This window comes from Clostridium tertium (assembly GCF_902652255.1).
Lineage (GTDB): Bacteria > Bacillota > Clostridia > Clostridiales > Clostridiaceae > Clostridium > Clostridium tertium_A.
In genome coordinates this window covers 115343-230685 of record NZ_CACRTO010000020.1, presented here as the reverse complement: position 1 = coordinate 230685, position 115343 = coordinate 115343, and the positions used below count along the sequence as shown (strand labels likewise).

Annotated in this window: 112 protein-coding genes, 1 tRNA gene and 2 pseudogenes (2 of these 115 running past the window's edge); 24 read left to right on the top strand and 91 right to left on the bottom strand. The window is 28.5% G+C overall.

Annotated elements, in window-relative coordinates; all coding sequences use genetic code 11:
• Nucleotides 1–28: the beginning of a rubrerythrin family protein gene (locus GPX08_RS10045; protein WP_156626678.1), read on the bottom strand. The gene continues 515 nt to the left of window position 1, outside the view; only the first 28 of its 543 coding nucleotides appear in the window; its start codon is at nucleotides 26–28; the stop codon falls past the left edge of the window.
• A gap of 98 nt (nucleotides 29–126) precedes the next feature.
• Here GPX08_RS10045 and GPX08_RS10040 point away from each other — a divergent pair.
• A pseudogene (locus GPX08_RS10040) lies at nucleotides 127–369 on the top strand (SAM-dependent methyltransferase); the annotation flags it as partial.
• A gap of 1027 nt (nucleotides 370–1396) precedes the next feature.
• Here GPX08_RS10040 and GPX08_RS10035 read toward each other — a convergent pair.
• The 10 genes and pseudogenes from GPX08_RS10035 to GPX08_RS09990 form a co-directional block, all read right to left on the bottom strand.
• Entirely contained in the window at nucleotides 1397–2317 is a 921-nt protein-coding gene (locus GPX08_RS10035) for a hypothetical protein (RefSeq protein ID WP_156626677.1), read from the bottom strand.
• Nucleotides 2317–2640: a PadR family transcriptional regulator gene (locus GPX08_RS10030; RefSeq protein WP_156626676.1), complete on the bottom strand. Its 324-nt coding sequence runs from the start codon at nucleotides 2638–2640 to the stop codon at nucleotides 2317–2319. The genes GPX08_RS10035 and GPX08_RS10030 overlap by 1 nt, the downstream gene beginning before the upstream one ends.
• A 636-nt stretch (nucleotides 2641–3276) precedes the next feature.
• A pseudogene (locus GPX08_RS10025) lies at nucleotides 3277–3438 on the bottom strand (phenazine biosynthesis protein); the annotation flags it as partial.
• A gap of 172 nt (nucleotides 3439–3610) precedes the next feature.
• Nucleotides 3611–4981, bottom strand: a complete 1371-nt coding sequence (locus GPX08_RS10020) for a stage V sporulation protein R (RefSeq protein ID WP_156626675.1) — start codon at nucleotides 4979–4981, stop codon at nucleotides 3611–3613.
• A gap of 2 nt (nucleotides 4982–4983) precedes the next feature.
• Complete coding sequence (gene yhbH, locus GPX08_RS10015) at nucleotides 4984–6159, bottom strand: sporulation protein YhbH (protein ID WP_156626674.1); 1176 nt, start codon at nucleotides 6157–6159, stop codon at nucleotides 4984–4986.
• 4 nt (nucleotides 6160–6163) lie between these two features.
• Nucleotides 6164–8119 carry a serine protein kinase gene (locus GPX08_RS10010; protein WP_156626673.1) on the bottom strand — a complete coding sequence of 652 codons (1956 nt, stop codon included), beginning with the start codon at nucleotides 8117–8119 and terminating at the stop codon, nucleotides 6164–6166.
• Between the two features lie 679 nt (nucleotides 8120–8798).
• Entirely contained in the window at nucleotides 8799–9368 is a 570-nt protein-coding gene (locus GPX08_RS10005) for a hypothetical protein (RefSeq protein ID WP_156626672.1), read from the bottom strand.
• Nucleotides 9369–9379: 11 nt separating this feature from the next.
• Nucleotides 9380–10087 (bottom strand): hypothetical protein, encoded by a 708-nt coding sequence (locus GPX08_RS10000; RefSeq protein ID WP_156626671.1) that lies wholly within the window; start codon nucleotides 10085–10087, stop codon nucleotides 9380–9382.
• Nucleotides 10087–10920, bottom strand: a complete 834-nt coding sequence (locus GPX08_RS09995) for an ATP-binding cassette domain-containing protein (protein ID WP_156626670.1) — start codon at nucleotides 10918–10920, stop codon at nucleotides 10087–10089. The genes GPX08_RS10000 and GPX08_RS09995 overlap by 1 nt, the downstream gene beginning before the upstream one ends.
• Before the next feature lies 1 nt (nucleotide 10921).
• Complete coding sequence (locus GPX08_RS09990) at nucleotides 10922–11296, bottom strand: GntR family transcriptional regulator (protein WP_156626669.1); 375 nt, start codon at nucleotides 11294–11296, stop codon at nucleotides 10922–10924.
• A 184-nt stretch (nucleotides 11297–11480) separates the two neighbouring features.
• Here GPX08_RS09990 and GPX08_RS09985 point away from each other — a divergent pair, with 184 nt between their 5' ends.
• Complete coding sequence (locus tag GPX08_RS09985) at nucleotides 11481–12461, top strand: hypothetical protein (protein WP_156626668.1); 981 nt, start codon at nucleotides 11481–11483, stop codon at nucleotides 12459–12461.
• A 400-nt stretch (nucleotides 12462–12861) separates the two neighbouring features.
• On the opposite strand, the gene GPX08_RS09980 is transcribed toward GPX08_RS09985, so the two are convergent.
• The 3 genes from GPX08_RS09980 to GPX08_RS09970 all read right to left on the bottom strand — a co-directional run bounded on the left by GPX08_RS09980 (nucleotide 12862) and on the right by GPX08_RS09970 (nucleotide 16200).
• Nucleotides 12862–14367, bottom strand: a complete 1506-nt coding sequence (locus GPX08_RS09980; RefSeq protein WP_156626667.1) for a sodium-dependent transporter — start codon at nucleotides 14365–14367, stop codon at nucleotides 12862–12864.
• Between the two features lie 378 nt (nucleotides 14368–14745).
• Complete coding sequence (locus GPX08_RS09975; protein WP_156626666.1) at nucleotides 14746–15282, bottom strand: 2'-5' RNA ligase family protein; 537 nt, start codon at nucleotides 15280–15282, stop codon at nucleotides 14746–14748.
• Between the two features lie 303 nt (nucleotides 15283–15585).
• Nucleotides 15586–16200 carry a DUF488 family protein gene (locus tag GPX08_RS09970; RefSeq protein ID WP_156626665.1) on the bottom strand — a complete coding sequence of 205 codons (615 nt, stop codon included), beginning with the start codon at nucleotides 16198–16200 and terminating at the stop codon, nucleotides 15586–15588.
• A 183-nt stretch (nucleotides 16201–16383) separates the two neighbouring features.
• On the opposite strand from GPX08_RS09970, the gene plsY reads away from it, so the two are divergent.
• Entirely contained in the window at nucleotides 16384–16974 is a 591-nt protein-coding gene (plsY, locus tag GPX08_RS09965; protein ID WP_156626664.1) for a glycerol-3-phosphate 1-O-acyltransferase PlsY, read from the top strand.
• 249 nt (nucleotides 16975–17223) lie between these two features.
• Here the strand turns inward: plsY and GPX08_RS09960 are convergent, their stop codons facing one another.
• From GPX08_RS09960 to GPX08_RS09865, 20 genes are all read right to left on the bottom strand, one after another.
• Nucleotides 17224–20298, bottom strand: coding sequence for an ATP-dependent helicase (locus GPX08_RS09960; protein WP_156626663.1), 3075 nt, complete (start codon nucleotides 20296–20298; stop codon nucleotides 17224–17226).
• 305 nt (nucleotides 20299–20603) lie between these two features.
• Complete coding sequence (locus tag GPX08_RS09955) at nucleotides 20604–20756, bottom strand: cytochrome C551 (protein ID WP_156626662.1); 153 nt, start codon at nucleotides 20754–20756, stop codon at nucleotides 20604–20606.
• Nucleotides 20757–20914: 158 nt separating this feature from the next.
• Nucleotides 20915–21568 (bottom strand): TIGR00266 family protein, encoded by a 654-nt coding sequence (locus GPX08_RS09950; RefSeq protein WP_156626661.1) that lies wholly within the window; start codon nucleotides 21566–21568, stop codon nucleotides 20915–20917.
• Nucleotides 21569–21745: 177 nt separating this feature from the next.
• Nucleotides 21746–21982, bottom strand: a complete 237-nt coding sequence (locus GPX08_RS09945) for a hypothetical protein (protein ID WP_156626660.1) — start codon at nucleotides 21980–21982, stop codon at nucleotides 21746–21748.
• Nucleotides 21983–22006: 24 nt separating this feature from the next.
• The gene (locus tag GPX08_RS09940) at nucleotides 22007–22588 is read right to left on the bottom strand and encodes a thiamine biosynthesis protein ThiJ (protein WP_156626659.1); all 582 of its coding nucleotides are present in this window, start codon (nucleotides 22586–22588) and stop codon (nucleotides 22007–22009) included.
• 41 nt (nucleotides 22589–22629) lie between these two features.
• Nucleotides 22630–23211: a hypothetical protein gene (locus GPX08_RS09935; protein ID WP_156626658.1), complete on the bottom strand. Its 582-nt coding sequence runs from the start codon at nucleotides 23209–23211 to the stop codon at nucleotides 22630–22632.
• A gap of 24 nt (nucleotides 23212–23235) precedes the next feature.
• A complete protein-coding gene (locus GPX08_RS09930) occupies nucleotides 23236–23610 on the bottom strand; it encodes a DUF4440 domain-containing protein (protein ID WP_156626657.1) in 375 nt (124 codons plus the stop codon).
• The gene (locus GPX08_RS09925) at nucleotides 23600–24355 is read right to left on the bottom strand and encodes a hypothetical protein (RefSeq protein WP_156626656.1); all 756 of its coding nucleotides are present in this window, start codon (nucleotides 24353–24355) and stop codon (nucleotides 23600–23602) included. The genes GPX08_RS09930 and GPX08_RS09925 overlap by 11 nt, the downstream gene beginning before the upstream one ends.
• 199 nt (nucleotides 24356–24554) lie before the next feature.
• Nucleotides 24555–24965, bottom strand: a complete 411-nt coding sequence (locus GPX08_RS09920) for a hypothetical protein (RefSeq protein WP_156626655.1) — start codon at nucleotides 24963–24965, stop codon at nucleotides 24555–24557.
• Nucleotides 24966–25134: 169 nt separating this feature from the next.
• Entirely contained in the window at nucleotides 25135–25458 is a 324-nt protein-coding gene (locus tag GPX08_RS09915; RefSeq protein WP_156626654.1) for a hypothetical protein, read from the bottom strand.
• 37 nt (nucleotides 25459–25495) lie between these two features.
• Nucleotides 25496–25807, bottom strand: coding sequence for a hypothetical protein (locus GPX08_RS09910; RefSeq protein ID WP_156626653.1), 312 nt, complete (start codon nucleotides 25805–25807; stop codon nucleotides 25496–25498).
• 171 nt (nucleotides 25808–25978) lie between these two features.
• Nucleotides 25979–26539, bottom strand: coding sequence for a GNAT family N-acetyltransferase (locus GPX08_RS09905; RefSeq protein ID WP_156626652.1), 561 nt, complete (start codon nucleotides 26537–26539; stop codon nucleotides 25979–25981).
• A 207-nt stretch (nucleotides 26540–26746) separates the two neighbouring features.
• On the bottom strand, nucleotides 26747–27538 hold the full coding sequence (locus GPX08_RS09900; protein WP_156626651.1) for a multidrug ABC transporter permease: 792 nt from the start codon (nucleotides 27536–27538) through the stop codon (nucleotides 26747–26749).
• 5 nt (nucleotides 27539–27543) lie between these two features.
• Nucleotides 27544–28362 (bottom strand): hypothetical protein, encoded by an 819-nt coding sequence (locus GPX08_RS09895; RefSeq protein WP_156626650.1) that lies wholly within the window; start codon nucleotides 28360–28362, stop codon nucleotides 27544–27546.
• Between the two features lies 1 nt (nucleotide 28363).
• Nucleotides 28364–29359: an ATP-binding cassette domain-containing protein gene (locus GPX08_RS09890; protein WP_156626649.1), complete on the bottom strand. Its 996-nt coding sequence runs from the start codon at nucleotides 29357–29359 to the stop codon at nucleotides 28364–28366.
• A gap of 492 nt (nucleotides 29360–29851) precedes the next feature.
• A complete protein-coding gene (locus tag GPX08_RS09885) occupies nucleotides 29852–30844 on the bottom strand; it encodes an LD-carboxypeptidase (protein ID WP_156626648.1) in 993 nt (330 codons plus the stop codon).
• A 22-nt stretch (nucleotides 30845–30866) separates the two neighbouring features.
• On the bottom strand, nucleotides 30867–31214 hold the full coding sequence (locus tag GPX08_RS09880) for a hypothetical protein (protein WP_156626647.1): 348 nt from the start codon (nucleotides 31212–31214) through the stop codon (nucleotides 30867–30869).
• 49 nt (nucleotides 31215–31263) lie between these two features.
• Nucleotides 31264–33027 (bottom strand): DNA helicase RecQ, encoded by a 1764-nt coding sequence (gene recQ, locus GPX08_RS09875; RefSeq protein WP_156626733.1) that lies wholly within the window; start codon nucleotides 33025–33027, stop codon nucleotides 31264–31266.
• 93 nt (nucleotides 33028–33120) lie between these two features.
• A complete protein-coding gene (locus tag GPX08_RS09870; RefSeq protein ID WP_156626646.1) occupies nucleotides 33121–33321 on the bottom strand; it encodes a hypothetical protein in 201 nt (66 codons plus the stop codon).
• 466 nt (nucleotides 33322–33787) lie between these two features.
• The gene (locus GPX08_RS09865; RefSeq protein WP_156626645.1) at nucleotides 33788–34210 is read right to left on the bottom strand and encodes a hypothetical protein; all 423 of its coding nucleotides are present in this window, start codon (nucleotides 34208–34210) and stop codon (nucleotides 33788–33790) included.
• A 162-nt stretch (nucleotides 34211–34372) separates the two neighbouring features.
• Here GPX08_RS09865 and GPX08_RS09860 point away from each other — a divergent pair.
• The 4 genes from GPX08_RS09860 to GPX08_RS09845 all read left to right on the top strand — a co-directional run bounded on the left by GPX08_RS09860 (nucleotide 34373) and on the right by GPX08_RS09845 (nucleotide 36175).
• A tRNA-Met gene (locus tag GPX08_RS09860) sits at nucleotides 34373–34448 on the top strand.
• A gap of 198 nt (nucleotides 34449–34646) precedes the next feature.
• Entirely contained in the window at nucleotides 34647–35282 is a 636-nt protein-coding gene (locus GPX08_RS09855; RefSeq protein ID WP_156626644.1) for a TetR family transcriptional regulator, read from the top strand.
• An 11-nt stretch (nucleotides 35283–35293) separates the two neighbouring features.
• Nucleotides 35294–35680 (top strand): FMN-binding protein, encoded by a 387-nt coding sequence (locus tag GPX08_RS09850; RefSeq protein WP_156626643.1) that lies wholly within the window; start codon nucleotides 35294–35296, stop codon nucleotides 35678–35680.
• Nucleotides 35681–35695: 15 nt separating this feature from the next.
• Nucleotides 35696–36175, top strand: a complete 480-nt coding sequence (locus GPX08_RS09845) for a flavodoxin (protein ID WP_156626642.1) — start codon at nucleotides 35696–35698, stop codon at nucleotides 36173–36175.
• Between the two features lie 111 nt (nucleotides 36176–36286).
• Here GPX08_RS09845 and GPX08_RS09840 read toward each other — a convergent pair whose 3' ends face one another.
• Nucleotides 36287–36673, bottom strand: coding sequence for a DUF3221 domain-containing protein (locus GPX08_RS09840; protein WP_156626641.1), 387 nt, complete (start codon nucleotides 36671–36673; stop codon nucleotides 36287–36289).
• A 159-nt stretch (nucleotides 36674–36832) separates the two neighbouring features.
• On the bottom strand, nucleotides 36833–37687 hold the full coding sequence (locus GPX08_RS09835) for a hydroxyethylthiazole kinase (RefSeq protein ID WP_156626640.1): 855 nt from the start codon (nucleotides 37685–37687) through the stop codon (nucleotides 36833–36835).
• Between the two features lie 334 nt (nucleotides 37688–38021).
• On the opposite strand from GPX08_RS09835, the gene GPX08_RS09830 reads away from it, so the two are divergent.
• Nucleotides 38022–38585, top strand: coding sequence for an NUDIX domain-containing protein (locus GPX08_RS09830; protein ID WP_156626639.1), 564 nt, complete (start codon nucleotides 38022–38024; stop codon nucleotides 38583–38585).
• A 101-nt stretch (nucleotides 38586–38686) separates the two neighbouring features.
• Here GPX08_RS09830 and GPX08_RS09825 read toward each other — a convergent pair whose 3' ends face one another.
• The 12 genes from GPX08_RS09825 to GPX08_RS09770 form a co-directional block, all read right to left on the bottom strand.
• Nucleotides 38687–39169 carry a hypothetical protein gene (locus tag GPX08_RS09825; protein WP_156626638.1) on the bottom strand — a complete coding sequence of 161 codons (483 nt, stop codon included), beginning with the start codon at nucleotides 39167–39169 and terminating at the stop codon, nucleotides 38687–38689.
• 103 nt (nucleotides 39170–39272) lie between these two features.
• Complete coding sequence (locus GPX08_RS09820; protein ID WP_156626637.1) at nucleotides 39273–40415, bottom strand: mechanosensitive ion channel; 1143 nt, start codon at nucleotides 40413–40415, stop codon at nucleotides 39273–39275.
• 147 nt (nucleotides 40416–40562) lie between these two features.
• Nucleotides 40563–41339, bottom strand: a complete 777-nt coding sequence (locus tag GPX08_RS09815; protein WP_156626636.1) for a tryptophan synthase subunit alpha — start codon at nucleotides 41337–41339, stop codon at nucleotides 40563–40565.
• A complete protein-coding gene (gene trpB / locus GPX08_RS09810; RefSeq protein WP_156626635.1) occupies nucleotides 41332–42516 on the bottom strand; it encodes a tryptophan synthase subunit beta in 1185 nt (394 codons plus the stop codon). Before trpB ends, GPX08_RS09815 begins: the two co-directional genes overlap by 8 nt.
• Nucleotides 42497–43135, bottom strand: coding sequence for a phosphoribosylanthranilate isomerase (locus tag GPX08_RS09805; RefSeq protein WP_156626634.1), 639 nt, complete (start codon nucleotides 43133–43135; stop codon nucleotides 42497–42499). The genes trpB and GPX08_RS09805 overlap by 20 nt, the downstream gene beginning before the upstream one ends.
• Nucleotides 43107–43952, bottom strand: coding sequence for an indole-3-glycerol phosphate synthase TrpC (gene trpC, locus GPX08_RS09800; RefSeq protein ID WP_156626732.1), 846 nt, complete (start codon nucleotides 43950–43952; stop codon nucleotides 43107–43109). Before trpC ends, GPX08_RS09805 begins: the two co-directional genes overlap by 29 nt.
• A gap of 11 nt (nucleotides 43953–43963) precedes the next feature.
• A complete protein-coding gene (gene trpD, locus GPX08_RS09795) occupies nucleotides 43964–44974 on the bottom strand; it encodes an anthranilate phosphoribosyltransferase (RefSeq protein WP_156626633.1) in 1011 nt (336 codons plus the stop codon).
• Nucleotides 44967–45548, bottom strand: coding sequence for an aminodeoxychorismate/anthranilate synthase component II (locus tag GPX08_RS09790; protein ID WP_156626632.1), 582 nt, complete (start codon nucleotides 45546–45548; stop codon nucleotides 44967–44969). Before GPX08_RS09790 ends, trpD begins: the two co-directional genes overlap by 8 nt.
• Complete coding sequence (locus GPX08_RS09785) at nucleotides 45545–47020, bottom strand: anthranilate synthase component I (RefSeq protein ID WP_156626731.1); 1476 nt, start codon at nucleotides 47018–47020, stop codon at nucleotides 45545–45547. The genes GPX08_RS09790 and GPX08_RS09785 overlap by 4 nt, the downstream gene beginning before the upstream one ends.
• An 839-nt stretch (nucleotides 47021–47859) precedes the next feature.
• The gene (locus GPX08_RS09780; protein WP_156626631.1) at nucleotides 47860–48018 is read right to left on the bottom strand and encodes a DUF1540 domain-containing protein; all 159 of its coding nucleotides are present in this window, start codon (nucleotides 48016–48018) and stop codon (nucleotides 47860–47862) included.
• 417 nt (nucleotides 48019–48435) lie between these two features.
• Nucleotides 48436–48912: an IS200/IS605 family transposase gene (gene tnpA, locus GPX08_RS09775; protein WP_156626630.1), complete on the bottom strand. Its 477-nt coding sequence runs from the start codon at nucleotides 48910–48912 to the stop codon at nucleotides 48436–48438.
• 184 nt (nucleotides 48913–49096) lie between these two features.
• Complete coding sequence (locus tag GPX08_RS09770; RefSeq protein ID WP_156626629.1) at nucleotides 49097–49702, bottom strand: FMN-dependent NADH-azoreductase; 606 nt, start codon at nucleotides 49700–49702, stop codon at nucleotides 49097–49099.
• Nucleotides 49703–49862: 160 nt separating this feature from the next.
• Here GPX08_RS09770 and GPX08_RS09765 point away from each other — a divergent pair, with 160 nt between their 5' ends.
• Nucleotides 49863–50228, top strand: coding sequence for a transcriptional regulator (locus GPX08_RS09765; protein WP_156626628.1), 366 nt, complete (start codon nucleotides 49863–49865; stop codon nucleotides 50226–50228).
• Between the two features lie 55 nt (nucleotides 50229–50283).
• Here GPX08_RS09765 and sdaAA read toward each other — a convergent pair whose 3' ends face one another.
• The 4 genes from sdaAA to GPX08_RS09745 form a co-directional block, all read right to left on the bottom strand.
• Complete coding sequence (gene sdaAA, locus GPX08_RS09760) at nucleotides 50284–51177, bottom strand: L-serine ammonia-lyase, iron-sulfur-dependent, subunit alpha (RefSeq protein WP_136007815.1); 894 nt, start codon at nucleotides 51175–51177, stop codon at nucleotides 50284–50286.
• A complete protein-coding gene (gene sdaAB, locus GPX08_RS09755) occupies nucleotides 51167–51847 on the bottom strand; it encodes an L-serine ammonia-lyase, iron-sulfur-dependent, subunit beta (RefSeq protein ID WP_156626627.1) in 681 nt (226 codons plus the stop codon). The genes sdaAA and sdaAB overlap by 11 nt, the downstream gene beginning before the upstream one ends.
• A gap of 218 nt (nucleotides 51848–52065) precedes the next feature.
• On the bottom strand, nucleotides 52066–52695 hold the full coding sequence (locus GPX08_RS09750) for a hypothetical protein (protein WP_156626626.1): 630 nt from the start codon (nucleotides 52693–52695) through the stop codon (nucleotides 52066–52068).
• A gap of 377 nt (nucleotides 52696–53072) precedes the next feature.
• Complete coding sequence (locus GPX08_RS09745; protein WP_156626625.1) at nucleotides 53073–54725, bottom strand: nucleoside kinase; 1653 nt, start codon at nucleotides 54723–54725, stop codon at nucleotides 53073–53075.
• Nucleotides 54726–55027: 302 nt separating this feature from the next.
• Here GPX08_RS09745 and GPX08_RS09740 point away from each other — a divergent pair, with 302 nt between their 5' ends.
• Both GPX08_RS09740 and GPX08_RS09735 read left to right on the top strand, forming a co-directional pair.
• Nucleotides 55028–55744 (top strand): DUF421 domain-containing protein, encoded by a 717-nt coding sequence (locus GPX08_RS09740; protein WP_156626624.1) that lies wholly within the window; start codon nucleotides 55028–55030, stop codon nucleotides 55742–55744.
• A complete protein-coding gene (locus tag GPX08_RS09735) occupies nucleotides 55741–56121 on the top strand; it encodes a DUF4363 family protein (protein WP_156626623.1) in 381 nt (126 codons plus the stop codon). Before GPX08_RS09740 ends, GPX08_RS09735 begins: the two co-directional genes overlap by 4 nt.
• Nucleotides 56122–56352: 231 nt before the next feature.
• On the opposite strand, the gene GPX08_RS09730 is transcribed toward GPX08_RS09735, so the two are convergent.
• Nucleotides 56353–56826, bottom strand: coding sequence for a hypothetical protein (locus tag GPX08_RS09730; RefSeq protein WP_156626622.1), 474 nt, complete (start codon nucleotides 56824–56826; stop codon nucleotides 56353–56355).
• Between the two features lie 728 nt (nucleotides 56827–57554).
• On the opposite strand from GPX08_RS09730, the gene GPX08_RS09725 reads away from it, so the two are divergent.
• From GPX08_RS09725 to GPX08_RS09715, 3 genes are read left to right on the top strand one after another with little or no spacing between them, the layout of a single operon-like run.
• Nucleotides 57555–58778, top strand: coding sequence for an argininosuccinate synthase (locus GPX08_RS09725; RefSeq protein WP_156626621.1), 1224 nt, complete (start codon nucleotides 57555–57557; stop codon nucleotides 58776–58778).
• A gap of 2 nt (nucleotides 58779–58780) precedes the next feature.
• The gene (argH, locus tag GPX08_RS09720) at nucleotides 58781–60181 is read left to right on the top strand and encodes an argininosuccinate lyase (protein ID WP_156626620.1); all 1401 of its coding nucleotides are present in this window, start codon (nucleotides 58781–58783) and stop codon (nucleotides 60179–60181) included.
• Nucleotides 60169–61206, top strand: a complete 1038-nt coding sequence (locus tag GPX08_RS09715) for an N-acetyl-gamma-glutamyl-phosphate reductase (protein ID WP_156626619.1) — start codon at nucleotides 60169–60171, stop codon at nucleotides 61204–61206. The genes argH and GPX08_RS09715 overlap by 13 nt, the downstream gene beginning before the upstream one ends.
• A 2-nt stretch (nucleotides 61207–61208) precedes the next feature.
• Here GPX08_RS09715 and GPX08_RS09710 read toward each other — a convergent pair whose 3' ends face one another.
• Nucleotides 61209–61565 carry a four helix bundle protein gene (locus GPX08_RS09710; protein WP_156626618.1) on the bottom strand — a complete coding sequence of 119 codons (357 nt, stop codon included), beginning with the start codon at nucleotides 61563–61565 and terminating at the stop codon, nucleotides 61209–61211.
• A 143-nt stretch (nucleotides 61566–61708) separates the two neighbouring features.
• On the opposite strand from GPX08_RS09710, the gene argJ reads away from it, so the two are divergent.
• From argJ to GPX08_RS09685, 5 genes are all read left to right on the top strand, one after another.
• Nucleotides 61709–62932: a bifunctional glutamate N-acetyltransferase/amino-acid acetyltransferase ArgJ gene (gene argJ, locus GPX08_RS09705; RefSeq protein ID WP_156626617.1), complete on the top strand. Its 1224-nt coding sequence runs from the start codon at nucleotides 61709–61711 to the stop codon at nucleotides 62930–62932.
• A 15-nt stretch (nucleotides 62933–62947) separates the two neighbouring features.
• On the top strand, nucleotides 62948–63802 hold the full coding sequence (gene argB / locus GPX08_RS09700) for an acetylglutamate kinase (protein ID WP_156626616.1): 855 nt from the start codon (nucleotides 62948–62950) through the stop codon (nucleotides 63800–63802).
• Between the two features lie 204 nt (nucleotides 63803–64006).
• The gene (locus GPX08_RS09695) at nucleotides 64007–65188 is read left to right on the top strand and encodes an acetylornithine/succinylornithine family transaminase (protein ID WP_156626615.1); all 1182 of its coding nucleotides are present in this window, start codon (nucleotides 64007–64009) and stop codon (nucleotides 65186–65188) included.
• 268 nt (nucleotides 65189–65456) lie between these two features.
• Nucleotides 65457–66377: an ornithine carbamoyltransferase gene (gene argF / locus GPX08_RS09690; protein ID WP_156626614.1), complete on the top strand. Its 921-nt coding sequence runs from the start codon at nucleotides 65457–65459 to the stop codon at nucleotides 66375–66377.
• A gap of 605 nt (nucleotides 66378–66982) precedes the next feature.
• On the top strand, nucleotides 66983–67846 hold the full coding sequence (locus GPX08_RS09685; RefSeq protein ID WP_156626730.1) for a hypothetical protein: 864 nt from the start codon (nucleotides 66983–66985) through the stop codon (nucleotides 67844–67846).
• 319 nt (nucleotides 67847–68165) lie between these two features.
• Here GPX08_RS09685 and GPX08_RS09680 read toward each other — a convergent pair whose 3' ends face one another.
• The 6 genes from GPX08_RS09680 to GPX08_RS09655 form a co-directional block, all read right to left on the bottom strand.
• Nucleotides 68166–69488 (bottom strand): 4-hydroxybutyrate--acetyl-CoA CoA transferase, encoded by a 1323-nt coding sequence (locus GPX08_RS09680; RefSeq protein WP_156626613.1) that lies wholly within the window; start codon nucleotides 69486–69488, stop codon nucleotides 68166–68168.
• 393 nt (nucleotides 69489–69881) lie between these two features.
• Nucleotides 69882–70919 (bottom strand): nucleoid-associated protein, encoded by a 1038-nt coding sequence (locus GPX08_RS09675; protein WP_156626612.1) that lies wholly within the window; start codon nucleotides 70917–70919, stop codon nucleotides 69882–69884.
• A gap of 346 nt (nucleotides 70920–71265) precedes the next feature.
• A complete protein-coding gene (locus GPX08_RS09670) occupies nucleotides 71266–71922 on the bottom strand; it encodes an HAD-IA family hydrolase (RefSeq protein WP_156626611.1) in 657 nt (218 codons plus the stop codon).
• A gap of 185 nt (nucleotides 71923–72107) precedes the next feature.
• Entirely contained in the window at nucleotides 72108–73532 is a 1425-nt protein-coding gene (locus GPX08_RS09665; RefSeq protein WP_156626610.1) for a PTS glucose transporter subunit IIB, read from the bottom strand.
• 18 nt (nucleotides 73533–73550) lie between these two features.
• A complete protein-coding gene (gene murQ, locus GPX08_RS09660; RefSeq protein ID WP_156626609.1) occupies nucleotides 73551–74453 on the bottom strand; it encodes an N-acetylmuramic acid 6-phosphate etherase in 903 nt (300 codons plus the stop codon).
• Between the two features lie 31 nt (nucleotides 74454–74484).
• Nucleotides 74485–75339, bottom strand: a complete 855-nt coding sequence (locus GPX08_RS09655) for an SIS domain-containing protein (RefSeq protein ID WP_156626608.1) — start codon at nucleotides 75337–75339, stop codon at nucleotides 74485–74487.
• A gap of 390 nt (nucleotides 75340–75729) precedes the next feature.
• On the opposite strand from GPX08_RS09655, the gene fba reads away from it, so the two are divergent.
• Entirely contained in the window at nucleotides 75730–76593 is an 864-nt protein-coding gene (fba, locus tag GPX08_RS09650) for a class II fructose-1,6-bisphosphate aldolase (RefSeq protein ID WP_156626607.1), read from the top strand.
• A gap of 382 nt (nucleotides 76594–76975) precedes the next feature.
• On the opposite strand, the gene GPX08_RS09645 is transcribed toward fba, so the two are convergent.
• Nucleotides 76976–77791, bottom strand: a complete 816-nt coding sequence (locus tag GPX08_RS09645) for a ZIP family metal transporter (protein ID WP_156626606.1) — start codon at nucleotides 77789–77791, stop codon at nucleotides 76976–76978.
• 80 nt (nucleotides 77792–77871) lie between these two features.
• Complete coding sequence (locus tag GPX08_RS09640; RefSeq protein WP_156626605.1) at nucleotides 77872–78435, bottom strand: CYTH domain-containing protein; 564 nt, start codon at nucleotides 78433–78435, stop codon at nucleotides 77872–77874.
• Between the two features lie 247 nt (nucleotides 78436–78682).
• Between GPX08_RS09640 and GPX08_RS09635 the strand changes: the two genes are divergently transcribed.
• From GPX08_RS09635 to GPX08_RS09625, 3 genes are all read left to right on the top strand, one after another.
• The gene (locus GPX08_RS09635; protein WP_156626604.1) at nucleotides 78683–79726 is read left to right on the top strand and encodes an HD domain-containing protein; all 1044 of its coding nucleotides are present in this window, start codon (nucleotides 78683–78685) and stop codon (nucleotides 79724–79726) included.
• 285 nt (nucleotides 79727–80011) lie between these two features.
• Nucleotides 80012–80449, top strand: coding sequence for a LytTR family transcriptional regulator (locus tag GPX08_RS09630; RefSeq protein WP_156626603.1), 438 nt, complete (start codon nucleotides 80012–80014; stop codon nucleotides 80447–80449).
• A 53-nt stretch (nucleotides 80450–80502) separates the two neighbouring features.
• Complete coding sequence (locus GPX08_RS09625) at nucleotides 80503–80949, top strand: hypothetical protein (RefSeq protein ID WP_156626602.1); 447 nt, start codon at nucleotides 80503–80505, stop codon at nucleotides 80947–80949.
• A 555-nt stretch (nucleotides 80950–81504) separates the two neighbouring features.
• Here the strand turns inward: GPX08_RS09625 and GPX08_RS09620 are convergent.
• From GPX08_RS09620 to GPX08_RS09540, 17 genes are all read right to left on the bottom strand, one after another.
• Nucleotides 81505–82125 (bottom strand): hypothetical protein, encoded by a 621-nt coding sequence (locus tag GPX08_RS09620; RefSeq protein ID WP_156626601.1) that lies wholly within the window; start codon nucleotides 82123–82125, stop codon nucleotides 81505–81507.
• A 102-nt stretch (nucleotides 82126–82227) separates the two neighbouring features.
• Complete coding sequence (locus GPX08_RS09615; protein WP_156626600.1) at nucleotides 82228–83070, bottom strand: prephenate dehydrogenase/arogenate dehydrogenase family protein; 843 nt, start codon at nucleotides 83068–83070, stop codon at nucleotides 82228–82230.
• Nucleotides 83071–83424: 354 nt separating this feature from the next.
• Nucleotides 83425–84438: a 3-deoxy-7-phosphoheptulonate synthase gene (gene aroF, locus GPX08_RS09610; protein WP_156626599.1), complete on the bottom strand. Its 1014-nt coding sequence runs from the start codon at nucleotides 84436–84438 to the stop codon at nucleotides 83425–83427.
• 278 nt (nucleotides 84439–84716) lie between these two features.
• Entirely contained in the window at nucleotides 84717–85157 is a 441-nt protein-coding gene (aroQ, locus tag GPX08_RS09605) for a type II 3-dehydroquinate dehydratase (protein ID WP_156626598.1), read from the bottom strand.
• Between the two features lie 12 nt (nucleotides 85158–85169).
• On the bottom strand, nucleotides 85170–85676 hold the full coding sequence (locus GPX08_RS09600) for an AAA family ATPase (RefSeq protein WP_156626597.1): 507 nt from the start codon (nucleotides 85674–85676) through the stop codon (nucleotides 85170–85172).
• A gap of 81 nt (nucleotides 85677–85757) precedes the next feature.
• Nucleotides 85758–86567, bottom strand: a complete 810-nt coding sequence (gene aroE / locus GPX08_RS09595) for a shikimate dehydrogenase (RefSeq protein ID WP_156626596.1) — start codon at nucleotides 86565–86567, stop codon at nucleotides 85758–85760.
• A 487-nt stretch (nucleotides 86568–87054) separates the two neighbouring features.
• The gene (locus tag GPX08_RS09590) at nucleotides 87055–87510 is read right to left on the bottom strand and encodes a GNAT family N-acetyltransferase (RefSeq protein WP_156626595.1); all 456 of its coding nucleotides are present in this window, start codon (nucleotides 87508–87510) and stop codon (nucleotides 87055–87057) included.
• Between the two features lie 186 nt (nucleotides 87511–87696).
• On the bottom strand, nucleotides 87697–88821 hold the full coding sequence (pheA, locus tag GPX08_RS09585) for a prephenate dehydratase (protein ID WP_156626594.1): 1125 nt from the start codon (nucleotides 88819–88821) through the stop codon (nucleotides 87697–87699).
• A complete protein-coding gene (gene aroC / locus GPX08_RS09580) occupies nucleotides 88821–89903 on the bottom strand; it encodes a chorismate synthase (protein ID WP_156626593.1) in 1083 nt (360 codons plus the stop codon). Before aroC ends, pheA begins: the two co-directional genes overlap by 1 nt.
• On the bottom strand, nucleotides 89881–91170 hold the full coding sequence (gene aroA, locus GPX08_RS09575) for a 3-phosphoshikimate 1-carboxyvinyltransferase (protein WP_156626592.1): 1290 nt from the start codon (nucleotides 91168–91170) through the stop codon (nucleotides 89881–89883). The genes aroC and aroA overlap by 23 nt, the downstream gene beginning before the upstream one ends.
• A 177-nt stretch (nucleotides 91171–91347) precedes the next feature.
• Nucleotides 91348–92403 (bottom strand): 3-dehydroquinate synthase, encoded by a 1056-nt coding sequence (locus GPX08_RS09570; protein ID WP_156626591.1) that lies wholly within the window; start codon nucleotides 92401–92403, stop codon nucleotides 91348–91350.
• Nucleotides 92404–92597: 194 nt separating this feature from the next.
• Nucleotides 92598–93611 carry a 3-deoxy-7-phosphoheptulonate synthase gene (aroF, locus tag GPX08_RS09565; protein ID WP_156626590.1) on the bottom strand — a complete coding sequence of 338 codons (1014 nt, stop codon included), beginning with the start codon at nucleotides 93609–93611 and terminating at the stop codon, nucleotides 92598–92600.
• Nucleotides 93612–94027: 416 nt separating this feature from the next.
• Nucleotides 94028–95452 carry a cardiolipin synthase gene (gene cls, locus GPX08_RS09560; protein WP_156626589.1) on the bottom strand — a complete coding sequence of 475 codons (1425 nt, stop codon included), beginning with the start codon at nucleotides 95450–95452 and terminating at the stop codon, nucleotides 94028–94030.
• Between the two features lie 190 nt (nucleotides 95453–95642).
• Nucleotides 95643–96908, bottom strand: a complete 1266-nt coding sequence (locus tag GPX08_RS09555) for an MBL fold metallo-hydrolase (protein ID WP_156626588.1) — start codon at nucleotides 96906–96908, stop codon at nucleotides 95643–95645.
• 8 nt (nucleotides 96909–96916) lie between these two features.
• Entirely contained in the window at nucleotides 96917–98161 is a 1245-nt protein-coding gene (apgM, locus tag GPX08_RS09550) for a 2,3-bisphosphoglycerate-independent phosphoglycerate mutase (RefSeq protein ID WP_156626587.1), read from the bottom strand.
• Entirely contained in the window at nucleotides 98162–98887 is a 726-nt protein-coding gene (locus GPX08_RS09545) for a hypothetical protein (protein ID WP_156626586.1), read from the bottom strand.
• 34 nt (nucleotides 98888–98921) lie between these two features.
• A complete protein-coding gene (locus GPX08_RS09540; protein ID WP_156626585.1) occupies nucleotides 98922–100400 on the bottom strand; it encodes a DASS family sodium-coupled anion symporter in 1479 nt (492 codons plus the stop codon).
• A gap of 187 nt (nucleotides 100401–100587) precedes the next feature.
• Between GPX08_RS09540 and GPX08_RS09535 the strand changes: the two genes are divergently transcribed.
• Nucleotides 100588–101475: a LysR family transcriptional regulator gene (locus GPX08_RS09535; RefSeq protein ID WP_156626584.1), complete on the top strand. Its 888-nt coding sequence runs from the start codon at nucleotides 100588–100590 to the stop codon at nucleotides 101473–101475.
• Between the two features lie 314 nt (nucleotides 101476–101789).
• Here the strand turns inward: GPX08_RS09535 and GPX08_RS09530 are convergent, their stop codons facing one another.
• From GPX08_RS09530 to GPX08_RS09475, 12 genes are all read right to left on the bottom strand, one after another.
• On the bottom strand, nucleotides 101790–102446 hold the full coding sequence (locus tag GPX08_RS09530; RefSeq protein WP_156626583.1) for an HAD hydrolase-like protein: 657 nt from the start codon (nucleotides 102444–102446) through the stop codon (nucleotides 101790–101792).
• Between the two features lie 194 nt (nucleotides 102447–102640).
• The gene (locus GPX08_RS09525; RefSeq protein ID WP_156626582.1) at nucleotides 102641–104683 is read right to left on the bottom strand and encodes a PRD domain-containing protein; all 2043 of its coding nucleotides are present in this window, start codon (nucleotides 104681–104683) and stop codon (nucleotides 102641–102643) included.
• A 274-nt stretch (nucleotides 104684–104957) separates the two neighbouring features.
• On the bottom strand, nucleotides 104958–105716 hold the full coding sequence (locus GPX08_RS09520) for a formate/nitrite transporter family protein (RefSeq protein WP_156626581.1): 759 nt from the start codon (nucleotides 105714–105716) through the stop codon (nucleotides 104958–104960).
• A gap of 179 nt (nucleotides 105717–105895) precedes the next feature.
• A complete protein-coding gene (gene iolD, locus GPX08_RS09515; protein ID WP_156626580.1) occupies nucleotides 105896–107845 on the bottom strand; it encodes a 3D-(3,5/4)-trihydroxycyclohexane-1,2-dione acylhydrolase (decyclizing) in 1950 nt (649 codons plus the stop codon).
• A gap of 11 nt (nucleotides 107846–107856) precedes the next feature.
• The gene (locus GPX08_RS09510; protein ID WP_156626579.1) at nucleotides 107857–108630 is read right to left on the bottom strand and encodes a 5-deoxyglucuronate isomerase; all 774 of its coding nucleotides are present in this window, start codon (nucleotides 108628–108630) and stop codon (nucleotides 107857–107859) included.
• Between the two features lie 5 nt (nucleotides 108631–108635).
• Nucleotides 108636–109652: a 5-dehydro-2-deoxygluconokinase gene (gene iolC, locus GPX08_RS09505; RefSeq protein ID WP_156626578.1), complete on the bottom strand. Its 1017-nt coding sequence runs from the start codon at nucleotides 109650–109652 to the stop codon at nucleotides 108636–108638.
• 12 nt (nucleotides 109653–109664) lie between these two features.
• Nucleotides 109665–110510 (bottom strand): class II aldolase, encoded by an 846-nt coding sequence (locus GPX08_RS09500; RefSeq protein WP_156626577.1) that lies wholly within the window; start codon nucleotides 110508–110510, stop codon nucleotides 109665–109667.
• A 9-nt stretch (nucleotides 110511–110519) separates the two neighbouring features.
• Complete coding sequence (locus GPX08_RS09495; RefSeq protein WP_156626576.1) at nucleotides 110520–111674, bottom strand: iron-containing alcohol dehydrogenase; 1155 nt, start codon at nucleotides 111672–111674, stop codon at nucleotides 110520–110522.
• Nucleotides 111675–111745: 71 nt separating this feature from the next.
• Nucleotides 111746–112519, bottom strand: coding sequence for a TIM barrel protein (locus tag GPX08_RS09490; protein ID WP_156626575.1), 774 nt, complete (start codon nucleotides 112517–112519; stop codon nucleotides 111746–111748).
• Between the two features lie 20 nt (nucleotides 112520–112539).
• Nucleotides 112540–113490 carry an aldo/keto reductase gene (locus GPX08_RS09485; protein ID WP_156626574.1) on the bottom strand — a complete coding sequence of 317 codons (951 nt, stop codon included), beginning with the start codon at nucleotides 113488–113490 and terminating at the stop codon, nucleotides 112540–112542.
• Between the two features lie 19 nt (nucleotides 113491–113509).
• Nucleotides 113510–114244 (bottom strand): glucosamine-6-phosphate deaminase, encoded by a 735-nt coding sequence (locus GPX08_RS09480; protein WP_156626573.1) that lies wholly within the window; start codon nucleotides 114242–114244, stop codon nucleotides 113510–113512.
• A gap of 29 nt (nucleotides 114245–114273) precedes the next feature.
• On the bottom strand, nucleotides 114274–115343 hold the 3' portion of the coding sequence (locus tag GPX08_RS09475; RefSeq protein WP_156626572.1) for a PTS sugar transporter subunit IIC. The gene runs 250 nt beyond the window's last position; 1070 of the gene's 1320 nt are visible here — the last part of the coding sequence; its start codon lies beyond the right edge, outside the window — the gene reads right to left on this strand; its stop codon occupies nucleotides 114274–114276.

Sequence of the window (115343 nt, the reverse complement as noted above, 5' to 3'; positions counted from 1 at the left end):
TTTCAGTTTTACTTCCCTTTAAATCCATTTTATTCTCCTATAAATTTATACACTTATACATTATGCAACAATATTATTAGTTGTGAACCATTGTAGTAAAATGCGAAGCATTTTATTAATGAAAGAATGAAAAAATTAAAAAATAACCAATTTGAAGTTTTATATGCTAATGAATATTTTCCTTTCTTACGTTTTAAAGATATTGGAGTAATAGTTTATTTTGCTAAAATTATTGAATGGGAATTCCCTAATTTCTCTGTAGAAAACTGTTTTGAGGAACTATGTAAGCTAAATGAAGATATAAATATTAAAGGCTATGTAGAAAGTATTGAACACAGATATATAATAGTTTCTAAAAAACAAAAATAATTATATTGATATTAAACTCTTAGATAGATAAGTTGCAAATTTCACTGTAGTTTAGTTTACAAAAAAATATAAACAGCACTTCTTCTTGGTTGGATGGAGTGCTGTTTTCATTTGTTTTAAAAGATAGTTTGAAATACTTAATACCTATGTTAAATTCAAATTCTAGAAGTTTAAATGAAAATAATCAAATAACCCAAGGCAGAAAACATTCAACCACCGTAGCCATACTACAACGAATTCTAAATATTACTTTAGAATCATACCAAAAGTGATGATTCAGAACTCATTTTTAAATATCATAACTTTTACAAAGTGCATTTAGGAATAATATGTACATAAGAAATAAATGGAGTATCCTTATTTTAGATGTTACGGGATAGTCTTTTTACAAAAGAATTAAAATACTATTGTAGGAAATTAAAAATAGATAATTTCATAATTGATACAGTAGAGAAAAATGATATTCCTAAAATTCCAGATATTTATAATTCTAATAAAACTTTTTAGAAAATCATCTGGGTATTTCAAAGCTTTCTAAAAACTTTATAATTAGTGAAATCTAAGAAATGAAGAATATTGGGCTCAGTTCTTTAGTTATAAAAAAAACAATAAAGGTAATATAGTTGGTATATGTGATTTTAAAATTGGAGATGAAGTCTATTTATCTTTATTAATGATTGATGCTAAGTTAAAAGGAAATGAATTAGGTAGAATTATATATAATCAGTTAAAGAAATTATTTAGAACTAAGAATTCTAAAAGAATTAGAATAGCTCTTGTATATGATTATGAAAAAAATGTACTTGGTTTTTTGGGAAAAGTAAGGATTTGTTTCTTCTGAAGAAATACAATTAGAATAGATATAAATCTAGCTATTAAAATGTATAAGAATATTTAGTAATAAAAATAGTAGCTACCCAATTAGACTTGGGGCTACTATTTTTTTGCGATTTATTCTATAAGTAATATGAGTTTGTAATTAAACCTATATCTTTGAAGTTAGAAAAGATGATCACTTACTATAAAATTAAAATAAACTTTCTATACCTTTTTTATTTATTTGTTTTAAGAGTTTTACTCCCATAATAATAAATATTATTAACCCTATATTAGGTAAAGCTATTTCATGATTTATAGTCAAAAATAGTATATTTTTACTTACATAGACAACTTCATTATTTATAATACTTTCTACAAAACGGTATAATAAATACCATCTATTGGGGAATAAATAATACAATAGCATTAAAGCTACAGATAAGATCCATAATAAGTTGCTTGTTATCTTTGCATTATATGGATTTCTAATTTTTGACGCCACTTTGTCAGATATAAAATTGGTAAGAACAATAGAAATTAATCCTATTATTAAAAATGTAACGATAAATTTGAAATCTAACAAATCAATGAAATTAACAGCTCTATTTGAATAAACTCCATAACCAACTCCATAAATCAATAACATCAATACTTTTTCACATAAAAAGAAAACAGTTAGAGAAATAAGTAAATTTTTAACTCTCTTGATTTTGATAGTTAACTTTAAATTTATATATACAAATCCAATTATGATTGGTATAGATGATAATATTATATAATTCAAAAAACTTTCGAAATTCATTTCACCAATACTTACCATATAGAAGAAAGTAATAAAATAACCAACTAACATAAATAAAACAGTTTTTAATATTTCTAATTTCGAAAAATTATTATACTTATTACGTGATGGTAAAGTCCTTTTTATGCCATTCCCAATTTCATTTATATCTCCAAAATTCTTTAAGGCTAACTTAATAGCTTCCTTCTCATCATATCCCTCTTCTATATATTCTTGTTTTAGTAACATTATATGATCTAATAACTCAATTCTTAAATCTTCCTTGTCATCTTTAGTTATTCCTCTTTCACTTAATAAATCATTAATAAAATCATTAAGTCTATCCATTATACTTCACCTCCAAGAATATTAATTAAATTTGTAATTTGCCCCCATTGTTGCAACTTATCTTTAAGTGTTAACTTCCCTAAATCAGTAATTTTATAATATTTTCTTTTTCCAACCAAATTAGCTGATTGCCAATAGGATTTAATAAGCTCTTTTTCTTCTAAACGTTTTAAAGCAGGATATAAAGTTCCTTCTCCCATACTATATGAAAAATCGCTCTTCTCTTTAATTTCTTTAGCTATTTCATATCCATAGGTATCCTTTGTATTAATAATTGAAAGTATTAATATGTCTATACTTCCCTTCATTATTTCTTTATCCATAAAGTCACCCCTTATAAAAACAAATATACATCGTATCACTATATACATAGTAACACGATGTAATCTTCCTGTAAAGTTTTTTCTAAATTAAAAATTAATTTTTCATAAACTTAAATAAATATCAAATTATATATCGGCATTTTATAACCGTAATAAATGATTAAAAAAAGCAAAAATGATTTTATAAATATATCTCTCTAATTATAAAAATTGTATGTTTACTCTCTATAAATTTCATATACTATCATAAGAAAAGCTTAGTGCGTCAAAACTAATTAATTAAGAATTAGGAGTTATTTATTAAAATACACTATAAATTTCAATTTGTATGTAAAGATAATTTAGGCTTTAAATTAACACACTTAATATATTACAACTTAAAAGGGGCTGTCGCACAAACAGCCCAAATTAAGAATTAAAAATTAAAAATGAAGAATTATTGATGTAATTCTTACAGAATTACTAAAATTAACTTCTTTTAAAAACTCCTTAAGGAGTTTTTTCATTAATTTTTCATTATTCATTCTTAATTTTTTATTGTGCGACAGCACCTTATATTATACTTATTTCTACAATTCTAAAAAACAGGAAATCTATAGTAACTAAACTACTGAAGTACTTTAGTTATATTTAAATTTAATATCTAAAATCAGCCATTATATTTCCTTTTAAAAATAAAGTAGCCTTTCCTGATATTTTTACTTTCTTATCATTTAACAATTCACACTGAATAATTCCACCACGTTTAGAAAGCTGTGCAGCTACCATTTTACTCTTATTCAAACTTTCAGCCCAATAAATGAACTACCTTCATATAATCTGAGTCGTCGAATTGTAGCTTACGAGGTCGCATAGTATCTTCACTTATTAATATTCATATACAACAAAAAACTTTATACATACTTATGCATAAGTCGAATTGTAGCTTGCGACTGAGACTCAGCATAATATGTATAAAGTTTTGTTAGTATTAATTAATAAAAATATTTCGATCCTCGTTGCAGACAAGTTCTATATTCTTTCCATCTCTAGTTTTTGTTATGAGTTTTACTTTATATCCCCAAAGATCAAATACATATTTTAAAGTTTCTTTTGCATATGATAATTCAAGTTCTCTTCCATCATAGTAATGTTCTAAGGTTAATGTTAAGTCTCTTCTATTTAAGTCTATTACTCTAATGTAAGGAATAGAGGCTACTCCACAAGTATCAGCTAAATAATTTCTTATTTCTCTCCAACCTTCATCATCTGATACTTCCTTGATTTCATACTCAAAACTCTTCTTGGCATATTGAAATAAATTTAATTCCTCACAAAGTTCTTTAGTTAAATATTTTCTTAGGAAGGAACTATCTCTTTCTGTTCTTCTTACTTCAAAGATTTTTTCTCTTCCATATCTTTTATCAATATCTTCAAAAACCTTAAATCCTACATAATAAGGATTTAATCCACCAACCATTGGTGCAACAACATCATTATGCCTCTTTAAGAATTCAAAGTGAAGACCACTTTCTAAATCAAGTGATTTTAATATATTATAATGCCAGAAGCTTGCCCATCCTTCATTCATTGTCTTAGTTTCTATTTGAGGTATAAAATATTGAGTTTCTCTCTTTACTATTCTTAATATATTTTTCTCCCATCCCTCTAGAGAACTATATTTTATAATAAAACCTATAACATCATCTACTGGTTCAATTGGGATTTTATTTACCTCTGGAAATGGGGTAGTATCTTCCCCATCTAAAAGCCCTCTACTTTCCTTTTTAGTATAATAATCTTTTACTAAACTATCTCTAACTTCTTCATTGCTTATTTCTTTAATTCCAACTACTCTTGGAATTTGATATCTTATTGCATGGGCTGCATCTAATATTTTCTCAACTCTTTCATATCCTATATTGGGATTGTTAATATACCCTCTAATTATCTCCGCATCTAGTTTAAACATCTCAAGAGCTGCTTTAGCATTAGTTCCTTCAGTAAACATTCTATTATTAGCAAAGAAATCATTATGTCCATATACATGGGCCATAGTTAATACTTGCAAAAGCAATGTATTTTCTCTCATTAAATAAGCAAGGCAAGGATCTGTGTTTATTACCATTTCATAAGGTAATCCTGTCATATTTAATGAGTATAAAGTTTTATTTTTATCATATGCCTTACCATAACTCCAATGAGGATATTTAGATGGAATACCTACATAAGCTTCATAGCCTAGCATTTCATTAAAACCTATAACCTCAAACTCTTGTGGATAAAAATTAAGCCCAAACTCTTTTGCTTTTTCTTCAATAATTTCATTCCAATTTTCTAAAGTCCTAAGATTGTATTCCATGTCTATTCCTCCTTAAGCTCTTTAGATAGCATAACTTTTAATGCGTCCCACAAATCCTTTTTTTCCTTTACTATCACTGAAGTAAAGTTCTTGCAAGGCACTTCTCTATTGAACCTATAATACATAGTGGTAGAGTAAGTTGAAGGTAACAGCTCTGCATATCCAAACATATTACTGATTTCACATAATTTTTTCACTGAATTGACAGCTCTTTCATTATCTTCGCTCCAGTTATCCCCATCACTTGCGTAAATAGGATAAATATTCCACATTGTTGGTGGATACTTTTCTTCAACAAGCTTTAAAGCTGTGTTAATTCCACTAGAAATATAAGTTCCTCCCGATTCAGCCTTATGGAAAAATTCAAACTCATTAACTACTTTTGCAACTGTAGTATGGGATATAAATTCAAAAGCTATATTATTATATTTTCTACTTATAAACCTAGATAAAACATAGAATAAAGACCTAGCTAGATATTTTTTACTACTATCCATAGACCCTGAAACGTCCATGATAAATATCATAACTGCATTGCTTTCCTTTTTAGGCTTCTTCTTAACTTTATAATACCTAATGTCATCTTCTCTAAATGGAAATCTTTCAATATTATCATCTAAGCCAGCTTCAATTAAAGCCCTCTTTTTACCTTGTTTTCTAGAAATCTTAGCCTGAACTGTCCTTTTCTTTGCAAGTCTTGGATTAATACCATATCTTTGATATCCCCTTTTTCTTGCAGCGCTTTCAGTTATTATCTCTGAATACTTTTTCTTATCTAAATTAGGTAACTCTAAATCCTCAACTATATAATCCATAAGTTCATCTAAAGTTATCTCGGTTTCATATACATCTTCACCAGGGCTGTTTCCAGCCCCTTTATTTCCTTGTTGCCCTTGACTCTGGCTTCCATCAGAAAGCTTATCCCCTCTTTTTTCCTCACCAGTACCAGTAGCAACACCTTTATTATTTTTTCCAAATATAAATTGATATTCTTTAATTCCTCTAATAGGTATTTTAAACTTCTTATTCTTAGTTTCACCTATTATACTTTCTTCTGATAATATATCACCTAAATTTTCTTTTATAGATTTTTCAACTAATTGCCTATGACGCCTTCTATCTTCTATAGATCTATCATGTTCTAGAGGATTGTCTGCATTGTCTCTAAAGATTGCCATTTTATCAATCCTTCCATAAGTTGTTAGCTGCATACTTAAGTATTACATCACAGCAATGTAAGCAATACCCGTTATTTTGCATTTCCTCAACCATGGAATTATACTTTTCTGCTTGCTCAGTATCTCTAACTCTAGACTTAGTTATTATCCTAGAAAGATCTTTTACAGATGCCATAAGTTTCTTTTCTATTGCTTCCTTTAAAGGTTCATAAGAATTATAAGCTATTTTGCTACCATTTCTAACTAAATAGAACATATAAGAAGTAACATCTGCTCTAAAGCCCTTGCAGGAATTTTCTGATACTCCAATTTGTTCTTCTATACTTCTCATAAATTCTTCATCAGGATTTAATTCTTCACCAGTTGATAAATCTTTAATTTTACTCTTATTAACAAAAGCCTCTGCATTATCTATATAATTATCAAATAGACTTTCAGCTTGTTCTCTAAATGAATGTATAAAGGCCTTTGTAATTTCCTTTTCTAAAATCTTATTATATTCTTTTCTAATAGTATCTTGGATAAACCCTAAATACTTCTTCTTATCTTCTTGTGCAATATCTAACTCTTTAACTGACCTAACTATACTTTCCATTATACTTAAAGGATTAATACAATTATGCTCTGAACTTGATAAAGCATTATCTATAGCCTTAATTATAAATCTTGTACTAATTCCCTTCATACCTTCATAAGAACCAGCTTCTTCTCTAAGCTCACTAATATCAATCCTCTTAGTTCCACCCTTTTCAACTATATCTTCACCATTATAAATCTTAAGCTTAGTTATAGGGTCAACCTTAGCTGATGCTGCTAATCTTGAAAGAATTGCAAACATAGCTGCAACTTCAATAGTATGAGGTGCAATATGAGCATTGAAGTTACTCTTCTTTAATATTTTCTCATAAATCTTAACTTCTTCATCTAATTCTAAGCAATATGGAACCTCAATTTTAACTATTCTATCTAAAATAGCTTCGTTAGTATGATCTGATTTAAACTTATTCCATTCAGCTTCATTAGAGTGAGCTATTATAAGTCCATCAAAATAAATCATTGAACCTTTACCTGGTGAAGGAACAGATTTTTCTTGAGTGGCAGTAATTATAGTATGAAGATATTCAACATCATTTTTAAATACTTCAATAAATTCAACTAAACCTCTATTACCTACATTAAATGCTCCATTTAATGAGAATATTCTTGGATCATCTTCTGGATACATATCCATCTTAGAAATATCAATAGAACCTGTTAATATTGATGTATCCTGATTATTAGGATCAACAGGTGGTACAACTCCTATTCCCTTTCTTGATCTTATAGAGAATCCTTTTCTTTCTACTTCGAAGTTTTCATACTCCCCATTATGCTCATTTAATAATTTGTACTTACATACAGGGCATAAATCTCCCTCTATTTTAACTCCTAATAATTTTTCAAATTCAGGTCTTAAGTGGTTAGGTATTAAATGTAGTGGCTCCTCATGCATTGGGCACCCTTTAATTGAATATATAGGCTCACATTGAACTAAAGCTTTCTTTAAAGACTCAACTAAAGAAGACTTACCTGCTCCAACTGGTCCAACTAAATATAAAACTTGCCTTGCCTCTTCACCATTCATAGATGCTGAGTGGAAATAGTTAACGAGCTTCATTATTACTTTATCAATACCAAAGAAGTCATCCTTAAAGAAATCATATTTTCTTATAGAATCATTGCCATATATCTTTTTAACCTTAGGGTTTTCTTCACCCTTTAGTACTTCTACACCCTTACTAACTACCATATCATAAATTCGTTTATGTGAAAGCTTAGCTATATCTGGGTTTCCCTTTACTATTTCTAAATAATCTAAAAAAGTTCCTTCAAATTTTTCCTTATTCCTGCTTTCTCTATCGCTTTTTATAAATTCCTTAAAATCCAAATGACACCCCTCCTTTTTATAAAATATATTCATTCTCCTACTTTATATATGACAAAATATATTACAAAGTTACTGTAAAATATTTCCTTTTGTTTTCTATAGATATGCAACTTAATAAACTAAAGTGCCACTAAAAATAAAATTTTAAAGTCATAAATATAAAAGGGTTGTTTTTTCAACAGCCCTTTTAAAAAATTAAAATTAAAATAGAGCCATACTAAGGTAGCTCACAAATTTTCTTCTAATATATATAACTCTTTTCTAAAGTTTATTTAAAATATTTCTTTGTTAATTTTTATATAATTTATAATTCCATAATATATTCTTAATAAAACAAACCATTTATGGTAACAATATAAATAAAGGTTTTATAAAAATTAAACTTTGATAATTTATTAATTATCAATATTGATAAATTAATAACTATTATTAATTAGTAACTTTTATTGATAATTTGATTATAATGTAGTATAATGAGTTTAAGAGAATTAAACATAAAGGGGTGTTGTATATGGACGGACTAGCATGTATGCTTAGTAAGAAGTGTAGAAGAGAAAAATCAAAAGAAATCGTTAAGAATATGGATGATGAACAAAAGGCTTATGAAGAAATTTATGATAAAAAATAAATCTTAGACTTTGCTTATACTTTATGATATAAAACCTTATAAAAGTAGAGTGCGTATATAATTGCACTCTACTTTTTTACTTTATTAGTCTATTGTAAATGGTTCTAAGGCATTCTCTATAAATTCTGTTCCAGTTCTAGTAATGGCACTAGAAAATACAGTTGTTTCATTAAGTCTATACTTAAAATATCTAACATCATATGATATCGAAATACTACTTGTATCAAAAGTTTCCTTATTAAAGCTTAATCCCTTGGAAATTTCAAATATATATTCCCTCTCTTCCTCAGGATCTAAAAATGAACCTACTACTTCTCTTCCTTCATCATAAGTTTTCAAAGACTCTCTTATCTTATTATCATATCCCTTAAAAATAGGATTGGCATTTCCAATATACCCAGATTCGCTTGAAAACTGTAGGTTAATATCAATAAAACTAGCATAATATTTACTATTATTTTTTATACTTACTTTTATCTTATAAATATTTTCATCTTCTTCAAATCCAGTATATTTTATTATTGGCTTACCCTCATCATAATTCATTGAATCATTATATAAAATTTTATCACCTAAAATAAATTTAAATCCTATTATAAAAATTAAACTTATAGTAAAAATACTTAAACATATAGATATAAACTTTTTATTCATATTCTAACCTCCTATCCTATATCTCTTTTTTCATATATTTTTAAAGATATATAAATTGAAACTAAGAATATAAATACTGCTATTATAAATAATAATATAATGTATATATTTAATGATAAAATCTTATAATCATAATATTTGAAATTAAATATTCTATAAATTATAACACCTATTTTTCTAGATAAACTTATTAAAATAGTTTCTGTCCCATTTTCAATAAACTTATTAATAGTACTGCTACTATGACTTAAATATCCAATAGCAATAGTAATAAAAGGTGCTATTATTCTAGATACTTTATATCTGTATTTAAATGTAATAGGTAGTATTATTGAAAAACTAAATAATATAGTTAAACTACTTACAATTACATCTTGTAGGACCATAGACCTAACTGAATTCAAAACATTTGCTCCATAGAATAGATACATTAGTATATTCGATAAAAATAATATTAACAGCACCAATATATATTTTGAATAAACTACATCTTCTCTTTTATTTGGAAGACTCAGCATATAACTTTCACTATTGTTTAAACTATCATAATAAAAACTATTCATGACTATCATATAAGTAAATATTATTGGTAAAATTGTTGGAAAAATAAAAGAAAAAGCATTTAATAAAAATAATCCTACTACAAATGTTAATATAACTGTTTTTAAGGATTTAATTTTTAATGACACTAATAAATCCTTTTTTATTAATTGAACCATTATTTCTCCCCCCTTATATAGTGGTACATTATATCTTCAAGACTTGGAATGCTTATATTTTCAGAATCAAAGTTATTCTCATTAATAAATAAACCTTCTTCATAATACTTATTTTTCTTATAAGATATAAAATCTAAATTACTATTATCAAGTTCTTCTTTTGATCCTCTAAAGATTCTATATTTTTCTTTTATAGACTCCATATCTTCTGTAAATACTAGCTTGCCTTTATTAATAAAAGTAATATAATCTGCAATTCCATCTAAATCTGATGTAATATGAGTAGAAATAATTATGCTTTTATCTCCATCTTCTATAACTTCTTGAAGCAGTTTAAGTATATCTTTTCTTACTATTGGATCAAGTCCTGCTGTAGGTTCATCTAAGATTATTAATTTTGCTTCATGGGATAATGCACCCGCTAACATAACCTTAATACCTTCCCCTTTAGATAAGTTACCTATATAACTTTTCTTACTAATTCCAAAACTATCAATATATCTATTAAATTTACTTTCATCAAACTTAGAATAAGCTCCTTGAAGTATTTTCTTATAATCCTTAATATTTAAATGTTGATAAAAATTAAAATTATCAAAAACAAAGCCAATTTTATCTTTTACAAAAATCTCATCTTCAAAAATATTTTTATCAAAAATTTTTATATCTCCCTTATCTGGCTTTAATAGGCCTACTAAAAGTTTTATTAGTGTTGTCTTACCTGATCCATTTGGTCCAATTAATCCCATAATAAATCCTTCTTTTAAATCAAAAGAAATATCTTCAAGATTAAATTCCCCTCTAGTTTTACTTAAATTCTCAATCTCAATCATACTAATCTCCTTCATAAAGCAAATCTATCATATTTTTAATATCATTTTTCTTTAGTTTAATAGACCTAGATATACTTAGAACTTCCTCTAGCTTTTCTTCAATTTCCTTTAGTTTTTCTTCATATACTAGCTCCTTATTATAATAAGAAACATAGCATCCCTTTCCCCCTACTGTTTCTATAAACCCTTGCGCTTCAAGCTCATCATAAGCCCTTTTTGTAGTAATAACGCTGATATTTAAATCTTTTGCTAAAGACCTTATAGAAGGAAGTTTTTCATTAGGCTCTAAACTCCCATTAATAATACCTTCTTTTATTGAATTTACTATCTGCTCATAAATAGGAAACTTCGAGGAATTACTTATTAATATTTTCATATTTCCACCTCACTATAACTGTGATTTCTGTTAATACTGTATATGTATACTATATACAGCATTGATATCATTTGTCAACCAATTACAAAAATATCTTTCATACACTCTTAACAAATCCAATAACTGTAACAATATACTTATTTAAACTTATAATAATAATAAAATATTATATAGGAGATTTTAAATGAATTACAATGATGATGATTCAATCAACAATCCAGATATCAATGATTTTAGAGCCCCTAGTGAAGGCCGTATTCCAAACTTCCCAGGACAGCCCCCAGTATTCCCTGGGAAATTTCCTAATGTTCCTGGTGGAAGTAATTTAAATATAGGACCTCCTCCAAATTTTACGCCAACCAAAAGTAGCCCTGGTGTTAAAAGTTTTTCACAAGGTGGTCCTCAAGCTAAAGCTGTAAGTCCAGGTTCTATAAGCTTTTGTCTTTTTAAATTCACTTATATTTGGGAAAGAAGGGGTAGAAACTACTGGGCATTCCTATTAAATGTAGATAGACGAAGCATTTCAGGTTTGCGTTGGTTTAGAAACAATTGGGTATTCTTCGGCTTAGATTTAAGACAAATAGATTCTTTTGTATGCTTTAGAAACTCAAGTACTATTTTAGATACTGATGAATTAAGAGAAGATTCTTCAGAAGATAACACTATTACACATAACAATAATCTTTTATTCAGTAAAAAAGAATATAGTATAAATAATGTGAAAAATACTTATGTAAGAATTCTAAAAAACATTGATATTCCTGAGGAAAGAAATGAATATATAACTAGTTATATTGGTGAAGTAGAAGATCAAGAGTTAACACTAAAAATTCCTACTAAATTATATAGAAATACTAGCTATAGAATAATTCTAGAAATAAAATACCCTGAGAAATTTAGTGAAGCATTAATTGATGATTTTAATAAATGCGCGAATGAAGCTGCTGAAAATACATTAGATATATTAGATGAGTATAGAGATGACTCAAGAATTTTCACACCAATAGAGGTGTTTAATAATTCAACTAAGAATATAGGAAAAGCTGTTAAAAACTTCTCAGAAGAATTCCATAAAAAACTAAAAGACTTTAAGCTACCAAGAGAAATAACTAGACAAATAGAATTTAGAATATCAGAAGAAAAAGTTATCTCTCCTTGGGTATAATAAATAAAAAAATTAGTGCCGTGTTATCTTTAAGCGACTTGGAGCCTGCGACGGAACGATAAGATAACTTATGCTATATTAAATTATAGAAACTCAATGCTCCGCTTGAGTTTCCTCCTTTAGTAGGCATGAAATAGAAATAAAAAAATTAGCAATATGTTGTCTTCTGGTGACTTGGAGCTTGCGACGGAACAAGGAAGATAACATATGCTAATTTTTTTATTTTACACAGATTCTTTTTTCTCGTTATATATTGTTATTCCAAGGGTTGTAACTAGTCCACCCCATAGAACAATTGCCCCCATTGCGAAAAAAACTAATGAAATTCCTGTCATTTTCACCCCTCCTTTAGTGATCTGATTCTATATTAATTTGACCTCATTAATTAGACTTTATCACTTTATACTTCTAATGAGTTATCATCAAATAAATTGTCTTTTTTCCACTTTTTCTTACTAATTATTAATGCAAGGATTATTCCAAATCCTATTATACTCCATCCATAAGCAAATAATGCTGATAGTGGATATCCTCCATATGGTGTTTTTATTTCGTTTAATACACTTTGTACTAACATAAATATTAGTATTGCTGGAGTTACGAATTTCACACATATATTCCACCACTTACCTATTTTAAAGTAAGATATTTCATTAGTATGCTTTCTTATTATATCAGCATTTGAAATCCAGCCAATTAATACAACTTCTAATAATCCAACAACTACTATTCCATAGTTATTTATAAAGTTGTCTATAATATCTAGTAAGTATAATCCTGCCCCTGTTGAATAAAGACTTCCAATTACTATTCCAATTATACAAATAACTGCAACTACCTTATTTCTAGCCCATCCAAACTTATCTATAAAAGGTGCTGAAACCGCTTCTATTAATGATACTGAAGAAGTCACTCCTGCAAATAATAAGCAAAGGAAGAATAATACTCCTAAGAAAGTTCCTACTGCTCCCATCTCACTAAATACAGCTGGGAAAACTACAAAGGCAAGTCCAACACCGCTAGAAACTACCTCACTCATTGGAACTCCCTTTAAATTTGCCATAAATCCTAAAATTGAAAATACCGCAATAGCTGATAAGAATTCAAATCCACAATTTGCAAATGCAGTCATAAATGCACTATTATTTATATCAGTTTTCTTTGGCAGATAACTAGAATAAGTTATCATAATTCCCATTGCTAAGCTTAATGAGAAGAAAACTTGTCCATAAGCTGCTATCCAAACCTTAGGATCAGAAACCTTTGACCAATCTGGCGTAAATAATGTGTTTAATCCAATAGATGCGCCTTCTAAATTTACTGCTCTAACAGCAATAATTATCATAATTATAACTAGAGTTGGTAAAAGAAACTTATTAGCCTTCTCTATACCTTTCTTAACTCCTTTATAACAAATAAACCAATTTATTGCCCAAACCACTAATATTCCTATTAATACTGGTGTTACAAATCCTCCAAATTCAAATGGAGATGAAGATAATTTTATAAAATCTGCATGGAAAAACTGATTAGAATCACTTCCCCATCCCTTATTAAAACTAAGCCATAAATAATTTGCTGCCCAACTTAAAATCATTGAATAGTAAGTTAAAATAATAAATGCATTTATAGTAGGCCACCAACCTATCCATTCCCATTTCTTTTTAACCTTTGCAATAGCTAAAGGTGTAGAGCCTTTAAACTTATGTCCTAATCCATATTCTAATATTAATAGTGGTATTCCTGCTGTAAAAATAGCAAAGAAATATGGTATTAAAAAAGCACCTCCACCATTAGTGTACGCTACGTAAGGAAATCTCCAAATATTCCCTAGTCCTACTGCTGAACCTACAGCAGCTATAATAAATCCAATTTTCGATCCCCATTGCTCTCTACTTTCTTCCATAGAATTTACCCCCTTGTAAATCTGCATCATTTTTCTTTTGATGTTTCATAATCTATATCAAATATTAAATATATAATATATCAAAGTATCAATAAAATCAATTATTATTTGATAAAATATTATAGTTTAGTGATTTTATTTATTTATAATATATTTTATTAATTAATTTATTATTAATCCATTAATTTTTCTTCTTATAAATAGCAAAAAATTAGCATCTATCAAATTTAGATACTAATTTTTAACAATATGTTTATTATTAATATTTCTCTGTATTTATTTTTTAAAGATTAAAATAATACATTTAATTTTAATCTAAATAGACTATTCTAAACCTTAGCTTTAAACTTAGCTTTAAACTTAGCTTTAAACTTAGTTTTAATTTTTACTTGCAAATTTAAATTCTCTATGAAGTTTCCACGTACTATCTTCCCACTTAAAAATACTTATATTATCAAAATAACAATTAAAGTTAAATGTATATTGATTGACATATTTCCAAAGCTTATCAAAGATTGGTGGAACTTTTTTAGATGTTAATGTAACATGAAAAATCTTACCTTTTCCATCTTTTTTATTAAAGTGAATATAATCAAATTTACTTAATAAATCTATTAGCCTATCATGAACTTCCTTACCTTCTTTTGACATACTAACATCCATATATATTACTCTATCATCAAAATGATTATATTTATCCATAATAAACTTTGATTTTTCTTCCTCTCTACTAAACTTATATAAGGCTTCCTCTAACTCTCTTATGCTTCCTTCATATTCAAAAGGTGATTTAATAGTAAAATGTGCCGGAAGCTTAGAGGACTTAGCATTAAACTTTTTGAATATATCTTTTCTCATTTCGTTATTAAATCTTCCACCTTCACCTTTTACTACACATACTATTACATATCTCAATACCTCTCCTCCTTTATGCTTTCATTTTAATTATTTAAATTTTCCCTTGAAAAACATACTTAATTCTATAATTCCTTCATCATCTAAACCTCAATAACTAATAAAGATAAATTTAATATATGAAATAACTATATTCCGAAAATTTAGAAGTTCTTAGTAAAGTTGTATTTTCACTTAGTACATGGACTCAATACTAATTTCTGAAATTCATCTAGCCTGAATTTCTTCCATTAGTAGGCTCTTCCATCCTCAAAACTAATTTATTCGAGAGGTTTTTAACATTAATGAAATGCTCGCACTTTACTATAAATTTTCAATTCTATATCCTATTTCTTTATTAGCTCTTCTATATCCCTCTTCAATCATTTCTTCTCTAGTCATTTCATTACCTAACAAGGCATCTATAGTTAACTGATTCCTATCTGGAAAATATTTATCTAATAATCTTTCATCTATATAATCTTGCTCTTTAATACTTAAATCATCTAATATATGCATAACATTAAATCCAGCTTTCTTAAGTGGTCTACCAACTAAAATACTTCTATGACATCTTATTGGATCTTGCATAGCTCCGAGCAATGCAATTCTATATCCCTTATTACATCCATCTTTTAATCTTTCTATACCTCTTTTAAAATCCTCTTCTTCTACTACTTTTTCAAAATCAGAATAACCTTCAGCGTTATAAGAGACTTTATTTATTCTCTTTGCTGCAAGTTCCTTTGCCATATAAATATATATAAACCCTTCCTTTGTTAAAGTATATTGAATTCTTTCTTTATCAAATTGAACATTATATTTAGAGTAAGGAGTTCCTCTAATATCTACAACAGTATTAATATTATAATACCTTAACATCTCTATTAATTTTTCCATAGAATAATTTGAGTGACCTATTGTATATATATCAAACATAACTTTACCTTTCTCACCTTTAATATAATATTAGTTTATTTTTTGTTATAAATTCTTGTTTTCAATCTATAATATTAAGTTTCACTTGAATATTTTCTAAATCTAAAATAATATTATTTAATAGATATATAATATTACATTATTTTATTTTTATTAAGATTTAGAGTTTTATAGGAGTGTATTATGTTAGCATTATTAATTATTTTTAGTTATATTATGGGGTCTATACCTTGCGGATACCTTATAGTTAAGAAAAAGTTAAATAAAGATGTAAGAGATTATGGAAGTGGAAACATAGGTGCTACAAATGTCGGGAGAGTAGCCGGTAAAAAAATTGGAAAAATAACAGCTATATTAGATATGTTAAAAGCTATATTACCAGTACTTTTAACACAATTTCTATTAGCTAATAATATATTAACAACTAATAAAAGCTTAAGTTTAGGATTAGTTGCATTAGCTGCTATATTAGGTCATAACTATACTATATTCTTAAAATTCAAAGGTGGTAAAGGAGTTGCAACTTCTGCTGCTGCATTTATGTTTATAGTACCTAAAGCTTTTATAGTTACAGCTATAGTCTTCTTTGGTCTAAAACTTTTCACAAAAATAGTTTCCATTAGATCATTAACTGCAGCTGTAGTTTTATGTGTTTCTACTTGGCTTTTAGGATATGATAAATACTTAGTTGTATCAACATTTATAACAGCTGTTCTTTGCTTCTGGAGACATAGAGCTAATATAAAGCGATTAATTAATGGAACAGAAAAATAACAGTTGCACAATGTATAATTTAGAATGAACAATGAAAATTTAATAAAAAAACTCCCTTAGGGTTTTAAAAAGTAATTCATTTTCGTACTTTTAGAAGAATTAAATAAATAATTCTTAATTTTTAATTGGGCTGTTTTAGTAACAGCCCTTTATATATTTAATATAATGTTTAACTTATAGTGTTTTAACAGCTCTATTAATTTCTCAATTGAATAATTGGGATACCCATATTATTCAACTCTATATTAATTAACTAAAAAGATTTAATAATTCCTCTTCAGTAATTGAATTTAATTTATCTCCTTTTAAGATGTCTCCATCTATAACCTTACTTATTAACTCTTTCTTTTCTTCTTGAAGTTTTATAATTTTTTCTTCAATAGTATCCTTTGAAATTAACTTTATAACTTCTACAACATTCTTTTGACCTATTCTATAGGCTCTATCTGTAGCTTGCTCTTCTACTGCTGGGTTCCACCATGGATCAAAATGTACAACTACATTTGCTCCTGTTAAATTAAGCCCTACTCCACCTGCCTTTAATGAAATTAGAAATACATTTGTACTTCCTTCATTAAATTCCTTAGCAAGTTTTAATCTTTCTTTTGCCTTTACACTTCCATCTAAATATAAATATTCTATATTATCCTCTCTTAGTTTATTTCCTATTTTACTTAAGGCTGAAGTAAACTGTGAAAATATAATAGTTTTCTTATTAGCTACTAAAGCTTCATTAACTATTTCTTCTATAGACTTTATTTTTGAACTTTCTTCTTTAAAATCTTCAATTAATAATGAAGGATCTAAACACAATTGTCTAAGCTTTGTAAGATATGATAATATTAATACCTTATTATCCCTATTTTCCTTAAGCTTAATTTTTATTTCCTTCATTGAAGAATTATAAACTTGTCTTTGTTTAGTTGCCATTGGAATTATATATTCTTTTTCTATTTTTTCAGGCAATTCCTCTAATACATCTTCTTTTAGCCTTCTTAAGATAAATGGTGAAATAAGCTCCTTTAGTTCTATTAAATCTTCATCACTACCCTTTACAAACTTTTCTTTAAATTTCTCATCTGAAAATAAATACATAGGCATTATAAAATCAAAAATTGACCATAATTCTAATAAATTATTTTCTATGGGTGTTCCAGTTAAAGCTATTTTAGTATTAGCTCTTATAGATTTAACAGCTTCTGAAATCTTTGAGGATTTATTTTTAATATTTTGTCCTTCATCAATTATACAAAAATCAAAACTCTTATCTTCATATAAAGGTAAGTCTCTCCTTAAAGTCCCATATGTAGTTAATAAAACATCATAATTATTATAATCATCTAAAAGGCTACTTCTTTCCTTAAGACTACCATGAATAATTCCAACCTTTAAGCTAGGTGCAAACTTCTTAAATTCACTTTCCCAATTATATAAAACTGATGTTGGCGTAATTACTAAACTTCTTTTTCCTACTTTAGATAATAATAAGGTTATAGTTTGAATAGTTTTTCCTAGTCCCATATCATCTGCAAGTATTCCTCCAAAACCTAAATCCTCAATAGATCTAAGCCAGTTATATCCTATTTTTTGATATTCTCTAAGATTAGCATTTAAATTATCCGGAAGACTATATTCCTCATTTTTATTTTTCAACTTTTCTAATAAAATATTTACTTTTTCTTTTCCAGATATAAAAGGAAGTTTTTTATTATTTATCTTATTTTCCAAATGCAGTAAATTAAATTTATCCACATATATTTCCTCTTTATACACATCTTTGAAGAGATTTAACTCTTCTATTGTGCTTAAAAATTCATTTACTCTTCCATCCTTTAAATCTAATAATCTATCTTTCTTAGTTTTATAAAAAGGACTTCCCATTTTCATTTCTCTTATGGCATCTGGAATTTCTTCATATTCTAAGCCTTCTATTTTATACTCAAAATAATATCTGCCATCATATTCTCTAATCTTACTTACAATACTCTTATAATCAATAAGACCTATATCTTTAAAATCTTTAGATAATATAACTCTTCCTACTTTATTTAAATATTCTAGACCTTCCTTTAAAAGATTATAATTATCTTCTTCATTACCTATAAATATAAATTTATTATCCTTCTTTATAAACCTATATTTTTCAAGAGCCATTTCTAATTTATCTATATTTTTTACATCCTTAATTCCTTCTAAGTTATTAATATATTCTATTTTTAAAGTACAAATAATATTAGCTCCTTCTTTATCTATATAAAACTTTGGTGTATTAACTTTATTTATTTCATCTTTTATACTTTCATCTATAATTATATTTTTTGAAGCTTCACCTAAAATAAATAATATCTTTTTAAGATTTTCATCTGTACTTTTATAAAATAAACTGTCCTTTTCCTTTAGTTTTTCATAAATACTTTTATAATATTTTAATTGTTTTTCTGATGGTATATATATTTTCTTATCATAAATCCATATGGATTTACTAGAATCTAAAGGTATGATAGTTTTCTTCTGAGGCTTTACTATTATAGTTTCACCTTTTTTCTTTATTGTAAAAATTAGAGGGATGTCTTCTTTGTGAATTTTAGAATTATAATTCATATAATCATAGTTTAAGCTAATTTCTTTTTTATTATCAATTAATAGTAAAAGTTCTTTAAGCTCATTATCATAAAGTTTAAAGCTTCTTCCATCAATAATTCTTGTACTATCTTTTTTAAGTTTATCTTTCAATAATTCTATTATTAAGCTATCTTCTTCACTAAAATTATTAAATGAGTCCAATAAGAATTTACATAATGATTCAACTGCAATAGTTTTTTCCATTCCAGATCTTAATTCAATATAAAATTCATTTTTATTATTTACTTTAACTTGCTTTAACTTTATATCAAGATTTAAGTTTTTTCTCAGGTTTCCTGTAGTATTAGCTTCCTGTCCCTTAACTAAATTATTTTTATCTACTTTATTTTTTGCTTTATTAATAACTTCATAGTAAAACTTATACATAGTAGCAACTATATGACTACATGCATAGTTTCTTATTTCTTTACTATTTTCTTCATACTGACTACATGTACATTTAACTTCTTTAACTTCATTCTTTAAATTAAATTTTATGTGAGTACTATATTCAACTTTTCTATCTAAATTACTTCCAGATGAGTTAACTTCTATAATTCTTCCATATATATGATATGTATCTTCTATCTTTTTACTTGTAATTTTATTAACTAATCCCTTTTTAAATAAGCTTTCTCCATTATTTTTAGAAATGCTCGATGAAAGCTTTAAAAGAGAATTTATCATATTTCTTAAAATCATTTTATCCCTCCTTTATAAAGAGTAATTAATATTATATCACTATCTTTTTCTCTAAGCACCCAGAAGCCAAAAAATTTGGAAATAAAAAAAGTACCCAAACTAATTATCTGGGTACTGACTTTTTCTTTTTAATTATGGAAAGTAGCTTTTAAAAGGATACTACTCAAAACCTTTCTCTTTATTAATATAGTTATTATAAAGATATATATTACTTCACTTTATTTTCCTCTTTCATTACTAGACATACCTTGTTTAAAATTAAAAAAGAGTTTTAAGATATACTTAAAACTCTTAACTCTCTTAAACTATCTTCTTTGTTGTTCTTTTCTAGCTCTTCTACAAGATACACATCTTGTTGGCTCATTATCGAATCCCTTTTCCTTATAGAATTCTTGCTCTCCTACTGTAAATACGAATTCGTTTCCGCAATCTCTGCATGTTATAGTCTTATCTGTCATAACTTCCTCCTAAAATTAAAGATTTTAAATTGATAATAACCTCTAATTTAAGAGAAATTATTTACCTAAATGAAACCTATTTTTTGTTAGCTTTTCGCTATTTCTTAATAATACCATATTAAATAATTAATTGCAATACTTTTTTCTTATTTTATTAATTATTTGGGTGTTTGTACTAATGTAGCAGGATTTCTACTTTGTATCCAAAGTTCTCCTGGTCCTTGGAATTTACATACAAGTCCTTCGCCTCCAGCTATTGAGCTAAGTACTCCAGACATAAATTCCACACTATATTTCATGCTACTATCCCAAAGCACCATATGGTTACTATCTACTATGTAGTTTTCTCCTGGTTGAAGTTCTTTTTTCATTATTGCTCCATAGGAACTAATAATTAAAGTACCTACTCCTGAAGCTTGCATCTGGATTAATCCTTCTCCAGAGAACATTCCACCTATTCCACCTGATTTTGTGCTTACCTCTATCCCCTGAGTAGATGCTAAAAATGTTGATCTACCAAGTCTATAAGAGATACTTCCATCCATTTCTATTAATTGAATATCCCCTAAAAACTGTGGTGCTAAAAGTAGTTCTCCATCATCTTTAGCTTTAAATTTTTGAATAAATAATCCTTCACCAGAAAACATTCTTCCTAAAGTTTTTCCGAGTCCTCCTGTTTTAGCCTTTACATCAAATACTGGGGTCATAGAAACCATAGCTCCAGATTCTACTGTATACTCTTCTCCCCTAGTTGCATTAATTTTTAGCACTTTATTACTGTCACTACATAATAACTCAAATTTTTTCTCCATTATTATTCTCCCCTTCTAAATTTATTTAAAAGATAATAACTTATCTTTTTTTACTTAAACTTTTATATATTCCCTTAATATTTAAATTTATAGTCTTTGCTGCCATTTAGTATTATTTATTATATTTCTTAAACATAGTATAATCCAATATCTATTAATATTACTATTATTATTAATTTAGAAATCAAATATAAATTCTATGCTAGTAGCATTAGTTCCCTCAAACTTTATACAAGCTATAAAAGGCATTATATTCTTTATCTTATTAAAGGACTCATAATTAAAAGTATTATCATAATAATTAATTATTGTACTTAAAGCAGTTCCATGAGTTCCTATAACTATATTTTCATTATCATTCTCAGTAATAATCTTATGTAATGCTCTAACATTTCTATCTTGGATTTCTTTCAAACATTCACCATCTTCTAATCTAAATTAAATATGTCCAGTTATATTTTTATGAAATTCATTCTTTTCATTATTATCATTAAATAATCCAAACCAATCACAAATTTCTACTGTAAAATCTATAAATGCTATGCCTTGTGCAGTAATTACATTTTCATCTCTAAATACTCTCTTAGAAATATAATTTTCTCTTGGGAATGGATCTTCTTCTCCAAAAACTTTTTTATGATCACTTGTCCACTCATTCACTGGAGTAGTATATTTTACATCTTTCAAAACTCCAGCCTTAGCTAAAAATACAGTTCCAGCACCACATATACCACTTACTAATTTTCCTTTATTATATAAATTATTTATTAAGCTAATTAATTCTCCTCTAATTTCCCCATACCATCCGCCTGTTATTATAAGACCATCTACCTCTTCCTCTAAAACATCATTAACTAATTTTGATGGTTTATATAATATTCCTGATCGACCTTTTATAATTTTATCTTCATAAGCAATGGTAATTATCTCTTTTCCTGCATCTGCAGATAAAATATGAGAAATAAATGTAATTTCATAATCAGTCATTCCTTCGAAAATAAATATTAATACTTTACCCAATAGTTCTCCCTCCTTATAATCAGTGGTTCTAACTCTTATGCTTAAAGTTTTAAAATAATATCATTTTCTTCTTTAGTTTCTAAGTTCATCTCTTTAAATGTAAGTTCTATACCAGTAACGTCATCAGATAATGCAGGTATTACTATAAATCGATGATATCTATGTCCATTTGCACCTGATCCACTATCCATTCTGCAACTATATTTTTCTGATATATGTAAATCAAAATTCATATTTATAAGTTCATCCTCACCATTATAATCCCATTCGATGCTTACATTAATGGCACTAGCATTATTATATTGTTGCATACTAGTTACTGATAAAATCTTATTGTCCTTCTCAACAGACTTTAAAATTGAAATATTTTTTCTAAATTCTTCTGGTTCAATTAAAGACTTAAATTTATCTTCATAATAAAGTGACCCAAATAATGAAGTTAATAAATCATTATAAATGTTATATTTTTCTGCCCATTTAGAAATATATTCAAGCTTAGGAAATCCAGGCTTATTCTCTGAAACAATCTTACGTTTATTTATTAACTCACAAATTTTCTCATCTATTTCCTTAATTTCTTCATTATAATAATTAGTTGGCGGAGTAAATTTCATTTTTCTCATAACGTATCTCCCATAAATTCTTCATTATTTTATTAAGGTCCCTTGATGAAAAATCATCTTCCATTTAGAATCGATTAATTTCCATATTGAACTACGAATCGAGCTCTTAATAGTGTTTTCCTTCTCGTATATTTTATCTACTTTATATGTCGCTAAAGCATATCCTTCAGTTAGTTCAGCACAAGTAAAATTCATAATCTTAAATGATACATTCTCTTCAAAAAAAGTATCATTAGGATTATATCTATAAATTGTCCCTGAACTACAAAATTCAATAAAGTCCTCAGATAAAAACTCTCTTAACTTCTCAGGTGTTTTTCTAACTACAGGATCTAATAATTGCTTTTCTAAGTTTAATATTGTTTTTTCCAACAAAACGTACTCTCCTTTAATTCTCATTCCTCACAGTAATATTTTCTATTTTTATAATTTTATTAATGTAATTCTCATTTTTACATTTAGTAAACATTTCAACTGAATAGTCTTCATTTTCTTCAAAAACAATAGTCTGTCCCTGATTTAATTCTATAGTTAAAGGCTTTCTGTTAATTATTAAATCTTCGAATACTCCTTCAATAAGACTAATATCTTTACTAGTTAATGTTCCTCTTATAATAACTTTACTTATTCCTAAAATCTCATTATCACTACTGTTAGGAACCATATATTGATTCATAAAGTCAAGAGACTTTTCATCTTTCATTTGTTGAAGTCCAATTTGCATAGGAATTCCTTCAAAGAAGTTTATATAACTATTTCTCCAAGGCATGGTCCTTGTAAGTAAATTAAAAAACCATTTAAATTTTAAATATTCTGGCTTAGTTACTTCAATATATTTGTTAGTTAATGATTTATAAATCTTATCTATATCTTCTACATCTAACATTAAGCAAACTAATCCTCTATGACCTTTATTGTATAATTCAACCCAATCTTCTTTCCATCCTCCGCCATCAGCTCTTATTATATTTATCATTTCAAAATATTCATTTCCTATCCATAAGTTAGAAGCCTTAAAGCCTTTTGTTCCCTTCCCCCATGATGGTTCATATGGGAAACCTGCTTCAGTTATCTTCTTTATTTCATCCTTATCCTTCTGATAACTTCCATTAATATTTACTACAAAATGATCTAGCTTAAACATCTTATATTATCCCCTTTATATAATGCTTGTCAGAATTAATAATAATTTTTCTTAAAATAAGTTTCACTACCATTACTAACAATATATGAGTCTTTTGGGACTTGCTTTAATATTAAGGCTCTATTTCGAACAAATTTTGCTATTGAAAATTAATAAAGTAAGTAATATAAGTGTCTACTTTTATCCTACAATCCAATTTTTATTCTTCTAATAATTTTTGATATTTTTCAACATCATCAAATTTTGTTGAAAAATATGTAGGTACTTTATCAATATTTTTCATTTTAATTGGATTGCCTCCATTAATTTTTTTTATCAATACTTCAAAAGAGTCATCTTTATCTAAAGTTATTTTAACAGTTTTATTTTTCCCATTTAAATTATATTCTTTATCATCTAATTCGTCATAAGTACCACTATCAACTTCTCTATTGTCAATATATTGCACAAAACCATTTTCCTCTGGTTGTATTGATACTTGAATAACATATCCATCGGTTGTTTTTTCACTTTGATAAAATCCCTTTAAAATGCTATTGTTAGGCTTTGTACAACCATAAAGTACAAGAGTAATCATTAAAGACAATATTATAATCAGTAACTTTCTCATATCAAATACCCCTCATATTATTCTTAAAAATTTAGTACATTTATTTAATAATATATATTTTTATTATATATTATTAATAGATTATAATTCCATTTAAAAGTAAATATTGAACAAGTTTTGCAATTCTATTTTTAAAGTCTTCACCTTATTATAGTTACGTGAATCATTGCTATCCACAATATTTTTTCTTAAAATAAGTTTCACTACCATTACTAACAATATATGAGTTTTTTGGTACTTGCTTTAATATTAAAAGTATATTTAAACAATCTACAGAGGAACCCATAGCATTAATTACACATAAAGCAATTGTAAACCCATTCAACAGCCCAAATAATTTTAAGATAAAATGTAAATTAATAATCATTAGTGGAAATGAAAATAGAATTGTTTTACTTATACTAGAAGGTTCTTTAAGTCTTGTCCATCCACCTGAAATTAATTCTTCACTAATTTTCTTATTTGTAGAAGGTAAGTTTTTTATATATTTCATTTATAGTAATCCTTTCTAGACATTAATCTATTAACACCTAATTAATATTGCTATTAATATATCCCTTATTTCTCTTAGCATATTTCTTATTTCTAGCAACAAACCTTATAAATAATATAAGTGAAATTGCAGTAACTATTCCCCCTACTATAAAGTAATATTTAATATCTGCATTAGTAATTGTTTCTATTTGCTCATTTGAAGTTCCCATAAAATATGAAAATGAAAGCATTAATCCAGCAATAAAGTTATTTATAAAGTGTACTACCATCGGTGCTAAAATATTTTCGTACTTCATATATAATAAACAGCAAACAACAACAATGGTAGCATCACCAGCTATTTCCAATTTTAATTCCCTTCATATTATATCCTGCTCCTTAAAATGTTCATTTTTAATTAAAGTTAATACAATTATATACTATACACCCATATAATAACATATAAAATGTTGTATACACAAAAAAACTGTATAATATTGATGTAAAATAATATTAATACAGTCTTATAGCTTCATTATTTAATTATTTATAAACTCATTCTTTAAAATTGAATAGTATAGTCTACTAGTATATCTTTCACCATCATAAAAATAATCTCTCAAAGTTCCTTCATAAGTAAATCCACATTTCTCAATTACTCTTTTAGAGGGATTGTTTATTGATTTATGGCATATTTGAACCTTATGTAAATTTATTTTATTAAATCCAAATTCAATTATTGATTTAGTAGCTTCTGTTGCTAGTCCTTTTCTTTGAAACTTACTTCCAATGCAGTATTCAATTTCAGCAAAATGATTCTTACTATCTACTAAAAAATATGCAATTTGACCAATACATTCTTCTGTTTCTTTATTAATAATAGCCCATCTATAGTAATCATCTTTGTCATAAGAACTAATATATTTATCTAAAAGTTCCTTAACCTTTTCTTTTGTTTCATATACTGGTTCACCATATAAACTTTGGATTTCTTTATCACTAATCCAATATTTAAACATACAATCATTATCAGTATAAGTAAACTTTCTTAAAATTAATCTTTCTGTTTCAATTGTTAATGTACCTACATGATTTAACATAATATTTCCCCCAAACATTATTTTTACATTAAAATCACTTTATATTTCTATATAAAACAATATTGATACAATTATATACTAATAATCCATAAAATAACATAATATATTTAAATCTTAAAAATAAAGCATTGAATTTATACACTGTGAATGTGGCTCAAACATCCTTATTTAAGAATTAATTATTAATTGTGCGCAGCACATTTCTCCCTAGCTTCCAGTACTCTCATATCTATTCATTCCTATAAGCCAAATTCTATAAGCAACAAACATAGACACAATAGCTACAACAATAGTTAATAAGACTCCACTAACAAAGCTTCCCTTACCTAAAAAATAAGCACTTGGGAAATATCCTGTAAAAGCAAAAGGTATTATAAAAGTTAATATCCCCTTAATCCAGCCAGGATAAATAGTAGTTGGATACTTAACGAAAGTACTTAGCTGATATACCATAAAAAGATAGCTTTGAGCAAACTTAACCCAAAATGCTAATGAGGTAACAGCTAGCTTTATAGCTGTATAAATAAAACTTGCAAAAATAATAACTACTATTAATAAAATCACCTTTAAGGCAGTAACTTCAATACCAAGTTTTGTCCATGAAATTATTAAGATAATAGTTCCAATAATTATTTCCCCAAATCCATCTGGCTGAAACTTTTCTACTATAACTTGAAATAATGGATTTAATGGCCTTACTAAATATTTATCAAATTTACCTTCTACAATAGTCTGCCAACTAAATATCCAAAGTTGATCTGTAAATACGTGGTCTATCCCCCTTGGTATTTGTGCAAATCCATATATAAATAGTATTTCATAAAAACTCCACCCTTGAAGACTTGGTATGGTATTAAATATTAATCCAATAAAAATAACCCCTACACTTTGTACAAAGAAAAACCCTATAAGTCCTAAAACAAAATCTGCTCTATACTCTATTAAGGTTTTGATATACTGCTGTAAAAACTTTAAATATAACTTAAAATACCTCTTCATATATCCTAACCTCCTAAAATAGTTAAGTTCTTAATTAGAGATTTCCACATGAACTTACTTATTACCATAAGTATAACTATCCAAAATAATTGTAATCCTAAAGCCCACAAAATTTCACTTCCATTAATCTTACCTAAGTAAATCATGGTAGGTGTATATATTGAAGAACTAAAAGGTAAAAGCTTTGTTATCGCCTGGGCCCATTCTGGGAAAAATGCTATTGGAATTAACATTCCTGATAGTAAATTCATTACTGATTGCATTATTTGTGATAAGCCCCACATATTTGTTATCTTAAAAGATATCAATCCAAATATATAACTATAATAGAAGTTTATAAAAATCCCCATTATAACACTAAGAAGATATAATAATATTCCCCCAAGACTTACATATCCAAAAAACTTATAAAATAGAAAGGTAGTTATAGAAAATCCTCCTATAAATATGACTATGAAATTATAAAAAACATTCCCTAAACCTTGAAAAAACATTCTTCTTTCATAATTTAATGGCCTTACTAAATTTATTGCTATAGAGCCATCCTTTACTTCTCTTGAAATATCATAACTTATATCTACACTTATCATTATTGAAGTTATAAATGATATAAAAATGTAAATTATCATTTCATTAAAACCAAATCCATTTAAAATATCTCCGTCAGCACTTCCATATATAGCTTTCCATAAATAATAAGTTACGGCTAACATAAAGAAATCACCAATCATAAATATAATTACATTAGCCTTATAGGAAATCAGTCTTTGAAATACATTTCTTGTGAAAGGAAGGTAAGGCCTTATCCCCTTAATTTCTCTCATATTAAACCTCATTCCTATACATCTTCTTAATAATATCCTCAATTCCTGTTTCCTTAACTACAAAATCAATAACACTGAAATCCTTCATAACCCTTCCTATAACATCTGCTGAAGATAATTTATTCTTATTAAAGGTAATATATAACTTCCCCTCTTTAAACTCAATATTAGAATCATCATCTTTTATATCCTTAAATATATTGAAGTTTTCTAAATCTATCTCTTCTTTTACTAGAATTTCAGCTATGGTTAAATAACAATATTTTTCTTTAAATACTTGAAGATCACCATCATATATTTTTCTACCCTTATCAATTATGATTATCCTACTACAAAGCTCCTCAATATCATTTAAATCATGAGTAGTTAATATAATAGTTGTCCCATATTTTTCATTAATCTCTTTTATAGCTTTACGAACCTTCTCCTTTACAACAACATCTAAACCTATTGTTGGCTCGTCTAAGTATATAACCTTAGGATTATGAATAAGTGCTGCAGCTAAATCTGCCCTCATCCTCTGACCTAAAGATAGGGTTCTAACTGGACTTAAAAAGAACTCTTCTAAATCTAATACTTCTTTTAAAAATCCCATTCTCTCTTCAAAATCTTCCTCACTAACTTCATAAATATCCTTTAATAAAGTGAAGGTTTCTGATATAGGAAGATCCCACCACAGCTGAGTCTTTTGTCCAAAGACAACACCTATATTTTTTGCATTCTCTTCTCTATTTTCATAGGGTATTAATCCATTAACCGTTACTGTCCCACTACTTGGTGTTAAAATCCCAGTCATCATCTTTATAGTTGTTGATTTTCCCGCACCATTTGCACCTATGTACCCAACTATCTCCCCATCATTAATTTCAAAATCAATAGAGTCCACTGCTTTTTTTATAGTGTATTGCGTTGAAAAAAACGACTTAATTGCGCCTTTAAATCCTGGATACTTCTTGCTCATCTTAAATTCCTTACTTAAATTCTCTACCCTTATCATATTTATAGTTCCTTCCATCTATTATTTATTAGAAGTGCTCTATTTTACGATGGATGCATCCTCTTCTATAATAATAACTCTATAGTATTCAATTTAATCTTTCAATAAAACTACCCAATATTAAACTTGAGAAATATAATGGAAAAACATATGTTTTAAACCATTTTTTTCTATATCATTTCACACTTTTATACTAAATATGCTGACCAAAATTATATTTTGGGTGTTCAAACTATAGTAGTAATTATTAATCATTCTTTATATTTGTCTAATATCTCCTTAACCTCTTCTTTTGTTTTACATACTACAAACCCATATAATAACACATAGATAATATCAATAAAAAAACTATATCGATATTGATATAGTTTCTATAATTATTTATATTCTTCTATTTCTTTATTCTCAATAGTTCCTTGATTTTCTACATTCATAATTTTCTTAGCGACTAATTCTTTTTAATTTGCTACTCAATAAAATATCTTAACTAACTTAATATTCAATAATAAATATCTGTTTGTTAGTTGCATCAAGCTTAACTTTACATCCGATAGGCATAGTCAACATAGGATGAGTATGACAGCAATCAAAATCAGCTAAAAATGGGATCTTAGCATATCCCATAACTTCTAATAATATCTCATAAGGTTTTCTTCCAGTTCCATTATCATTAAACAACTCATGTTTACCTAAAATTATTCCTGATATCTTATCAAAAACTCCACTTAATTTTAATAATGAAAAACTTCTTTCTATAGTTGCACAATCCTTTAATGAATCTTCTATAAAAAGTATATCTCCTTTTTTAATTTCAGGCATATACTCAGTTCCCCAAATTCCCATCATAGTATTTAAATTACCACCAATTAATCTTCCTTCACATACTCCATCATTAACTGTAATCAAGCTATTCCCTATAGGAGTTTTAGACCTATCTTGAGATTCCCAATTAATATATTCATCTGTCCAAAACTTAGGCATTTTAACTTCATAAGGGCATTGTATTTCATCCATAAGTATATTTTTAAAATACTTATAAGTTTCGCTAACATAAGGCTCAAGCTCTCCAAAAGAAGCTACTAAAGCTGGTCCATAATAAGTAGAAATACCTGTTTTTGCATAAATGCCTAAAAGTATAGCTGTAACATCTGAGTATCCTATTATTATTTTAGGATCTTTTTTAAAGGCTTCATAATCTATATATGGAAGCAGTGAATTAGAATTCATTCCTCCAATCGTTGACATAATACATCTAATATTAGGATTCCTTATAAGGCTATTTAACTCTTCTACTCTTTCCTTTATACTGCCTGATCTATAAAAATCACTTTTCCCTGTTAAGGAGCCTTTAACCACTTCAAATCCTTTATCTTCCAAATATTCAATAGCTCTTTTTGTTCTATTAGGAGATGTCTTAGTTATTGGTGAAGATGGTGAAAAAACACCTATGCTATCACCTTTCTTTAAGGTAAATCTAGTTCCCATTTTAAATTCTCCCCTTAGCAAATTATTTTTTATTAAATAATGCTTCTATATCCTTTAACCCTTGTATAACTTCTTCTTTTGAGAAATTGTTCTCTCTTAAATCCTCATCACTTTTCTCTGATAATTCTTCATAAAAATCAACTGCAACTTTATATATTGCTTCTGTCTTATTCTTTTCAATTTCTTCAAATAAAAGATCTTCTGCTTTATTATATTCTTTCTTAGACATTAAGCTTTTTAAAAGTATACGAAGAAGTTCAGATGACCCATCATTTTCCAAGTTCACTACTAACATATCATTCTCCTTTTTATTAACTAAGGCTTTACCAATATTTCTTGATAGCTCATTAATTAATCTTTCTATATCCATTTATATTCTCCAATCCCCTATAGTTACATCATATGTTACTTATATAAACTTATTTATTCATTATCTTAAGTATATCTTCTCCATATTTTTCATACTTCTTTTCACCCATTCCTCTTACGTTCATAAGTTCATCCTTTGTCTTAGGATGCTTATTTGCTAATTCCATAAGAGTTGAATCTGAAAATATAATATATGGCTTTATCCCTTGTGAATTAGCCTTATTTTTTCTCCAAAGTCTTAATTTATTGAATAAATCTTTATTTATTATCTTTTCTTCTATATCTTCACTCAACTTACAAATAACTTTTTCTTGTGACTTTAATACCCTTATAGACCTAGGATTTAATTTCAACATGGAATATGTACCATCTTTTAAATTAACATACCCTAAATCTATTAATGTTTTAATTAAATCTCTTATAAACTTACTACTATAATCCTTCATTATTCCAAATGTCGTTAATTCATTTAATCTATTTTGAATTATTTTAGGTCCAGTAAATCCTCTTAAAACATCTACAAGCACTGATATTCCATACATTTCTCTACTTCTATAAACACAGGATAATATCATTTGAGCCTCTGTAGTAAAGTCCCTAAGCTCCTCATTATTTAAACAATTACTACAATTATTACAATATGGTTTTACATTTTCATCACCAAAATACTCTAATATAAAACTTCTATAGCACTTATCACATTCACAAAAATCAATCATACTTTGAAGTTTTTTAATTTCTATTTCTTTTCTATTATTACCAGCTGTTGTATATATTAAATATTCTAAAGTCCTTATATCATCCCTATTAAATAGAAGATGACATTCAGTTTTTTCTCCATCTCTACCACCTCTACCAATCTCTTGATAGTAACTTTCAATATTCTTGCAAATAGTAAAATGAAGTATATACCTAACATTAGATTTATCTATTCCCATTCCAAAGGCATTAGTTGCAATCATTACATTATAGTTATCCTTTAAGAATTCATCTTGATAATAACTTTTTTCTTCATCCTTAAGCCCACCATGATACTTAGCTATAGATAATCCTCTTTCTTTTAAATAATTATATAAAGCATCTACTTCTTTTCTTGTGGAGCAATAAACTATTCCACTTTCCTCTTCATGCTCTCTTATATAGTCCTTAACAAACTCAGCCTTATCTTCTTCCTTGTGAACAGATATATTTAAGTTCTCCCTATCAAAACTACCTATATATGTATATGGATTAATTAATCCTAATAAATTTAAAATATCTTTTCTTACCTCTGCAGTTGCTGTGGCTGTAAAAGCTGTGACAACTGGTCTAATCCTTAAGCTATTTACAAAAGGTAATATATATCTATAACTTTTTCTAAAGTCATGTCCCCACATAGAAACACAATGAGCTTCATCAACTGCAACTTGACTTATAAAAAGTCTTCTAAGCATCTTATTAAAATATTCACTTTCTAATCTTTCAGGTGCTATATATAAAAGTTTAATTTTCCCTTCATAACAAAGGTTCAATATTTCCTTAATCTCATCTAAATTTTGAGTGCTGTTTATATATGCTGCACTTATTCCAATATCATTAATAGAATCTACTTGATCCTTCATTAAAGATATAAGCGGCGATACTACTAAGGTTATGCCATTAAAAATCAAGGCAGGAATCTGGTAACAAACAGACTTTCCAGCTCCAGTAGGCATAATAGACAAGGTATCCCTTCCCCTCAAAATATTAGAAATAATTTTATCTTGACCTTCTTTAAAATAAGAATATCCATAATATTTATTTAATATCTCTAAAGCATTACTTAAAATGGCAATCACCTCTTTCCTATTAAGAGTTTACCATATTTTTTATATACTAAACAAAAAAATATCACATTATTCAATAATACTAATGTGATATTTCAAAACTTACTTTTCTTTATATAATTCTATTTCATCAACTACAACATTTCCATTTCTATCAAGCAAAGGAGTAATTCCAAAAGCACCCGTACCAATAGTACATAGGTAATTAACACCTGTAACAGTATCAACGACAATTTGCATTCCTCCAAGTCCTAATCCCTGTGAGTATTTTTCAACAAACCTTTTTTCTTGTTTCTTAAACATAAATATCTCCCCTTTATTATTTGTAAAAAAATATAAATCCATCTAGCCGAATTTCATCCTTTAATTACCGCATATAATACAGATTTATTTCCAACTTCGATAATAGCAATTATCGTCATGGTGGCACCGACTTGGAGCTTGCGACGTAAGTCATAAATACATTATCATTCTAAATACCACATATAAAAATAGAAATTCAGTTTGCTGAATTTCATCCTTTAGTACCCCTTAGAATAGTAGATTTTTTTATTAACTTCTTAGAACTATATACATGGCTGTGGTGAATAGTCGAGATGTACCATTAACTTATTAAAAGAAATTCAACTCGTTGAATTTCCTCCTTTAGTATCACACATTTAATACAAATTTATTTCCAACTTTGATAATAGCAATTATATATTCATGGTGGCACCGACTTGGAGCTTGCGACGGAGGGAGCCATCATGAATATATAATTGCATTTCTGCTAGTTCAATAAATCTAGAATTTCTTTATTTTGTTTTTCTGTTAAATTTAACTCATTAGTTACCTTTAATAACTTTTCATATAATTCTTTTTCATTAAAGGCTCCTCTTAAAAATCCACTTATTGAATTACTTATTTCGAGTACAATTTGCAAAGCTTCTATTCTATCATCATCTTTTAAGTTACCGTTTTCAATAGTTCTATATAATATATATCCGTATACAGAACATAACTCAACATAATCTATTATATTTTCATCTTCAATTTTGCTTAGCATATATTCAATTTCTACAGATGAATACTTATTGTAAATATCATTATTAACATTAAAATGTACAGAGGCATTTATAAATTCATCTTTAATGTCACTCGTTACTTTCCTATTTAAGTAATCAACAACTAATCCGTAAATTATGAAATCCATTTATCTTCCCCCTAAATTAATCCTATACATATAATTTATCACAATATTAAAAATTTTCAAATTGTATTTGCCATTATTTTTTTAATTTAAATAAATATAAATATTTCCTTTACATTTGTAAATATTAGTTGTATAATGATATTTGTAGCCAAAAATTAATATCGCGGGGTGGAGCAGCTGGCAGCTCGTCGGGCTCATAACCCGAAGGTCGTAGGTTCAAGTCCTGCCCCCGCAACCAATAGAAACAGTGTAAAACTAAATTAGTTCTACACTGTTTTTTTATTTTATATTTATATTTTTTCAATTATATTAATATATTGACATATAATACCTATATTGATATCATATTATTAAACACTGTTCAATAAATTAACACTGTTCAATAAATTAACACTGTTTAATAATATGATATTTTTTTTATTTAAGGAGAATTTTAATGGCTATAGAAAATAGAAGAGAACGTGAAATTGAAGAAATGAAAGAACTAATTCTTTCATCAGCAAGCACTATTGTTGCATCAGAGGGATTTGAAAAAATATCGATTAGAAAGATAGCAAAAAATATTGAGTACTCTCCTGCTATTATCTATCATTATTTCAAAGATAAAGAGGAAATAATTAATATTTTAATGCAAAGAGGATATAAAAAAATTATATCTGCAGTATCTTCTGTAAATACTGAGAGTCTTTCTATTGAAGAAAGACTAACTAAAATGACTAAAAACTATATAAATACAGCCTTAAGTATGCCTGATGAATTTCTTGCAGCTCAGTTAAATACCTCTAAAGAAGCTTTGAATCATACATCTTATTTATTTAAAGGAGCAGCAAAAGATAAACCCGCTTTATTATCATTGTATAAATGTCTTACTGAGATGCAAAAAGAAAAATTAATTGATGAGGAAAAAATTGAATTAACAGCTCAAATTATAGCAGTTTCGACACTTGGACTTATTATAAAGCTCATAGTTGAAAAGGAAATAATAACAGAAGAACAAAAGGAAAAATTAATTGATTTTTATTCAAAAGAGATAGTATTAAAAATAGCAAATAATATTCAAATTAATAATTAGGGGATGATAATTTGAAAAAGTTTTTAAAAATAACAATATCACTACTACTAATTTTAGTATTAATTTTTGTTAGTGGAATTTTTTATCTAACTAGAGGCCTTAAAGAAGGTGAAAATCTTGTCATTAACAGTGTAGACTTATCTAAGATTGATGATGGAATTTACTTTGGAGAATATAAAAAAGGAAGATGGGATAATACTCTTGATATTACAGTAACAGGCCATAAAATAACAGAAGTTAAAATTAAAGATGATGTTAAATTTTCAATGCCAGATGTAAGTGAAAAGTTATTTAAAAATGTTATTGAATCTCAAAATACTACTGTAGATACTGTTTCTGGAGCAACAGTTACTTCAAAAGCTTATCTAAAATCAATAGAAAATGCTCTAACTAATTAGAATGGGGGAATTTATATGAATACTTTAATTGCTTATTCAAGTAAATACGGATGCACAAAGAAATGTGTAGATAATTTACAAAAAGAACTTACTGATAATGTAGATATTATTAATTTGCAAACTCCAAACAATATTGATCTTTCAAAATACGATAAAGTTATTATTGGCGGATCTATCTATATGGGGATGATTCAAAAAGAAGTGAAAGAATTCTGTAACAATAATTTAGAAATACTAAAAGGAAAACAAATTGGTCTTTTTATCTGCGGAATGCAAGAAGGTGAATCCATAAATACAGAAATAAATGAAAACTTTCCTAAAGAATTACTTGATACTTCAATTGCAAAAGCACATTTTGGAGGAGAATTTATAATTTCTAAAATGAAATTCTTTGAGAAAATGATAGTTAAAATGATTGCAAAAACTTCTACTGATAAATCAAATATATTAAAAGATAATATAAATAAATTTGCTCTAAAAATGAATACAATTTAAAATTTAGTTATTTAAGATAACAAGGCAATATAAGGATTAAACACTCTTTATATTGCCTCATTTTATTAGGATATCAATCCCTTTTAAATTTATATAATATTAGTTCTAGTTTCATAGTTTATATGTTCTTGACTCTAATAAATCAAATCTCCAACCCATTTCTTCTAGTTTATCTAGTGTATCTTTAGGTATATTATTTACACTTCCTTTTTCTATAAGTATACAACTATATATTGTAGTCCTTCCAGGATAAGTTTCCATAATCACATCGTAAGTAACTTCTATTTTATCTCCATTTTCTAAATCATCAAAAATATTTTCACTCCCTGTCTCATTTGTCATAACAATTGGTGCGTTATTCCAAGCAATAATAATACTACTTCCGTTAGTTGATCTTAAATATATTCCAGTCATAGAGGTTTTATTATTTTCAGAACATCCTACAAATAAAATCATACCGAAAGTAAGAAATGAAAAATATACTAATAGTTTTTTCATATCTTATACCACCTTTTATATATTTATCTGCTATCTTTACTCAAAATCTTAATCATAATATAGTTATACTATATAGTACGTTATACTTAAATTAAATATGAGAAATTAAACAAAAAGCAGTATATAAATGAAAAAAGGCACCTAAGTGCCATTTTTCATTTATCTCACAAATAAATAATCAATTTTTGATAATTTATTTAATTTATCTGAATTTACATTTATAATTTCATCTATTAAGTATTTTTTATTTAAAATACTTTCATCTTTTAAATTCTTTTGTACAACTATTTTTTCACTTACTGCCATAGTCATAATAGCAACTAAGACGCTAATAAACTTTTCTTCACTAGTCCCCGCAGCAGCAACCCCAACAGATATTAAAGCAGCTAACATATATTCTAATTTAATAGCTTCAAATAAATTATAATTTTCTCTATTCATTTCTCTATCAATAAAAAATTCGCTGTATCCATCTGTTAAATAGTATTCCTCATTCTTTACTACAACTATCATATTGTTTGCTTTTGAAAAATTTCTTAAGCTGACTCTAACTTCTATATCCTCTTTAAATTTATTTGTATAGGAGATTTCTTCCTTCATTGTGTTTTTATTATTAATTATAGCTTTAAACTCAGTTATGCTTCCAATTACAACATCTATATTATATCTATTAATAAAACTTAAAGCAGTTTCCTTCTTTATAAAAGAAATATCTTCTCCTACTAAATCTAAAATTATTGGCATTTTTCTTCTTCTAGCTATTCTGATTGATTTCTCTATATCCTGTACCTTATCTTCTGTTAAATCTTCAAAACTTACCAGTAATGAAGCCAATTCTTCATTTTCTATATTATATTTAATTAATGAAGATAGAAATACAGGAATTCCATTGTATGCCGTAATACATTCAGCTAAATCCTTTAATAATAATGAATTTGAAATACAGTATATAAGAGGTTTACTTTTCTTCTGCAAGCTTAAGCACTCGTCTAAGGCTCTTACACCAATTTGCATTTTGTATCCTCTCTTACATCTTAAACTAAAAATTGTATGATAATATAAGTATTATCTGTACATATTATTCGACTTTATTTGCATATGTTCCAGCATTAATTTTAAATCATTTTATTCTTCTCTGAATCTGAATAGTATAATCTACTACAATTGCTTTATTTAATATTTTTACTTATAATTACTATATTGAATTTATTGGTATCATAGTTTCCTTTAGGATAATTGAATCAATAGATTGATATTATTACAGCTTTATACATATTAGTGCAAAGATTAACCTGAAGCAAGACTACTTAATATTTATAAAGCTTAGTATTTAAAAAGGAGAGTATTTATGAATTGGATTGATGATATAAAAAACTATAAGCCTTTTAATGAACAAGAGGCTTCAGATAAAGAGGCTATTCTATATTCCATGGCTAACTTTAATAACTTATTAACTAGGGAGAACCCTTTAGCCCATATAACTAGCTCAGGATACATAGTAAATAAAGATAAAACTAAAGTCCTTATGATTTATCATAATATTTATAAATCTTGGTCTTGGACTGGTGGACATGCTGATGGAGATGATGATTTATTATATGTGGCTATTAAAGAAGCTAAAGAAGAAACAGGAGTTAAAAATATAAAAGCTCTTGATAATAAGATTTTTTCTTTAGATGTACTTCCAGTACCTGCACATATTAAGAGAGGAAAGAATATAGCTTCACATCTTCATTTATCAGTTGCTTATCTATTAGAAGCAGATGAAAATGATGAACTTGTAATAAAAGAAGATGAAAATAGTGGAGTAAAATGGATTCCAATTGATGAAGTATCAAAGTACTCTACTGAGGCTGATATGGTCAAGCTTTATGAGAAGTTTAATGATAGAATAAAAAAATATTACTTATAAGTTTGTTATCTTTAAATATTGAATTAAGTAAACTATATTAGTAAGACCGCTAAAATACACTAAGGAACATTAAGAAATTCCTAGTGTATTTTTTCTATATATTATAAATTATTTGACTTTATCATTTTAATTCCTTGAAGTATAGTTTCTAAAGCAAAATCTAAAATGAATATTAATAACTTAGAGTCTTCTGGAAAGTTCACTATTAAAGTGTTATTTCTTATTCCTGCTACACCTCTATTTAACATAGACTTTTTAGATATTTGAAGACAAAAACATACAATTCCTTGCATTAAGCAATTAGCTTCCCTGTGAATAATATTTTTTGTCGCCTCAGGAACAACATCCCCTTGCTTGAAGTCAACTCCACCGATCGTAAGTATTAAGTCTACTTTATGAACATCTGACATTTCTATCATTTCTTCTTCTATTCGTTTTTGATTTCTTGTTATCATCTTGTTAATTACTATTTCATGCCCATCATTTTCTAAATAGCGCTTAACTACTTTTAATCTGTGAACATCCTCTTTTAACATAAATTCTTCTTTGCTCTTGGCAATAACTAGAATTCCGACCCTTACCATAACCCCACCTCATTACATACTAATAAAACTCTTCATATAATTTACTTAATGTATAAATTATACCATCATTTATGCAGAAAAAAATAGATAGAATATTATGATTCTATCTATTTCTACCAAGTTCTTCATTTATTTTCTTCATTGATTCAATTTCTTGACATTTTTCTCGTAAATTGCTTGCTGTGTTGTTATTATTACTATTATTATTCATAGCTGCAAAGTTAAACATAAACATTAATTCTACTTCTTCCTCTTCAACCATTTCTAATATTCTTATATTTATTTCTTCTCTTAACTCTTCATACTTTATAAAATTCATTTCATTTGTATAAAAATACATAAATACTCCATATCCCATATTTGATAAATCATTAAAGCTTACTATTATTAAATCCTTATCTATCTTCTCATGGTTATTTAAATAATCTTTTATCTTATCTAAAAGGCTCCTAATTTTCTTAATAGGCGTATTAGATTTAATAGTAAATTTAAAGTGAATCCTTCTAAGGCTTCTTTCACTCCAATTTATTATTTCCTCATTTGCAAGCTTTGAATTTGGAATAGTTGCAACTGACATAGTAAAAGTTCTAACCTTTGTACTTCTAAAAGTTATATCTTCAACTATCCCTTCAACTTGAGGAGTTTGTATCCAATCTCCTTTAGCAAAAGGCCTATCTAATACTATAATCATTCCACCAAATAGATTAGAAAATGCATCTTGAGCCATAAGTGCAAAGGCCACACCACTAATACCAAGGCCTGCAATAAATCCCGTAAATCCAAATTCCCTTGCAATACAGCTTACTCCAATTATCACAATCAAAAGCCTTATTACTATTGAAACAAAGGGAAATACAATATCATTCTTTTTTAGCTTACTATATAAAAAAGAATTCTCTAAAGTTAAATTATAAAAAAAATAGCAAATAACTATTACAATAAAAAGCCTCTTAATCCTATCGCTGGTAAGTGAATTAAAGTTTAATCCATCAAAATCAATAATTATTAAAGAAGCATAAACTGCATATAAGGCTATATATAACTTAATTGGCTTTTCTAAAGACCAAGCTAAACTATCATCTGCTAAATTTTTAGTCTTTTTAGCTAATCTAATAATGTAATCAAATATTCTAGTTATTACATATCTATTAAAAATAAGAGCTATTAGTATTATCATAAATGCTGCTATATATTTGCTTACACTTATTTGAATTAATGTCTTTATAACCTCCTCTAGTATATCCATAGCTTCTCCTTAACTGCACTTATCCTATGTCCACTATTGCTATAATACCTCTCTTATCAAAATGGTGCTTAAGCAATAGTATGCGTCTTGATTGGTTCTTTTCTTTCTTATAACTATTATTTTACTCTATCTTTTTTCTTTTATTCTTTAACTATCTAATGCATTTCTTAAGTCCCTTATAAATTCTAAAACATTATCTCTATTCCTTAATCTCTTAACTATTGCACTTCCAACTATTATTCCATCAGAATAATCCTTAATATTTTTAGCTGTTTCTACATTTGAAATTCCAAAACCAACTAATAAAGGAAGTTTAGTATATCCTCTTACTTCTTTTAAATAATCTATAGTTTCATCATTTATTATTTTATTTCTTTCACCAGTAATACCTTTTGATGAAATACAATACACAAATCCATCAGCAGTTTCTGATATTGCTTTAATTCTTTCTCTTGAAGTAGGCGCAACTAAGGGAATTAGAGCAATATTTTTATCCTTACAAAGATTTAGTGTCTCAACTCTTTCTTCCAGTGGTAGATCAGGAATTATTAATCCATCTACTCCTATTTCTCTAGAGAGGTCTAAAAACTTTTCTATTCCATAGCAATAAATAATATTGTAATAAGCCATGATTATTATTGGAATATCACTTTCTTTTCTTACCAATTTTACTGTATCAAAAACATCTTTAAGCTTAATTTCATTTTTAATCGCTTCTCCATAGGCAGCTTGTATTATTTCACCATCTGCTAAAGGTTCTGTAAAAGGAACTCCTATTTCTACTATATTTGCACCTTCTTTTCTTATATTAACTATTAATTCTGCTAATTCTTCTTTATTTAAATTATCAAAGGTTACAAAAGGAACTAGTGCTTTTTTACCTTCATTTTTAATCTTTTCTAACTCCAAAGAAATTCTATTCATTTTTATCTCCTTCTAAGTAAGCAAGTATTGTTTCCATATCCTTATCTCCTCTTCCAGATAAATTAATTACTATTATTTTATCCTTATCTACTTTCTTAGCTAATTTCATAGCATAAGCAACTGCATGAGAAGACTCTAAAGCTGGTACAATTCCTTCAATCTTAGTTAAATATAATAAGGCATCTAAAGCATCTTTATCTGTTACGCTTTCATACTTTGCCCTCTTTGTTTCTGCCAAATATGCATGTTCAGGACCTACTGCTGGATAATCAAGACCTGCTGATATTGAATATGCTTCCTTTATATTTCCTTCATCATCTCTTAAAACATAAGTCATCATTCCATGCATAACACCTTTTTTCATATCCTTCATAGTAGCTGAGTGCATATCTGTATCTAATCCAAGTCCTGCACCTTCAACTCCTATAAGCTTAACTTTCTTATCTTCAACAAAGGGATAAAATATTCCCATAGAATTACTTCCTCCACCTACTGCTGCAATTATATAATCTGGAAGTCTTCCTTCCTTTTCTAGTATTTGCTTCCTTGTTTCGTCTCCAATTACCCTTTGGAAATCTCTAACCATCATAGGATAAGGATGAGGTCCAACTACTGATCCAATAATATAAAAAGTATCTTCAACATTTGAAACCCAATATCTTATAGCCTCATTAACCGCATCTTTTAAAGTAGCTGTTCCACTTTTAACTGGAACTACTTCTGCTCCAAGAAGTTCTATTTTCTTTACATTAAGAGATTGTCTCTTTATATCTTCTTCTCCCATAAAGATTTTACATTCCATATTAAATTTAGCTGCAACTGTTGCTGTTGCTACTCCATGTTGTCCTGCTCCTGTTTCTGCTATTATCTTTTTCTTCCCCATTCTTCTAGCAAGCAGTATTTGTCCAATGGCATTATTGATTTTATGAGCACCTGTATGGTTTAAATCTTCTCTTTTTAAATAAATTTTAGGACCATTTAAATCTAAAGACATATTTTCAGCATAATATAAGGGTGTTTCCCTACCCACATATTCTTTTAAATAATAGTTATACTCTCTTATAAACTCCTCATCCTTTATTGCTATTTCATACTCTCTTTCTAGTTCCTTTAATGCATTCATTAATGTTTCTGGTACATATTGTCCCCCAAAATTATTAAATCTTCCTTTTGTCATTTTTTCTTACCTCCCCAATTATCTTTTTCATTTTTTCATAAGATTTCATTCTTATTCCATTTTCATCTATCACTTCAGCTCCACTAGATACATCTATCCCCTTGGAATTCAGGCTTTCTATTATATCTTGTATATTCTCTTCATTTATTCCACCTGCTATAAAGACTCTATTAAATTCTTCAAAATCACCTAAATCTTTTAACTTAAATCTCTTACCTTCTCCAGGAGTACTTGCATCTAGTAAAACATTATCTACATTAGTATTATTTATTTCTTCAATGCTTTTTTCATTTATTATTGAAATAGCTTTCCATACTTCTATTTTATTGTTTACTTTACTTCTCATATTTTCTATATAGTCATTATCTTCACTTCCATGAAGTTGTACTATTTTTATATTTGTATAATTTAAAACTTCTGAAACAAAATCTGCTTTTTCATTTCTAAAAACTCCAACTACCTTTATTTCATTATCAAGGCTAACCAATAGCTCCCTAGCCTCTTCTTTAGATACTTTTCTTTTGCTTTTAGAAAATACAAAACCTATATAGTCTGGTTTTAGTTCATTTATATATTGAATTTCTTGAAGTTTAGTAATACCACATATTTTTATTTTCATAATAACCCCTGTTTTTAGTGAAAAGAGAAAAGTTAATTTTCCTAAATTCTTTAAACTTTTTAATGAAATCCCTATTTTCTATATTTCTCATAAACATCTCACCAATTAAAACTCCATTAACTCCAAGATTTTTCATATACTGAATATCTTCTATACTTAACAATCCACTTTCTGCTACTATAGCCTTGTCCCTTGGAATACTATTTATTAAATTCTTAGTAACCTCAGTTGATGTATTGAAATTTCTAAGATTTCTATTATTTACTCCTATAATTTCACAATTAGCTTCTACAGATAGTTTAACTTCTTCCTCATTATGAACTTCTACTAAGGGTTCTAAATTAAACTTTTTAGCTTCCTTATAAAACTTAGATAAATCTTCCTTTAATACTGAAGCAATTAGTAGTATTGAATCTGCTCCTAAAAATACAGCTTCATAAATTTGATAAAAATCTACTATAAAATCTTTTCTTAATATTGGCTTATTAGAATTTTTTCTTATAAACTTCAGATTTTCATCACTACCTAAGAAGAAGGTTTCTTCTGTTAATATTGAAAATGCATCAATATTTAAGTCATTGTAATAACTTAATATTTTTTCTAAGTTAAAATCCTTAACTATAACTCCTTTAGAGGGAGAAGCCTTTTTAAACTCACCAATTACTGTTAAGTTATTAGAAAAAATCTCTTTCTTAAATAAATTGTCCTTCTTATTTTTTCCTAGCTCAATTGCCTTATTGTAAAGTTCTTCTTCACTTATTAAGGACTTTCTTTCTTCTATAGTTGCCCTCTTTCTTTTTACTATCTTTTCGAGTATATCTTCCAAGTTTAAGATACCCCCTTATTAGAAAGCTGAATATATTTCTTATATGCAAGGCCTGAATCTATTAAATAATTAGCTTTGATTATTCCTTCTTCTATAGAATCTACCATTTCCCCTACATATAGAGCTGCTGCTGAGTTTAGTACAACTATATCTCTTTTGGCTCCCTTATCTCCCTTTAATATATCTAATATTATCTTTGAGTTTTCTTTAGGATCTCCACCACTTATCTCATTTAAAGATGCTTTTTTAATACCATAAGTAGTTGGATCTAACTTATAATTTTTTATCTTTCCTAAAGTAACTTCATAAATTGAAGTAGTTGTTGTTGTAGTTATTTCATCTAATCCATCATCGCCATGAACTATTAATGCCCTATTTAATCCAAGCTTTGATAAAACTTCTGCTATAGTTTTCATAACCTTCTCATCATATACTCCAAGTAATTGTCCAGTTAATGGAGCTGGATTTGAAAGAGGTCCAATTAAATTGAATATAGTTCTTATCTTAAGTTCAGCTCTTTCATTTGCAACATTTCTCATAGCATTATGATAATTTGGAGCAAATAAGAAGCTCATCCCTTTATTTAAAATATCTCTTTCACTATCTTCTTTTTTCATATTAATGTCTATTCCAAGCTCTTTTAATACATCTGCACTTCCACTTCTACTTGATATTGCTCTATTTCCATGCTTGGCTACTTTTACTTCACCACTAGCTGCAATTATTGCTGAAGCAGTTGAAATATTAAAGGTTTTCCCACCATCTCCGCCAGTACCACAAGTGTCTATTAAGTTATTTTGAGCTACATCTATCTTTATCATATTGTCCCTTAATGCTCTTATAGATCCTAGTATCTCATCAGTAGTTTCACCTTTAATCTTAAGGCCTAGTAAAAAGGCTCCTATTTGTGATGATGTTGCTTCCTTATTCATTATTTGATTTATTACCGTTCTTGCTTCATCCTCTGTTAAGTCTTCCTTTAGTGATAATTTTCTTATTGCTTCATTAATCATAAATATTGCACACCTCCACTATGAAATTTCTTATTATCCTCTTACCTTGATCTGTATATATTGATTCAGGATGAAATTGCAATCCATAGACCTTGTATTCCTTATGTTTTATTGCCATTATTTCATCATCATCTAAACTCTTTCCTATAACCTCTAACTCTTCAGGCAAATCATTTTTATCTACTATTAAAGAATGATATCTCATTACATCTAACCTTCTACTTATACCATCAAAGATACAGTCTTTTTTAACTCTAATATTAGACTTTTTACCATGGAGAATACTATTTGCTCTTATTATTTTCCCACCATAAGCTTCAGCTATTGCCTGATGTCCTAAACATATTCCAAGGATAGGTATTTCCCCCTCTAAACTTTTAATTAATTCTACTGAAATTCCAGCCTCTTTAGGTCTTCCAGGTCCAGGAGATATAACTATTGCTTCTGGTTTTAAATCTCTTAATTCTTCAACTGTTATTTCATCATTTCTAAATACTTCTACCTTTGAAAACTCTGATAAATATTGATATAAATTAAAAGTAAAGGAATCATAATTATCTATAAGTGCTATCATCTTAGTACTACCTCCCTTAAAATGCTTAATTTATTATCTACTTCTTCACATTCTTTTTCTGCAATTGAATCATATACAATTCCAGCTCCAGCTTGAATATTTGCAATCTTATCTTTTAATACTATAGTTCTTATAGCTATACACATTTCTAGGTTTCCGCCATAGGATGCATAACCTATAGCTCCTGAATAAATTCCTCTATCTAAATCTTCTAGCTCATTTATAATTTGCATTGCTCTAATTTTAGGAGCTCCTGAAACTGTTCCTGCTGGAAAACAAGAAAATAAAGCTTTTAGCTGATTATTTTTATCTTTAAGCTTCCCTTGAACAGTACTTGTAATATGCATTACATGTGAGAATTTCTCTATCTTCATAAAACTTGAAACTTCTACTGTTCCAATTTCACTTACTCTTCCTACATCATTTCTAGATAAATCTACTAACATAACGTGCTCTGCAAGTTCCTTAGAATCATTTTTCAATTCTTCTTCAAGCCTTAAATCTTCTTCTACATCATGTCCTCTTTTTCTAGTTCCAGCTATAGGATTTGTAGTTATAATCCCATCTTTTATAGAAACTAAGCTTTCTGGTGAAGCTCCCACTACTTGATAATCCTTATAATCTAATAAAAACATATATGGTGAAGGATTTTCTTCTCTTAATGATCTATAAATTTCTAAGGCTGACTTTTCTGTTCTAATAATTCCTCTTCTAGATAAAACCACTTGAAAGATATCTCCAGATTTTATATGCTCCTTCGCTTCTTCCACTATACTAAAGAAATTTTCATCACTATCACTGTACTTAAACACATTTTTCTCCTCATTATCTTGGCTAATAATATCTTCATATTTATCTTTGTAATTATCATGTTTACAACTATCTTTATTATTCTTCTTACAATTATTACTTTCCTCAACTATAACTACTTCTGAAGTAATAAACTCCTTGTAATATTTATTTTGAGAATCTAAAACTTCTTCATAAGACTTATCATCTTCCTGAAAAATATTATTCACTATATATAACTTGCTACTAAAATGATCATATGCTACATATCTCTTATAAAAATTAAACCTAACTACTGGTACATTGAGTTTATCTTCATTATCAATCTTTATTGTCTTTTCATAAAAAGCTACTGCATTATAACCTATATATCCAATTCCACCACCTTTAAAAGGCAATTGATTACTTTCTACATTAAAATTTCTATTTAGCTCATTATTAATCTTGTCTATAGTATCACTGTCATTACCTTGAATCTCTAAATAGGAATTTTCAGAAATAAAGGAATACCTTCCTTCTAAATTTCTTTTTTCCCCACTTTCAAATATAAACTTGTTACTTCCCTTTAAAGAATTAAAAATCTTAATAGGTGTTACTTCATCACCTCTATACTCACTAATTACAGAGAAGGTAAGATTTTCACTCTTATTCTTTAAAAATTCTTCTTTTGAAATATTAACGATTCTGTTCATAAAATAGCCCCCTTATAAAATTAACTCTCTCTTATTCCACACTTAGATAGGAAATGCATAATTTTAGGTAATAAAAAAAGCCACTTCACCCCTAATGGGACAAAGTGACTTGTGCCACCCATTTTATTTATACATAAATAAACATTAATACTAAAATATTTAATATTTTATAGTTTTACTAAAAATTATATTATACAGATTAAATAATTAATACTTAATATAGCTTAATAGCTATACTTATCCTTTAACCCTTGTACTAAACAATTAATATAAATAATAATTAGTCCATAAAATAAAAAAATTCCATCCTCAAATAGGATGAAATATAAAATACTTCAATAATGCCACCTATGCATTTCTCTCCAGGTACAGAAAACTCGATACCCTGTTATTTTAACGGCTAACTCCCGTGCACCCATACTAAAACTTCTGGCTACCACCTCAAAGATCCATTCAATAATAGCTACAGTATTTGGCTCCCACCACCCCAAATTCGCTGGATCTAAATTCTATTACATACTACTTCTTATCACAGGCTTTAATTTTTAATGTTATTATATGGAATATAAACCCAAAATGCAATAGTTTTTCGAAAATATTTTTAATTTGAATTATATACTTTTATTAAAGAAAGTTTTTAGGCGCCTTATAGAAATGATGAAACTTTACTAATAAAATATATTACACAAAAGAGGCTGTTGCAAAATCAGCCTAATAAAGAATTACTAATAAAGAATTATTTTTCAAAACTCCATCAGAAGTTTTTTCATTAATTTTTTATTCTTCATTCTCAATTATCAATTATGCAACAGCCCCTTTATAAGGTATTACTATCTTAATTCAAAAGAATTACAGTCTGTACATTGTACTTGAGTTGGATTCTTTTCATGAGTTCCAACTTGAATTACATTTAATGTACAATATTTTTCAGAAGTATTATTATACTTACATTGTTCAACTGTACACTTTATATTCGGATTCTTATCCATTAAAATCACCACCTTACCCTCTTAGTATTTACGTTAAATTTTATACTATTCCTAAAAATATATAATTTAATAATGTAAAATCTAGAATAAGTAGGTTATGTACTAAAATTCGAAGCATTTTAGTAATGAAAGAATGAAAAAATGAAAGAATTCCTAAAAAATCCTTACAGATTTTTTAAAGGAAATCTTTAAAACAAAAGATATTTTGCATTGCAAAACATCTTCCTTCATTTTTTCATTCTCTTAATTTTTTCATTTTAATATGCTTCGCATTTTAAAACTTACAGTCATGTACCACCAGCTTAGCTGGTGGCTTGATTAAGCCCTATAAGGGCATGGTACTGGCAGCACTACTCGTGCTCTGAAAAACTGCCAATCGCAAAACTTTTACAGCTAACACCCTCATCGGGTGTTTTTTTATTTGCTACCTTTTACTGGCGATCCCGTAAAGGGATCAATATATTCTTTCATGCTTATTTGTTCTGCTATTTGATCTTCTTCGATTTGATTTTGTATATATTTTGCAATTGCAGTTTTATTTCTTCCTACTGTATCAACATAATATCCTCTACACCAAAAATGTCTATTCCCATATTTATATTTTAAATGTGCAAATCTATCAAAAATCATTAAGCTACTTTTACCTTTTAATGTTCCCATAAATTTTGCCACACTCATTTTAGGTGGGACAGCTACTAACATATGTATGTGATCTTTACATGCATTCGCTTCGATTATCTCTACTCCCATTCTCATACATATAGTTCTTAATATTTTTCCTATCTCTACTTTATATTTTCCATATATTATTTGTCTTCTATACTTCGGTGCAAATACTATGTGATATTGACACCTCCATTTTGTATGTGCTAAGCTTTCTATGTCGTTACCCATACGACACACCTCCTATGATTTTATTATTTTACGATTGTCAGTCGTTTTAATTTTATCATAGGAGTTTTTCTGTTCAGAGCTTAAGCCCTTTTGACCACCGGCATAGCCAGTGGTTTTCAATACAAAAAAAGCTATATCACTCTCTAAAAAATTGATATAGCTTATTAATTACAGTTTTATGTTATTAGAAATTTTTTGCAATTTCTTTAGCTTCTTCTACTGAATCAGAAACTATCTTATCTATATCCATACCCATTACATCTAGGTTTTCAACAGCTATACTCTTAACATCTTTAACTCCAAAGAATGCAAGTATAGTTCTTAAGTATCTTTCACCCATTTCAAATTGTGAACCTATTTCACTAGAGTAATCTCCACCTCTACCTGAAACTATTAAAGCCTTATTAGCCTTACAAATTCCAACTGGACCATTTGCTGTGTATTTAAATGTTATTCCTGTAACACTTGTATAGTCAAAATAAGCTTTAACTATAGCTGGTGTTCCTAAATTCCACATTGGTGCTGCAATAACAATCTTATCTACTTCTGCTATTTGGTAAGCATACTTTAATATTGGATGATTTCTGCTTGCTGATGTCTTTTCACCAAAAACTGCAGTTAAATCTTCAGCTTTTAAGAAGTTTATTCCTTCATTATATAAATCTAATGTTATTATTTCATCTTCAGGATTTAAAGTTCTATATTCTTCAATAAAACTATCTGATACCTTAAATGTTCTTGATTGTCCTTCCGGCTTAATATTTGCTTTTATATATAATACTTTTTTCATCATTATCCTCCACTATAAATCCTTTTTGGAAATATATCTTTTATTTGTTATAATATAAATGATAGTTTAAAATTTATCAACTTTCAAGTAGACACTTTTATTATACCTAGTATCAAAAATGATACTAATTCTCATTTATTAACGTTAAAGGAGATAACTAATGGAGAAATTTACAATTGAACATAAAGATTGTTTTTATGATAAGAATTCTGATAACCACGAGGTTTGTCCTATGATTTTAGTACACAAACTTATATCTGGTAAATGGAAAATACTAATACTATGGTACTTATGTGATGGACCTCTTAGATTTACAGATATAAAGAAAAGTTTGCCAAATGTTACACAAAAAATGTTGACGAATCAATTAAGAAGCTTAGAAGAAGATAACTTAATTTATAGAAAAGTGTATCCAGTTGTTCCAGCAAAGGTTGAATATGGATTAACAGAAGTTGGAATGAAAATTATTCCTGTCTTAAAAGCCATGCATAATTATGGAGAAGAATACATATCTATGAATAAATAAAAACCATATAATATTGCAACATTTTTAAGCAATATTATATGGTTTTTATTATAATTTATTCGTCTCCAAAAACCTTTTTCCTTAATTCTAGCCCAGCTTTTGTTACTGCTACTCCTCCAAGAGCTGTTTCCCTTAATGCTGCTGGTAAGCTTCTACCTACCTTATACATTGCTGATAATGCATCATCGAAAGGAATTTTTGATTCTACTCCAGCCATAACTAAATCAGCTGTGCATAAGGCACTTATCGCTCCTGATGAATTTCTTTTTGCACAAGGAACTTCAACTAATCCTGCAACTGGATCACATACAAGTCCCATTACATTTTTAAATACTATTGCTCCAGCATCTAATGACATCTTTGGAGTTCCGCCCATCATTTCTACTACAGCACCTGCTGCCATAGCTGCTGCTGAACCACACTCTGCTTGGCAACCACCTTCTGCTCCTGCAAAAGTAGCGTTTCTTCCAATTATCATTCCAATTGCTGAAGATGCAAATAAAGCTTTTATTAAATCTTCATCAGATTTTCCAAGCCTTTCTCCTGCTGTTAAAATTACTGCTGGAATTATTCCACAAGATCCTGCTGTTGGGCAAGCTACTATTCTTCCCATTGAAGCATTTACCTCTGAAGATGATAAAGCCATTGCCATAGCTAAAATCATAGTATCTCCAGTTAGTGATTTACCACTTTTTAAATATTCTTGAAGCTTATATCCATCTCCACCAATAAGTCCACTTACTGAATAAACTTCTTTTTCTCTTGCTTCTGTTGCTCCATGTCTCATTACATCAAGAGTTTTCTTCATTTTTAAAAATAAATCTTCTCTTGAAACTTCTCTATCTTCCATTTCTCTTCTAATTGCATATTCACTTAAAGAAATAGAATTTTCTTCGCAAATCTTAATTAACTCTTCTCCTGATCTTGCTATGTCCAAACTACTCACCATCCTCTATCTTGTTAATTAATATTACTTTTTCTATACCTTCAACCTTTTTAATTTCTTCAATTAACTCATCTGAAACCTTTCCATCTAACTCAAAAGTCATAGTAGCATTTTTTCCTTTTTGACTTCTTCCAAGTGTTAAAAAAGCTATGTTAACTTCACTATCATATAAAATATTAGTAACCTTTGCTACAGTCCCTGGTATATCCCTATGAGATGTTATAATTGTTGAATATGCTCCAGTAAACTTAACTTCATTACCGTTAATATTAACTATTTCAATATTTCCTCCACCTATTGAAGAACCTGTAATTTCACATTCATTACCATTCTTAAGCTTCATTAAAAACTTAACTGTATTAGGATGGTAGTCTCCTAAATCCACATCTTTAAAAGTAATTTTAATTCCCTTTTCTTTAGCAATTTCTAATGAATCTCTTAGTCTTTCATCTGAGGGATCCATTCCCATTATTCCAGCAACTAAAGCTCTATCAGTACCATGTCCCTTATAAGTTTTCCCAAAGGAACCATGAAGTAAAAATGTTACCTCAATTACATCATCTCCAGCTATAGTTCTAGCAACTTTTCCAAGTCTTGCTGCCCCTGCTGTATGAGAAGAAGATGGACCTATCATTATTGGTCCTAGTATATCAAAAACACCCATTCCACTCATGCATTTTCTCCTTTTGTATAAATTATTGTTCTGTGGTAAGAACAGTCTTATTATAAATAAAAATTAGTAAATCGTATTTATTAAAAACCAATATAATTATAGAGCCATCGTAATGATATAACAATGAATAATTAAAAAAATATAATAATTTTTAAAACTCATCTAGAAGTTTTTCCATAAATTCTTCATTTTTAATTACGAGATAGCGCTACCCTATATTAATTAAAAAGTTTACCTAAGCTTAAATTATATATTTTCATTAAGTATGGACTTTCTTTAAAATACATTACATATTTATTACCATTCTTATTAAATTCAATAGTATTTAAATCAGTACTTCTTCTAAGTTTAATTTTATCAATTTCAGTTTTTTTATACTTAAAAGTATGTTTTCCTCTTAAAATTTCAACTTCATCTCTGTCAATATTGTACACATTATTAGGTACTATTTTCTTTAATATCATTGCATAAAAAATAAACAGAATAAGTAAAATAAATGATATTACTATATCTCTATTCCCAAAACCAATTATCATTGGCATAAAAAATATAATGAAAGGTAAGCTAGCAATAGAACTTCTATAATTCATATAATCAAATAAAATATTTTCCTTATTAAGCTCTAGTCTTAAGTTCTCTAACTTTTCTCTTTCACTAAATAATAACTTAGCAATATTTAAGGAATATATCCTTCCACTATAAGTTAATATTCCTAATAAAACCTCGTCATAAAAAGCACTTCTTATTTCTTCTCTTTTTATAATTTTCTTTCTAAAAGTTCCTTTGTAAATTAAATTTTCTTCATCTAAAAGTATCATATTCTTTCCGTAATCATCTTTTAGAACCATAAACTCTCCTTATTATACACATAAACTTTATACATATTATGCTCAGTCCGACCTCTCAAAATTTAAAGAAAAATTTAGCTTATACTAAATTTAAAACAACTGAAATTTCAAAACTCCCTTAGGAGCTTTTTCAATAATTCTTCATTCTTAATTTAACTACTTTAAGCAATTTAACATTTAAAGTACTGTATTAAGAAGTTGCAACAGACCTACAATTAACGATCCTATTGAAATTCAGCTTGTCTGAATTTTTTCCTTCAGTTATCCTTAGTTCTATAAAATTATATTGTTTTTGGACTCTGTAACATATTATGCGTAGGTCAACTTGGAACTCGCGAGGTCGACAGGGCATAATATGTTACAGAGTCCTACGCAATCTAATATTTGTAGAAGTCACTGCCTCCAATGAATTCTCTAAGAATACTATTAGTTGGAACATATTCCTTATCAATTTCTTTAAAGAATCCAAGGAAGGATTTAAGTCTGCTTGCTAATATATAAACTGGACTATCTTCCTTTATCTTGTCTAATTCTTCTAAGGCATATTTCTTTAAAACGCATAATTCATATACTAATGTTGAGTTAAACATAACATCTGCTTCTTCTTGGAATACAAATATATTTTTTTCTTCACCTCTTCTTATGGATGGCCACAATTTTAATGTATCTTCTGCTCCATACCCTCTAGATAAGAAGTCTCTTACTATTCTTCTAACTCTTCTAATATCTGTAGTTGCAATTCTATTATGATTATCTAAATTTAGTTGCGTTAGAGCTGAAATATATATTTTAAACTTTTGCTTATCTGAAATTAAAGAAGTAAGCATTGGATTTAGACCATGAATTCCTTCTATTAATATCACTCCATTATTAGGTAGTTTAATAATATTATTAACCCATTCTCTTTCCCCCTTTTTAAAATTAAAGCTAGGGATTTCTACTTCCTCCCCCTTAAGGAGACTAGCCAAATGCTTATTGAAAAGTTCAATATCTATAGAATATATACTTTCAAAATCAAATTCTCCATTTTCATCTTTTGGAGTATTCTCCCTATCTACAAAATAATCATCTAAAGAAATAGGTACAGGCACATATCCGTTTACCCTTAGCTGAACTGATAGTCTATTTGCAAAAGTGGTCTTTCCTGAAGAACTTGGACCTGCAATAAGTACTACCTTTGTTTCCTTTCTTTCATTAATCATATCTGCAATTTGAGCAATTTTCTTTTCATGCAGCGCTTCAGATACCATAATTAAATCTCTAAGTTCATGCTTTTCCACCTTATCATTTAATGAACCAACCTCACCTACTCCAATAATATCAAGCCATCTTTCTGTTTCTAAGAATATATTAGATAGTTTTCTATTTTCTTTAAATACCCCTAAACTTTCTAAATCATTTTTTAGTGGAAATCTTATAACAAAACCTGGATTATAATAAATTAAATCAAAGGCCTTTATAACTCCAGTTGAATAAGCCATTTGTCCATAAAAATAATCATATCTTCCATCTAACTCATATAAATTTACAGTCTCAAAATCCACATGCTTAAGAAGAGATGTTTTATCCTCCATACCATATCCTCTGAAAATCTCAATTGCCTCTTCTCTTTTAACTTTTATTTTATTAATCGGAAGATCTTTATCAATAAGCTCCTTCATTCTCTCTTTAATTACATATATATCTTCTTCATTTAAAGCTTCTTCTTTATGAAGCTCACCAAATACTCCATCACTAAGACTATGCTCAATAGTTATAGTTGCTTCTTTAAATAAATCTAAAGCTGCTTTTATAAAAATGAACTGTAATGTTCTTGTATAAATTTTATAACCAATAGTGCTACTAAAGTTTATAAGCTCTAAGTCTCCATCCTCTTCTATAGTCTTATATAATTCAAAATATTTATTATTTAACTTGCATAATGCTACATCATTAGAATTAATTTTTAATTTACTATCAATAAATTCCTTATATGTAGTACCCCTTTCTGCAATATATTCTTTATTATTATATTTAATCTTATAAATCATATCTTTGCCTCCATATATCTCATTACTACTTATTAATATCTCTATACCTTATATTATATACTGAAAAGTACTTCTGTACTAAAATGCGAAGCATTTTATTAATGAAAGAATTAAAAAATGAAAGAATGTCTAAAAAAATCCTTACATATTTTTTTAAGAAAATCTTTAAAACAAAAGAGATTTTGCGTTGCAAAACCTCTTCCTTCATTTTTTCATTCTTTCATTTCTTAATTTTATAACTACCATTTCATCAGTATAAATCCATACTTAAATGGAATAATAATTTAGAGGTGGTTAGTTTTATGTTTATTGTCTTAATACGTACTATATTTTTATATGCCTTAGTTATATTAGTCATAAGACTTATGGGTAAAAGACAAGTTGGAGAATTACAACCTTATGAATTTGTAATAACAATTATGATTTCTGACTTAGCTGCTCTTCCTATGCAGGACACTAGGCTTCCGTTAATTTTAGGTATAATTCCAATAATAACTTTACTTTTTATCAAAACTATACTTTCCTTAATTCAATTAAAAAGCCAAAAAGCTAGGCAAATACTCGAAGGTGAACCTTGCATTTTAATTTCTAGAGGGAAAATTCGTTTTGATGCCCTGAAAAAGCAACAAATTAATTTAGATGAGCTTATGGAAGAAATAAGATTGGCTGGATATTTTGATTTAAGTGAAATAGAATTTGGAATACTAGAAAATAACGGACAAATGTCATTTTTAACTTCAAATAATTCTAGTAGTTCAAATAGTAGTCAAAATAGCAGTGAAAGCCAAAGTAGTAATAACTCACAAGGCAGAAAAAGGCCTCAATTGCCTGTAATTTATGTCCTTGATGGAAAAATTAATAAAAATACATTAACTAAATCAAAACAAGATAGTGATTGGATAATAAAAGAATTAAAAAAGCATCATGTAAGTTCAATTGAGGATGTTGTAATTGCAATGACAGATACTAATGGTAAGTTTATATATCAATTGCATAAGGATGGTGAGGCTCGAATATGAAAAATACCTACATATCAGTTGTCCTTTTTGCAGTATTAATAGCAGTATTATTTTTTCTAAACTATAAGTTTACTGATTTATGTGATGAAATAGTTCTTAATTGTGATGACATTGAGATTTTGCTAAATGATTATGATGAAGAAAGTGCTTATGAGAAATCAGTAAATCTTCTAAACTTAATAACTGAAAAAGCTGATATACCAGCTATATACTTAAATCATGTAGACTATGATTTACTAAAAAATGATTCTTTAAAGCTTTCCTTATATATTAGAGGAGATGACAGAGCAGAATCCTTAGCTACTCTTCACGCATTACGTTCAACAGCCCAGCATTTAAAAGAGTTACAAAGTCCTAATATAAAAAATTTATTGTAAAGAATTCTTTAAAGCATAAAAAACTTTATACATTTATAAATATAACTCTATTTTTAAGAATAGTTTTGAAAATAAGATGTTTAAAAAGGACCGATGAATCATTGGTCCTTTTAGTTCGTTATTTATTAAGACAGATCTTAATATTAAAAAGGTAGCATAAAAAAAGTTGCTACCTTTAAATTTACATATTATAAAAACTGTCACTACTTTTAGATTATTGACAAATGGATCTTATTTAACTATTTTATATCTATAAATAAGATGTTTTTCCTCTTCTATAATTAAATTTGAATCATCTATAGGATATAATAATACTTCTGCTTCATCGTCAGACTTTTCCGTTTTAATTCTAAAAAAATCCTTATGTTGTTGTATTACATTTTGGTTTTTTAAATCATATGAAAAAAGTATGATACGTGCATCAAAGATTTCATAAAAATTAATTATATAATTCTCATCAATAGTTATTAATTTTTTATCTTTTGAATAGAAATTCTCTATAAAAGAGTCAATTTCTTTTATTTGTTCATTTAAACCTGAGTCTATTACAACAAATCCATCTTTTTCAGCTTGTTCAATTGAATAATCCACAGGTAGATTTAAGATTTTATCAACAATCTTGTCTTGTCCACCTGATGTGATACTGCATGAAGTAGCTAAGAAAATAACAAATAAAATTAATAAAATCAAAAGTTTATTTTTCATTCTTAAACAGCATACCATGACCTTCCTAAAGAGTATCTTAGATTATGTTCATAATATGTGTATTGATAAGCCCCATATTTATAAACATCTATTTTCTTTTATAAGGTTATCATTATTTACAATATTATTCAACATTGTTAATATTTAAATTTATTCTATTTAAAAATACTTTTAAATTTGGCATTATTGACTTGACAAATAGAATAAGTTTGATTTGCTAAATATAACTTACTTGTCCTTACTTAAAGGTAGATGCACTGTAATTTGTTTAACTATATATGTTAGGAATATTGAAAATAGTAAATAATCTTTTACACCTTATCGTATCTTTTTCAGTTTTAAACAATTCTATCCTTTTAAACCAATACATAATTTATAAGATCTTTCATTGCAACACCATGAAACTCAATCATAAACTTTTTTTCATTCTCCTACTTCTTAATCAATATATAAACATTCATACAACTCAAAAGTTTTATGCATAATTAATTATTTTTATTACATAATTTTAATTTTTATGCAGAAATATTGTATAAATATTAATATTGCTATTGCATAATTATACTTAGATAGGTATAATTATAAACATATTTAAAATATAATGAAAATTTAGAAATGAATAACAGAAAATTTAGAAGAATTTTATTTCATTAATTTGGAACAAATTACATCCTAAATTATTCATCGTTAACTGTTAATTGTTAATTATAAAAAAGGGGGCTTTTAATATGAAAAAATATAATAAGGTTGTACTAGCATACTCAGGGGGACTTGATACTTCAATAATCATTTCTTGGCTTAAAGAAAATTATGGCTGTGAAGTAATTGCAGTAGTTGGTAATGTTGGACAAAAGGACGAGCTTGAAGGATTAGAAGAAAAGGCACTTAAAACTGGGGCATCAAAGTGTTATATAGAAGATTTAACTAAGGAATTTGTTAATGACTATATCTTCCCTACTATTCAAGCTAATGCAATATATGAAGGAAAATATCTACTGGGAACTTCTTTTGCAAGACCCATTATAGGAAAAAGATTGGTTGAAATTGCACTTTTAGAGGGAGCAGATGCTATATGTCATGGTTGTACTGGTAAAGGAAATGACCAAGTTAGATTTGAACTTGCCGTTAAGGCTTTTGCACCTGACATGGATATTATAGCTCCTTGGAGAATTTGGGATATTAAATCAAGGGAAGAAGAAATAGAATATGCATTAGAGAGAAAGATTCCTATTTCTATAAGCTATGAAACTAATTATAGCAAGGATAAAAATTTATGGCACTTAAGTCATGAAGGTTTAGATTTAGAAGATCCAAGTAATGAACCTAAATATGATAAAATCTTAGAATTATCTAACACCTTAGAAAAGGCTCCAGATAAGGCAACATATATTACATTAAAATTCGAAAAAGGAATTCCAGTTGCTTTAGATGGTGAAGAATTGGATGGTGTTACTTTAATAGAGAAATTAAATAAAATTGGTGGCGAAAATGCCATTGGAATTATAGATATGGTTGAGAATAGACTTGTTGGAATGAAGTCTAGAGGAGTTTATGAAACTCCAGGTGGAACTATTCTTTATAAGGCTCATAAGGATTTAGAAGAACTTTGCTTAGATAAAGAAACTGCTCATTATAAAGAAGTAATTGCATTAAAATTTGCAGAACTTGTTTACAATGGACAATGGTACACACCACTTAGAGAAGCTATAACTGCTTTTATAGATAAAACTCAAGAAAATGTTACTGGTGAAGTTAAACTTAAATTATATAAAGGAAATTTAGTTAATGCTGGAATGACATCTCCATACTCTTTATATAGTGAAGAATATGCTACTTTTGGAGAAGATGCTGTATATAATCAAAAGGATTCAGCAGGATTTATTAATCTATTTGGACTACCTATCACTGTAAATTCAAAAATGAAGGAATCCCTAAAGAAGGCTGGTAAATAATTATGAAACTTTGGGGTGGACGTTTTGAAAAAGGAGTTAATTCATTAGTAAATGACTTTAACTCCTCAATAAGAGTAGATTCAAGGATGTATAAAGAAGATATCTTAGGTAGTTTAGCTCACGCAAATATGTTAGGTAAGCAAGATATAATTCCAGAAGAAGATAGTTTAAAAATAATAGCAGGATTAAAATCAATTTTAGAAAGAATAGAAAATGGAGTAATTAAAATAGATGAGTCATCTGAGGATATTCATAGCTTTGTTGAAGGAACTTTAACTTACTATATTGGTGATGAAGGAAAGAAGCTTCATACTGGTAGAAGTAGAAATGACCAAGTTACTTTAGATACAAAATTATATTTAAAGGGAGCTTTAAAAGAATTATCAAAGGATGTTATTAATCTTCAAGAAGTCATTTATAAAAAGGCTGAAGAAAATGTAACTACAATAATGCCTGGATATACTCATATGCAAAAGGCACAACCTATAACATTCGCGCATCACATATTAGCTTATGCTGAAATGTTTAAGAGAGATTTAAGCAGAATCTTAGATTGCTATAAGAGATTAGATGAAATGCCTCTAGGTAGTGGTGCTCTTGCAACCTCCACTTACAATATAGATAGAAATATGGTAGCTAAGGAACTTGGCTTCTCCTCTATTACTAATAATAGTTTAGACTCTGTTTCAGATAGAGATTATGCAATAGAAAGCTTATCAGTTTTATCAATGATAATGATGCATTTATCAAGGTTTTCAGAAGAAATTATTCTTTGGGCAACTAATGAATTCAGCTTTATAGAATTAGCTGATGAATACAGTACTGGTAGCAGTATAATGCCTCAAAAGAAAAATCCTGATGTAGCTGAACTTGTAAGAGGAAAAACAGGAAGAGTTTATGGTGACTTAATGACTCTTTTAACAGTTATGAAGGGGTTACCACTAGCCTATAACAAAGATATGCAAGAAGATAAAGAAGCTTTATTTGATGCATTAGATACAGCTAAGCTTTCTCTTAAAACTTTCACTGGTATGTTAGACACATTAAAAGTTAGTAAGACTAATATGAAAAAAGGAGCTGCTTTAGGCTTTACAAATGCCACTGATGTAGCAGATTACTTAGTTAAAAAAGGTGTTGCCTTCAGAGTAGCTCATGAAATAGTTGGCGAAATAGTTCTTTATTGTATAAAGAAAGATTTAGCAATTGATGATTTATCTATGGAAGAATTTAAAAACTTCTCACCAATATTTGAAGAAGATATTTATGTAACAATAGATTTAATCACTTGTTTAGAAGAAAGAAAAGTATTTGGAGGACCTAGTTCCTCTTCAGTAAAAATACAATTAGATTTACTAAAAGAATCAATTAAAAATACTAAGGAGGCTATCGCATGCTTAAAGTAGGGATTATTGGAGCTACAGGTTATGTTGGTGCAGAGCTACTTAGACTTTTATTAAACCATCCAAAGGTTAAGGTTGAAGCCATAAGTTCTGTATCTTATGAAGGTAAAGAAATATCATCTATATACAAAAACTTTTATGGGGTAACTAATTTAATATGTGAAAATCAAGATGAAGTAATAAAAAAATGTGATGTAATATATGCTGCACTTCCTCATGGATTAAGCGAAGAAATTGCAGAACTCGTATATAAAGAAAATAAAGTCTTAATAGATCTTGGGGCAGATTTTAGACTTGAAAATGAAGAAGACTATAAATATTGGTATGGCAAAGAATATAACTATAAAGATCTTCATAAAGAAAGTATTTATGCTTTACCTGAATTTAATAGGGATAAAATAAAGGACTATAAGATAATAGCTAATCCAGGCTGCTATCCAACATCAATAGAACTTGGACTTATGCCTTTGTTAAAAAATTCTCTTATAAAAACTGATAATATAATTTGTGATTCAAAATCTGGAGCTACTGGTGCAGGAAGAGGTCTTACTTTAAAATCTCACTATCCTGAGCTAAATGAAAACTTTTCGCCTTATGGTATAGGCTCACATAGACATACTCCTGAAATAGAGGAATGTTTATCTAAAATAGCTGATGAAAAGGTACAAGTAACCTTCACTCCTCACCTACTACCAATAAACAGAGGAATAGTTTCAACAATTTATTGTAGTCCTAAATCTAAGAATGTAAACTTAGAAGAACTTCATAAATTATATTCAGAATTTTACAAAAACGAAGCATTTGTAAATGTGCTTCCACTTTGGGAAATAGCTTCAATAAAAGAAGTTAAACACACTAATTTCTGCAATATTTCATTACATCTAAATCACAGAAAAGACGGAATAATAATAGTAAGCGCTATTGATAATATGATAAAAGGCGCTGCCGGACAAGCCATACAGAATATGAATATAATTCTAGGCTTCGAAGAAACTGATGGGTTAAAATTAATTTCTGCAGGAAATTAATTTTAATGAAAGAATGAAAAAATGAAAAAAATCAATAATGAAGGAATTAAGTAATGAAGTAATGAAGTAATAAAAGAATTAAGGAATTGTGATATTAGAGAGTTATAAGGAATTGCTTTAATTAATAAATTTATCCAGTATTCAGACTCATTTGCTTCCTTTAATGCAATACTCATTTTACTGATAAAATCTTTCTTACTTTGAGCATATTGAGCCTCTGTTACATTCGCTCCAATCGAAGTTGCTGATCTAACTAACTGTTTTGATAAAATATATTCTTTTTCGTTTTTTAACTTTAGATATAATTTTACTATATCTAAACTGAAGTTAAAACTTTTATCTAATATGGCATTTTTCATAAACTTAATCACCTCTAGTTAGATTATTAGCTTTATAATATTGATTTTATTAATTTTTGTAAATTATTTACTAATATTAAATTTTACTTCACCTTTAATTTCTTCATTTTTTCATTTTTCCAATTACTAAAAAAGGGGGATTTATTTTGAAACTACTATCTAATCAAGGTGTTACAGCACCTAAGGGATTCCTTGCATCTGGGATTCACTGTGGACTTAAAAAGAATAATTTAAAGCTAGATTTAGCTCTTATATACTCAAAAGTGCCAGCTACTGCTGCTGGAGTATATACTAAAAATAAAGTTAAGGGAGCTCCTATTTATATAACTAAGGAGCATTTATCTAATAAAAAAGCTCAAGCTATTATCGTTAATAGTGGAAATGCTAATACATGCAATGGAAATGATGGATTAGTAAAGGCTAAAAGAATGGCTGAACTTCAGGGGAAAGCTCTTAGATTAAAAACTAGTGATATACTGGTTGCTTCTACTGGAGTTATTGGGGTTCCTCTAAATATTGATGCTATCAAAAATGGAATTCCAATGCTAACTGAAAGACTTTCAAAGGAAGGCTACGAAGATGCTGCTACAGCAATAATGACTACAGATACTTATAAAAAGCAACTTGCCTTTGAATTTAAAATAAATGATAAGGTAGTTACAATTGGGGCTATGGCTAAGGGATCTGGAATGATTGAGCCAAATATGGGAACTATGCTTTCCTTTATTACAACTGATTTAAATATTTCTGGTGAAATGTTATCTGAAGCATTAAAAGAAAGTACTAAAATAAGCTATAACAGAGTAAGTGTTGATGGAGATACAAGTACTAACGATATGGTTCTAGTACTAGCTAATGGTTTAGCTTCTAATGAAGAAATTACTGAAAAGAACGATGCTTACTATACTTTCTTAGATGTATTAAACACTTTAAATATTACTCTTGCTAAAATGATTGCTAAAGATGGTGAAGGGGCTACTAAGCTTATTGAATGCATAGTAAGTAACTGTAAATCTGAAAAAGATGCAGAAATACTTTCTAAAAGTGTTATAAATTCACCACTTGTAAAGACCGCAATCTTCGGTAGTGATGCTAACTGGGGCAGAATATTATGTGCTCTTGGTTATTCTGGAATAAATATTAATCCAGATAAGGTTAATCTTGCATTTAAAAGCTCTGTTGGGTCAATAGATATATGCAAAGACGGAATGCCTATACCTTTTGATGAAGTAAAAGCAAAAGAAATATTATTAAAAGATGAAATTCAAATCCTAGTAAATATGAATTCAGGAGAATGTTCTTCAAAGGCTTGGGGATGCGACTTAAGCTATGATTATGTAAAAATCAATGGAGATTATAGAAGCTAAAGGAGGCGCTAGAAAGTGAATTATACAGAACATGCTAAGGTACTAACTCAAGCACTTCCCTACATTCAATCCCTATCTGGAAAGATTGTAGTTATAAAATATGGTGGAAATGCTATGACTAGTGAAGAACTTAGGAAAAGCGTTGCAACTGATATAGTATTAATGCAATGCGTTGGTTTAAAGCCTGTTATTGTACATGGTGGTGGCCCTGATATTTCAGGCTTCCTAAGTAAAATAGGTCAAGAAAGTAAATTTATAGATGGTCTTAGATATACTGATGAAAAGACTATGGAAATAGTACAAATGGTCTTAGGTGGTAAGGTCAATAAAGATATAGTTTCATTAATAGAAAGTGCTGGTGGTAAAGCTATTGGCTTAACTGGTTTAGATGGATCCTTTATAAAAGCAAAGAAATTAGAAGGTCCTGTAGATCTTGGATATGTTGGAGAAATAACATCAATAGATACTAATATAATTGATATGGCCCTTTCAGATGGATATATCCCAGTAATAGGATCAGTCGCAATAGGTGAAAACTCTACTCAAGCCTACAATATAAATGCTGACACATGTGCATCTAAATTATCAGCTGCAGTAAAAGCAGAAAAGCTTATATTATTAACTAATGTGCCTGGACTAATGGTAAATCCAAAAGACCCAGCTTCACTAATTTCAAAATTAAGACCACATGAAGTTAAAAAATTATATGCAGATAAAATAGTACAAGGTGGAATGATTCCAAAGATAGATTGTTGCGTAGAAGCAGTAAGAATGGGAGTTAAGACAGCTCATATCATTGATGGAACTTTACCTCACTCAATACTACTTGAACTACTATCAAATGAAGGAATTGGAACAATGATCTACTAGACTGTGCTATCGCACAATGAAAAATTAAAAATGAATAATGAAAAATTAATGAAAAAACTCCTTAAGAAGTTTTGAAAATAAATTAATTTTAGTAATTCTGTAAGAATTACATCAATAATTCTTCATTTTTAATTCTTAATTCCGGCTGTTTTTTCGACAGCCCCATTAATTTCTAACTGTTAACTCAAAAAAGGGGGTTTTCAAATGTCAAATAATTTACCTTTAATGTCAACTTACTCCTATCTTCCTGTTAATTTAGTTACAGGAGAAGGTTCTTACCTTTTTGATGATAAAGGAAATAAATATATAGATTTTACTAGTGGAATAGGTGTTAATAGCCTTGGCTATGGGGACAAAGAATGGATTCAAGCTATTACTGACACTGTTTCTACATTGCAACACACATCAAATATTTTCTTAAATGAAAAGGCTTTAACTTTAGCTGAAAAGCTAGTTGAAATTACAAAGATGGATAAAGTTTTTCTTTGTAATTCTGGGGCAGAAGCTAATGAAGGAGCTATAAAGCTTGCTAGAAAATATAGTTTTGATAAGTATGGATTAAATAGACATAAAGTATTAACTTTAAAACAATCTTTCCATGGCAGAACTTTAGCTACATTAACAGCTACTGGTCAAGATAAATTCCACAACTACTTCTTCCCTTTCCCAGATGGATTTGATTATGTGGAAGCTAATAATGTACAAGACTTTAAAAATAAAGCAAGTAACGAAGTTTGCGCTATTATTATGGAAGCTATTCAAGGAGAAGGTGGAGTTCATCCTTTAGACTCTGATTTTGTTAAAGAAGTTTATGATACTTGTAAAGAAAAAGACATTATCTTAATTTTCGATGAAGTGCAATGTGGAATTGGAAGAACTGGAAAAGTATTTGGTTATGAATACTACGATGTAAAACCTGATATAGTTACAGTTGCAAAAGGATTAGGAGCTGGACTTCCTATAGGTGGATTCTTATGTACTAAAAAATTATCACAAACTTTCAATCCTGGAGATCATGGAACTACTTTTGGAGGAAATCCTGTTGTATGTTCTGGAGCTTTAGTAGTATTAGAAAAACTTTGCACTGAAAATGCATTAAAAGAAATTGAAGAAAAAGGACAATACTTAAAATCTTTATTAAAAAACATTAACTCTTCTATTGTAAAAGATGTAAGAGGAAATGGATTAATGATAGGAATAGAAGTAACTGTTCCACCTGCTGAAATTCAAAAAAAGGCACTAGAAAAAGGCTTGTTAGTACTAACTGCTGGAAAGAACGTAGTTAGACTACTTCCTCCACTAGTAATTTCTAAAGAAGAAATTGAAGCTGGAGCAAGGATTATAGAATGCATAATTAATGAATATTGCATAATGGATAATGCATAATTAAAAATTATAAATGAAGAATTAATAATGAAATAATGAAAAGATATAAATAGATTCAGCTTGGGATGAATTTCTAACTCTAATTCTTTATAAAAAATTAATCTAAGCTTAATTTCAACCTTCATTTTTTCATGTTAATAAAAACTAATGTTTTTATTAACTTTTCATTCTTCATTGCAATATTATTTAAAATTAAGAAATTAAACTATGTTTAATTTCTACAATAACTGTTAATTGTTAATTGTTAACTGAAACTTTGGGGGTATTTATGAAAAAAGATTTATTGAAAATGGAAGATTTATCGAAAGATGAAATTTTAGATATACTTAACTTAGCTGATCAATTAAAGTATGAACTTAAGCATAATATAAAGCATCATCACTTAGATGGTAAAACTCTTGGAATGATATTTGAAAAAGCTTCTACTAGAACTAGGGTTTCTTTTGAAGCTGGAATGTATCAACTTGGAGGCTATCCTCTATTCTTAAGTTCTAATGATTTGCAAATTGGTCGTGGAGAACCTATAGAAGACACTGCAAGGGTTCTTTCAAGATATGTAAATGGAATTATGATAAGAACCTTTGATCAAGGAGAAGTTGAATCCCTTGCTAAATGTTCAAGTATTCCAATTATAAATGGTTTAACTGATGATGAGCATCCTTGCCAAGTATTAGCTGATTTAATGACTATTAGAGAAAATAAAAACATCTTAGATGGACTTAAGGTAGCCTACATTGGAGACGGAAATAATATGGCTCAATCTCTTATCGTTGGATGTCTACAAGTTGGAATGAATATATCTTTAGCAATTCCTAATAATTATATGGTTAAAGAACATTATATTAATAAGGGAAAAGAAATTGCTGAAGCAAATAATTTAAAATTTGAAATAGTAGATAATCCTGAAAAAGCAATTATGGATGCTGATGTTGTAATAACAGATGTTTGGGCAAGCATGGGTAAGGAAGATGAAGCTAAAGAAAGAATAAAAGCTTTTAAGGGCTATCAAGTAAATGCTGAGCTTATGACTTTAGCAAAAGAAGATTCAATAGTATTACATTGTCTACCTGCTCATAGAGAAGAAGAAATAACTGAAGAAATATTAGAAAATCATGCTGATACTATTTTTGAAGAAGCTGAAAATAGGCTTCATGTTCAAAAAGCAGTCTTAGTTAAACTTGTAAAATAAGCTTAAATTAAATAATAATTACACCTAATACATACTTAAACTTAATTTGAAATTCGATTAAGCTTAAGTATGTATTTTTTTTCATTATTTAAGTCCATATCTTCAAAACTTGCTATTTATCTAATTCTTGTAGTATCATAAATATTATTAGATATCTTTATATAAACTCATATTAGCTTAATTTTATACTTTTTTAAATATTATTTAAAATTTGCACATATATATTATATTGTTAATATATAACTTTAAGTAATAGTATAATTTCAACATAAAATTCAGGAGGTGCTTTATTGAGTAAAAAGAAAGTTTTCTCTGTAGTCTTAGTATTATTCTTATGCTTGAATAATACATATAACATAGTATTCGCAGAGCCTAACTCTTCAAGTAATGTGTCTATAGACGAAAATGTAACAAAATATAAAGAACTAGATAAAAAAGCTTTAGAGCTAGATGCTGAAGTTGGTAAACTAAATATTGAAATTGAAGAAATAAATAATAAACTTGAAAAAAATAATTCTGAAATAAAGAATACTGAAGCAGAAATAGAAAATATAAATAAAAAAATAGAAGATTCAAAAGTTGAAATTGAAGAAAGAGAAGCGTTAATGAGTCAACGTCTTCGTTCAATGTATAAAAGTAATATTACAACTGATATGATGTATTATATACTAACATCTGAAAATATCTTTGATTTATTTTCAAGAATTGAAGCTGTTAGCAAGCTAATTTCTGTAGATAAGAATATTATTTCTGATATTAATGATAAGAAAGACAGTTTAGTTAAAGATAGTGAGATAATAGAGGATAAACAAAAAGAACTTAAAACTCTATCAGCTACTATTGAAAATGATCTATCTATAGTTAATCAGAAAAAAGAAGAACAAGAATCTCTTCTAGCAGAACTAAACGAAGAAAAAGATGCAGTAATGTCAATTATAGAAGCTAATGAAGTTAATTTAGTTTCTAATACTATTTCTACAGTTGATAGTAGTGATTCTATTTCACAACTGAAGGATGCCTTAAATACATTAACAGGAATACTACCTCAACTTAATAGTAATTATGCAATTAGTTTAGTTGAAGAATCAATTTCTAATGCAAAATATAAAATTGATTCTTTAGAAAGCGCTAAAGCTTCTACTTCTGAAGATGGTAGTAGCTTAGATGTAAGTGGTTCAAACTCTGAATATTTATCAACTTATTCAATGTCTGCAACAGCTTACACTGGTCATGGACTTACAGCTTTAGGCCTTAAACCTGTAAGAAATCCAAATGGACTAAGCACAGTTGCAGTAGACCCAAATGTAATACCATTAGGCTCAAAAGTATTTGTTGAGGGATATGGATATGCTATAGCTTCAGATACAGGTGGAGCTATAAAAGGTAATAAAATTGACCTCTACTTTAATACAGTTGCAGACTGTTATTCTTTTGGTAGAAGAACTGTTACTGTACATGTAGTACCTTAAATAATTTTAGTCTAAAACAAAAACTGTCTATGTTATGCTGAGTGGATCTGGCAATCTCCCAGTCGACTTTCACATAACATGGATACACTTTCTTTTGTATATATAAAAAAATGTTTAAAACTTTAATTATGAGAAGTATTATAAATAATAATAATAATAATAATAATAATAATAATAATAATAATAATAATAAGGATGTAGTTTAAGTTTTTTTATTTCATTCAGAATTAATAAAATCTATATAAACTACATCCTTTTATATAAGTATTTATAACTTCTTTCACTTGATTTATTGTTATATCTAAGAAAGATATAACCTTTAATAAATTATTCCAAATTCTTTAGCTTGTCTTAATAATTCCTCTCTAAACTTTGGATGTGCTATACTTATTAATCTTTCAACTCTCTCTGCAATGGTTGTCCCCCTAAGTTCTGCAACTCCATATTCTGTAACAACCATATCTACATCATTTCTTGATAAGCTTACAGCTGCCCCTTGCTTTAAAAATGGAACTATCTTTGATATCTCCTCTTTCTCTCCTGTTTCCTTATTTTTTACCATAGCAGTAGAATAAAGAGCTATAAAGGAACGTCCGTTTTTGGACATTTGTGATCCAACAGCAGTATCAGATTGTCCACCTGTTGCGCTAAATTGCATTGGCCCTATTGATTCTGATGCACATTGACCAGTTAAATCTACTTCAATAGAAGTATTAATTGAAACTTGATTATCATTTTGTGCAATTACATACGGATCGTTTGTCCAATATCCATCCATCATCATAATTGATGGATTATCATCTAAGAAATCATAAAGCTCTTTTGTACCAAGAGCAAAACCTGCAACATGTTTACCATAATTAAAATTCTTTCTCTTACCAGTTATAACCCCTGCCTTTATTAAATTCATTATTCCAGTAGTAAACATCTCTGTATGAAGTCCCAAGTCTTTTTTATCCATTAATGAAGCTGCAACTGCATTTGGAATACCTCCTATCCCAAGTTGAATGCAATCTCCATCATTAATTCTGTCAGCTATAAATTTTCCAATTAATAAGTCTTTTTCATTAGGCTCAGAATCTGGAAGCACTGGAACTGGATAATCAGTCTCAACTACATAATCTACATCACTTATATGAATTTCTACATCACCTAATGTTCTTGGATAATTTTTATTTATTTCTAATATTACTAAATCCGCTTCTTTTAATATTCTTTTTTCATAAATATTACTTAATGATAAAGATAAAAACCCATGCTTATCTGGAGGTGTAGCTGTTCCCATATATATATTTGTCTTTTTATGAAACTGTCTCTTAAAAGCTGTTAAATGAAGATGATTAGGTATAAGTGATACATTTCCATTTTTTTGAGCTTTTCTCATAGGTCCAGTATAAAACCACCCATCCATTCTGAATGAATCTTTATATTCTGGATTCATAAAATACTCAGCAGATACTTGAGGTAGACAAGTAGTAACTGTAATATCATTAACTCTATCTGCTATCCTATGTAAGTTACTTAAAATCTCTCTTGCCTCAGCACCTCCTAAACCTGTAACTATTACATCACCACTTTTAATTAAACTTAAAGCTTCATCTACTGTAATATACTTTTCCTTAGATATATTATTTTCTCTCATTTTAATTCTCCCTTAACCATTTTAAATCTACTCTATTTCTGTAAATCCCTATTTCTATTAAATAATCTACTATTTTTGTAAATTCTTATTAATTATTCAAGGATTTACATGTATTATATACTTAAATAGTAAAGCTTTACATTTATATTGTCAATACTCATTATTAACTTTTATCAATTTTTAAGTAATAATTACTATTATTTATTAAAGTAGCTATTTATCTTCTTAAATTATGTAATTTATAAAATTATATAATTTTTAATCTAATATTTATTAAATAGATAATAAAACTAAGTAATAAAATTATAAAAGAGATAATAAAACTACTTTAGCTTTATTATCTCTTTTGCTTTAAAATAAAAATAAGACCTTATTCTATCTATATCTTGAATTTTATTTTTCTATATAATTTATAACATGCTTTATTACCATATTAATACTTCCATCACCATTTCTTTGTATTTCGAATTTACTATTATCATGGTAAGCTTCTTCATCAATATATAAATCTATCTCTTTATCTATTTTTAATCTTACTCTTTTAAGCTTCTTTTCTACCCATTGTTTATCTATAGCTACTTCATCTAATCCATGTCCTTTAACGAAATTTGAAAAGTCATTTTGAACTTGAGGATCTTCTTTAAACAGCTCAGTAGATAAGTTATCTATATTTATTACTTCCTCTTCCTTTAACTTAGCCTTTACTGCTGTTCTTATTCTTTCAGCCTTATCAGCATCTTCTGTAATATTATTTCTAGTCCAATTTTCTGCAGCCTTAAGGAAAGTCTTTGTCATATCTCTTTCGTTGTTTATTATACTACAGCCAAGAAAATTATTTACAAAGTAATTTGCACCGTACTCATCTTCCTCTTTGCTCTTTTTTTGCTTATCTATAAGCATAAGATTGTATCTTTCATCTTCTCTTATAGGTTTTATGAAAGCTGCTTTTTGAATTCTTTGGCTGCTAGCTGGAAGACCTGCTGATTGTGGTACAATACCTATTCCAATCTTATTATCAATAAAATCTACTTGATGAGTAAAATTTCTTACGTAATCCATTTTAAGTATTCCTATCATTGGACCTTGATCAGTAATTATTGAAACTATAAGTAAATCACAAGAAGGAATATTTACATTTCCCTTCATTATTATAAATAGTTGTCTTGCAAGCTCTTGAGATAATCCTATTAAATTATTATCTATACCATTTAAATAATCTTGTACTACTTCCTTAACTATATTTCTTTCTTCATTAAAAACAGCATATTTAAGTTCCTCATCTTTAAAGCACTTCTCAATATGTCTATGTAGGAATTTATATATATCTTCATTCAGTTCAAGGCTATATTCATTTAAAACAGGCTCCTCACCATTAGAGTCTAGTATATGAATGACTGCCTCTTGTATATTAATTTCACTTATGTACTCCATAATTTATAGAAAAGGGATTCCCTTTATCTAATTTCACCACCATTCTTATAACTGCATATATATAATAAAATGCAAAGCCTTAAAAATGAAATAATGAAGAAATGAAAAAATGAAGGAATTTAATTGGTTTTGCATAGCAAAACTAACTAAATTACAAATATAGTATTATAAAAAAATCTATAAATATTTTTATTCAACATTTTTTCATTAATAAAAAGCTAATCATTTTATTAAATCAGAATTAAAAATAAATATTTGTTATTAAAACTCATAATGGAGTTTTTTTCTTAATTCTTCATTCTTCATTCTTAATTTTTCATTATTTTGCTTCGCAAAATATAATCTACTACAGATTTTCAATTACGTCTATTACTTCTTTTAAGTTATTTAGCTTTTTATATGCTAATTCTTCTATTTCCTTATCTGGTTCTTTTAAGTCTGGAATCACTATAGGCACCATCCTACCTCTACTTGCTGCTATAGTTCCTGCTTCTGAATCTTCTAATACAATACATTCACTAGGCTTTACACCTAATTTTTTAGCAACTGTTAAAAAGACCTCTGGATCAGGTTTTGATTTTTTAACTTCATCACCACATAATATATAATCAAAATAATGAAAAATATTAGCCTCTTTTAGTAAGTTATATGCAACTTCTCTATTTGATGATGTAGCAACAGCTTTTTTTATTTTTTTATCTTGTAAGTATTCTAAAAGTTCATCTAAACCTGGCTTCTTTACTACTTCACCATTTTCTACCTTCTTAAAGAAAATTCTTCTTTTTTCTGCCATATAATCATCAACATTTATCTTATCACCAAACTCTCTAAATAAAGCATTACGCACATTTTCATGATTAGTTCCAAGTAATTTATAAAGCAGGCTTAATTCAAAATTAATATTGTATTTTTTAGCAGCTTCCTTCCATGAAGCATAAGATAGTCTTTCTGTATCAAATATTAGTCCGTCCATATCAAAAATAACTAATTCTAAGTTCTTCATAATGTAAACCTCCACTCTTTTGTATAATATCTATTATAATATAAATTATTTAAAAAAATAGGATTTATATCTATTTTCAGATATAAATCCTATTTTTAATTTTGCTTACTATTTATTTTGATCTGCTATTTTTCATTTTCTAAAAGCGTCACTTAAGTTCTTATAAGCTTTAGTTACATTCACAATTAAGCATTTTTAACGTCTGATTCTTTTATTGTGAAGTAAGTAATTATAAAGCCTGCTATATAAGAAATAACTAACCCAATGAAAAAGTTAAGCATACTTTCTGGTTTCATAATAGGAATAGCAACTAATCCTGAAGGTCCCCAAGAGTTTGCTAAAACATGTGTTAGCATAACATAAGCTCCACCGAATCCTGCTCCTAAACCTGCTGTAATAAATGGTTTAAACATTGGAAGAGTAACTCCATATATTAATGGTTCTCCAACACCTAAGAATCCTGCTGGAAGAGCACCAGTTATTACTTTTTGTAATCTAATATTCTTAACTCTTCTTGCAATGAAGTAAATAGCTATTGCAGCACCAACTTGTCCAGCTCCAGCCATTGCAAGTACTGGGAATAATGAAACTCCACCCATAGCCTCTAATTGAACTGCATAGATTGGAATTAATCCATGATGTAATCCAAGTAAAACCATTGGTAAGAATAATGCTGCTAATACAAATCCACTAATTACACTTACAACTGGATTTGAAGAGTTAATTATTACACTTAATGCGGAAACTAATCCATCAGATAAGAAACCAGCTAATGGCATTATTATAAATACGAAAATTATTCCTGTGATAAGTAAAGTTAATAATGGAGTTAAAATTAAATCTAAAACATCTGGGATTCTCTTACGAATTGCTTTTTCTATTTTAGCAAGGATATATACACCAATAATAACACCTATAATACCGCCTTTTCCTGTTGTTAAAATAGAATTTAAAGGTACTGCTTCATCGTAAAGACCTAACATAGTTGATAATGCTACTATGTTTCCACCTATAGAAATAGCTCCAATCATACCACCTAATGCTTCTGTTGCACCAAATTGTTTTGCTGAATTAATACCTGTATAAATAGCAAAGTATGATAAGAAACCTCCTCCAATTAAAGCAAACATTAATTGAGTTGCTTGCCAAAATCCTTCAGTTGGAAGTGTTCCTTGTCCTTGTAATGTAGAAATTAAACTTCCTAATCCATTAAAAATACCAGCTGCAATAATCGCAGGTATTAATGGGATAAATATATTTGCAATAACATTAATTGCCTGTTTAAATTTATTTTGCTTTTGATTATCTTTAACTTTTTGCTTATTATCTTCCCAGTTATCAGTTACAACTCCATCTCTAGGAAGACCTAATTCATCTATGCAAATATCTGTAACTTTCTTTGCCTTACCAGGGCCTAAAACTACTTGTAAGTAATTATTAGCTTCAACAACGCCTAAAACACCATCTGTATTCTTAAGCTCATTCATTTTAACTGCATTGACATCTTTTATTGTAATTCTAAGTCTAGTCATACAATTTGTAGCCTTAACTACATTCTCTTTTCCACCAACTAAGTTAACAATCATTTTAGCTAATTCTAAATTTGTCATATAATCCTCCTCTTTTCTTTAATTAATATTTTCTAGAGCATATCTTACATGCCCTTCAGCTTTTTTAAGCCTTCTTTCGGCTTCATCGTAATTACAATTAAGAAGTATCATTATAATGGCAGTCTTAACTTTTCCATTTGCATCTTTTAAAGCTCTTCTTGCTGTTTCTCTATCTGCATCAGTTGATTCAATAATTATATTTTCAGCTCTTACCACTAGTTTCTCATTAGTTTGCATCACATCTACCATAAGGTTTTGATAAGCCTTTCCTATACCTACCATAGTACCAGTAGATATCATATTTAAGACCATCTTTTGTGATGTTCCAGCCTTTAGTCTTGTTGATCCAGTAAGTACTTCAGGGCCTACAACAAGCTCTATAGCTACGTCTGAATACTTTGCCATTTCAGAGTTTTTGTTGCAAACAACAACTGCTGTTTTGCATCCAATTTCTCTTGCATATTTTAGTCCATGAATCACATAAGGAGTTCTTCCACTTGCTGCTATTCCTATTACTACATCTTTATTAGTAAGATTCAAAGCTTTTAAATCTTCAATTCCCAGTGTTTTACTATCTTCTGCACCTTCAACCGCTTTAATAAAAGCAGATGAACCTCCTGCTATTAATCCAACAACTAAATCACTAGATACTCCAAAGGTAGGAGGACACTCAACTGCATCTAATAACCCTAGCCTTCCACTAGTACCTGCGCCCATATAAATAATTCTTCCACCTCCTTTTAATTTTTCTGTGCATATATCAATAACCTCTGATATTTGAGGCAAAGCATCCCTTACTGCTTTTATTACCTTTTCATCTTCCATATTCATAGCTGTTGCAATCTCAATAGAAGACATTTTATCTAAATCCATAGTGTTCTTATTTCTAGTTTCAGTTGTTAATTTAGTTAAATCTACCATAACACTCCTCCTAAATTTAATAAGATAACGTTTACTTAAAGGGTAAATTGGGTTTTTGTATGTGAGTTCTATTAAACTGTTGAATATTGGAATCATAATGCTTATTTACGAATGCCGTATATAGTATGTCTATTATATTTAATTGTGCTATCCTAGAAGATATAGCTCCTTCTCTAAAAACAAGTTCTGTTGAAGGTACTAATAATTCAAAATCAGCAATTCTACTTATAGGTGATTCTTCTAATCTTGTAATTGCAATAATAGGTGCACCTATTTCTTTCACTATATTTGCACACTTAATCATTTCTTCTGTAAAACCAGAGTAACTAATAATTATTGCTAAATCATCTTTACTCATATTTTGTGCTTGTAATAACTGTGCATGGAAATCATCGTTAATATAACAACTCTTATTAATTCTTAAAAACTTTAAATGTGCATCCTTTGCAACTAATAAAGAAGCACCAACACCAAATAAACAAATATTTCTAGATTTATCTAGAAGACTCACACATTTTTCTAATACTTTAATATCAAATAATTTTTCTGTTTTTTCCAAGGATGAAATACTCTTTAGCGTAACTTTTTCTACAATTTTTTCCAAACTATCCTCTTTATTAATATTCTTAACTCTTTCTTCCTCAGTTGATTTCCTAATTGCCAATTCATAAACTAATGAATGAATTAAATCCTTATATCCTTTAAAACCAGTTTTTTTACACAGACGAATAATAGTAGACGGTGAAGAAAAGGTTTTCTCTGAAAGCTGATATATATTACTATTTACTGTTGAATCCGGATTCTTTAATAAATACTCTATTATTCCTTTTTCTGTTTCACTGGCCTTATCAATATAATTTTGTAATTTTACAACTACACTCTTCATAAGATAACCTCCATCTATATACCTATAGTATAACTTACATTCTGTATTTTCAATATTATACCACAATTCTGAAATTTTGTTTCATATTTTGGTAAAACTCTCTACTTTTATCATATTATATCAATATCTTTTTAATGTCTAATTCTTATTAATAATATAGAGTATTAATATTTAAGTATATAACTTAAAACTAATGAATATTAAATAAATATGGAAAATTTCTCAGTATTTATATAGCTTGGAACCTAAAAACTAATTTTTTTGTTTAAATTAAATCTATTTTGAGTTATAATATATAGTAATGAGGACAACTTTTTAGTTATTCTCCTTACTACAGTTAGCTTTACAGCTTAATTGTAATAAAATATAAAGTTATGGAGGGTTTATACCATGTTAGTTTCTGCAAAGGAAATGTTAAACAAGGCTAAGGCGGGCAAATACGCTGTAGGTCAGTTCAATATCAACAACTTAGAATGGACTAAGGCAATATTATTAACTGCTCAAGAAAATAATTCACCAGTTATATTAGGAGTTTCAGAAGGTGCTGCTAAATATATGTGTGGTTTCAAAACTGTAGTTGGAATGGTAAACGGAATGATGGAAGAATTAAACATCACTGTACCAGTTGCTATTCACTTAGACCACGGTAGCTACGAAGGTGCTTTAAAAGCTATGGAAGCTGGATTCTCATCAATCATGTTTGATGGATCTCACTATCCAATAGATGAAAATATTGCTAAGACAAAAGAAATGGTTAGATTAACTTCAGAAAAAGGATTATCTTTAGAAGCTGAAGTTGGATCAATCGGTGGAGAAGAAGACGGAGTAGTTGGTGCTGGCGAAATCGCTGATGCTAATGAATGTAAAGCAATTGCTGATTTAGGAGTTACAATGTTAGCTGCTGGTATCGGTAATATCCACGGAGTATATCCAGAAAACTGGAAGGGACTAAGCTTTGAAGCTTTAGAAGCAATAAGCAAAGTTACAAACAACGTTCCACTAGTATTACACGGTGGTACTGGAATTCCAGAAGAAATGATCAAGAAAGCTATTTCTCTTGGCGTATCAAAGATCAATGTTAACACTGAGTGTCAATTAGCATTTGCTGAAGGTACTAGAAAGTACATCGAAGCTGGAAAAGATACACAAGGAAAAGGCTTTGACCCAAGAAAGCTTTTAGCTCCAGGATTTGAAGCTATTAAGGCTACAGTTAAAGAAAAGATGGAATTATTCGGTTCAATTAACCAAGCTTAATTCCATAAATTTAAGAAGTATCACATTTATGTGGTACTTCTTTTTTTGAAGTAGATTGTGAAAGACTCTATAATATATTCTCCATTTACGAATTTTAAATTGTAAAATCTCATTAAAATCATAAATAGAATATGTAAAATGCACATATAGCAAAAATTTTAGAAGTTCTAGGCACATAAAAACTCCTAATCCAAGAGTTTTGGTATAGCTGAGGTTAATCTCAGACAAATCAACAACTCTAAGACCTTGTAGCTTTCACTGCGCCAAGAACTTCTTTTTGTATCTTTTAAGCTTATCGATCCTATTCTATTTATCTTTGGCTTATATTCATACTTTTAATCTAGCCTAAGAAATTTAGTCTAGGCTAAATTTTAGGGTAATGTTAACCTAAGGCTACATCTAAAGTCATCATAACTATAAATCCAAGTATTAATCCCAATGTAGTTAGCTTTTTATTTTCTATAGATGCCTCTGGTAATAATTCTGCACCTACTACAGCTATCATTGCTCCTGCTGAAAATGATAGTAAAAATGGTAACATACTTCTTACACTTAAAGCTGCTATAACACCAATTACTCCAGCAATAGGTTCTACTAGACCTGAAGCTTGACCATATAAAAAACTTTTAAGTCTTGAAAGCCCTTCACCTCTTAAAGGCAAAGATACTGCTGCACCTTCTGGGAAATTTTGAAGTCCTATTCCTATTGCTAAAGCAATAGCTGCAGCTATTGTCGCTCCTGGAATTCCAGCCGCTACTCCACCAAAAGCTACTCCAACAGCCAATCCTTCAGGAATATTGTGAAGTGTCACTGCTAAAACTAGTAATACGCTCTTTCTATATTTTTCAGCCTTTGAAATATTCTCATCTTCTTTTTTTATAACAGTTCCATATGAATACTTATCCATAAGCTTATCTGCAAAAATTAAGAATACTCCTCCTAGGAAAAACCCTATACTTGGAATTATAAATCCACTATAACCAAGTTCTTCTGAAAGCTCAATTGCTGGATTTAATAATGACCAAAAACTAGCTGCTACCATTACACCTGCACCAAAGCCAAGCATTGTATTTAATATTCTTTTATCAAACTTCTTAAAGAAAAATACTAATGCTGCTCCAAGTGCAGTAACAAGCCATGTAAAAATTGTTGCAAGTAATCCTTGAACAATTGGACTTTGATTAATAAACCATTCCATACCTATTCTCCTTAGTATTTATAAAATCCTTATTATAAGTTACTAAGAAGATTTTCTTTTTGTTACAAAAATTTTTAATTTTATAGTCCCTTACCTTTATTATTTTTAGATAATCCTCTTTCTTCTAATAACTCATAAATAGTTTTAGAAGTAGTATCTTCAATTCCATATCCAAGTAAAGCAAGTATTTCTTTTAGTTTCTCTTCAGAAGTTGTTTCAATTTCTAAATAAGGAAAAGGACAAAAGCTCTTATCATTTATATCTATTTCTACTAAAGAATCCATTATTCTATAACTTTCTCTATACTTCTTAATTGATTCTTTTAATATCAATCCTAATGAAGTATATATTTTAGATGCTGCTTCCTTATCTTCTACTACAGTTTCATTTTCCTCCATAACTTTAAAAGTATCTTGACTTAACATTTTTTTAGTAGTCATATATACTACTTCTTTATTATTAAGTCTATCATCTGTAATCCTAATTCTTGCATATCCTTTAGCATTTAATAATCTATTATCTTCAAAATCATATATGTTATTAGTTTGATATTCTTCCTTTACCTTTTCAGCACCTAATCTCTTTAAAGTTTCTCTAATCCTATCTACATCTATATCTACCACTCTAGTTTCTAATTCTTTCATGACAAATCCTCCTAAAACAATGTTTTTCATTTACTAAATTCCTTAATTGATAATCATAATTATATCATATATAGCTTTCTTGCTATATTACTAATGTTAATATATTAGTAATATAATATATAAATATTTCAATAAGGTTATAAAATTTTCAGCCTTCTATCCGATATATAAAATGTGGGGCATTAATTTACAATAATACTATATTTTGCATTGATTATTAAAAACTATAGGTATTTAAGAGGTAAATATGGAAATTAAAACTAAATTATTAGATGTTAGCCAATTAAAGGCAGGTATGGTAACCGCAAAAGAAATAATTTACAATGGATCTATTCTTATAGGAAAAGACATCGAACTAACTAACCATTTACTAGATAAATTAAATTTAATATACTTTTTAGATAAAGTGGAGATTTATGTAAGCGAGGAAGAATCAAAAGAACTTATAGCCTTAGAGAAGATTGACGAAACATTAAAAAATATTACTGTAGATGTTAAATTACTTTTTGATAATACAAACACGCTAAAGTCTGCTACTACAAATGAAGTAAATAAGTATGCAGAAAAGTTATTAGATGAACTTAAAAACAACTCACTATTTTTAAAGAACATAGTACTAAATGGAAGTGGTGAGGACAGTATCTACAGACATTCAGTTAATGTTGCTGCAGTAAGCTACATAATAGGTAAGTGGGCTGGATTTAGTGAAAACAAGCTTCATTCTTTAGTTTACGCTTCATTACTTCACGACTTTGGAAAAACAAAAATAAGTAAGCAAATCATCAATAAAACTAGAAGGCTAACTACAGAAGAGTTTGAAATTATTAAAACTCATCCTAGACTCACTTATAATGAAATTAAAGAAATACCTTTTATAGGTCAATCTGTTCTTTATGGAGTACTTATGCATCATGAAAGAAATGATGGTAGTGGATACCCCCTTGGCTTGAAAGGACCGCAAATTCATGACTTTGGTAAGATAATAGCTATTTCTGATACCTTTGATGCTCTTAATTCTAATAGAGTGCATAAGAAAAAAAGAAGACCTCTTGAAGCTTTAAAAATCATTCAAGAAGAAAGTTTGTCAAAACTTGATTTTAAATTTTGTAACATCTTCTTAAATGGTTTAAAAAACTTTTATGTAGGGCAAAATGCAATACTAAATAATAACGATACATGTAAAATAATTCAGCTTAATACTAATAATATCGATTTACCCTTAGTATTAACTAATAATGAGTTTGTTGATTTAAGCAAATCACCATATCTTCATATAACGGAGATTATTTAGAAATTAAGATTGAAACGTTTATAATGTATAATTAAAGAAATTCTCTGTTTCAAATTACTAAAATAAATACAAAAGAAATCCTCTGTCTTAAGCAGAGGATTTTTTATATTAATATTTATATAATTTAACTTTAAAATTATCTTTATAGTATAAAAACACTTTTTATGCATCTTACCAATTATAATTTGCAACTTAAAGGTATGGATGTTGATAGCTTGCTTCATGACTACTATACTAATATTAAAGATAAGGTCCTTACTTTAAATAACTTATGGGGGAGTGCTTATGAAAATTACCGTTCAGCATATGGATATAGAAGAAAATGAGATAGTTCTAAAGTGCAAAAGTATTGATGATGAAATGCTTCATATACTATCATTTTTAAAATCAAGATCTCAAAAGCTTTGTGTATTTAAAGAAAAAAATGAACTAATTTTACTATCTCCAGACTCAGCTTATTACTGCGAATCAGTTGATGAGAAAACTTTTATCTACTGTGAAGATGATGTCTATCAAACAGCTCTCAATTTATTAGAGCTTGAAAATAGCTATTCATCCGTTGGATTCTTAAGGATAAGTAAGTCAATGATAGTTAATCTTTATAAAATCAAAAAGCTTAAGAGCTATACTTCGGGTAGAATTGAAGTCATTATGAAAAATGATGAAAAGATAATAGTTTCTAGACACTATGCTCCTATGCTTAGACAAAAATTAGATATATAAAATATATATTACAAATTGAGAAATGTATTCAAAATATGAAATGAGGGATAATTATGAATTTGTTCAATAGATTCTATAAATTTGGTTCTGATGTTAAACCTAAAGCTTCTCTATATTCTCTAGCTTTAGTACTCTTTATAAGTGTTGCTAATTTATTTAATGGTATAGTCTACGTTAAAATACTAACCTTACTTGAGTGCTTCTTTATTGCATTAGTAATTGCTTTAATAGAATACTTTTTATTTAACAACTATGATGAACTATCAAAAGAAAAGAAAACATCCAATACTATTATTTGGGCTATATTAACTAATATAATTGTAATAACCTCTTCAGTTATCTTTAACTTGTTCCCACCTTTACCACTATGGGGATACATTATACTAATAGCTGTATTAGAAATATCGTTGATTGCTATGAAATACAGTATATACGTAGTAAATTTATCTGATACCGAAGACTTAAATAATAAATTAAAAAAATATCAAAAAAATAGATAATGTGGTGCTACCATTGGGTAGCACCATATTATAATGTAGAATGCAACATGTATGAAGTAATTTGTACCAAATTACTAAAAAGTCTATTTTTGAAAGGATAATCAAAGTGAGTAATAAATCGAAAATATATTTTTTGAGTCTACTATATTTATATTTTTTGGGCTTTTCATTTTACATCGAATATGGGGATTGTTAGATAGAATATCATATTCAGAATTCTGGCTTTCATTTATGAACGAAAGAGGTATAATGTACTTTATACTTATAGGTATTTTATCTATTTTATGTCTTGCTGGAATTATTATCATTTTCAAAAGTATTTGCAAAAATTATTGATGGCGTTGGTTTTATATTTGTGGTGGCGGACATGTTTTGTTTGATTTATTTGCTATCAGTATAAAGTTAGAAATATGGAACAAACTGCTTCTATATATGTTTGAAACTGCAAACCATTATTGGAATGTTATATGGAGTAGCTTCATACTTATAGGAGTCTTATCTTTGATTTTAGGTATTTCACTCTTGAAAAGAATACTAAAATCAAAATAATTGATTTTAGACTCCTTGAAGCTTAACATTATTTATGAAATTTCCCCAATCATAATCACTCATCCTATCTTGAAGTTCATTCTTACTATTATATAATAGAATATCTTTAATATCCTTTTTAGGCACTATCATTATATAACTTCTATTTTCTATTGTTTTATCAGTTAACTCTTCTCCATCAGTAAATTCTAATTTAATCTCACTTACATCAATACCTATTCTTCCTACTTCATTAATCCCATTCATTTTAGAATCATTTATAGTTCCAAAAATAATATTACTATCATTATATTCAAGACTATTTACAGAAAATCCAGGACTAATAGGTATGTTTCCTGAAGTCATAGAAACTATCTCTTTTTCTTTATTTAAAAGAAATAATGTAGAATAAGGCTCTCCTTCTCCATAATTCTTTTCGACTAGTGCTAAATATCCATCATCAATTTCCTTTATAGTATTGATTTTAAGTTCTCCTTTATTCTCTGGTAAATTCTTAGAATAATAATCTTCAATAGCCTTTTCTAATGTGTCATTTTTAAATTTACTGCTATTGTTTTTTATAATTACAACTGAAGCCATTATAATTACTAGAATTGTTATTGATAATATAATTTTAGTTTTTCTCATTTTCCCTCACCTTTTTCATTCTATCTATGTATAATCAAATATAGAAAAAGCACTAGTAATTAATCTTAATATCTCATAACAATTAATACTAGTGCTTTTATATTATAACTTTTCTCTACGTTTACTGGATTTGATAAATAATGATTTTAACTCATCTTCATTTTCTTCTATTAGAGCAAATTTTATTTTATTCATTTCATTTAAAAAATGCTCTATTACTTCAATGAGGTTGTCCTTATTTCCAAAGAATAACTCACTCCAAAGATCTTCATTAATATTAGCAATTCTAGTTAAATCCCTATAGCTATCCCCTATGAATCTACCAGTATCTCTACCTTCTTCATCGCTATTAATTAAAGCTACAGCAATAGCATGAGGTAATTGGCTAGTAAAGCTAATCATCATATCATGATATTCTGGAGTTATTTTCTTTATGTTCTTAAATCCAAGTTTATATATTATATCTTCTAAAAATATTATATTTTCTTCTTTATTTCTTTCAGTTACAGTAATAAGATAGTTTGCTCCTTTAAAGACCTCTTTAGATGCATAATCTATACCTCTTTTTTCTCTTCCAGCCATCGGATGACCAAAGATAAAGTCTATCCCATCTGGTAAACTACTACATATATCCTTTACAAAAGGACCCTTAATACCAGTTGCATCTGTTACTATTGTTCCTTCTTTAAAGTAGCTTTTATTTTCCTCTATAAAAGCCTTAATTAGCCTTGGATAAATAGAAAGTATAATTAAATCTGCTTTACTTATAGCTTCTTTATTACATTCACCTGCTAAAAAACCCTTTTTAATAATATCTAACTCTTCAGCCTTCTTTAATGTATCTAAATTACTATCTATACCATAAACATCGTTATACCCAGCTTCCTTTAAAGCCATAGCATAACTTCCCCCTATAACACCAAGTCCCACTATTAAAATATTCATAAAACACCCCTTTATGCAGTTAACAATTAAAAGTTAACAATTATGGATGGGATTTGTACCAAATCCCCACAATTAGAATGAATAATAAATTATAATTGATAATTATTGATGAAACTCAGCCTAAGCTGAGTTCCTGAAATAAAAATCTACTTTAAAAACTCCATAAAGAGTTTTCTCCTAAATTATACATTATCCATTATTCATTTTTAATTCTTACTTATAAAGCTCTCACTTAAGATAACTCAGCTTGCTGAGTTATTTCCTTTAGCGCCACTCACACTAATATAAATAAATATTATGCTGTGGTGAATCGGAGCAAAGCGACTTGAACAAGCAGTATAATATTTATTTATATTATAACTTCTTTCCTTCCATCTCAGCTAAGATTCTAACTTTATCCATTACTCTCTTAAATGATTCTGGCTTAATTGATTGTTGACCATCACTTAATGCACATTGAGGATTATTATGAACTTCTATCATTAAACCATCTGCTCCAGCACTTATTGCAGCTTTTGCTAGTGGTTCAACAAGGTACCAGTATCCAGCAGCATGACTTGGATCTACTATTACTGGTAAGTGTGATTTTCTCTTTACTACAGGTATTGCACTTAAATCTAAAGTATTCCTTGTGTAAGTCTCAAAAGTTCTTATACCTCTTTCACAAAGAATTACATTTTCATTCCCAGCTGCCATAATGTATTCAGCTGACATTAACCATTCTTCAATAGTTGCAGATAAACCTCTCTTTAATAAAATAGGTTTACTTGTCTTACCAAGTTGTTTTAGTAAATCAAAGTTTTGCATATTTCTAGCACCAACTTGAATTACATCAACATCTCTTTCAAAAACATCTATATAGTCTGTTGACATTATTTCAGTAACTATTGGTAGTCCTGTAACTTCTCTAGCCTTCTTTAAAAGTTCTAATCCTTCTAATTCTAGACCTTGGAAGCTATAAGGTGATGTTCTAGGCTTAAATGCCCCACCTCTTAAGAATGTCGCTCCAGACTCTTTAACACTTTTAGCAATTTCAATTATTTGCTCTTCACTTTCAACAGAACATGGGCCTGCCATAACAGCTAAATTGTTACCCCCAATTAAGCTACCTTTTACATCAATTACTGTATCCTCAGGTTTAAATAATCTATTTACCTTCTTATAAGGTTCTTCTACCTTAAGTACCTTATCTACCCCTTGGAATCTTAGAAGCTTATTTGAATCTATAGTTCTAGTTTCTCCAACTACTCCTATAATACAAAAAGTTTCTCCTTGTGATAAGTGGACACCTAATCCCTTACCTTCTAATTCTCTCTTAACCTTCAATACTTCTTCTTCACTACATTTTGGATTCATTACAATAATCATATCCTATCCCTCCATACTACGATAATTAGCATTCATCAGGTAATATAAATGCCTTTATAATAATTTACCAATTATTCACTAAAAAAACAAGTGTCAGAAATCAATTTCATACAATCTTTTTTTGTTTTTTCTTACTATTTAATATACAAAATCAAATTTACGATAATCTATTCTACTAATAACTATATACATTATAGAATATATAATTATTAATATGAAAATCTCTTATCTCCGTTCCTTAAATAAAAGTAATTACAAAGGAATCACCTCATTTATTGCTAATCGTTAACTGTTAATTGTAAAAGTGCGTCCATAGCCATTACATATCCATATTCCTTAAAGCCTGCTATTTGTCCTAAGCACGCTGGTGCTATTACAGACTTATGTCTAAATTCTTCTCTAGAATGGATATTAGATAAATGAACTTCTATAGTCTTAATATTAACAGCCTTTACAGCGTCTAAAATAGCATAACTATAATGAGTGAATGCTCCAGGGTTAATTATTATACCATCATATTTATCATAATATGCTTTATGAATTTCATTAATTATTTCACCTTCAATATTGCTTTGAAATAATTTAATTTCTAAATTTCTTTTCTTACCTTCTTCTAAAATATAATCGCAAATATCATTAAAGTCTCTAGTTCCATATATGCCTTTTTCCCTTATTCCAACCATATTTAGATTAGGTCCATTTATTACTAATATCTTCATATTCTCTACCTCTTATTCACAAGTTTTAATAATATCTATAACTTTATCTACAATATCTTCTAAATTCTCATTATTTACTATTTTATAATCACAATAATTATTATATAAATCGTATCTTTCATTATATAAATTATATATCTTTTCTTTACCATCTTTAAGTAATGGCCTTGAAGCTACATCTACATCTTTTAAAATCTCTTCAACTGGTCTATCTATAAAAATAATAATTCCATTAGCCTTAAAACACTCTATATTAGATTTTCTTTTAACTACTCCTCCACCACTAGAGATAATAGTCTTTTTTGCTAATTTACTAAGCTCTTTACATGCTCTACTTTCAAAATCTCTGAAGTAATCTTCACTTTCACTAAAAAGCTCTTTAACTGTGGAATTAGATATTTCTTCTATATAATTATCCATATCATAAAAGTCATAACCTAACCTTTTTGAAACTTCTAATCCAATAGTAGTTTTGCCACATCCAGGCATTCCAATTAATAAAACTACATTCTTATCCATATTTATAAAGTTTATCCTCTCTTAAAACCTTCTATAATCTATTTTGAAACATCCTATTTCACTATAATCTCAAACTATTTACTAAATAAATCTATCATTAATTTTATTGTATATATCCCTTATAATTGCTTCATCTATATCAACTTCTTGCCATATCTCCTGAGCCTTCACAGCTTGCCCCACAAGCATATAAAGTCCTCCAACTACTTTCTTATTTAACTCTTTTCCATAAGATAAAAACTTAGTTTCAGCTGGATTATATATTAAATCAACTATTGAATTAAAATTACTTATAATATCCTTTGACACTGGTGAATCAGAAATCTTAGGATACATACCTACAGGAGTTGAATTTATTAATATATCTCCCTTTATGTCCTTTAATTCCTCATAACTAATTATCTTTACATTACTTAAGTTATATTCATTATTTTTAGGGCTTCTACTTGCTATGTAAACTTCCCTTACCCCATTATCTAATAAATAATGAAGAACTGCTCTAGAAGCACCTCCATTACCTAAAATAACTGCTATAGAATCTTTAACATTAATATTACTTATTTTAAGCATAATTCCAAAGCCATAATAATCAGTATTAAAGCCTTGAAGCTCTCCATTCTTTAAATAAATAGTATTAACAGCCCCTATTTTAACTGCTTCTTCTGATATTCCATCTAATTCTTTCATAATATCTTTTTTATAAGGAATAGTAACATTGCATCCCTTTACTTTTAGAAGTTTTAGAGCTTTTGCAAAATCAGATAATTTATCTTTTTGTATTTCAAATAATTTATAAGCCCCAAGTTTATCTATTGATTTTAAGATTTCTAAATGAATCTCTGGTGATAAACTATGTGAAAGCTTTTCTCCAAGTAAACCGTAAAATTCCATAATCATGCCCCCTTTTTTTACTATATATTATAACATAATTACATAACAATAAAGGTAGCAAAAATTGATATCTATAACCAACTTTCGCTACCTTCTGATTATGGAGCAAATAATTTTCCTATTCCCCCTTTCGTAATTAAATTTTGTAATTGAGCATTCCTCCCTTCATCTTTAAATCAATAATAATAGTACATTCCTCCTTTATAATTAAATATTCTTGTCTGCACTTTTTTCGTTAAGGTAGGTTTATTTACCCCTTCCTTACTATCTTTCTTCAAATCTTTACATCACTCCTTATTACTTAAATTATTCATATAAATATTTGACTGATTTTCTTTTAAATCTAGACTTATTCCTCCTTTACTATTTTGTTGCTAGCCTTAATATTACTTTCTCTATTACTCTAAGCCCGCCCCCTTTTAAAACATATTTCTAAGGATTGAATTATTTAAAATATCTTATCTAAGTTATACATCACTCCTTTTCTTTATTGAATAATACTTTTTTTCTCATAACCCCCTTCATTACTATATTTAAATCCTTCTCTTCTTAAGAAATTCCCTCCTTCTTCATCATAATTATCATCAGATTTTATTATATAATTAACCTTATGATCTTTAGCAGTCTTTTCTACTTCAATCATAAGTTGATGACCAACACCTAATCCTCTATACATTTTATTTACTACTATATCATCAATATCCATAACTTCACTGTAATCATTTTCATTTAATGTATGACAAATTGCATATCCTACAACTTCATCATTTAACTGTGCTACATAAGCTATGAAATTTTTATCCCCTTTATTTACCTTAACTTTTTTATAGTCAAAATTACTATTAAGTTTTTTTATAGTCTCATAATCTTTAGTATGTATATTTCTAATATCAAAGCCTATCATAGCACTGTCCCCCCTTTTTGAAAATTTCGCTACCCCCATAGCTTTTTAATTTTCAGAAAATTCTCAATATTTATATTTTTATTATATAATAGTTTTTTATAAAAATCTAGTCCAATTTCTAAAAAAATATATTTATATGATTTTAAAATACAAATATACTAGAAAAGATAAATAGAATATGCTTATTTCACATATTCTATTTATCCTCTCAGTTTTATTCACATTTTAAAAACTATTCTTATAATTTCCTATTATTTTAAAGTATCCACTATTCTTCTCTATTAGTTTTAGAGCATTTTTAACAGTTTCCTCTTTTAAATTCCCTTCAAAATCAACATATAATAAGTATTTCCAAGACTCATGCTTATTAGGTCTTGATTCTATCTTAATCATATTGATGTTATTTTCAGCAAAATGGCTTAGTAATCTATATAGTGTACCAGCCTTATCATCTAGAGAAAATACTACACTAACCTTATTACAAGAATCATCATACTTTAAATCTTTACCTATTATAATAAATTTAGTATGATTATCCTTCTTATCATTAATGCTTTCCTTAATTATATTTAATCCATAGATATCTGCTGCTCTTCTGCTTCCAATAGCCGCCTTGCTTTTATCATTTAAATCTGCTATATGTTTTGCACTTATTGCAGTATTGTGATATGGAATTAATCTTAAATCTGGATACTTACTCAAAAATCCCTTACTTTGCTCAAAGCCTTGTGGATGAGAATATACTTCTTTAATAGTATCTAGGCTTGCACCTTCAACACTCATAAGATGTTGATCTATCTTTATACATTCTTCACCAATAATATAAAAATTGTATTTTACTAAAAGATCATAAACTGATGTAATTGCTCCAGTATAAGAATTTTCGATTGGAAGAATAGCATATTTTACTTCATTATTTTCTAAAGCCTTAAAAACATCAGAAAATTCCTCATAATTTTGTAGTTTATTATAGGATTTAAAGTATTTTATAAGAGCTTCCTCACTAAAAGAGCCTTCTACTCCTTGATATCCTATAACCTCTTCTTCATTAATATTAATAGATAAATTTTCAGATTCACAATTATCCATTAAATTTCCTTGAAGAGATCTACTTAGTTCCATAATATTTTCAAAAAACCCTCTAGTTATGTCACTATATTCTTTATTCTTAAGTAGAGAAATATTCTTTTCTATTACTTCCTCTTCTCTTTTACTATGAAAAATAGGTAGATTTCTTTCCTTCTTATATTCTCCTACCTTTAAAGCAACATTCATTCTCTTTTCAAAAAGGGAAACTAACTCCCTATCTATGGAGTCAATTTCCTTTCTATAGTCTTCTAAGTTCCCCATTACTCTCTCCCCTTTAATAAATCAAGTATTCCAATTGCAGTAACAGCTTCAATAACAGGTACTGCTCTTTGAACTATACAAGGGTCATGTCTTCCTTGAATTTGGAATTTAACATTAGTTTTATTCTTAATATCTATAGTATTTTGCTCCTTTAATATAGAAGCAGTTGGCTTAACAGCTACCTTAAATACTATTGGCATTCCATTAGAAATACCCCCATTAATCCCACCATTATTATTAGTCTTAGTCTTAACTACATCTCCATCATAGTAGAATTCATCATTAGCTTCTGAACCATATAAAGTAGTAATATCAAAACCTCTTCCAAATTCTATTCCCTTAACTGCTGGGACAGAGAAGATTAAATGTGATAAAGTAGATTCTACAGAATCAAAGAATGGGTTACCAACTCCAGGTTTTATTCCAACTACTGCACATTCAATAGTTCCACCTACAGAGTTCCCATCATATTTAGCCTGCATTATTTTATGCTTAATTTTATCTTCTAAGCTTGAATCTATTAAAGGAATTTCCTTATCTCTAATTCCCTTTAATTCTTCCTTAGATATATTAGTACTATCAAAAACTTTGTCCTTAATCTCCTTAACAGAGGCTATATGAGCTCCTACTACTATTCCTCTATCTTCTAATATTTGCTTACATATTGCTCCAGCAAATACAAGTGGTGCTGTTATTCTTCCTGAAAAGTGGCCCCCACCTCTATAATCATTAAAACCTAAGTACCTTGCATTACCTGCAAAATCTGAGTGTCCAGGTCTCATAAAGTCCTTAGTTTTCTCATAATCCTTAGATCTTGTATCTCCATTTCTAATAATTGCACATAGTGGTGCCCCAGTAGTTTTTCCTTGAAAAACTCCACTTAATATTTCAGGTAAATCTGCCTCTTTTCTAGCTGTAGATAGCTGATTTTTACCTGGCGCTCTTCTTGCCATTTCCTCTAAAATTTTATCCATATCCAGTTCAAATCCTACTGGTAATCCATCTATATTAATTCCAATTGCATTTCCATGAGATTCTCCAAATATAGAAACCTTTAAGTTATTGCCCCATACTGCACTCATTTACTTTTCCTCCTAGCATTTTATAATCCTCAAAAAAGCTTGGATAGGACTTTGCTACACATTCATAATCTTTTATAATTATAGGCTTTTTACACCTTGTAGCTGCAATTGCTAATGTCATAGCAATTCTATGATCCTTCCAGCTCCAAACTTCAATGCCACCTTCTAATTCTTCTACTCCATATATTATTAGACCTTCTTCTTTTTCAATTATCTTAGCACCTAATTTATTAAGTTCAGTTGCTACTGCCTTTAACCTATCACACTCTTTAATTCTAAGTCTTCCAGCATTGATAATCTCAGTTCTACCTTCTGATAAAGCTGCTACTAAAGATATTACGGGTATAATATCTGGACATTGAGATGCATCTATTAATGTAGACTTTAATTTAGAATGATCTTTTATAGTTAAACTATCATTAAATTCGAATTCTGCGCCCATTCTATCTAAAATATCTATTGCTTCCTTATCTCCTTGAAGAGAATCTTCTCTTAAATCTAAAAGTTCAACTTTAGAACCTAAAGCATTAGCAGAAAGATAAAAAGCTCCTTGAGAATAATCACCTTCAACTCTATAATTTCTTGAATTATAGCTTTGACCACCCTTTATTATAAATTCCTTATAATCTCTATTTTCTATATCTATCCCAAAATCTTTCATACAAGATAAGGTTAAATCAATATATCCTTTTGATTCTAATTCCGTGCTTATTATTATTTTTGAATCTCCTTCTAATAATGGAAGAGTAAATAATAAACCTGTTATAAATTGAGAGCTAATATTTCCTGGTAAAACAAACTCCCCAGCCTTTATACGCCCTTTAACCATTAGATTTAATTCATTTTCAACTGCATTATATCTAATTCCTTGGTCTTTAAAAATATTATAATAAGTATCTAGAGGTCTCTTACCTAAGTTACCTCTTCCAATAAACTTAGTAATTCCGTCAAATAATAAAGATATTGGCACTAAAAATCTTAAAGTTGATCCTGACTCATTGCAATTAACAATTCTTGTAGCATTTCTTTTTGCATCTTTATGAAATGCTCCTGTAATTGTTAATTTATCATTCTTTTTATCTATACTAGCTCCAAGTGATATCATTGCATCTATTGTTGCATTAATATCATCTGAATAATCAATATTATCAATTACAGAAATTCCACTACTAAGCGATGCACAAATTATTCCTCTATGAGCCATACTTTTTGAAGGAGGTATCTTAACCTTTCCTTCTAATTTAGTATTTAATACTTCAATATTCATAAAAAACCACCTTTTTTATAATTAAGAATTAAAAATTAAAAATGAAGAATTATTAATGTAATTCTTACAGAATTACTAAAATTAATTTTTTCAATAATTTTTCATTATTCATTCTTAATTTTTCATTGTGCGACAGCACATTTTTCTTACCTTTTAACTCTTACCTGTGAAACAGCACTAATTGATAATAGATAATTGACTTTGATCTATTGGTTTAACAAAACTATTCCCTATTTCAGTAATAAAAATTAAATTAAGCTTTTTACCTAAATTCTTTTTATCTAAAGTCATAGCTTCTTTTATTTCATCAATACTTACATCTAATTTGTAAGGTAAATTATATTCTATTAAAATATCCTTTATTATTTCAGCTTCACCTTTTTTAGTTTCTCCTAGAGTTTCACTTAGCTTAGTTATTTCATACATTCCAATTGCTACTGCTTCACCATGAGTATATTTACTAAAATTATAATATTGCTCAATAGCGTGACCAATTGTATGTCCGAAATTTAAAAGCATTCTATCTCCAGTATCTTTTTCATCCTTTTCCACAACTTCTTTCTTAATTTTACAACAATTGTGAATAACATACTCAATATTGTTCATAACTTCTTCTTTATTCTTAAAACTTTGAAGTTTTTTAAAGAACTCGCTATCTTTTATACATCCATACTTTATAACTTCTGCCATTCCATCATTAAAGAATTTATCAGTTAATGAAGATAATACCTCTGGATCTATAATAACTTTTTTAGGGTGATAAAAACTTCCTACTAGATTCTTTCCTCTTTCTAAATCTACTCCTACCTTACCACCAACACTACTATCTACTTGAGCTAAAAGAGTAGTTGGACATTGGATAAAAGAAACACCTCTTAAATATGTAGATGCTACAAATCCACCTAAATCCCCTATAACTCCTCCTCCTAAAGTTAATATTAAATCACTTCTATTAATCTTAAAATCTAAAAGTTCATTATAAACCATAGGTAAAGTATTAAAAGATTTAGTTTCTTCACCAGCTTTTAAAACAAGCTTCTTAACCATATATCCTGATGCCTCTAAAGCCTTAACCACCTTATCACCATAATATTTATCAACATTTTCATCAGTTAGAACAAAAATCTTATTACCTACAAAAGCTTCTTTAACTTCCTTACCTATCCTACTTAATAAGCCTCTTTCTATAACTATGTCATACTTGCTATGAGATAAATCTATAGATAGTTTCATTTCTACACCCCTCTTTTTAAATTAAGAATTAAGAATGAAAAATGAAAAATTAGGGATATAACTTAGCAAAGCTAAGTTATTAAATATTATATTTAATTCAGAAACTCAGCCTCTGCTGAGTTTCCTCCTTCATTTTTCATTCTTCATTCTACATTATTCATTCTTTAATTATAACTCAGCACGCTGAGTTATAATTAAAGTTCTCTTCCAACTGCAGCTGCTATTGCTTTTAATTCTTGTACTAATGTTTCATAATCATTTGGTCTAATTGATTGTGGACCATCACATAACGCCTTTTCTGGATTGTTGTGAACTTCTATTATAAGTCCATCTGCACCTACTGCTACTGCTGCTTTTGCAAGTGGAGATATCATGAATCTCTTTCCTGTAGCATGGCTTGGATCTACTATTACTGGTAAGTGACTTAGCTTCTTAACAGCTGGAATAGCACTTAAGTCTAATGTATTTCTAGTGTAAGTTTCGAAAGTTCTTATTCCTCTTTCACAAAGAATTACATTTTCATTTCCTCCAGCCATAATGTATTCAGCTGACATTAACCATTCTTCTATAGTAGCTGATAAACCTCTCTTTAATAATATAGGTTTACTAGTCTTGCCAAGTTCATTTAATAGGTCAAAGTTTTGCATATTTCTAGCACCAACTTGAATAACATCTACATCTCTTTCGAAAACTTCTATATCATATGGTGACATAATTTCAGTTACTATTGGTAATCCTGTTTTTTCTCTTGCAATTTTTAAAAGTTCTAATCCATCATATTTTAATCCTTGGAAACTATATGGAGAAGTTCTTGGTTTGAAAGCTCCTCCTCTTAAGAAGTTTGCCCCTAATTTCTTAACTTCATCAGCTATAAATGTTAGTTGTTCTTCACTTTCAACTGAACAAGGTCCAGCTATCATTGCTAGCTTATTTCCACCTATTTTACTTTCATTAACATCAACTATTGAATTGTCAGGATGGAATAATCTATTAGCCTTCTTAAATGGCTCTTGAACATGCATTACTTTTTCTACATTATCATTAGCCTCAATTTTTAAAGCATCAATTTTGCTAGTATCTCCAACTAATCCAAGGATAATAAGATCTGTTCCTATTACTGGATTAACCTTAACACCTTCTCTTTCTAATTCATTCGTTAATTTATCAATTTCTTCTTGTTTTGTTCTTGGTTTTAAAATTATTACCATGAATAAAGCCCCCTTTTATATTGTTTATATTTTACATTTTTTGTTTTTTATTTTGAAAGTAATAACTCTCTATATTAAAAAAGAGAACTCTTATGAGTTCTCTTGAATAATCAAAATATTTTCCTTAAAAAATATATAAATTTATACTATGCACTCATAAGAATGGAATTATTATTTTTTTTGCAGAACAAATAGCCAGCGCTAAAGAAAAAGCCCCAGAATATAAAGTAAAAAAAGCTATAAAATTGTGCTGCTTTATTTATAATTCCTTTCATAAGAATCCTCCATAAATTTATTTTCAAAAATTTTCTTTCCCTAATTATACCAAACAATAGCTCATTGTCAATATTTTTGAGAATATTTTTTCAATTCAATATTATTATAGAATTTTTATTAACATTTACATATTAATTAATCTATAAAATAGGTGCTACAAGTCTTATTAAGGCTTCCTTAATCTTTAATGCTCTACTTCTATTTTCATATTCTTCCATAGTAACTAACTTACAATCTTCAATATCCTTAATAAATATATCTTCTTGTTCTTTAGAGAACTTATCATCATAAATAATAGCATTTATTTCGAAGTTTAACTGAAAGCTTCTAATATCTAAGTTAGCTGTTCCAATGCTACATACCTTACCATCTGAAACTATTGTCTTAGAATGTATAAATCCCTTTTGATAAGTGTAAAATTTCACACCCCACTCCATAAGGTCTCCCATATTAGCACTTAATATCCATTTCATAAAGAAGTGGTCTGGCTTACCTGGAACCATTATTCTTACATCTATTCCAGATAAAGCTGCAATTTTTAAGGCTTCTTTCATTGGCTCATCTGGAACTAAATAAGGGGTTTGAATATAAACACTTTCCTTTGCATTGTTAATTATCTTCATATAGGCATTTTTTATATATTCTTCCTTATGATCTGGTCCTGATGAAACTATTTGAATTCCAATATTACCTGAATCCTCTTGTAACTTAAAGTACTTATCATAATTTTTAAGTTCACCTTCTGAGGCATAGTCCCAATCTAATATAAATCTTTTATTTAATTCATTTACTGCCTTACCCTTTATTCTTATATGAGTATCTCTCCAATAATCAAATTGATCACCTTTATTTACATATTCATCTCCAACATTAAAGCCTCCTACATATCCAACTTCCCCGTCAATAACTACTATTTTTCTATGATTTCTAAAGTTTAGACGTATATTAATCAAAGGTAATATTCCAGGAAAGAATATGTTAAACTTAATTCCAAGACTTCTTATATATTTTATATCTTTATTCCTTATACTTTTAGATCCCATAGCATCTACTACAAATCTAACCTCTACACCTTCTTTGACCTTTTTACTTAGTTCATCAATTAAGGTTTTTCCTAAGTTATCCATTCTAAATATATAATATTCTATATGTATAAATTCTTTTGCATCTCTTATGTCATTTATTAAAGCTTCAAACTTCTTTTCCCCATCTATAAAGGTAGTAAGAGAATTCCCTTCAGTATACAAAGCTCCAGAATGAGTATAATTCATTCTAACCAGCTCCATAAATTCTGATGATGCTCCTTTTTCTTTTTCTTCCTTAAACTTTTCCATTAAAACTTTTGATTTCTTTTCATCTACAACCTTTTTTTCTCTAAATATCTTTTGCCTGCTTAAGTTCTGCCCAAATATCAAATATATAATGAACCCTACTCCAGGTAATACAAACAATATTAGTAACCATGCCCAAGTTGTATTAGGTTCTTTTCTTTCTATAAAAATCAAAGATATTGCTGATAAAATACTAATTACATAAGCTATTATTAACAATATAGAACTATTCATGATTATCACCTCATTTTTCAACAATTTTCCTTCATTTAATTATAACCTAATTTTCTAGAAAATAATAATTAAATAATTGATAACAAAAATTTAGCTTAAATGAAAAAAGACTGCCTAAAAGGCAGCCTCATATTAAATATTTTTATTAATATATTATCTTAAGTTCCGTAAAATTTTATAATATAACTATTTATAGTTCATAGCTATCATCAGGAGAAAGACACATTGCCTCAGTCCCAAATTTAGCTAGATTTGATATAACATTTATTGTTCTTTCTTTGGCTGAATGGAATAAAATCACTACTTTAGCTTGAAGATAAGTATTTAATACAGTTACATCAGCATCATCTAAGTGCACCTTAAAAATTATATGTTCTTTTTTTAAGTTTACTGAATTATTCTTAGAATATTCTTCATTAAATATTTCAGCACCTATAGTTCCCCTTGCTACATGTCCTGTAATAATAACTTTATTTTTACTATCACTTTTTAAACGTTCAAAATAATATTTTCCTTGCTTAGTAGTAAGCATACCATCTTGTGTAAGTATAACAGAAGCTTCGTCATTATCGCATACTTTTTCACGTTCCTCCATAGTACTTATAGGCACAATATTATCTGAATTTATTCTATAGTTAATTTCTTTAATCCATTCAGTCATTAAGGATAGCTTTTTATAGTTTTCAATTATTTCTTTATCTACATATAGTGGATGATCCTGAATCTTATCTGATAAAAACTTATAAATATCACATCCCCGGCCATTAGGAGGTAATGGTAATATAACTTTTCCACCTGATGCTAGTGTTTCTTTAATAGCTTTAAGTAATAAATTATACTGTTCATTCTGATCAAGAACTTTTCCTGCATAAGCACAATTAATAATAGCTGCATCACATTTACTTGGTATATCCTTACTCAGTAGCATTGGTTCCGATACTATATCTCCTGAATAAAATATTTTCCTACCTTCGACATTTATCTCAAACCAGATTCCACCTATCACATGTCCACTACGACCAACAAATATATTAATACCATCAATAGTATTTAATCCTAAATTAAGTATTTCAAAATTAACCTTAGCGACATCTTCATCATTGAATGGAAGAGAACCATTATTTTCTTTAACAAAGTTCCTCCATTTATTTATAAAGTTATGTGTAACTTCTGATGTTGGCTTCGAAGTATAAACTTTTCCCTCATATCCCATATTATATATTAATGGTAAGGCTGCACTGTGGTCTTCATGGGCGTGAGATAGTAGTACAAACTTAATCTTAGATACTAATTCTTTAGTTAAAATAGGATAATCCCCTACTCTATCATCATTAATTTCTCTTTTTACACCACAATCTAATAAAATTGCCCCTTCTGACCACTCAATAGCATAACAGTTTCGTCCATTTTCACCGCTACCACCTACTGAATATAATTTAATCATCATTTCCTCCATTTTCTTTATTAAGCACCATATTTCTTCGTATGCCCTAAATAATCCATAATTGTGCTCATAAATTGTGAACCAGTGTACCCATTTAAAATCCCCTTAGCTACATCTCTTTCACCACATTTTATACATTCGTCAACTCTTACATTAGGTCCCCATAAAAATGCAGGAACTGGATCTGAACTGTGATCTCTTACATGACAAGGTGTAGAATGGTCTGATACTAGTGCTAGATAAGTGTTATCCTTATCTATTTTTGACATCCAATATTTATACATCTCATCAATCTTTTGGATTATTTCAGCCTTAAGTAGTGGTTTATTATCATGTCCACAAAGGTCTGTCCCCTTAATATGTACGATAACTAAATCATGGTTTTTAAGCTCTTCAATAGCTTTTTCTGCTTTTCCCATATAATTTGTCTCAAATCCACCAGTAAAGCTTTCATCCACAACGTAGTCAAAGTTGCACATTTTACCGATTCCAGTTATTGTTTCATCACCTGCTATAACACTAACCTTAACCTTTGGAAAAATACTTTCTATAGATGGTAGCTCCATTGCTGCTGCTGATCCTCTTGTTATAATAAAGTTAGCAGGAAGCTGTCCTCTCTCTTTTCTAGACTTATTTACAGGATGATTATCCCATATTTCCTTTACATAAAGTTGAAATTTCCATAATGCTTTAGCACTTCTTTGAATATTATCTTCCTTTATAGGACATATTATTTTACTTCCCTCGCAAGCTGTTCCTGGATCTGTATCTGCTATATTCCAATATAAATCATTTCCACTCATAACCACAGCAACCCTATGCTCTGTAAGTGAAAGAACTTTAAATTTACATCCATCTACTTCATATCCATCAACTGATGAAATTAAACTTTCAATTTCATCTTTATCATTTATACGTCCTGCTCTTCTATCTAAAACAAATAACTCATTATCTACCGTTCCTAAATTACCACGAAAAGCTACATCACCTTTTTTCATATCTAGTCCTGCACTAAATGCTTCTACAGCACCACGTCCAGTATAATAATCATCTGGATTATATCCAAATAGGCATATATGTCCCCAATCTGTACCTACACGGCACCCTGGTTTATATGGATGAACAAGTCCTGTTGCTCCTTCCTTACATAATAAGTCCATAGTTGGTGTATTGGCATATTCTAACGGAGTTAGTCCATTAAGATCAGCTATAGGACGATCACCTAATCCGTCAGAAATAAGTAAAATCCCTCTAGCTTTACTCATCTATTCTTCCTCCCCTAATCTCTTTTTAAGTACAAATATAGAACTTCCTATAATAATTGCCCAAAGTACAATTTTGCTTATAGTGCTACTTACAAATGATTTTCCAAAAGTAAACTCTAAAGCTGAGTTTCCTGCAACTGCAACATTAGAACTTACTGAAAGTGTACGTTGTCCATTTTCATTCATATCTAATACATATTGAGTTACATCTTTAGGTGTACTAATAGTCATTGGCTCCATTCCTTCAGGAAGAGCAATAGTTAGATTATAAGAGTCAATCTTATTTGGACTCTTATTAGTAAACTTATAACTCATCTGAAAACTTGGAATTCCTGTATCAGGATTACTGTCTTTTACATCATAAAATCCTGGGCAATTTATTTCCGCTGTAATATTTACTTCTGTTTCAGGCACTTTAGAATCTAATACAAAATATGAAACACTACCTACTTTAATAACTTGTCCTAAAACTTCATTTCCATCAATAGTTGCACTAATAAGCTCTGAGTCAGCCACATTCATAGGAATATATACTAGTCCTTCATCAGAAGATTTTGCAACCATTTCTATACTTAAAGTGGCATTGTTATCTTCTGCTGGAACAAAAGATTCACTATATTTACTAATAATGAAAGAATCCTGTGCTGCATGAGCAACTACTGGATATGACATAGTTATAACGGCCATGCAAATCATTGCTAAAAATTTACTTACTTTCTTCTTCATAAACCTTCTCCTTATTTCACTTCTTCGCTTTAAACTAGACTAATCCTATAATACGGAACCACGTAAAATAGCATACTCCCATAATTAACCACTTAGCTAATAGAACTAATAAACCATATACTAACTGATTACTTATAGTAAAGTAGTTTGAGCTATAGAATATTAAATTTGGTTTACAATGTGGTGGAAGAGTAATACTATCACAAATTGTTAATGAAGCAGGAAGTGCAAATAATAATGGATTAACACCAGCTGCTATTGCTAAAGTAATAGTAGTTGGAATTAATATAACAGTACGAACTGTTTTACTTGTAAATACCATATGACTAAAACTTGCTATAAACATAACAATCATAAATAATATGAAAGGATTCATAGAAGCTAAGTCAAAGGAACCAAATACCTTATTTAATAAGAACGCTGCAACTCCAGACTTATCTAAAGCTAATCCTCCTGCATAAGCTCCACAAGAGAATATCATAAGATCCCAAGGAATTTTTGTTTCTTTCCAGTTAAGGAATCCTATATATGGCATGTAGAACAGCACTCCTGAAACAACAGCTACCATCGCTAGACTTATCTTTACCCCAAATATTTGGGCATGGTATCCATCTGTACACCATAATAAAACTGTAATAGAAAATATAATAAGTGCCTTAATTTCATTTTTAGACATTTTGCCTAAATCTTTATATTGCTCAGAAAGAGATTTCTCTTGACCATCTTTTCCAGTAGATAAATTAGGTTTTTTAACTTCTAATGGATAAAGAAATTGTGCAATAACAAATGAAGCAACCATAGTTAATATTGCTATAGGCATACCAGCCATAAACCATTTACCCCATGTAACATCTATTCCTGCTAAATCTTTTATGTATCCAACAGCCATTATTTGAGCAGCTGTAGCAGTTAATATACCTGATGTAGCTATATTATTAACATGTATTTCTTGAAGCATAACTTGACGTCCAAAGTTACTTTTCCCTGGCACCGCGTTATATATTTTACAAATCATCATGGTTATTGGTAATAATAATGCTGCACGAGCAGTAGTTGATGGAATTACAAAAGCTAATAAGAAGTTTACAATCATCAATGAAAGAAGTGCTCCCTTAGCAGTTTTTCCAAACTTAGATACTACAAACAATGCTAACCTCTCTGCAAATCCTGACTTCTCCATACCTGATGTTATAATAAAAGCAGATAGCATTAACCAAATAACGTCATAACCTAAAACCCCAAAAATCGAACCTTGGTCCCAGCCACCAGTAATTGCCAATACAACTACAACTAATAATGCTGTTGCATATGTAGGAATAGCCTGAGTAACCCAAAGAACTAATGCTGAAAGGAATGTTGCTAACGCAGTCTTTCCTTGAAATGACATTCCAACAGGTGTATTCATTGACATAAGTAATCCAAATATAATTAAAGCTACTGGAATACCTAAAATTTTCATCCAGTCACGTTTTCCATTATTACTAGATGATTTTGATAAAGATGAAGTATTCATAATATCCTCCTAAGTATATAATTATAACTTTTTAGTTATATATTGAGTTTTTTTAGACCAAAATATAAACGCCGTTTATACATTAATTATATAGTGAAACCGTATACCAGTCCAATTCCATTATTTACTTTATATATAACCTTTGGTTATAATAAATAATAATGCTAAATATTATTAGGAGGTAATTATGAATATAGAGCAGCTTAAAACTCTTTATACAGTAGTAGAATATGATAGCTTTTCAAAAGCTTCAGAAGTACTATTTTGTAGCCAACCAGCTATATCAAAGCAAATAAAGTCTTTAGAAAAAAGTTTAGGATTTTCTCTTTTTGACCGTTATGGGAAAAAAGTCGTATTAAATTCTAATGGTAAAATAGTATATGAACATACAAAGAAAATTTTAGATGAATTTTCAGAAATGGAGCGTAAACTTCTAGAATTTAACAATCCACTTTCCCCACTAATATCTTTTGGAGCTACTAATTTTATTGGAGTACACGTTGTAACACCTTATATAAGCAAGTTTAAAGAAAATCATCCAGAAGTGTCTATTTCTTTTACAATTGATTTTATACCTAATATTTTAAAACTTTTACACTTAAATAAATTTTCCTTTGCCTTCATATCTGAATCTAACCTATTGTCAGAATATCCAGATATAAGAACAGAATTCTTTAGAGATGATGAACTCATACTTGTTGTTTCTCCAAATCATCCATGGGCTACTAAGGACTCTATTAATATTAAAGATTTAAATAATGAAACTTTTTTAGTATCTCAACCTAATTCTGCCATACGTAAGTTTATTGAAATTCAACTAGCCACTAATGGAGTAGTTTTAAATAATATTTATAATCTTTATAACATTGAGGGAATAAAGCAATCTATTATAAATGGCCACGGAATTTCTATATTACCTAAAAAAGCAATTACTTCGGAGCTTAAGTATAAACTCTTAATAGAAGTGCCTATTGAAGGATTAAATTTAAAAAGAAAATTATTTTTTGCATGTAAAAAAAATAAACATTTCTCTCCTATAGAAAAATCTTTTATTCAATCATTATTACTAACGTAACTCTGTATATCAGCCAAATGTTAACAAGTTATACTTATATATATGACTATAGAATTTATAACAGTAAAAAAATATAACCTTTCCTTATAGCAATAACAGTTAGACTTGTAAGTAATAAACATCATATATACTATAAAAATAGCTAGTAAAAATTCAATCTATTTTTACTAGCTACTTCTTTATCTTTCATATTAAGTTCATCTTAATAAAAAACTATTATGCTCTAATATGTTTCTATAAAAATAATACCTGCTTATTACACAAATACTCACCTATTTTTAATTTTGATTCTCTAATTTCGCTATCTTGTCCATTTATACTTCAAAAAGAATCTTTCTTAGTTCCTCTACAGAAGTGCAATAATTAATACAATTTCTCTTCATAAAATTCATAATTTTAGGTATAGAATGTGCCCATCCTACTCCAACAAAATCTACATCACAACTATCAGCCATATCTTTTCCTGGCTTTAAATCATCTACCATTATCATATCTTTTGAAGATATTTTTAATTCCTTCATTATACTTTCTAAAGGATATGGAGAAGGCTTTCTCTGTTCAGGTAACAGCTCCCAACCAAATACCATATCAGGAGTTGGTAATCCATTTGCTTTATAGTCCCTTATAATATTATCTTTCATAGAATGAGAAACAACACAAATATATCCGCCTCTATTTTTGAACTCCCATACTAATTCGTTAATTCCAGGGAAGGTTTTTGGAATATGAGACTCCACATACTCTAACCAATTCTTTGTTTGGAAATCCATTTCTTCTTCTGTGAATCCTAAAACTTCATTACAATAAACACTAAACCCTGGTTCGAAATTATATAAAAAATGTTCTTCTAATGAAATTTTCACTTCAGGACGTAGCTTTTCTAATGCTAAAGAAAAAGCTGGATAGTGAATTGTAGAAGTACTATTCACCACTGTATCATCATGGTCTAAAACTAAACACTTATATTTCATGAAAATTCTCCTCTAATGCATTATCTCTTATGTAAATTATTATTTTACATATATCTTGAACCTCACTTTATCTACTATATCTTCTAATAATTTACCATAATAATTATAACATAAGCCAATAACACTTTTTAGTATCATTGGCTTAATATTATCTTCTATTCCACTTATTTATTTTTCATATATTATTTTATAAACTAATCAATATGTCTTAATATTACCTCTACAAGTTCTTCTTTACTATTAACATTCTTTAACTCATTTATGGCTTCAACATTATTAGAAAGCTTATCTATTTCTTCTATGCTCTTAACATGATCTTTTGTTGTCTTTGCAGCAATCATAAAGAATAAATGTCCTATCTTTCCATAATTAAATTGAACAGGTTCCTTTACGTATAATATACTTATTGATGATCTATTTACATGATGATCTACTTCACCATGAGGTATTACAACACCATTATTTAAAATAAAATGCACGCCAAAATTTTCTGATGTTTTTATTATGCTATCAGTATATTTTTTTTCTATATCACCTGATTTTTCTAATAACTCTCCAGTTCTAGCTATACTTTCCTGCCAAGAATATACTTTATCAATAATTGCTGCTTTATCTATATCTATGTAATCTCTTAAAGTCTTATTAGCCTGAACACCTTTATTTTTTTCTACTATAGCTTTCTCTAAATAATTAGCTACTTGTTCTTTATTATTAATCTCTGTACTATCATTAACTATCTCTAGAATTTCATTTAATCTATATCTATTTGAATCTACCTTTGGTAAATACTTAGCCAAAATAGATTTATCTTTTTCAGTTATAAAAGGACTTATTTTAATTATAGGTTTATCTTTAAATGAATCTCCATCTATCTTTAAAAGACTTACTATATAATCTATATTAGATAAATCATATTCAAGAAAATCTGAATAAGCTACCATATCTATAATATTTACGTTGTAATTTGCAATTATTCTATTAGCTACAATGGAAGTTGTTCCAAATCCCCCTCCACACACTAATAATATGTTTTTAAACTCTCCATATTTATCTTTATTTCTCTCTATACTTGCTAAAAAATGAATAGCTATTAGCGCTATTTCATCCCTTGAAATTTCAATATTAATTATCTTTTCTAGTCTTTTAAAATTCTTCTCTATTAAGTTTAACAAATCCGTATATGGTTCTACTATATCCATACATATATCTATTTCTAATGATATATTTTTTACTATTCTGTATATTGCTGGTTTTATATGATTTAATAATCCATTAATTAGCATTTCATCATTAGTAAGATTTATACCACTAAACTTACTTACATCATTAATTGTATCTTTAATAATTAATACTATATCAATCCAATTTTCATACACATAACTATTTATGCTATTTGACATGCATCCCTCGATGCACTTAGCCAAACCTATAATTTCTGTTTCTGTATATTCTATCCCTAAAATCTCCTGTAGACTATCTATATACTTCTCTAAAACTCTATAAGCATTCTTTTCTTTAATAATTTTATCCTCATCAATACACTCTCTAACTTTTCCATTTTTTAATCTCATAAATGAAACTATAATATGTAACCATATTGATGAAAAATAATTAATATTTTTATTTTCCATATCTTTAGCAATAGATTCAATTACACCTCTAAGTTTACTTTGACTAACGTCAATAATTAAATCTCTTAAATAATTATCTAATAAACTTTCTTCTTCTGTTATTGATTTACTTTGCAGCTTTAATAATGGTTTAGAAAAATTTTTTAATATAGAAGTTCTTATGCTTCTTTCATCTGATATTAATTCATTATTTATAACCTTTATATCTTCATCCTCTATTTCATTTACAACCATAGCTAAATCGCCTCTAATAGATGTTCTACTAACATCTAATTCTCTTGCAAGATGTGATAGATTTATCTTTCCATCTATTAATAATCGTGCTTTTATGTACTCAATTCTTTCTTCTTTAGAATATTTATTTAAGTCCTTGAAACCCTTTACTATTTTGCTTGAAATAAATTCTTCTGAAGCAATAATTCTCCCTTTTGGCAATTTCTCAATCGGAACAATATTATTTAATTTTAATAAGAAATTTAGATTTTCAATATCATATCTAACCATTCTTTCTGTTATATTACATCCTTCTGCAATATCTTTTATTGTAGTTACATTATTCTTTTGCAAGAAATCTATAACCTTTAATAACCTGCTACTTATATACATTAAATGATCCACCACCAAATAATTATTTATTATAATTATAACATAAATAGAAGTTTCCTTCCATATGAAAGCCTCTTTAATTGTTATAAATAGGGCTGTCGCACAAACAGCCCAAATTAAGAATTAAAAATTAAGAATGAAGAATTATTGATGTAATTCTTACAGAATTACTTAAATTAACTTCTTTTCAAAACTCCTTCAGGAGTTTTTTCATTAATTTTTCATTATTCATTCTTAATTTTTCATTGTGCGACAGCTCCATTTAATACTATCTTTAATCAATGGCCATCTTATATAATGGTAATGCATATAAAACTGTTCCACCTAGAATATTTCCAATAGTAACCCAAAACATACTATTAATAACATCATATATAGGCAACTCTCCCATTAAAAAATAACCAATTGAAAATATCCCCATGTTTGCAATGCTATGTTCAAAACCTGCAATAACAAAAGCAAAGATACACCAAAACATTACTGTCATCTTAGCTCCTTCTTCCTTCATTTTTATACTAGCCATTACAGATATACAAACTATAAAATTACATAGAATTCCTTTAATTAGCATTTCGCTTGGAGATAATGATAGCTTCCCATCAATTATTGGATGCATATATTCTAATAATAAACTTGTATTTGAGCCACTTTTAACAAAAAGATAACTAATTGCAATATTACCAATAAGATTTCCTATGTAAGTAAATACAAATACTCTTAATAGATCTTTATAGGATGTTTTCTTAGAATATGCTCCTATTCCCATAACTAGATTATTTCCAGTAAACAGTTCTCCTCCTAAAAAGCATATTAAAGCTAAGGCTATTGAAAATGTCATTGCTGAAGTAATTTTTCCAAGTTCAATAGAAATATTATTCATAAGCGCCCCTGAAGTATATGATAATATAATTGCAACAACTAAATAAAAGCCTGCCATTATCCCCCTTAAAACAAATTTATATGGTTGATTTTTACAAGTGTTAGCCTTATTCTTAGCTATAATTCCTATGACATCAACATCAGACTTTAACATAAAACACCTCTTTCTTAAAAATTAAATAGTGCTGTCGCACAGTGAAAAAACTCCCGAAGGAGTTTTTTCATTAATTTTTAATTCTTAATTCTTAATTTTTTATTGTGCAACAACACAATAGATAATTCTTCATTTTCAATTTTTAACTTGGGCTGTTTCTGCAACATCCCCACATTAATTTAATATCTTCTAGCTCTTTTTAAATTAGATTCCTTTTCATTATAACTCTCTTGTATTTTTTCTTTTCTTATAGAATCTTCATCTGTTACTTCAGCAACACCAACATGCCACCAAGAGTTATATCCATTAGTCATTGTTTTTGGCATTACTTTTATCTCAATTAAAGTTGATCTTTCTTGTTTTTTTGCATCTTCTAAAGCTTCTCTTAACTCCTCTAAGTTTTTAACTGAATATCCTTTGGCTCCATAACCTTCTGCAATTTTAGCATAATTTATTTGCATAAAATCTCCATTCATTAAGCCTGTGGCTTCATTTCTATACCTAAATTCCGTTCCAAAACTTCCCATTCCATTTCCCATTTGAAGATTATTTATACAACCAAATCCAGCATTATCTAATAATAAAACATTTATTTTTTTACCTTCTTGAAGTGATGTTACAAATTCTGAATGTAACATTTGAAAGCTTCCATCTCCAACCATAGCATATACTTCTTTTTTAGGCTCGGCTATTTTTATACCTAAAGCTCCTGCTATCTCATAACCCATACATGAATATCCATATTCCATATGGTAACTATCTTTTTCATCAGTTTCCCATAATCTTTGCATATCTCCTGGTAAGCTACCTGCTGCTCCAATTACTACATAATCCTTCTTTAGGAAATCATTAATTTCTTTAAGAACTCTAGTTTGAGGAAGAGCTTTTCCTTCATATAATTCATTAAACTCTTTAGCCACTGAATCATTATGTCCACTTACTTCTGGCACAAATCCATCTTTATATTCAATTGAATATAGTCTATCTAATTCTTGTTGCCATCTTGAAGCTGCCTCTTCAATTTCCAAGCTATAATCACTCTTATAATTTCTTTCCTCCAAGGCTTTTCCTAAAGCTATAAGCCCTTCTTTAGCATCTGCTACTACTGATGTTGCATCCATTTTCAATGCATGGAATCTTGATGCATTAATAGTTACAAAATCTACATTTTTATTTTTCCATAATGCCTTAGATCCTGATGTAAAATCTGTAAATCTTGTTCCTACACCAATTACTAAATCTGCTTTTTCAGCAATTAAGTTCGCTGCTAGATTTCCAGTAACTCCAACACCACCTAAATTTAGCTTATGTGATGATTTAATTGCGCTCTTACCAGCTTGTGTTTCTGTTATTGGAATATTAAACTTTTCTGCAAAGTTAACTAAAGCTTCACCTGCTTCTGAGTACTTAACCCCACCTCCACAGATTATCATTGGTTTCTTTTTAGTTACAATTAATTCTACTGCTTCTTCAATATCAAATTTTGTAGGAACTTTTCTTTCTATTTTATGAATTCTCTTTTTGAAGAAATATTCTGGATAATCATATGCTTCACCTTGTACATCTTGTGGAAGTGCAATGCATACAGCTCCTGTATTATCCACATCTGTTAATACTCTCATTGCATTTATCATTGCTGTCATAAGTTGTTCAGGTCTTGAAACTCTATCCCAATACTTACAAACTGCCCTAAATGCATCATTTGTTGAAATGCTGGCATCATGTAATTGTTCAATTTGTTGAAGAACTGGGTCTGGTTGTCTTGTAGCAAATGTATCTCCTGGCAATAAAAGTACTGGAATATTATTTGCTGTTGCAGTAGCTGCTGCTGTAATCATATTTGCAGCTCCTGGACCAACTGAAGAAGTACATGCTAAAATCTTCTTTCTATTATTTTGTTTAGCATAGGCAACTGCTGCTTGAGTCATTCCTTGTTCATTTCTTCCTTGATAAACCCTTAGGTCTCCTGGATTTTCTTCTAGTGCTTGTCCAAGTCCTACTACATTACCATGTCCAAAGATTGTAAATATTCCTTCTACAAATCTTTCTTCTTTTCCATCAAAGCTTACATATTGATTGTTTAAAAACTTAACTAATGCTTGTGCCATTGTTAACCTAATAGTTTTCATACCTTTCACCTCTATTTCCCTTCCCAAATTTTCGCATCTTCCTTAAGCATCCAAGTATGAGCTTCATCTTCAATTCTATCTGTCCAAGGATTATTTTCTAAATGTCTAATCATCCAACAATAGTACATTGCATATCCTGGAGCAGAAGTCTGTGGATGTACTAGACCTCCTGGAATAAAGGCTGCACTTCTATCCTTTATTACAAAAGCATCATCACCTATAATTGATACTCCAAAACCTTGTTCTCTATCAAATCTGTAATAATAAACCTCTGGTTGTGGATGATGGTGTGGTGTATAGCTTGACCATTTTCCTGGATAAGTTATAACCTCTCCCATAACCATATTAGAATATGGAGCATTGTTATAATCAAAAATTGTTCTTACTATTCTTCTTGATGTTCCTTGAAGTACTCCTTCTCCAAAAACATCACTTTTAATATTTTGTGGCGTATAGAACTTACTTTCAAATTCATCATTATTATCTGTACATTGAACTAATATTTCCATATCTTTAGTAGCTTTTACAACTACCTTTTTACCTTTACTTAAATGTAAACAAGTTGGTTCTTCGTCAAATAATGAAGTTCTTTTTATTGCCTCTTCTCTATCATCCCAAGCAAAACTTCCTTCACCATCTATTAAAAGTACTGCCATTTCCTTTTCATCTTCAAATAATTCTTTTAACTCACCTTCTGCTATTTTATATGTTTTAACATCCATTAGCATATTTGAATGTTCACCGTTCATTTCGCATACTACTTCTTTTATATCTCTTTTAAACATATTATCTATCCCCTTGCAACCATTTCTCCAAATTCTTCTTTCTTTTCTTTAATGAAGGCTTTAACATCTTCTACATGTGGCATATCCTCTGAGCAGCTGTGACTTGCAACTAGCATTGCTGCTGAAGCTGATCCAAACTCTAAAGCATCCATTATATCCCATCCTTCTAATAATCCATACATAAATGCTGAAGCATAAGCATCTCCACCACCAAATGATTTTAATAATTTAACTGGGAATGGTTTAATTTTATAACTCTTTCCATCATTTGTGTAAGCTGTAGATCCTTCTTTACCATGCTTAATTACCACTATTTTATTTCCATAGTTTAACCATCTTTTAGCTGTTTCCTCATCTGTGCTTCCATTAACCATTAATGCTTCTGTTAAATCAAATTCTTCTCTTGAACCAATTATAATATCACTATTTTTAGCTACCATTGAATAATATATTGCTATATCATCATTATTCTTCCAAGTATATGATCTATAATCTATATCAAAAATTACAACTGTTCCATTTTTCTTGGCTAATTCTAAAGCTTTTAAACAAGCTTCTCTTGAAGGACTCATAGATAGAGCTGTACCTGAAATTACAATTGCCTTAGCGTTTTTTATATAATCTTCATTAATATCCTCAACTGAAAGCATTAAATCAGCTACTCCAGTTCTATACATTAAAATACTACTTTCAGTAGGACTCTTAATTTCAGTAAATGTTAATCCAAGAGACTCCCCATTTGTACATCTTGTAACATTACTTGTATCTATTCCTTCCTTGTTAAAATAATTAGTTACAAATGTTCCAAATTGATCATCAGAAACTTTTCCTATAAATCCAACCTTTTTCCCTAACCTAGCTAATCCAACAGCTATATTTGCTGGTGAACCCCCTAAATATTTCTTGAAAGTTGTACTTTCTGATAATTCCATATTAATATCAACTGGATTAAAATCTATTGCAATTCTTCCTATTGGAATAATATCTAACTTCCTACTATTATCAAACTCAATATATTTCATAATTAATTCCTCCTAAGCTTTGTTCTTACTACCAAATATTTTAATATGTTTCTTTACATTTTCATAAGCTCCTTGAATTTCAGCTTGATGAATATCAAAATATTCATTATTTTCAACATACTTATATATTCCACTTATTTTTTTAGCTACACTATTAAAAGTTGCTGTAGCTACATTTATCTTTCTAATTCCATTTTGGGTACAAGCTCTAAAATCATCTTCAGTTATGCCTGTCCCTCCATGTAATACTAATGGAGCTTTAACCTTGTCCCTTATTTCCTTTAAAATATCTATATTTAACTTTGGGCTATACTTATATACCCCATGAGCATTTCCTATTGCAACCGCTAATGCATCTACATTAGTTTCCTCAAAAAACTTTTTAGCTTCTAATGGATCTGTATATATCATTTTTATATTTTCAGAACCATCTTCACTTCCTCCAACAATCCCTATTTCTGCTTCAATTGATGCATTGTACATATTCGCAAGTTCTTTTGCCTTATTTGTAAGATTAATATTCTCATCTAATGAAAGCTTTGACCCATCTATCATTACAGATGTAAAACCTATTTCTAATGCTTCTTTTATTTTCTCTAAAGTTAATCCATGATCAAAATGTACTGCAACTGGAACTGTCGCTTTTTTCGCTGCCTCTATCATTAATGGTCCTATTAAGTGTAATGGAGAATGATTTAACCTTACTTCTGCAATTTGAATAATTATTGGTGACTTTAATTCTTCTGCAGCTTTTATTGCTCCAATAACCATTTCCATATTAGCTACACTAAATGAACCCACTGAGTAATTTCCTATTTCTGCATCATATAATAACTTTTTCATATTTACTAATGCCATTGTTCATACCTACTTCCATAGTCTTTTATAAATATCAATTATTTCTTCCTTTGTTGGTATTCTCATAGTATTTTGTGGACTTCCACTAACTAATGCATCTGATGCCATTTTATCTACAGAATTCATAAACTCTTCTTTATCTACTCCAAATTCATCTAATGTTTGAATATTTAATTTTGATAATAACTTACTTGTAGCTAAAACAAATTCTGTAGCGCTTTCGCCCTTTGACATACCTTCTTTATAAACTCCAATAGCCTGTGCTAACTTATCAAACTTTTCTATAGCTCCATCCTTTGCAAACTTTAAACATTCATCTAAAAGCATTGCATTTGATAAGCCATGTGGAACGTGAAATAATGCACCAATTGGTCTGCTCATACCATGTACAATTGTTACTGAAGAATTATTAAATGCTATACCAGCTTCTAATGATGCTATTGACATTTCTTCTCTGGCTTTTAAGTTTTCACCATTTTCATATGCTACAGAAAGATTTTCAAATATCCTTTTAATTGCTGATATGGCAAATGTATCTGACATAGGCTGAGCTTTTCTTGATGTGTAGGCTTCAATTGCATGACATAATGCATCAACTCCAGTTGCAGCTGTTACTTGTTTTGGAGCTGTAACTGTAAATACTGGATCAACAATTGCTAATGTTGGAATTAAACTTGGTCCCTTTAATAACATTTTTACATTATTTTTAGTATCTGATATAATTGTAAATTGAGTTGCCTCTGACCCTGTTCCAGCTGTGGTTGGTATTGCTACTAATACTGGTGGTTCATTAGGAATAACTTTGCCTAAATAATCTACAATTTCACCTTCATTGCTTATCATGGCTCCTATTGCCTTCATTGCATCAATAGGACTTCCACCTCCTAATGCTATTAAAAAGTCTGAATTACTTTCCTTATATTTTCTTATCCCTTTTTCTACTATAAGGTCTGTTGGTTCAGAATTAACCTCAGAAAAAATTTCATATTCTAAATTTATTTCCTTTAAAACTGTCAAAACCTTTTCTAAAGCTCCAAGCTTCACCATCATTTCATCAGTAACGATAAAAGCCTTATTCCCAAACTTCTCTAAATAATCTTTGGATAAACTTAATGCATTTTCTCCAGTAATTATATATTTAGGTGTTACAAATAAATTAGCCATACTACGCCCTCCTATAAATTAAAGGAACAAGGAACAATATCGCTCTCTATTCCTTGCTCCCTACTATTTTTTTAAATTTCTTTTGCTAAATTAGTTAGATATTCTAATCCCATCTTTAAACTTTCAAACATACCTATTTTTGAATGATCTTGTTCTATACAGAAGTACTCTACTCCATTTTCAACACCATATTTTAATATTGATTTAAAATCAACATCCCCTGAACCTACTTCAGTTAAATTATTTTCAAAATCCATTGGATCTAAAGACTTAATTATATCTTTGCAATGAATTATTGGCATTCTTCCTGAATATTTCTTTATTTCTTCTACTGGATCTTTGCCTGCAACAGTAATCCAATATGTATCTGGCTCTGCATATACACAAGTTCCATTTACTGGATCAGTTATATATTCCATAACATTTCTTCCATCAATTTGGTTGTTATAATCATATTCAGGATTATGAAGTCCAACTCTAAATCCTAATGCTCCAAGCTTTCTAGCAGCTTCTACTAAAGCTTCTTTAGTTTTTCTATAACCTTCTTCATTTTGCTCTTCATCATCAATATATTTATCATAGATAGTTTTACATCCGAAAAGATATGCTTCTTCAACTATTCCATCTAAATCATTCATAAATCTATCATGTTTAATATGTAAACCTACAGGTTTTAAATCATATTTCTTTAATAAATCAGCCACTACTCTTTCATCATGACCTCTCATACCATCTACTTGTACATAATCAAAGCCAATCTCTTTTAATTTTTTAATAGTTCCTTCACAGTCTTTTTCAAATTCTTTTCTTACTGAGTACATTTGAGCTGCAAATTTACATTTCATACTTCTATCCTCCTAAATAATTATTTTAAATCTAACCATTCAACTTGTTCTTCTGTTAATTTAATATTTGATCCTTCATATGAAGATAAAAGTTCTTCCATTCTTTCTGGTCCTATAGCTGCTCCTGTTGGGAATTTTTGATTAACAACATATGCTAATGCTACTTGAATAGGAGTAACTCCTAAGTCTTTAGCTAATTTTTTAGCTCTTTCATATCTTTCCCAGTTTTCATCACAGTAATATACTTCTACCATTTCTTCATTATCTAATTTGTCTGGTGCAAAGTTTCCAGAGAAGAAACCTCCTGCTTGTGATGACCATGATATCATTGCCATATTATTTTCTTCATGCCATTTTATCATTTCTTCATTAGCTGAAACACATCCTGGCCATCTTGGAATTTTACATTTAGCTAAGCTAAGATTTGGACTATTGAATGTAAATGGTGTTAATCCGTGTTCTTTTGCATATTCATTAGCCTCAATTATTCTATCTAGCTCCCAGTTAGATACCCCTATTGCATATACCTTTCCTTCTTTTACAAGCTTGTCTAGCTCTTCCATAATAGGTCCAACTGGTTGTGTTCTATCATCTCTATGTAATGCAAATAACTCAACATGATCAGTTCCAAGCATTTCTAAACTTGTTTCAATATCTTCTCTTATACATTCTGGTTTAACTCTTGGAGTATCTGGAAATTCTCTTACTGGATGACATCCTTTTGTAAATATAATTAAGTCATCTCTATTTCCTCTTTCCTTCATCCATGCACATAAAGCTTTTTCACTATGTCTATAGTGTCTTGCTGTATCAAAAATATTTCCGCCTAATTCTACAAACTTATCTAAAATTGGAGCTGCAAATTCCATATTATCTGCTCTTAAAAAATCTCCTGATCCCATAAGTAATGCTGAAGCTTCAATGTTAATTTCTTTTCCATCCTTAAATCCTTTAATTACAAATTTTTTCATTTTAAACACCTCTCCTACTTTATCTATTTTCTAACTTACTAGCTGCTTCTTCATCTAAATATATAAATGAACTATTGCATTTTCTTGCTAAACTAGAAGGTACTTTATTTGATATTTCTCCCTCAACAGTTTCTTTTACTATATCAGCCTTCTTAGATGCATTAGCTATTAAAATAACATCATTTGAATTTAATAGATGTTTTAATCCTAAAGTAATTCCAACCTTTAAATCTAACTCTTCTTCAAAATACTTTGAACCTACAGTTTTTGTTATAGGATCTAGAGGAATTACTCCACTGTACATTTCCTCATCTGCTCCTGGTTCATTAAAACCTAAGTGTCCATTCATTCCTATACCAAGTAAAGATATATCTATATTCCCTTTATTAAATATAAATTCATCTACTCTTTTACATTCATCTTCTAGGTTTTCTGCTTTTCCATTAAAAAAGCATACTTGTTTTTCTACATTTATAGGGAGCTTGTTATATAAATGATTATATAAAGTTTCTACACAACTTCCTTTAGTTTCTGGTCCTAGGCCTCCCCATTCATCTAATGAGACAAAACTACACTTTGAAAAATCAACTTGTCCATTAGCTGCTGCTTCAACTAAATAAGCATATGTTTTTAATGGAGTATCTCCACCTGCAAAACACAATAATGAATCTGGCTTATTGTTTATATAATTAATAATATGATTTGCAACGTCCTTAGACATTTCATCATAATCTTTTTTTACTATTACTTTCATTTATGAAACCCTCCCTATTTATATTTAATTTAGAAATCTAAATCTAAAGCATCTAATTCTTTTTCTCTATCTGACTTAGTTTCTTCTTTTTTCTCTAAACTCTTTTCATACATCTTAAAGAATGGATAATACATTGCTACTCCTAGTGCTATAATAACGAAGAATAATATTACTGCTTTCCAATCCATTGTAGTTAAATATTGTGCTAATGGTACTGGTGTTCCACCTACATGTACTACTGGTGGTCTTACAATTCCTGATTTAAATACCATAAATGAGAATGCTCCAACTAAAGGAGTTCCAAATACAAATGGTATAAATAAGTATGGGTTAAATGCTATTGGTAATCCGAATACTATTGGTTCTGAAATTGTAAATATTGCTGGTAAAACTGATGCCTTACCTACAGCCTTAAGCTCTTTACGTTTACTCATAATAGCTAAAATAACTAATGCTCCTGTAATTCCTGATCCTGTTGCCCCTAAGAAGTAATCCCAAAAAGTTGGTGCAAATACATGTGGAATTGCTTCTCCTGCTTGATAAGCTGCTGCATTTGCTGCTAAGTATTGAGTCATAAATGGCATTACAAAACCTACTAAAATCGCGTAACCATTTAAACCTACAAACCAGAATAACATCTCTAAGAATGAAATTAACATTACTGCCCATACAGTATCTATACTACTTAATGATGGTGCTAAAAATGTTGTAAATGCTTCAGGAACAATTTGTCCTCCAGTAATATTTTGAACGCCTAAGCTTACAAATAAAGCTATAAGTAAAACTGTTACTAATGGAATTATTGATTCAAATGTTTGAGAAATCATTTCTGGAAGTCCATCAAACCTTAAAGTGAACTTCTTTCTCATGAAAAATGCCATAATTTCTACAGCTACTAAAGAACATATAATAGCAACAAACATACCTCTTGAATCTAGATATTGTACATCCATTACTCCATCAACTATCTTTATATTAAGCATTAAAGTTGCAAGTACACCACCTAAAACTCCGTGTGCAATTGGAATATTTAATTGTTTTGCATGATTATATGAAATTGTAATTGCACAATATAATGCTAATAATCCAAAAGTAAAAT

Excerpts from the sequence above, each read along its gene's own strand:
- GPX08_RS10035 (WP_156626677.1), bottom strand. The coding sequence starts at position 2,317 with ATGGATAGACTTAATGATTTTATTAATGATTTATTAAGTGAAAGAGGA.
- GPX08_RS10030 (WP_156626676.1), bottom strand. The coding sequence starts at position 2,640 with ATGGATAAAGAAATAATGAAGGGAAGTATAGACATATTAATACTTTCA.
- GPX08_RS10020 (WP_156626675.1), bottom strand. The coding sequence starts at position 4,981 with ATGGAATACAATCTTAGGACTTTAGAAAATTGGAATGAAATTATTGAA.
- yhbH (WP_156626674.1), bottom strand. The coding sequence starts at position 6,159 with ATGGCAATCTTTAGAGACAATGCAGACAATCCTCTAGAACATGATAGA.
- GPX08_RS10010 (WP_156626673.1), bottom strand. The coding sequence starts at position 8,119 with ATGAATATATTTTATAAAAAGGAGGGGTGTCATTTGGATTTTAAGGAA.
- GPX08_RS10005 (WP_156626672.1), bottom strand. The coding sequence starts at position 9,368 with ATGAATAAAAAGTTTATATCTATATGTTTAAGTATTTTTACTATAAGT.
- GPX08_RS10000 (WP_156626671.1), bottom strand. The coding sequence starts at position 10,087 with ATGGTTCAATTAATAAAAAAGGATTTATTAGTGTCATTAAAAATTAAA.
- GPX08_RS09995 (WP_156626670.1), bottom strand. The coding sequence starts at position 10,920 with ATGATTGAGATTGAGAATTTAAGTAAAACTAGAGGGGAATTTAATCTT.
- GPX08_RS09990 (WP_156626669.1), bottom strand. The coding sequence starts at position 11,296 with ATGAAAATATTAATAAGTAATTCCTCGAAGTTTCCTATTTATGAGCAG.
- GPX08_RS09985 (WP_156626668.1), top strand. The coding sequence starts at position 11,481 with ATGAATTACAATGATGATGATTCAATCAACAATCCAGATATCAATGAT.
- GPX08_RS09980 (WP_156626667.1), bottom strand. The coding sequence starts at position 14,367 with ATGGAAGAAAGTAGAGAGCAATGGGGATCGAAAATTGGATTTATTATA.
- GPX08_RS09970 (WP_156626665.1), bottom strand. The coding sequence starts at position 16,200 with ATGTTTGATATATATACAATAGGTCACTCAAATTATTCTATGGAAAAA.
- plsY (WP_156626664.1), top strand. The coding sequence starts at position 16,384 with ATGTTAGCATTATTAATTATTTTTAGTTATATTATGGGGTCTATACCT.
- GPX08_RS09960 (WP_156626663.1), bottom strand. The coding sequence starts at position 20,298 with ATGATTTTAAGAAATATGATAAATTCTCTTTTAAAGCTTTCATCGAGC.
- GPX08_RS09955 (WP_156626662.1), bottom strand. The coding sequence starts at position 20,756 with ATGACAGATAAGACTATAACATGCAGAGATTGCGGAAACGAATTCGTA.
- GPX08_RS09950 (WP_156626661.1), bottom strand. The coding sequence starts at position 21,568 with ATGGAGAAAAAATTTGAGTTATTATGTAGTGACAGTAATAAAGTGCTA.
- GPX08_RS09935 (WP_156626658.1), bottom strand. The coding sequence starts at position 23,211 with ATGAGAAAAATGAAATTTACTCCGCCAACTAATTATTATAATGAAGAA.
- GPX08_RS09930 (WP_156626657.1), bottom strand. The coding sequence starts at position 23,610 with ATGAGAATTAAAGGAGAGTACGTTTTGTTGGAAAAAACAATATTAAAC.
- GPX08_RS09925 (WP_156626656.1), bottom strand. The coding sequence starts at position 24,355 with ATGTTTAAGCTAGATCATTTTGTAGTAAATATTAATGGAAGTTATCAG.
- GPX08_RS09920 (WP_156626655.1), bottom strand. The coding sequence starts at position 24,965 with ATGAGAAAGTTACTGATTATAATATTGTCTTTAATGATTACTCTTGTA.
- GPX08_RS09915 (WP_156626654.1), bottom strand. The coding sequence starts at position 25,458 with ATGAAATATATAAAAAACTTACCTTCTACAAATAAGAAAATTAGTGAA.
- GPX08_RS09905 (WP_156626652.1), bottom strand. The coding sequence starts at position 26,539 with ATGTTAAATCATGTAGGTACATTAACAATTGAAACAGAAAGATTAATT.
- GPX08_RS09900 (WP_156626651.1), bottom strand. The coding sequence starts at position 27,538 with ATGAAGAGGTATTTTAAGTTATATTTAAAGTTTTTACAGCAGTATATC.
- GPX08_RS09895 (WP_156626650.1), bottom strand. The coding sequence starts at position 28,362 with ATGAGAGAAATTAAGGGGATAAGGCCTTACCTTCCTTTCACAAGAAAT.
- GPX08_RS09890 (WP_156626649.1), bottom strand. The coding sequence starts at position 29,359 with ATGATAAGGGTAGAGAATTTAAGTAAGGAATTTAAGATGAGCAAGAAG.
- GPX08_RS09885 (WP_156626648.1), bottom strand. The coding sequence starts at position 30,844 with ATGGGAACTAGATTTACCTTAAAGAAAGGTGATAGCATAGGTGTTTTT.
- GPX08_RS09880 (WP_156626647.1), bottom strand. The coding sequence starts at position 31,214 with ATGGATATAGAAAGATTAATTAATGAGCTATCAAGAAATATTGGTAAA.
- GPX08_RS09870 (WP_156626646.1), bottom strand. The coding sequence starts at position 33,321 with ATGTTTAAGAAACAAGAAAAAAGGTTTGTTGAAAAATACTCACAGGGA.
- GPX08_RS09865 (WP_156626645.1), bottom strand. The coding sequence starts at position 34,210 with ATGGATTTCATAATTTACGGATTAGTTGTTGATTACTTAAATAGGAAA.
- GPX08_RS09855 (WP_156626644.1), top strand. The coding sequence starts at position 34,647 with ATGGCTATAGAAAATAGAAGAGAACGTGAAATTGAAGAAATGAAAGAA.
- GPX08_RS09845 (WP_156626642.1), top strand. The coding sequence starts at position 35,696 with ATGAATACTTTAATTGCTTATTCAAGTAAATACGGATGCACAAAGAAA.
- GPX08_RS09840 (WP_156626641.1), bottom strand. The coding sequence starts at position 36,673 with ATGAAAAAACTATTAGTATATTTTTCATTTCTTACTTTCGGTATGATT.
- GPX08_RS09835 (WP_156626640.1), bottom strand. The coding sequence starts at position 37,687 with ATGCAAATTGGTGTAAGAGCCTTAGACGAGTGCTTAAGCTTGCAGAAG.
- GPX08_RS09830 (WP_156626639.1), top strand. The coding sequence starts at position 38,022 with ATGAATTGGATTGATGATATAAAAAACTATAAGCCTTTTAATGAACAA.
- GPX08_RS09825 (WP_156626638.1), bottom strand. The coding sequence starts at position 39,169 with ATGGTAAGGGTCGGAATTCTAGTTATTGCCAAGAGCAAAGAAGAATTT.
- GPX08_RS09820 (WP_156626637.1), bottom strand. The coding sequence starts at position 40,415 with ATGGATATACTAGAGGAGGTTATAAAGACATTAATTCAAATAAGTGTA.
- GPX08_RS09815 (WP_156626636.1), bottom strand. The coding sequence starts at position 41,339 with ATGAATAGAATTTCTTTGGAGTTAGAAAAGATTAAAAATGAAGGTAAA.
- trpB (WP_156626635.1), bottom strand. The coding sequence starts at position 42,516 with ATGACAAAAGGAAGATTTAATAATTTTGGGGGACAATATGTACCAGAA.
- GPX08_RS09805 (WP_156626634.1), bottom strand. The coding sequence starts at position 43,135 with ATGAAAATAAAAATATGTGGTATTACTAAACTTCAAGAAATTCAATAT.
- trpD (WP_156626633.1), bottom strand. The coding sequence starts at position 44,974 with ATGATTAATGAAGCAATAAGAAAATTATCACTAAAGGAAGACTTAACA.
- GPX08_RS09790 (WP_156626632.1), bottom strand. The coding sequence starts at position 45,548 with ATGATAGCACTTATAGATAATTATGATTCCTTTACTTTTAATTTATAT.
- GPX08_RS09780 (WP_156626631.1), bottom strand. The coding sequence starts at position 48,018 with ATGGATAAGAATCCGAATATAAAGTGTACAGTTGAACAATGTAAGTAT.
- tnpA (WP_156626630.1), bottom strand. The coding sequence starts at position 48,912 with ATGGGTAACGACATAGAAAGCTTAGCACATACAAAATGGAGGTGTCAA.
- GPX08_RS09770 (WP_156626629.1), bottom strand. The coding sequence starts at position 49,702 with ATGAAAAAAGTATTATATATAAAAGCAAATATTAAGCCGGAAGGACAA.
- GPX08_RS09765 (WP_156626628.1), top strand. The coding sequence starts at position 49,863 with ATGGAGAAATTTACAATTGAACATAAAGATTGTTTTTATGATAAGAAT.
- sdaAA (WP_136007815.1), bottom strand. The coding sequence starts at position 51,177 with ATGGTGAGTAGTTTGGACATAGCAAGATCAGGAGAAGAGTTAATTAAG.
- sdaAB (WP_156626627.1), bottom strand. The coding sequence starts at position 51,847 with ATGAGTGGAATGGGTGTTTTTGATATACTAGGACCAATAATGATAGGT.
- GPX08_RS09750 (WP_156626626.1), bottom strand. The coding sequence starts at position 52,695 with ATGGTTCTAAAAGATGATTACGGAAAGAATATGATACTTTTAGATGAA.
- GPX08_RS09745 (WP_156626625.1), bottom strand. The coding sequence starts at position 54,725 with ATGATTTATAAGATTAAATATAATAATAAAGAATATATTGCAGAAAGG.
- GPX08_RS09740 (WP_156626624.1), top strand. The coding sequence starts at position 55,028 with ATGTTTATTGTCTTAATACGTACTATATTTTTATATGCCTTAGTTATA.
- GPX08_RS09735 (WP_156626623.1), top strand. The coding sequence starts at position 55,741 with ATGAAAAATACCTACATATCAGTTGTCCTTTTTGCAGTATTAATAGCA.
- GPX08_RS09730 (WP_156626622.1), bottom strand. The coding sequence starts at position 56,826 with ATGAAAAATAAACTTTTGATTTTATTAATTTTATTTGTTATTTTCTTA.
- GPX08_RS09725 (WP_156626621.1), top strand. The coding sequence starts at position 57,555 with ATGAAAAAATATAATAAGGTTGTACTAGCATACTCAGGGGGACTTGAT.
- argH (WP_156626620.1), top strand. The coding sequence starts at position 58,781 with ATGAAACTTTGGGGTGGACGTTTTGAAAAAGGAGTTAATTCATTAGTA.
- GPX08_RS09715 (WP_156626619.1), top strand. The coding sequence starts at position 60,169 with ATGCTTAAAGTAGGGATTATTGGAGCTACAGGTTATGTTGGTGCAGAG.
- GPX08_RS09710 (WP_156626618.1), bottom strand. The coding sequence starts at position 61,565 with ATGAAAAATGCCATATTAGATAAAAGTTTTAACTTCAGTTTAGATATA.
- GPX08_RS09695 (WP_156626615.1), top strand. The coding sequence starts at position 64,007 with ATGTCAAATAATTTACCTTTAATGTCAACTTACTCCTATCTTCCTGTT.
- argF (WP_156626614.1), top strand. The coding sequence starts at position 65,457 with ATGAAAAAAGATTTATTGAAAATGGAAGATTTATCGAAAGATGAAATT.
- GPX08_RS09685 (WP_156626730.1), top strand. The coding sequence starts at position 66,983 with ATGAGTCAACGTCTTCGTTCAATGTATAAAAGTAATATTACAACTGAT.
- GPX08_RS09680 (WP_156626613.1), bottom strand. The coding sequence starts at position 69,488 with ATGAGAGAAAATAATATATCTAAGGAAAAGTATATTACAGTAGATGAA.
- GPX08_RS09675 (WP_156626612.1), bottom strand. The coding sequence starts at position 70,919 with ATGGAGTACATAAGTGAAATTAATATACAAGAGGCAGTCATTCATATA.
- GPX08_RS09670 (WP_156626611.1), bottom strand. The coding sequence starts at position 71,922 with ATGAAGAACTTAGAATTAGTTATTTTTGATATGGACGGACTAATATTT.
- GPX08_RS09665 (WP_156626610.1), bottom strand. The coding sequence starts at position 73,532 with ATGACAAATTTAGAATTAGCTAAAATGATTGTTAACTTAGTTGGTGGA.
- murQ (WP_156626609.1), bottom strand. The coding sequence starts at position 74,453 with ATGGTAGATTTAACTAAATTAACAACTGAAACTAGAAATAAGAACACT.
- GPX08_RS09655 (WP_156626608.1), bottom strand. The coding sequence starts at position 75,339 with ATGAAGAGTGTAGTTGTAAAATTACAAAATTATATTGATAAGGCCAGT.
- fba (WP_156626607.1), top strand. The coding sequence starts at position 75,730 with ATGTTAGTTTCTGCAAAGGAAATGTTAAACAAGGCTAAGGCGGGCAAA.
- GPX08_RS09645 (WP_156626606.1), bottom strand. The coding sequence starts at position 77,791 with ATGGAATGGTTTATTAATCAAAGTCCAATTGTTCAAGGATTACTTGCA.
- GPX08_RS09640 (WP_156626605.1), bottom strand. The coding sequence starts at position 78,435 with ATGAAAGAATTAGAAACTAGAGTGGTAGATATAGATGTAGATAGGATT.
- GPX08_RS09635 (WP_156626604.1), top strand. The coding sequence starts at position 78,683 with ATGGAAATTAAAACTAAATTATTAGATGTTAGCCAATTAAAGGCAGGT.
- GPX08_RS09630 (WP_156626603.1), top strand. The coding sequence starts at position 80,012 with ATGAAAATTACCGTTCAGCATATGGATATAGAAGAAAATGAGATAGTT.
- GPX08_RS09625 (WP_156626602.1), top strand. The coding sequence starts at position 80,503 with ATGAATTTGTTCAATAGATTCTATAAATTTGGTTCTGATGTTAAACCT.
- GPX08_RS09620 (WP_156626601.1), bottom strand. The coding sequence starts at position 82,125 with ATGAGAAAAACTAAAATTATATTATCAATAACAATTCTAGTAATTATA.
- GPX08_RS09615 (WP_156626600.1), bottom strand. The coding sequence starts at position 83,070 with ATGAATATTTTAATAGTGGGACTTGGTGTTATAGGGGGAAGTTATGCT.
- aroF (WP_156626599.1), bottom strand. The coding sequence starts at position 84,438 with ATGATTATTGTAATGAATCCAAAATGTAGTGAAGAAGAAGTATTGAAG.
- aroQ (WP_156626598.1), bottom strand. The coding sequence starts at position 85,157 with ATGAAGATATTAGTAATAAATGGACCTAATCTAAATATGGTTGGAATA.
- GPX08_RS09600 (WP_156626597.1), bottom strand. The coding sequence starts at position 85,676 with ATGGATAAGAATGTAGTTTTATTAATTGGAATGCCTGGATGTGGCAAA.
- aroE (WP_156626596.1), bottom strand. The coding sequence starts at position 86,567 with ATGGAATTTTACGGTTTACTTGGAGAAAAGCTTTCACATAGTTTATCA.
- GPX08_RS09590 (WP_156626595.1), bottom strand. The coding sequence starts at position 87,510 with ATGGGGGTAGCGAAATTTTCAAAAAGGGGGGACAGTGCTATGATAGGC.
- pheA (WP_156626594.1), bottom strand. The coding sequence starts at position 88,821 with ATGGGGAACTTAGAAGACTATAGAAAGGAAATTGACTCCATAGATAGG.
- aroC (WP_156626593.1), bottom strand. The coding sequence starts at position 89,903 with ATGAGTGCAGTATGGGGCAATAACTTAAAGGTTTCTATATTTGGAGAA.
- aroA (WP_156626592.1), bottom strand. The coding sequence starts at position 91,170 with ATGAATATTGAAGTATTAAATACTAAATTAGAAGGAAAGGTTAAGATA.
- GPX08_RS09570 (WP_156626591.1), bottom strand. The coding sequence starts at position 92,403 with ATGAAACTATCTATAGATTTATCTCATAGCAAGTATGACATAGTTATA.
- aroF (WP_156626590.1), bottom strand. The coding sequence starts at position 93,611 with ATGGTAATAATTTTAAAACCAAGAACAAAACAAGAAGAAATTGATAAA.
- cls (WP_156626589.1), bottom strand. The coding sequence starts at position 95,452 with ATGAATAGTTCTATATTGTTAATAATAGCTTATGTAATTAGTATTTTA.
- GPX08_RS09555 (WP_156626588.1), bottom strand. The coding sequence starts at position 96,908 with ATGGAGGAAATGATGATTAAATTATATTCAGTAGGTGGTAGCGGTGAA.
- apgM (WP_156626587.1), bottom strand. The coding sequence starts at position 98,161 with ATGAGTAAAGCTAGAGGGATTTTACTTATTTCTGACGGATTAGGTGAT.
- GPX08_RS09545 (WP_156626586.1), bottom strand. The coding sequence starts at position 98,887 with ATGAAGAAGAAAGTAAGTAAATTTTTAGCAATGATTTGCATGGCCGTT.
- GPX08_RS09540 (WP_156626585.1), bottom strand. The coding sequence starts at position 100,400 with ATGAATACTTCATCTTTATCAAAATCATCTAGTAATAATGGAAAACGT.
- GPX08_RS09535 (WP_156626584.1), top strand. The coding sequence starts at position 100,588 with ATGAATATAGAGCAGCTTAAAACTCTTTATACAGTAGTAGAATATGAT.
- GPX08_RS09530 (WP_156626583.1), bottom strand. The coding sequence starts at position 102,446 with ATGAAATATAAGTGTTTAGTTTTAGACCATGATGATACAGTGGTGAAT.
- GPX08_RS09525 (WP_156626582.1), bottom strand. The coding sequence starts at position 104,683 with ATGTATATAAGTAGCAGGTTATTAAAGGTTATAGATTTCTTGCAAAAG.
- GPX08_RS09520 (WP_156626581.1), bottom strand. The coding sequence starts at position 105,716 with ATGTTAAAGTCTGATGTTGATGTCATAGGAATTATAGCTAAGAATAAG.
- iolD (WP_156626580.1), bottom strand. The coding sequence starts at position 107,845 with ATGAAAACTATTAGGTTAACAATGGCACAAGCATTAGTTAAGTTTTTA.
- GPX08_RS09510 (WP_156626579.1), bottom strand. The coding sequence starts at position 108,630 with ATGTTTAAAAGAGATATAAAAGAAGTAGTATGCGAAATGAACGGTGAA.
- iolC (WP_156626578.1), bottom strand. The coding sequence starts at position 109,652 with ATGAAATATATTGAGTTTGATAATAGTAGGAAGTTAGATATTATTCCA.
- GPX08_RS09500 (WP_156626577.1), bottom strand. The coding sequence starts at position 110,510 with ATGGCATTAGTAAATATGAAAAAGTTATTATATGATGCAGAAATAGGA.
- GPX08_RS09495 (WP_156626576.1), bottom strand. The coding sequence starts at position 111,674 with ATGGCTAATTTATTTGTAACACCTAAATATATAATTACTGGAGAAAAT.
- GPX08_RS09490 (WP_156626575.1), bottom strand. The coding sequence starts at position 112,519 with ATGAAATGTAAATTTGCAGCTCAAATGTACTCAGTAAGAAAAGAATTT.
- GPX08_RS09485 (WP_156626574.1), bottom strand. The coding sequence starts at position 113,490 with ATGAAAAAATTTGTAATTAAAGGATTTAAGGATGGAAAAGAAATTAAC.
- GPX08_RS09480 (WP_156626573.1), bottom strand. The coding sequence starts at position 114,244 with ATGAAAGTAATAGTAAAAAAAGATTATGATGAAATGTCTAAGGACGTT.